This window comes from Spirosoma sordidisoli (genome assembly GCF_004138325.1).
Lineage (GTDB): Bacteria > Bacteroidota > Bacteroidia > Cytophagales > Spirosomataceae > Spirosoma > Spirosoma sordidisoli.
Genome location: NZ_SBLB01000012.1, coordinates 57,672 through 161,899, shown reverse-complemented (window position 1 = coordinate 161,899; position 104,228 = coordinate 57,672). Strand labels below are relative to the sequence as shown.

Genomic DNA, 104,228 nt, shown 5'->3' with positions numbered 1-104,228 from the left:
ACCAACCGGGGCAAATTGGACGGGTCTGTCGCTTATCGTCAGTTAGCCGTGCCGGACCTCTACCAGAATGTTCGCGAGTCGACGGCTTATCATAAGGCGTGGAATATCCAGACGCTGGAGAAATACGCCGACGACAGGCGAATTGACTTGTCGCCCAACGGCACTCAACGTACTGCGCCAACCGGTATGAAGGAGGAAGCCGAGGTTTCCAAAGCCACCAAACCCAATCAGCCTACTGACGCAAAAACGACAGAGGGTGATACCCCCACCAAACCACGTACCGAAAAGCTGGTGCGTGATTTCGAGGCCATCAAGCGCGATCTTGATCTGGAGGTAGTATTGCAAGACTACGGGTTTCAACTCGACACCAAGAAATCGAAACCGAGTGACGAGTGGCTTATCTACGAACGGGGCGAGAAGAACGCGAAGGAACGCCTGGCCGTGTACACCGGCGACAAGTACGGTCAGAAGATGTTCGTGGACATGAACGATCAGCGCGGCTGGCGGGGCGACGTGATCAAGTTTCTGGAACGGGTCGAGAACGGTATCTACCGCAACGTGTTCAAAGCTGTTGATCGCATTATGGCTTCAGCCGACTACACGCTGCAAAAAACCGTTACGGCCCCGCTGAAGCAAGTGAAAGACGCGCTCATCGACACTAAACTCCGCGAGAAAGACCTGCACAGTCGATACGCCATTGCACCCCTGACCGATACGCGCTACCTCGAAGGGCGGTCACTGCACAAAGACGTACTGTTTTCGCCGGAGTTTGACGGTCGCATCAAGAACATCTCGTATACCTCCGACAAAGGCACGACCCATCACAACACGGCTTTCCCGATGTACGCGCAGGACGGGCATCTGGTATCGATGGATATTCGCAACGAGCGGTTCAAGTCGTTTCCATCAGGCGAGCGGGGCGAGGCCATATGGCATTCGAACCGGTTTTACGAACTGACCATGCCCCTGGCCATGCATGGCCGCAATGACTTACCTGTCGGGACCATCGGTACGGTTCATCGACCCCGCACGGATACCATCTCATTCGATTTCGTGGAAGAGGGCGTTGCCCGGCAGGTTCAGTTACCGATTGAGTCGGCTCGAAACGCCTTTAAGGAAGTGCAGGCGCAGCGGATTCTGGTGGCCGAATCAGCCATCGACGCGCTATCGTTTAAACAACTCAACCCTGAAGCGGAAGGCGAACGACGGTTCTACATGGCAACGGGTGGCCAACCAGGAAGCCGACAGATGGGGTTCATTCAAAAGGTACTAGATCGTAACCCGGAAGCTCAGTTTGTCATCGCGCAGGATGGCGATAACGCCGGGCTTCGGTTCGCCATCAACTACCTCGGCCTAACCCATCCGGCGGCTGATCCGGCCCTGCGCATCAAACCGGAGATTGCCTATTCGGGACCAAACCTCCCTCCTAACCCACTGGCGAACGTACTGGGGCCAAAATTTGCCTTCGACCCGGAGGTCAAAACGTTCAGCGACGTATTGAAACGGTTCGACGTCGCCGACGGTACGTTGTCGGAAGGTCACAAGTTGGCAATCAACCACCAGGCTCGTTTTAAGGAAATCATGCCCGACGATTATGTGAAGGTGTCGGTCGAGATGGTGCAGTCGGTCATTCCGGCCTTTACGTATGCCAAAGCTTTCGGTGTGCCCTTGCCCGACGACATATCTAAGCTGGCACAGTCGGAGTACATGACCGGCAAGGTGGGTAATGAGTTCCGGTTCGCGCGGGAGCGAGCCATGATCTCCGGGAATGAGTTTGACAACCGACTGCAACTGCACAAAGATGCCAAGCTGGAGAAAGACCTGTATTCGGGTGTCAATAAGCTTGACCTCGAACTCCGCCAACCCCTCACGCCCGGCGCAACCGGACCCGGCGAGGCCCAGCAACGTAACGAAGCATTTTTAGGGCGATTTCTCGACGAGATGAACCGCTTCACGAAGCAGTTTCATTACAATGGCGACGCGAATGATAAGGAGAAAAAGGTGCAGGAGTTTCAGCGCGAGACGTTGCTCGATTCACAGCAAAATCAGGCCGTGACCCGCACCCGTATTCACTTCCCCAACGATGGTCGTTTACTTGTTAAGGCCCTGACGATGTTATCGGATGAAATCAATCAACGGCAGGGCCAGGCATTGTACCAGGTGGTACGCCCCACCCGGCAGCAGAAAGATCTTAACGACGTACTCCAGAACCGGCAAGGTGAACCGCTGCCGGATTCCAGCCCGCTGAAAGTTGGCGCACCGCCTACAATCCGGCCCCACACTGAGTTGAAATCTGAGCAGAGCGCGAAGCAAACAATGGCAGAACCGGCTGCTGAAGCCGTCCGGGCCTATCGAACCAAACTCTAACTGTATTCTCCCCTGCCGACCGGTGAAACGGGTCGGCAGGGAAATTTTTGTCCATGAATCCAGCCCCCTCTCCTACTCACCCTGAACAGGACATGATCGGTCAGCAGCGACCGCTGCCTGCCCAGCCAAACTCCGGTCAGATGTACCCAACTAATCCCTACTGGAAGCAATCGCCCCAACCGTCAACTCCTCCCCTACCCGTACCCCCTCAACCCGATTTGGCCACCACCCCGGATGCTCCGCTTTTCGATCCCCACTTGATTGGCGCGCTGGTTTCTGCCCTGCAAGATGCCGGTGAGCAGCAACGTACCGAATTAGTGCAACGGCTCACCAATTGGCTTCCGCAGCTTTCAGATCAGCTCACCCCGACCGTGGAAGCTTGTTTGGAGAAACTCGTCCCCAAGCTGGTTAAGGTCGAGCAGCCTGGGCAGTCGTTGCTTCGACTGGTACGTTACCTGACGGTGGGGATGGTGTTGGCCGGACTGGCTATGGGTGGTCTATTTTATGGCTGGTTACAGGCCGCTCATGAGCGGGATAGCTTTGCCGTTGGCTACTGGCAACATCGCTACGTAGTTGCCAAGGCAACCGTGGATGATTCACCGGCTTTGCGGAAGTTACTTACCGAGGCAGACACGCTTGCCGAATCGCCTTCCTTTCAACTTGAACTGAGCCGACTCGAAGGTATACTCGATACCCGCCGTCAACGCTACTTGCTGCAACAACGCGAACAAGAATTACTGGCTTCACCCAAGCGTAGTAAGGAGTGAATATTCAAATAATTAACTATTTATGTATTTTAATAATTCGCTGAGAATCAAGGGGTGTTTTATAGAAACAGAATCAGATCGGGTTCACAAAACTCTGACTATCAGTTAGTTAACTTGAAAATAGCCAGATAGATAGCTATCTTTATAGTGTTGAAACCGGAACGTCTGGCCGGTGAAGCCCGGACTAATTAACTCCTTTTTCCGCTATACCGATTATGAAATCGTACCAGCATGAAATTACCAACACGCAGGGTGAAGTTATCATTGCTAACCGCTTCCGCTACATCGAGGGCGACCCAAAACAGTACCGCTACAACTCCCAAACCGGGCAGTTCAATATCGACGGTGACACGGTTGTACTGGATAGTAATGGCAAAGCAGTAAAAGAGTTTTCGTTTCAGCCGTTTGTGTTCCGTGTGTTTGAGGACGGGCTATTCAATCGCACCCGCGAACCCTGGGCAGAACTGTTCTTTATCGACGCGCTCAACTGCGTATCAAGCATCATGTTCAATGGCACCACGCTTGCCGAGTTGCGTGGCATCTTCAAGAAGCTGCTTTACGAAGGCAACGAGCCAAAAACGCTCTGTGATGTGGTACTGACGGTTCGCCCGGAAAAAGTGACGAGCAAAAATGACCCGACGAAATCATGGTTCATCGGGCGATTCAGCTACACCCTCGCCGATCCGCAAACGGTGCAGGCATTGGCCGAGTACGCGGCTGATTGTCCGATCTACCGGCGCGATACGTTGAAGCAAACGGCCAACTACCTCAGCTTCTCCGAAACCTTCGCCCTGCCAGCTACAGACTCAATCGCGCTGCCTGTTGGTGAGTCTACTGAACAGGCTGTACAAGAGGCTGAAGTAATAACTGTGTAGTTTTTTATTTGGTTATTTGACTAGTTAAATAGTCAAATAACCAAATAACTTTTTATGTCTTTAATTAACTATCCGTATATCATGCTATTTCAGCCCGCGACGTATCGCTCCTATCCCGCTATTTCTAATTCAGACCTGATTGAGTTTGAGCGGTTTCTTACTGCGACGCCTAATAAAACCCCCGTCGCTGCCTATGCTGAGGGATCGGCATTTCATCAAATGGTTTTGGAACCGCGTTGCGGGCGACCAATTCCCGCTGACATTGACCGGGAGCGATTAACCAAAATGGCTACGGCTGTGCGGGCCACCCGCTTTGGCCGGTGGGCGTTGCAATGGGGTCAGAAAGAACAGCCGCACCTCTTCCGCGACCCGGAAACCGGGTTACTGTGCAAATGTCAAACAGATCTTCGGCTACGGCACGGTCTGATCGTGGATATTAAAACGACCCGCGCCCGCACATACCAGCAGTTCCTGGAATGTTGCGAATTGTATCAATATGACCGGCAAACGGCCTTTTATCTGGACGGACTTAACGCTAAACGGTTCGTCTTGCTCGGTGTGCAGAAAACGGCTCCCTTTCAGGTATTTTACTTTGAACCAACCGCCGACGCAACGGGTAATGCGTTTATCGAACAGGGACGTGAACGATACAAGCGTTTGTTAGCTCTGCTGGCAAAGTCATCGTTTCAGCCCTCGTCTTGGGCAACTGCGGCAGCGAGCACGCCAAGATATAGGAACGCGATAATTGACAACGCCATACCTAATCGAGTATATGTATAGTCGATTAGTGAAATAGCTGAATAAAAAAATATTCAGCTATTTCACTTTTTATAAAGAATGGTTCGTTGTTGGCTATTCAGCTAGTTTGCTACATGGATAAACAGCTATATACATCACCAGGTGAAGGTTGGCAGCGGGTCAAGTTGATACAACGAGTAGGACCAACACTTCCGGTAGGGCAGGAGGGCTGGGCTATAAGTGATTCACAGATATCAAGAGAAAGCCCGCAAACAGACCCACCGTACCGGTTTGTTACGCTAACCAATCATGAAGTCGAGTTTCGGGTATATAGCACCGAAATCGAAATACGCTGAGCTAAAAAGAATCAAGGGGTAATTGGTAAAAGTGGTCTGAATCAAACGGGTTGTAAAAGCCTGAGTAATAGCTATATAGATATTCAAATAGCTGAATAGTTGGCTATCTTTATAGTGTTAAACTAGTCAGCTATTTATGACCCATTACCCAACGCCACGCACCCGCACGGCCACCGTTCGGCCTGTTGTCCTGATTGCCAATCAATACGCGCTGTTTGGTCAGCCCGGCTTAGTGCCACCTACCCGCCCCAAACCCGCCCTATCGACACGAGCCAGCCAGCCGCCAGCCGTTAAGCCAATAGACGTACCTGCAACGGAGCAGCAAACCGGCTTTACGCTTAGCGCAGATTCGTTTGTCATACCAATTGGCAACACGGCCAAATTACGGGCCAACCTTACCGCGCTGGAAACGCTCAAGCAACTACAGCAAGCCCAACGACCCGCAACACCAGCCGAGCAAGAAATTTTGTCTTTATATACGGGTTGGGGTGGGCTGTCAGCCATCTGGAAAGCGAATGCGTTCGAGACGTGGCAGCGGGGCCAGACGGACAAAACGGTTTTTGTCGATGATGCCGTAAGCCGGTGGGGGAGCCAGTACGGACGTACCCGGCAGCGGTTGAGCGACCTGCTAACCCCCGCCGAGCAGACAGCCGCCGAAGCATCCACGTTGAATGCTTTCTATACGGCTCCCCAAGTGGTAGCGGCCATGTGGCAGGCCGTTGAGCAGTTCGGGTTTACGGGCGGTCGCATCTTGGAGCCAGCCGCAGGGATTGGCTATTTCATTGGACTGATGCCCCCGACGTTGCGCGAACGGTCGGCGTGGGTAGCGGTGGAAAAAGATAGCCTATCGGGGCAGTTGTTGCAAACGCTGTACCCGGAGGTTGACACCCACGTTTGCGGTCTGGAGCAGACCGGGTTTGAAGCCGGCAGCTTTGATCTGGTAATTGGTAACGTACCCTTTGGCAGTTACACGGTGTACGACCGCAACCACCCCGAACTAAACCAATTTGCCATTCATAATTATTTCATTGGGCGGTCGGTGCAGTTGGTTAAGCCGGGCGGTATTGTGGCCCTGATTACTTCGGCGGGTACGCTTGATGCAGCCGGTACAGAGTTTCGCCAATTCCTGACAAACGAAGCCGAGGCAGAACTATTGGGAGCCATCCGGCTACCGTCGAATGCATTTGAAGCCAACGCCGGAACGCAGGTAACGACCGACGTACTGTTTTTACGAAAGCGGTTAGGTAGCGCGCGGCCCTTCGCGGCCAATGCGTTTGAGCGGACAATCACTATACGCGCCGAATTAACGGACGCGAAAGGCAATGAACTAGAGTCGGCAAGAACGTTGGCGGTTAACGAGTATTACCATAGCCGCCCGGCTATGATGCTTGGTACGATGCACTTTGCCGATGAGGTGGGTAAAGGCGGGCTGTACCGGGCCGATCAGCCGACCTTACACCAGCCCAACTCTGACCAGTTGCCGCAGTTACTAAGCGCGGCCCTTGCTGAACTACCAGCTAACGTTTACGAAGAAAGCCCACGAGCCGCAGCCCGGCCAGCTACTCAATTAGCGCGGTTTATGGAGTCGGTAACAATTCGGGGCAAACGTTACAGCCAAACGCTCATTGTTGCCCAATACGAGCGGGTAAAGAAAGCCTTTACGGAATTGCGACGCGCCGAGCAGCAGGGTAGGGGGGAGGCCATCACCGACGAGTTACGGATGGAGTTAAACCACGCCTATTCACTGTTCACGCGCTATTTTGGGACGCTCAACCGAAACCGGGCCGTTACGTTCCTGGAGGACTACGACCCGCAATTTGCTACCGTTCAGGCGTTGGAGATAGTGAGCCGAGCCGAGAAGGGCCATACTATTAACAGGGCTGATATTTTTCGTCAGTGCGTACACCCCGCCACCCATTGCCCCGAACGGGTAGAAACGTTGGCCGATGCGTTACGCTTATCTATTGCCTTAACGGGCCGGGTTAATGTGGGGCAGATTAGCCGGTGGATGCAAAAACCGGTTGATGCAGTCAAGAGTGAACTGGTAGCGGGTGAATTGGCGTACCCAAATCCGGTTTCGGGGCAGTTGGACGACCGAGATACGTACCTGTCGGGGAACGTGCGAAAAAAGTTAGGGCAGGCCACCGAAGCCGCCAAAACAGATGCCCGGTACGCTGTGAATGTTCGGGCATTAACTGCCGTAGTACCGGCTACCATACCCGCCCCGCTTATTCAGTTTCGGTTGGGGTCGGCCTGGATTCCTACGTACATCATTGAACAGTTTATCGGCCAAACCGTGCAGACCAGCAGCGTAACGGTTGGCTATAACCAGCGGGTGGGGCAGTACGAGGTAACAGGAGCGGGGAACGTGTCATCGGTGCAAAACCGCTCGTTGGGTACGTCACGCCGAACGGCTATTCAACTCATCGAAGCAGCGTTGCAGGGACGTACCGTTGTTGTTACCAAAACGATTATTGACCCGGAGGGTAAGGAGAAAACGGTAAAGGACATTGAAGCCACCAGTCAGGCGGTACAGGCGCAGGAGGCTCTAAACGACCTGTTTATTGACTTTGTACGGGACCACCACAGCGCGGCCATCGAACCCGTGTACAACGAACTGTACAACAGCTATGTACACAAAACGTACCGCGAACCCGCCCTGAAACAGTACCCCGGCGCATCGCCTGCGATTCAGTTACGCTTGCACCAGTTTCGGGGCGTGGAGCGGATTAAGGAGCAAGATACCTTGTTGGCGCACGTTGTCGGGTCGGGCAAGTCGTTCACGATGATTTCGGCGGCTATGGAATTGAAGCGGCTAGGCGTAGCCCACAAGCCTATGATTGTGGTGCAAAACTCAACGCTCAACGATTTTGCCCGTGCGTGGCGGACGCTCTATCCATCGGCCATTATTTACGTACCGCAACCCGCCGACCTGGAAGCCAGTAACCGCAAACGATTCTTACAGCGAATTGCGACAAACAACTTTGACGGGGTGCTGATTCCGCAAAGTTTCCTGAAACTGATACCCGACGACCCCGCCAGTGAGGAAGCGTTTATTCAGGAAGAAATTGACCGGGTGGCCTACACCATAGCCGCAGCCGCCCGGCAGGGACGCGACCGGCCCATGAGCGTAAAACGGCTGAACGAACTGAAACTACGACTGGCAAACCGACGCATCCGGCAGGCCGACCGCAAAAAAGACGAGATGCTGACGTTTGACCAATTAGGCATCGACGCGCTGTTTTTGGACGAGGCCCACCGCTACAAACGGCTTGGTTTTTTCACGGCCCGACAGAACGTAAAAGGCATTGATACGGCGGGTTCGGAGGATGCACTAAGCGCGTTGTTTAAGTGCCGCACGGTGCAGGCACGGCGGGGCCGGGTGGTGTTGGCGACGGGTACGCCCATATCGAACACGATGGCCGAAGCATGGACGACCTTACGGTTTATTGCCCCTGACCGGCTGAACAAGGCTATGCTGTCCACGTTTGACCAATTCGCCGGAGCGTTCGGCACCGTGATTCAGTCGTTTGAACTGACCGCAACGGGCAACTTTAAGGCGGTAGAGCGGTTTGCGAAGTTCGTTAACGTACAGCAGTTGTCGGAGTTGTACCGCGCTCATGTTGACGTGGTGCTGAACGAAGACGTGATCGAGTTTCAGCGCGACAGTACGTTACCGGTACTGAAAGACGGGCAGCATACGCGCATTATTCTGCCACAGACCGAGGGCGTAGCTGACGAGTTGGACCGCATCAAGCAAACGCTACGTTGGTTTGAGAACCTGAGCGGGGCCGAGAAGCGCGATAACTCACATATTCCGTTGGTGTGTTTCGGGCAGGCCCGCAAAGCCACCATTGATTTACGGCTATTGGATGCCGAGAATCCCGACGAAACCGGGTCGAAGTGTAACCGGTTGGTAACGGAAGTGTTGCGTCTCTATCACAAATCGGCTACGTACCTGGGAACGCAGTTGGTCTTTGCCGACAACTACCAAAGCCCATCTATAAAAGGGTTCTTCGATGTTGAGGGGGCCGACCTGTATTTTAAACGCTTCAACCTGTTTGAGGACATACGGGCTAAGCTAATCGCGCAGGGTGTACCAGAAACTGAAATTGCCATTGTTCCCGCCGAGGCCGACAAGCGCGAACCGCTCTTTGCCAAAGTTCGCACGGGCGAGGTACGTGTCTTGCTCGGTACGTCGGAACGGGCGGGCGTGGGCGTAAACGTGCAGGAACGCTTAGTGGCCGTTCACCACCTAGACGCGCCGAATAGACCGACTGATTTTGAACAACGGAATGGGCGGCTGATTCGGCAGGGCAACTTACATGCCGTTTGGAACTTGCCGGTAGAGGTGTTGACCTACGGCGTAGACCGGACGCTCGACGCTACGGCTTACGGGCGGTTAGCCATCAAGCAAAAATTTATCAACCAAGTTTTGAAAGGCCACATTGCCGACGACCAAATGGCCGACATCAGCGCGGACGATGATTTTGCCGCTATGTCGTTCGACCAAATGATGGCGACGCTGTCAGGCTCTCAACACGCCCTATTGTACACGACAAAGCAGCTTGAACTATCGCGGGTAGTGCAGGCCCGTAAAAACTGGCAACGCGGGGTGATGGATGCTCAATGGCAGGTCGAAAACGCCCAACGGTTTATCCGGCAGCAAGGCCCAACGTTGGCCGAGTTGGAACAGGAAACGGCGACCTTACAAACACATTTCGGCCAGATCTACGCCGTGACGAACGTGACGGTAAACGGCACGACCTATACTGAAAAATGGGGCGAACCGGTGCAATACCTGATTGAGCAAGTCAAGGGATTGGCGAAACGCCGGGTACAGGAGTCGAAAACAATACTGGTTAACGGCTTGCCGCTAACTCTAACCGGGGAGCGATCACAGGAATTGATTGGCGATTTTTTGCCCGGTCAGGCGGTAGTACGCTATCAGTGGGGTCGGGAAGTGTCGGGCGTGGTCGGGTCGGCCAACGGGTTGTTTTCCTCGCTGAAAGCCGCCGTTGCCCGCGCTTGTGAAGCCCCCGCCCAACTCATCCGCGAACTGGAACGCGCCCGGCTCGTTGAGCAGGAGTTTAGCCGCAAACTCGCTCAACCTTTCCGGCAAGAAGCCGAGTTGCACCGCTTAGAAACCGAAGTAGCCGACCTGAAACGAAAAATGGAGATGGAGGGCGAACCCATAGAAACCGAAGTAGCCGAGTTAGTAGCCTGACCCTTTCACCCGCGCCGATGCCTACGAGCGTCGGCGCAGGTGAAAAGAATCAAAGGGGTAGGATAAGGCTATCACATTCTCATGTAGCTACACACGTCGCTGACTTTATGTTAAAAGAATATAACGCCGAAATTGGAATGAACGACAGTCACCCATAAAACATCGAGAAATGTAAGACCTATACGTTTACGTTGTTACCGTCTGGCATTGTAAGGCCGAACCCCGAAACAGGAGAATAAAGGATCATCATAGTCCAGTCCTAACTTAACCATCCGTTCGGCAATTCGTAGTCCTTGATTAGCCACATTGACGAAGTAAACCACCGCTGTTTTGTGGTCGGTTGAACCAATAACGTAACCGCTGGCGGTCGGGCTTTTGGCCCATTGACAAAATAAGTTTCCATTTACAGTATGCTGCACAGCAAAGCCTAACCCCCATGACACTTGACCTGGCTGACATATATCTGTTTTGACCAGTGAGCTTAGTAACGCTTTCGCCGTTTGTTCTCCAGACCCCGGTTTCATCATTGCTGCGACGATGAAACGCGCGTAGTCATCGGCAGTCGTTCGCAATGTATGTGCTACGTTCACCGTCTCTTGTTCATCGGCGATACATTTACCGGTCATATCGTAAGAGGAAGCGTATCGGAGAGAATCAACCGCATGATACATATAACTGGTATGTGTCATAGCCATTGGCTTAAATACCGTTCGTTGCATGAATGATTCAACGGATTCTTTTACTAAGTATTCAACTACAGTTTGTAATAGATAATAGCCTTCACCCGAGTAACTGTACCGGCTACCGGGCATAAACATCGTCGTCAATGGCTTGCCCTCAGCACGCCAATTGGGCAAGCCGCTGGTATGGTTCAACACCATGCGAGCAGTAATAAGTCTTATTCGCTCGTCGCCCAATGGACTTTTCAAAAAGTGAGTTTCTAAATACGAGGGCGGAGCATAACTTACCAACGGCGTATCTAAAGCAATTTTCCTTTGCTCACTAAGTTTGAGCACGGCATAAGCAAAAAGGGGCTTTCCTAATGAAGCCCCTCGAAATATTGTCTGTGTAGAGACAGGCTCTTTTGTGCCCTTATTTTTAATTCCTAGTCCACTGCTCCACGTTACTTTTCCATTTTCGATCAGAGCAACTGACAAGCCAGATATACCAGTGCTGTCCATCATAGATGGTAATGCTTTCTGAAGCTGACTAAGCCTCGATTGGGCTAGCGATGGTATCCAAAGAAGAATGAAAAGTATGGATTGGATAGAGCTGATTTTAAGCTTCATAGATATGGTTTTGGCAAATGACATAAAAAATCGTTTAACGTTGCACTTATTGTACAAGTGAGCTTGAGAAAAGCTAATAATTCATCTAAACTAATGGGCAAGTAAACCCATCACTCATAAATAATTAAGGGGTACGGCGGGGAACGCCCTTCGGGCCATCCCCGCCGGATGCGCGGGGCAGCATCTTCCGTGTCGCGCCCTCACCACTGCGTGGCCGGTTGCGCCCCAAAAGACCCTGCCCGGTTCACGCACGAATCAAGGGGTAAGCAGGAAAGGCAATAAATAAATCAGATTGGGCGGTCAACGCTCACTTAAGCATAACCGGGCGTTGCGTAATCGTAGTCGTCGGCTTCTTCCTCATCGAGCAGGTTAAGGAGCATCGCCTGCACGTCGGCGGGTTTGTCGGCAACGGCTTCGCGGAATAGGCTGGCGTAGGAGCGGCCCGTATCGCGCTGCCGGTCGAGGGTCAGGGCGCGGACGGCTTCAAACTCCTGGCAGAGCGAATCGTCACTAAGCAAGCGGCTCAACAACTGCCGGTCGAGCGAGAGCCGGAAACCGGTAGGGGAGGGGTGGATCGTGTCGGCGGAGTACGTGGGTACGTTCGTGGTTTCCAGTGCCGACGCTGTGTCGGGTGCTGTATCCGATGTCGTCTCTTCATCTGGGTCTGCGGGTGCAAAAGCCGGATCGTCCAATACCGGTGGTATAGACTCTGATGAAGAGGCTGAAGCAGTGGGGGTTTCTGGGGCTAAAATAGGCTCAGCCGTACTGGTTGAGGCTTTTGTGCGCAACGGTATCAATTCTGTGCGATTATACGAAGCCATCGGGAAGGGTACGTCCACCGCAATCTTTCCGGCAGTTGGCTGGAAAAACGATTTGATAGCGGGCGCGGGACGGGTATGTTTTTTCGCTTTAGAACGACCCGTAAAGACCATTACTAACCTCGCCCATACGATCAGGGCGAGCGTAGCCAAGGTGAGAAACGTACCGGTTGAAATCAGTAAAAACATAGGCTTAGGGACGGGGTTGGGTAAACTGAGCCAGGGCGTTCAGGAAGGTTTCGTCGGACTGCTGCGCGACGGCCTGTTCGTGCAGGAAGCAGAAGTATGCCGTCATGGTCAGCTTCACGCCGTAGTTCAGCATGACATAGCCCGCTATCTGAATATACTGCTTCCGCATAGCCTCTTCAATAAAGACAATCTTAACGCCAGACAGGGAAGCGGGTTCTTGATTGGTAAGCCGTTTCGGCGCGGGCAAAGGGCGTTTATTCGACTTAGATTTATTGCCTTTCGTACTTGATGACTCACCAGCATCAATCTCTGTTTTCAATACTTGGTCAGCCGAAGAGGTCGACGCTGTTGTCTCAGTGGTCGGGACTGACTCAGTGGGTACGTTGTCGGCAACAAAGTCGTGATACCGATTGGCTTTCTGCCGTAACGTTTCGCCTGAACTGCCAAGCGTTGGGGCCGGATCAGTGGGGGTAGCCGGGGTACGTCGATATTTGTCGAGGTCCATCAACGAGTTGATTTAGTCAGTTCGGGAAAAAGTGCATTGACCTCGGCGATCAGGCTAACGATGTCCTGTAAGTACTGCGCTTCGCGCCACTCAGCGGGTTTAGGCGGTCGGCTGCTGCCGTCGTCCTTGCGCCGAACGTACCGGCCCGCAGGCAGCACAACCGGCGACGACACCGTCGTTAGCATTTTGGCCCGGTCGAATCCGGCATCGGCATCGTTCAGGCGGGTTTTTAAGAAACTGATTGGTAGCGCATCGTTGCGGAAAAGGTTGGCGAAGTACGTCTCCAGCACATCGGCCCGGCGGGCAAAGGTGAACTTGTACTTGTTCCAAAAGCAGCGGATAGTCAAATAGTTAGGTAGCTGGCTACGCATGACCCGATCCAGAATGGCCCCGACGTACTGAATGGAGGCCGCTACGTCAACCTGCTGCGTTGTAAAGGGAACCAGCAATACGTCGGTCTCAGCCAGGGTACGTAGGATACCGGCGTTAAACTGCCCGCCCATATCGAGAAAAATGTAGTCGAAATCGGCACGTACCCGGTCCATATCCAATTCGCTCAGTGCTTGGAAGGGGAGGGGGTGAATGGGATAATAGGCACTGATGCCCTGTTGCCGATTGTACCGATACCGCTCGAAAGCCGCCTGATCGTTGACACTGGTATAGGGCTGACCTTTCGCGGCTAATTCAGCATCGGTCAATTGATCAAACGCCTGAGCCAGCATGGCCTGCCCCGCCTGTTCGTCTTCCCGCAAATCAACGACCGAATGTTGGGGTGGGTCGCAATCGAACACGACAACCCGTTTCCCGGCTGCATAAGCCAGATAGGAGGCCATAACCACTGTCAGCGTGGATTTTCCCATGCCACCCTTCGATGTATGTATAGTAATGATCTTTCCAGTCATAAGTATAATAGATAATTAATTAAACAAAAATAGATAATAAAATATAGTTTTGCAACTTAATTGCCCGTTGCACCATAAGCAACTGAGTTGAATAGATAGAATTGGACAACTCATACAACACAGTTGCTTGATGCAACTCGAGCAACCATGGCAACCCACGCAATTTGCAGTACCTGCCGAACCTAAGTTGCATCAGGCAACCGGCTCTTAAGTGTGCAGCAAGCTATGTTTTTGTATATACAAAATGAGGGAGGGAACCACAAAATCGACTACTGACCAATTGGGTAAGAAGTCAGAAAAAGAGCCGCAAAAACGCTCGACGGGCGTCTACGTGCGATTGAGCGAAGCCGAAAAAAAGAAGTTGAAAGCCATTAGTCAGCAAGAGGGCATCAGCGTGTCGCAACTGCTACGGTCGGGTGCATTGGATAACCTACATCGGCTCCCCCGCCTTCGGAAGCTACCGGCTGACATGACAGCGGAACTGGCTAAGTTGGACCGGCTCACAACCGCCCTGCTGTACTTAAGCCAACGGGCCGAGTCCGACGCACTTTACGCACAGGACATCCGAGAGATGATGTATGGTGTCGGTGAAGTCATCGGCGAAGTGAAACGGTTCTGCGCCGACAACAGGACCGATTGGGGTACGATCCAACAGTTGGACACGCTCATCGACGTACTGCAACGCGCCGATGATACTGCGGTCAAGAAGCCTGATCTAACAAAGATATTGCAGAGCATTCGAGCCGGCTACCAAACCGACAAGCGATTATGATTGGCAAAGTTGCCCTCTTCGGCTCCAGCTTCCTGGGGGCCATCCAGTATTGCTATTACGAAACCCGCACCAACCGGAGCCTCGACCGGACCCGCCTGCGCGGTGAATTGCTGTACGCGCAACACGTCGGCGTATCGGTTGTAACGGACCAACGGCTTCGACAAGACGTGAAACAGCGGTTGAACATAGAGGATATGGCTGACAGCATGAAGTTGGTAGCCGCCCTAAACGACCGCATCCGTAAACCCGTCTGGCACCAGAGTTTTTCGTTTCCAATTGGCGAACGCCCACCCGACGAGGTGATGCTCCGTATCTGCCAGTCGTTCGCCCGAACGTTTGGCATGGAGAATAACCCGATGGTCGCGTTTCGGCACCGGGACTGTGACCACGAGCATTTTCACATCGTAGCCAGCCGGGTTGATCTGGACGGTAAAAACACGGCCAAAACAAGCTTTAACTATCGAGAGGTCGGTCGTTTTTGTCGGGCGATGGAAAAGCGGCACGGTTTGATGCCGGGTACACCGATGAACATCGATAGTCCAGTGAAGCAATCCGATGTAACGACGAATCCTGCCAGGTCAGAACAGGCGCATACCGAACAGCGACCGACTACCGACCAAACCAAGACCGTTCAGAACCCCAAAGTACGACAACCTCGACCAACGTTGTAAATTCCATTCAGTGAAGAGATATATAATGGAATAGTTGTATATTTGACTATCTAATTATTTTTCTATTCAGCTATGGAAGAGCACACTGATAACCCTCGCAACAAGCTTGTGGATGGGTGGGAGCACGACGACGTGCAGTTATTTTTTATAGATCAGGAGTCTGTGTCGGTTTATGAGATACGCGATAGTGTAGGCGACGTAGTGAACGTGGTGATTGCTGAAGGCATTGACGACCCGGAACGGTTTCGGGCGCGATCAGACGCGGAGCGAGACTCGATGAAAATGCTTGCTTTGGATGAATACTACAAAGGAACCGAGTGGGAGGGACCAGCCGTATGACAAAGCCGCTTTTTCAACTCACTAAAACAACCTTCCACATCCGGGGTACGTATCACGCCGGTGATACTGAACGAGGTGAGGATGAGCAGTGCCGCCTGTTCGTGGATGGGCAGGAGGTATCGCTGGCCGAAAGCCTGACGGTGCGTAACCATTCGCCATCGGGCCTTAATTGGGGATACGGTGGGTCGGGACCGGCGCAGGCGGCTCTGGCAATTTGCCTGCACATCTTCCAGAATCGCTACGTGGCTGAAATGTTGTATCAAGATTTCAAGTGGGCGTTTGTGGCCAAGTGGCAACCGCAGAAAGAGGGCTTCGAGCGAACGATTGACATTGCTGATTTCCTGATCGATCATCGGGCAGACCTAGCCCGTGCCGCCGATCACGAGGCCGAAGAGGACGAATTAATGGGCTGGAGTTTACTCGAAGAGGCTGAACGGTTGCTGAATCCCGTAGCTGCTGAAACCACGGTACGCACATGCGTACCTGTACAAACGCAACAGAGGAAGCCGCTGTTCATCGTGGGCGACGTAGTGCAAACCCAGGCCACTTTCTTAGACAGTCCAGCCGGAAGCCGTGCCGTGGTGTATGAGTGCTACGAAGGCGGTGGTGTAAGCATCATCACCGAAGCGGGCGACGATCTGGGCGGTTTCAGCGTCGACGAACAGCAGCAATACCTGACGTTCCTTTACCACGCCGACTTTACCTATGAGTTTCGCTCCGTCAGCTACTTACATCGGGACTGGCGGGCGGGAGTATTTCTGGGCGTTTTCAGGTGAGCTGCGGGAAATTTTTACGACGATTTAGGCGATAACGTAACTTTTTAGTAGTCTTGCTCTACTGTATAAATAGATACGTCAAGACTTATAATTCTCTTTCATGTCCGTACTTCTATCCGCTCTACTGCTTGTTGCCTTGATCCTGCTGTTCACTCAACGAAAGAAGTTGAAGGCGAAAGAACAGGAAATCGATCAGGCGAAACAGGCCGCTGCAAGCCGTGAAACCCAATTTCAGCAGGAACTTGATTTACTGAGCCAGTACCGGCCTATCGTTGATGCGCAACGGTACGCCGATGAGATACGCCAGAATGCCGAGCGCGAAGCAAACCGCGTCTTGGCGGAAGCACAACAGGAAGCCGAACGGTTAAGGGTACTGGCAGATGAGGAGCTGCGGCAGGCCCGTTCGCAGGCAAAAGACGTCCGTGACCAGGCTGGTTTCAAAGCCCGTGCTCTCCAGACCCAGGCCGAAACCGTGCTGCTCAACGCCACTAAAGAAGCCAATCGGATTGTAAGCAATGCCAACGTGCGGGCGGAGGAGATTGCTGGTGAAGCCCTGGCTGCTACCCGTAACGCGGCTGATCTGGAACGTACCATTCAGGCCCTGAAGAATGTCATCAACGGCTATGGAGACCAGTACTTGGTGCCGTCGTTTACCCTGCTGGACGAGTTGGCCGATGCGTTTGGTTTTACGGAAGCTGGCGTGGAGTTGAAAAAAGCTCGCGAACGTACTCGTCTGCTGATGACAACGCGGGCTGCTGCCCGATGCGACTACGTAGAAGCGGTGCGGAAAACGAGTGCTGAAAATTTCGTTACCGATGCCTTCAACGGCAAAGTTGATTCGATCCTGGCAAACGTGAAACACGATAATTACGGTACGTTGGCGCAGCAGATCAACGATGCCTACGCGCTGGTCAATAACTTGGGCAAACCTTTCAAGGATGCCCGGATCACACCCGAATATTTGCAGGCTCGGCTGGAAGAACTGCGCTGGGCGGTTGTAGCCCACGAGTTGAAGCTGAAAGAGCGCGACGAACAACGACTTATTCGGGAGCAGATCCGGGAAGAAGAGAAGGCCCGTCGTGAGTACGAAAAAGCGCAGCGCGATGCCGCCAAACAGGAGGAGACCATTCAGAAAGCTATCGACAAAGTGCAGCAGCAGGCAGCGAAAGCCTCGGAGGAACAACGTACCGCTTTTGAAGTCCAACTACTGGAATTGACCGCTAAACTACAGGCGGCCCAGGAGAAAAATCAGCGGGCCTTGTCGATGGCTCAACAGACCAAATCGGGTCACGTCTATATCATCTCCAACATCGGCTCGTTCGGAGATCATGTCTATAAGATTGGCATGACTCGTCGGCTTGAACCACTTGACCGGGTGCGCGAACTGGGCGATGCGTCCGTGCCCTTCGAGTTCGACGTTCACGCGCTATTATTCAGCGACGATGCCCCCGCGCTGGAACGCAGTCTGCACCGGCATTTCCTGAATAATCAGGTGAACAAGGTCAACCCACGCAAGGAGTTTTTTCGGGTTGAGTTGGCCGACATCAAAACGGAGATCGAACGACTGGGTATTGATACTAAGTGGACTATTGCCGCCGAAGCGCGACAATACCGCGAGAGTCTGGCGGTCGAAAAAGCACTGGCCAATAACACCCTTGACCGGGCTGAGTGGGAGAAATTCCAATTGGAAAACGAAGCCGTTGAACTGGAAGTCGAGGAGCAGGAACTGTAACATACCACCCAGAGGCAGTCAACGAATCATACCTGAACCGAAATGAGTTTACGAGGAGCAGTCCGTGTTATCACCACAACGGCCCGGCGCGTAGAGCGTAGTCAACAGCGACGCGCCCGCTTGGCCGCCCGACAGTACAAAGAATTTCAGAAACACCAGGCTATCGTCGATGCCGCTCAGGCAGTTGCTGAATACAACGAATATGTCAGCGTGCTCAAAACCGTGCATTGCGATTGCAGCGACGTAGTAGATTGGGCCGCTATGCAACAGGAAGCTCCACCCGTTATGCCGGTACGTACCGACGAACAGGAACGTAGTGCGCAGGCGAAGTTTGATACATATCAGCCTTCTTTTCTGGATAAGTTGTTCAGGTCGGGACCTAAAAAGAGTCAGCGATTGCAAGAAGCCATTGGCCAGGCTAAACAGCAGGACGACCAATTGTTCAGGGATAAGCAGGCTGAGTACAACCGCCAGCACGAAGAGTGGCAGGATCGCCAGGAGTTGGCCCGTCAGGTACTGGCAAAGAACAGTGATGTGTATGGGCAGGTTATTGAGGCATTCGCACCATTTGAGGACATTGCCGAATTAGGGAGCCGACTGGAGTTTACGTTTACCAGCGACCACATTGAAGTAGATCTGCTTGTGAATGCTACCGATGTGGTCCCTGATTTTACCGTGTCCCAATTAGCCAGCGGAAAGCTTTCCCGTAAACCCTTATCGGCCAGTAAATTCAACGAATTGTATCAAGACTATGTCTGTAGCTGCCTGCTGCGGATAGGCCGTGAAGTCCAGGCTCACTTACCCGTTAGCCAGGTAGTTGTTCACGCCCTTGCCAGAAACTTAAACACGGCAACGGGTTTGGTTGAGAAGCAGGTTATTCTGTCGGTTGCCATGCCCCGTTTTACGCTCGACGGCATTAATATGATGGCAATAGACCCGTCCGACTCCATGCGGAACTTCAACCATACGATGAAGTTCACCAAAACAGGAGGGTTCAGTCCGGTTGAGCGCGTTGGTTTAGCCGCCCCAATCCCTTTTCCGAAACGGCGGTGAGCTACCGATGGGCATAACCAAACAAGCAGGTTAGATTTTCGACTTGAAGGTCAGAGTCAATTTCTAAAAATTTTATAACTGAGGGGCTGAATCCTGTAATTAATCAACACAAAAGGGCTTCTACCTTTGTTGGTGTAAAAAAGCCAATTGTGAAAACGCCACTGTATACCCGCATATTCTGCTGCCTGATGGCCCTTTGGGTCCTGATGGGTAGCGTTGGCGTAGGTATGGTGGAACATTGGTGTCAGATGCGGGGGCATTCCAAAACGCTCCTCATGGCCCAGGAAGGCTGCAAAAAGGCGTGTACGTTGGACGACGCGCCACGGCCTGTTTCAGAGGGGTCAGGGGTCAAGCGGATGCCCTGCTGCAAAACAACCCTTACCTACGAGCATTTAGACGTCAGCCGTTTCGTGGTTGATGGTCATGCCGTCTCAGCCCCACAACCGGCTGAATTTATTTCCAATCCCGAATTCCGGCTCTTGCTGGCAGCACTCCTGCCGACCGCTCCGACCGAGCCGATTCGTCCTGACAGTCAATCCCCGCTTCCCCGAACCGGGCGTTTTCGGCTGGCTTCCAACTGTGCCTGGCTGATATAGGCCACTGCTCTGCCTGTTGACTCGCTAACTGGGGCTATTGCCCTCGTGTTAGCGGGCAATCGGCGTTTGTCCCCTTTTCGACATACTGTCTGTGCAACAGCCTTTGTGTGCTGTCATCCGCTGGCCTTTCGGGCCGTGTGTTCCCTGCTATTTTCTCGTTAACAAACCCCGTTCGACCATGAAAAACCGGTCCACCTGGGCGGCTACGCTGCCCCTTTTTGTCCTGTCTGGCTGCATGAACATGAACCACATGACCGACATGCAACCTGCCCTCAACATTACGTACCCAGCGGCTTATGTCGTCAATGCGGAAGGAAATAGTGTATCCGTCATCGACCTGGTCAGCCAGCAAGTGAAGGAGACCATTTCGTTCGGTGATGCCTCCATGCCGGGCATGAATATGAACGGCACGATGATCATGTGGCCGCACCATATCTACCTCTCCCCGGACGGTACCAAGCTCGGCGTGGGCGTACCGGGAATGGACCTGAGTGCCGGGCATACGGGCGGTACGACGGGCATGGCTGGCCGGGTCGTCGTACTGGATGCCAAGACAGGGGCCACGACTCAGAATCAGCAAACACCGGTGATGAACCACAACGCCGTGTTTTCGCCCGATGGCACGGAACTATGGACCTCGCAGATGGACGACGCGGGTAAAGTGTTGGTGTATGACGCGGGCACGACGGCCTTGAAAAAGACGATAGCCGTCGGTATGGAACCCGCCGAGGTCACCATGACTACCAACGGCCAGTACGCGTTTGTCGCCAACGGTATGAGCAACACCGTTACGGTGATCCGGGTCAGCGACAAGTCCGTCGTGAAGACAATCCCGGTAGGCGACGATCCGGTGGGCGCGTGGCCGGGCAGCGACGGGAAGATGTACGTCGATAACGAGAAGGGAAAAAGCATCAGTGTCATTGACGTGGCGACCCTGTCGGTCGTGGAAACGGTGCCGCTGGGATTCACCCCCGGCTACGCAGCCTACAATGGGGTGCGGAATGAACTGTGGGTTAGTCAGGCCGGCACGGGCAACAAAGTCGTCGTCTTCGAGCGCATGAACAATGCCTGGATGAAGATGGGCGAGATACAGACGGGCCTGGATGCCCACGCCATTGCGTTCGCCAAGGACGGCTTGACGGCCTACGTCACCAATCAGGGGGCGGCTACCGTATCGGTGGTTGATGTCAAAAATCGCACGAAGGTCAAAGACATCGCCGTGGGTAAGAAGCCCAATGGCATTGTCCTCAAACAATAATAGTATTCCATCATGAGCAATCAACGAAACACATTTTGTCGGCTTATGGTAGAGGTTGGTTTGTTGGCCCTTGCCGGGCCTGTTCAGGCGCAGTTGAGCCTGCCCGAACCTAGCCCGCCCGCTACCATTCAGCAGAAAATCGGTTTTACCGACCTGACGATCACCTATTCGCGACCGGCAGTAAAGGGCCGTATCGTCTTCGGCGGACTGGTTCCCTTCGGTCAACTCTGGCGGACGGGAGCCTCAGACGCAACCATTCTCAAGACTACTGACCCGGTGGTATTGGCTGGCAAACCGGTTCCCGCAGGCAGCTACTCGCTGTTTACGATTCCCACTCGTAGCGAGTGGACCATCATCCTCAACAAGCACGTAGGTGGTCACGGATTGGATGGGTACGACGAAAAGAACGATGTTCTGCGCTTCACGGTCAAGCCCGACACCTCAACTCGCTTCTACGAATCCTTCACCATCGAGGTGCAGGATCTGGTCCGCAATCGGGGAATGATTTACCTAAACTGGGCCAACACGTCGGTGCATTTTCCCATCGTCAGCAATGCCGACGAGCGGATCACGGCGGAGATCCTGGAGCGGATCAACGGCAAAAAAGAAGACAAACCCGGTCTGTATTACCAGGCAGCCCTGTACTACTTCGACAACGAGAAGGATACGAAACAAGCGTTAGCCTGGGCGACAAAAGCCGTAGCCCTGAAACCAGCCTTCAACTACCTGCACCTGCAAGCGAAGTTGTTGGCCCGCTCCGGCGACTACAAAGGAGCCATTGCAGCCGCTCGCCAATCGGCTGCGGCTGCGCAACAGGAGAAGTTTACGGATTACGTAACCCTGAACAACCGACTCATTGCTGAGTGGGAAAAGAAGCTTTAGTCAACGAAAACGAATCACAATCGATGAAACCAATTCAGAAAACCATCGTGGCCCTGGGCCTGTCAATCAGCTCACTCGTCGTTTCGGCCCAAACCACAACCCCAGCTCTCACGGCCTATTATCAGGTAAAAGACGCACTGGTTGCCACAGACGCACCAAAGGCCAAGCAAAATGCAGTCAAGCTGGTTGCTGCGCTGGGTAAGGTAGAGGTCAATACCCTGTCTACGGCAGATAAGAAGGCTCTTTCTGATGCTAAACTAAGGGCAACGGCCATGACCAAGACCACCGACGTAGCCGTGCAACGCGAACAGTTTGAGGACTTATCGACAAGCATGATCGCCTTGGCCAAGGCAACCAAGCCGAAGACCGCTCCGACCTACGTGCAGTTCTGTCCGATGGCGGCTGAGGGAAAGGGAGCCTCGTGGCTCAGTGACAAAAAGGAAGTTCGCAATCCCTATTACGGCGACAAGATGCTCAAGTGCGGTTCGGTGAAGGAAGAAATCCGGTAGCTGAGGAGTACAGGTGGCTCCGCTGTTGGGGCCACCTGAGTGAGGCACTTAACGCGGTACGTAATGGCAGTTCAGGAATTAGCAATCAAAAATATGGTGTGTAGCCGCTGCATCTGGGCCGTGCAGCAGGAGCTTGAGCGACAAGGCTATCAGGTACATCACATTGAGCTGGGCCGGGCGCGGGTCGAAGGGGCGGTTATCGACCTGACGGCCATCGCCGATGGGCTGACCACAAAGGGCTTCGAGCTGCTCTCCGAGCGAAATGCCCGCCTGGTCAATCAGGTCAAAACGTTGATTAGGTCGCTCATTCAGCGTGGTGAGGCCGCCCAGCTACGAACTACCCTGTCGGATTACCTGGCTGACGAAATTGGGATGGACTATCCCCACCTGAGCCATTTATTTTCGACGACGGAACACCTGACGATTGAAAAGTTCTGGATTCTTCAGCGCGTCGAGCGGGCCAAGGAGCTACTCAGCTACAACGAACTGTCAATCAGCGACATCGCCCAAACGCTGGGTTACAGCAGCACCGCTTACCTGACCAACCAGTTCAAGCAGATCACGGGCCTGACACCAGCCGCTTACCGGAGTCAGACGGCCTCGGATCGAAACCCTTTAGACTGGATCTAACTATGATTGAGAGGCTCATTAAATTCTCACTCCAGAACCGGTTTCTGGTGTTGCTGGTGGCGGGGGGGCTGTTCGCCTGGGGCATCTATTCAGTGCGGACCAGTAAGATCGATGCCATCCCCGACCTGTCGGAAAATCAGGTCATCGTCTTTACCGAATGGATGGGGCGATCTCCTCAGATCATCGAGGACCAGATCACGTATCCACTCGTGACGAATCTTCAGGGCCTGCCGCAGGTGAAGTACGTCCGGGGTACGTCGATGTTCGGCATGAGCTTCGTCTACGTCATCTTCAACGACGATACGGACGTGTACTGGGCCAGAGAACGGGTGCTCGAACGATTGAACTACGCGGCCCGGCTGCTGCCCGGTGGCGTATCGCCCACGCTCGGCCCCGATGGTACGGGGGTAGGCCACATTCTCTGGTACACGCTCGATGCGCCGGGCATGGATTTGGGTGAGCAGCGGGCGGTGCAGGACTGGTACGTCAAATTCGGCCTTCAGAACGTACCCGGCGTGGCGGAGATAGCCTCATTCGGCGGTTTCCAGAAGCAATACCAGGTCACGCTCGACCCCAACAAGCTGACGTACTACGGGCTGTCGGTACCCCAGGTCATCGGCGCGATTCGGGCCAACAACAACGAAGCCGGGGGCCGCAAGTTCGAGTTGAGCGGTATCGGCTACATCATCAAGACGACAGGCTATCTGCAATCCGTCGAGCAGATTCAAAGCATTCCGCTTAAAACCCTAAGCAGCGTTCCCGTGCGGGTAGCCGACGTAGCGACGGTACAAATGACAGGGGAAACGCGGTTGGGTATTTTCGATCTGAACGGGGCGGGGGAAGCCGTCGGGGGCATCGTCGTGATGCGCTACGGCGAAAACGCCGACGAGGTTATTACCAACGTCAAGAAAAAGATGGAAGAGGTAGCTCGTGGGTTACCCGAAGGGGTCAAGTTCAACATCGTCTATGATCGGAGCGGCCTGATTCAGGAATCGGTGGCTTCCATCAGCCACACCCTGGTCGAAGAAATGATCGTCGTCTCGCTGGTTGTCATCCTGTTTCTGCTACACTGGCGGTCGGCCATCAGCATCATCATTCAGATACCGATCACCATCGCCACCAGCTTTATCCTGCTCAACGCCTTCGACATTTCCTCCAACATCATGTCGCTTACCGGTATTGCCTTGGCCATCGGGGTCATTGTCGATAACGGCATCATCATGGCCGAAAACGCCTATAAAAATCTGGCGATCCGGCAGGCTGAACTGACCGCCCAGCGGGATAGCCAACCATTGACAGGTCAGGCAACGCACGCAAGTCAACCCAAACTAAATGGGCAAGCCCGCCAACCTGCCCCCCAATCTACCAGATCGAATGGAAACGAACGTACCTAAAAAGCACTGGGAGGCTATCTACCAAACCAAGCAAGCCGATCAAGTTAGCTGGACGCAGATTATTCCGGCTACCTCGCTGGCATTTATCCAGCAGGCTCAACTACCCAAGTCAGCTCGCATCATCGACATTGGCGGGGGTGACAGCCATCTGGTGGACTTCCTGTTAGACGAAGGCTACGAGCACATTAGTGTGCTGGATATCAGTGAAGCGGCCCTGAGCCGGGCTAAAAAGCGATTGGGCAACCGGGCAGATCGGGTTGAGTGGATTGTCAGCGACATCACGGAGTACAGGCCGAAAAGCCTTTTCGACTTTTGGCATGACCGGGCGGCTTTCCACTTCATGAACACCGCCGACCAAATCAGTCGGTATCTGGCAACGGCCCGCCTGGGCGTAGTCCCGAACGGATACGTAACCATCGGCACCTTCTCCGAATCCGGTCCAGAAAAATGTAGCGGTTTACCAGTGCGACGCTACAGCGAACAAACCCTGACTAACGAGCTGCTCAGGGGGTTTCGGAAGATCCGATGCATCACCGAAGATCATATCACGCCTTTCCAGACTAGCCAGAACTTTTTGTTCTGCTCGTTTCAGCGATCAGGGCTTAACTGATAAGGAAACCATGTGGAAAACGATAAAACGAGCGTTGGGCTTCGGCCCTAAGAACTACATCGAGATACCGGAGGAAGAGCGACTGGCGATCATCGAAAAATCCAGCGTACAGGTATCGCGGGGTGTGTTCTATTCGACCGTCATCATCATTACCTCGTTTTTGCCCGTGTTTCTGCTGACGGGGCAGGAAGGCAAGCTGTTTCACCCGCTGGCCTGGACCAAGACGTTTATTCTGCTGGTCGATGCCGTGCTGGTCATTACGCTGGCTCCGGTGATGCTCTCGCTGTTCATGAAAGGCCGCTTCAAGGACGACCACGCTAATCCCATCAACCGGTTTCTCGAACGTATTTACGAACCTCTGATCCGCTGGGTGATGCGTTGGCCGAAAACGACCCTCGGCATCAACCTACTGGCTTTAGCCATCAGCGTACCCATGCTGCTGAGTCTGGGGTCGGAATTTATGCCCCCCCTCGATGAGCAAAGCATCCTGTTCATGCCCGTCACCCTGCCCGACGTGTCGAACGCCGAAGCCAAGCGAATTTTGCAGGTGCAGGACAAGCTCATCAAGTCCGTGCCGGAAGTAGACAAGGTGCTGGGAAAGGCAGGCCGGGCCTCGACGGCCACCGACAATTCGCCCATCAGCATGATCGAGACCATCATCATGCTCAAACCCAAAGCGCAATGGCGGGCGGGCCTCACCAAAAAAGACCTTATCAACGAATTGGATGCCAAGCTTCAGATTCCGGGGGTCGTCAACGGGTGGACGCAGCCGATCATCAACCGCATCAACATGCTCTCGACCGGCATCCGTACCGACGTGGGCATCAAGGTACACGGGCAATCGCTCGACAGCATCTATACGGTTTCCGAACAGGTGAAGGCCGCGCTCGAAGGCATACCGGGCGTGAAAGACCTCTACGTCGAACCCGTTACCGGGGGCAAATACCTGACCGTCGACGTAAACCGCGAGGCCCTGGGCCGTTACGGGTTGAGCGTCGATGCTGTCAACGAGGTCGTCGAATCGGCCATCGGGGGTGCCCCCATCGGGCAGACCATCGAAGGGCGCAGACGGTTTTCGATCAACGTGCGGCTGGCCCAGGATTACCGCAACAGCGTGGAGCGTATTCGGCGCATTCCCATTGCTACGCCCGCCTTCGGCACCATCCCCCTCTCGACGGTGGCCACCATTAAATTCGAGGATGGACCACCCATGATTACCTCCGACAATGCGCTGCTGCGGGGAGCGGTCATGTTCAACGTGCGCGACCGGGATCTGGGCAGCACCGTCGAAGCCGCCATTGCCAAAGTGAACCGCGAATTGCGGCTACCCAACGGCTATTTTCTGGAATGGAGCGGGCAGTACGAAAACCTGATCCGGGGCAAGCAAACGTTGCTCCTCATCGCGCCGGTCGTGCTGATCGTCATTTTCCTGTCGCTTTATCTGGCCTTCGGCTCGGCGCGGGAAGCGTTTCTGAGCCTGATCACCATTCCGTTCGCGCTCATCGGCGGGGCATACATGGTGTATTTCTACGGGGTGAACCTGTCGGTGGCGGTGGCCGTGGGCTTCATTGCCCTCTTCGGTATTGCCGTTGAAACGGGCGTGGTGATGGTCATTTACCTCAACGATGCCATGAAGCAGTTGGTCGCCAAACGGGGCAACTCCCGCGAAACCATCAGTCGGGACGAACTGCGCGAATACGTCATCCACGGGGCCGCCAAGCGGCTTCGGCCCAAAATCATGACCGTATCGGTGGCCTTGTTCGGGCTGGTTCCCGTGCTCTGGGCCAACGGTGTGGGGAGCGATGTCATGCTGCCTATCGTGTTGCCTATGATTGGGGGCGTGCTGACCTCCTCGACGCACATTCTGCTGGTCACGCCCCTGATCTTTTTACTGACGAAAGAATACGAACTCCGCAAGTTCGGCAAACTCGACGTACTCAATGCTTCGCATTAATCAAGGTCTGTATACCGGTTTCCTGACAAGCACCCTGCTGGTCGGCCTGTTGCTGGGTGGGCCGGTATTGGCTCAACAGGCACCCCGGCCCGACACCCTGCGCCCGGAACTACCGGTGCTGTCGTTGGATACCATCTTGCTGCGCATCGACGAGCGGAACCCCCTGCTGCGCCCCTTCGGTAGCCGGGCCGCAGCCGCCCGTGCTTACGCCGAGGGTGCCCGAAGCTGGATGGCCCCGATGGTGGGTGTGGGTACGTTCATGGCTCCGTATCCGGGTCAGATGATTATGGAAGACCGGGATAAAGGCTATGGCATGGTGTCGGTCGAGCAGGACATTCCCAACCCGGTCAAACAACGGGCTAATCAGGTCTATCAACAGTCGAAAGCCGCCGTAGAAGAAGCCGGGCGGGGTATTACCCTCAACCAGTTGCGGGCCGATGCCAAAGGGTTATTCTTCGACTGGCTGGTGCTGACCAAACGGCGGGGGGTAGTGCTGGAAAACCGGCGCATTCTGCAAACCATGAAAAAGCTGGCCGACATCCGCTACCCCTACAATCAAGGCAGCTTAGGCAACATCTACAAAGCCGACGGACGATTGGCCGAACTAGAAAACATGCTGACCATGACCGATGCCGAGATTGCTCGTCGGCGGATCGGCCTGAACACCCTGATGAACCGGCCCAAGACCGAAGTCTTCGGCATCGACACGACGTACCGACTTACCGAACCCGTACCGACGATCCCGTCGACGGATGAGTTGGCTATTCGTCGCTCCGATGTGCTCCAAATGGACCGGCAGATTCTGAGTATACAGGCGGGCATCGAAGCGCAACGGACCCAACGGCGGCCCGACTTCCGGGTACGGTTCGACCACATGCAGCCCTTTTCGGGGCCGAGCGGCATGATGCCGACTCAGTTTACCCTGATGGGCATGGTATCGATCCCTATCGTGCCATGGGCCTCGCGGATGTACAAAGCCGAAATCAAGGGCATGGAGGCCGACATCCAGGCGATGCGCTACCAACGGGAAGGAATGCTTAACGAAGCGCAGGGCATGGTGGCTCAGATGCTCACCGACCTACGGAGCCTCCGGCAACAACTCGCCAACTACGAAACACGCGTGCTGCCCACGTTGCGCCGGAACTACGACACACAGCTAATCGCCTACGAACAGAACAAAGGCGAACTGCCTGTCGTGATCGATGCCTGGGAGACGCTCAACATGACCCAGATGGACTACCTGACCCGGCTGGGTGACTACTACCGAATGCTGGTAAGCTATGAGAAAGAACTGGAAAAATAAGGGGCTTTGGGTCGGGCTGCTGATGCTCGTTTGGCTCGTCGGCTGCTCTTCCGACGGCAAACAACAAAAGCAAGGCCCGGCCAATCCCAACAACCACGCAGGTCACGACCACGCCCCTACGGGCAAGGCCGGTCAAGCCACCGAATACACCTGCCCGATGCACCCGCAGATTGTGCAGAACGAGCCGGGTAGTTGCCCCATTTGCGGTATGGACCTGGTCAAAAAAGTGCAGCCGGGCGCAGGTGACAGTGTTGCGGTAGATGCCGATCTGAAAGCCTTGCTCCAACCCACTAATGCCCTCGTGGTCGCCAACGTGGCGACCGTCCAACCTGAGCGACGTACCGAGTCGGTAACGCTGACGGCCAACGGCATCGTTACCTACGATACCCGGCGACTCTACACCATTCCTGCCCGTTACGGCGGGCGGATCGAGAAGTTGTACGTTCGGTACGCCTACCAGCCGATTCGTAAAGGACAGAAGCTGCTCGAACTCTACAGCCCCGACCTGGTTACGGCGCAACGCGAATTGCTTTACCTGCTGGAAGCCGATGGGACAAACATCCCACTGATAGCCGCAGCCAGGCAGAAGCTTCGGCTGTTGGGGCTTACCGATGGGCAAATTGACGAGGTGGTCAAGCGTCGTCAGCCCAGCTATTCGCTGGCCGTTTTCAGCCCATACGACGGGTACGTGGTCGAGGGGTCGTCGGCTGCACCCGCCCCGGCCATGCCCGCGCCGAGCGGTGGGGGTACGTCGGCAGGCGGCATGACGGGGGGCGGTATGGGGGGCAGCAGTACCGATGAGGTGGTCTTCTCAGCCGCTCCATCGGCCCCAGCTTCATCGGGGGTGATGGACGGGGCCTTGCAAGTTCGGGAAGGCCAATACGTACAAACGGGGCAGACCCTGTTTCAGGTCGTCAACCCGACGCGGCTTTGGGCCGAGTTTAGGCTCTATGCCCAGGATGCCGCCCGGCTTAAGCCAGGTACGCCCCTGACCATTTCCTTTACCGGTAGCGGCACCCCCATCCAACGGGCCAGGGTCGATTTTGTGGTGCCCTTCTTTGCGTCGGGGGGTACGGATGCTTCTTCGCAATTCGTCACCATTCGGGCGTACTTGTCGGGGGCGAACGGACCGCGCGTTGGGCAGTTAGCGAAGGCTACCCTGCGTCAACCGGTGCCAAACGCCCTGTGGATACCCGCCACCGCCGTACTGGAGTTAGGCACGGAGCGCGTCGCCTTCGTGAAGGAAGGGGGAGCCTTCCGGCCCGTGCGGGTGCAGACGGGGGCGCAATCAGGTACGTTGGTCGCCGTCACGCGGGGGCTAACCGAAGGGCAGGCTATTGCCCGAAACGCGCAGTTTCTGATCGACTCCGAAAGCTTTGTCAACGTTACCCCAACTACGCCATGAATACCACTTACCAATCCCTGTTGTTGGGTGTAGGACTTCTGCTGACTGCCTGCCAGTCCGGCGGTTCAGACAGCCGCTCGAGCGAATCGACGCAGGTTGCTGCTCACTCGGAACACGACGATCATGACCACGCCGGAGGAAAAGAGGGACAGAAGACCTATACCTGCCCGATGCACCCGCAGATCGTACAGGATGGTCCCGGAAGCTGCCCGATTTGCGGCATGGACCTGGTGCCGGTGTCGAAAAAGGGCGAACAGGCCACGGAACTGCAACTGAGTACAAGCCAGCTCCAGTTAGCCAATGTGGCCGTGCGGCCTGTCGGCAGCGGAGCCATCGGCAACGCCACCGTTCTGAACGCCCGTTTAGTGGCTGATCCCAACCGAACCGACGTGATCAGCAGTCGGATCGCCGGTCGGATCGAGCGGCTGCTGGTGAAAGAAACGGGTCAACCGGTTCGCAAAGGGCAGGTGCTCTACGAAATCTATAGCGAAACGCTGCTCACCCAGCAGCAAGAATTTTTGATTGCCTTGCGGCAGGAACAGGAGCTAGGTAGTTCCGAACCGCGCTACCGGCAGTTCAGGCAGGGAGCGGAACAAAAGCTACGCTTGTACGGGATGACCCCGGCGCAGATTGACCAGTTGGCCCGTACCCGGCAGGTGCTGCCCCGGATTCCGTTTGTGGCTCCTGCGTCGGGTACGGTGACGGAGATCGTCGCCAGTGAGGGGCAATACGTCGCCGAAGGGGCCTTGTTGTACCGCCTGGCTGACTTCACCCAGTTATGGGTCGAGGCTGAGTTGTATGCGGGCGAAACGAGGCTAGTGAAGGTCGGCGATCAGGTGCCCGTCGAAGTGGTGGGCTACGAAGGCGGTCGCCCGCTGACGGCCCGCGTGGCTCTTGTCAACCCGGAGTATCAGGCCGGTAGTCAGGTGCTGGTCATGCGGGCGGTCATGGCTAACCCGGAGGGCCGTTTTCAGCCTGGGCAACAGGCGCGGGTACGTATCCGTCAGGGGGTACGGCGTGGCTTGACACTGCCTGTCGATGCCGTCGTTCGGGGTGGGGCCGGGGCGGTTGTTTTCGTGCAGACTAAGCCGGGCTTTTTCCGGCCCCGGCGCGTACAAACCGGTACCGAAACCGATCAGCAAGTGGCGATTACGGGCGGCTTGGATGGCACCGAGCAGATCGCCATGTCGGGAGCTTATCTACTTTACAGTGAACTGATCCTGAAAAAAGGCATCAATCCCTTCACGGCGAAGCCGGATGAGGAAGGGGTAAAATCGACGCCTAACACGGAGGCCAACCCCACGCCGGTGGCTGCGTCAGGGGCTGCGAGCAATCAGGCATCGTCAGGTACGTCCTCATCGACCAACGTACCCTCCGCCTTCCGCCAGCAACTGACTAAGGTGTATGAAGCATCGCTCAAACTGACGGAAGCACTCGTGGCCTCCGATGGGAGCCGCACCAAAGCCTCAGCGGGCGACGTGCAAAAAGCCCTTACAGGGGTAAACATGACCCTTGTTTCCGGCACCACACACAAGGACTGGATGAACCAGTTAACGCCCATGAGCCAGGCTCTGAACGTGATGACAACCACGACCGACGTAGTCCGGCAGCGCACCGCCTACGCCCAGTTCGAGGACGCGCTGTACCGTAGCGTCAAGGCATATGGGGTGAGCGATAAGCCCGTTTATCGGCAATACTGCCCGATGGCGCAAGGCAACAAGGGGGCTTACTGGCTCAACGATAAAAAGCCCATCCGCAACCCCTACTTCGGCGATCAGATGCTGACCTGCGGGGAAACGAAAGAAGAAATCAACTGACAATCAACATCTTTTCAACCGATCAACTTTATGAATACACCTCTACCCGTCCGTCCAACCTGGCTCCAGGCCATCAGCCGAAAACTTCGACGTTTCCCCGCCAAAATGGGCTATTTGCTGGTCGGTAAAGGCTCCCGTTGGTTGTATCGGCGGCTGGGCGTTCAGTTTCTGGATAAGCCCCAAACAGCCGCTTTGCTGGCCCCCAATGAGCGGAGTACGTACCCGGCCAACCGGTTTTCGCTATCGCAGGTTGCCGACTTAGCTAACCCGTCGAAGATCTATTTTAAACCCACGCAGGACGAGAGCGAACCGGTATCGGTGTGGGTAGTCGGTAATGCCGATGGGGCGTTCTGGCAACTACCCTACGGGAGTGTTCGGGACAGCCGACACGTACTTTGCACCGACATCAATACGGATGATTTTTATCGAAACGTCCTGCACCGAACGTCGCGAAAGCAACGGAACACCAAGACCCTGCTGGCTCCCTGGAGTCATTACCTCGATGGGGTCGTCTGGGGCGGCTATTTCGACTTCGTGCTGCTGGTGCTGGGGAAACTGTGCCGAATGAAAGAAGTACTGTCGGCGGCTGAATTCAACGACGCACTCGTAGCCTACCCGCTGTTCGACACGCCCTACGAGCGGGAATTCTTATGGCTGTTGGGGATCAGCGTGGATCGGGTGGTCGATAGCCGAAAAACACACGTACAGTTCGAGCAATGTGTGCTGGCTAATACGGGACACTGGTTTTATCCCAACAAAGCCGACATCGATGCGCTTCGTCGGCAGATTCTGCCCAAGCTACCTGCACCCGTTGGCAAGCGAAATCGAGTATACATTAGTCGGTCAGGTCGTCGGCGAATAATCAATGAGTCGGCCTTGATCGAGTTACTGCGCAGCCACGATATCGAGATCATCGAAGATAAGCCGCGCACGGTTGCCGAGCAGATCGCTATCTATCAAAACGCAGAATTCATCATCGGCCCACACGGGGCTTCCTTCGTCAATATCCTCTGGTGTCAGCCCGGTACGCATCTATTCGAGTTGTTCGCACCAACGTACTACCCCGATTTTTACCGTAACATGGCCGAGCAGCTTGGCTTACAGTACTCCGCCTATTTTCACGGCCCGGCAGGCACCGGCGACTGGGCCAAAGGATTGGAAGACGATATATATGTCTCAGTCGATGAGCTGGAGCAGTGTCTGAGGAAGGTGTTTGTAAATACTTTACCTTTAGAAAACTGATTTTTGGACGTATTTCCAAACTAACTGTCAATTTATGGAGACCGGCTTACAAACGGGTGTTTGCGCGTACATTGATCTTTTGGGATTTTCCAATCATGTCAAAAATGACCCAGAAGCCGCCTTGCAGCTTTTGCAGAATTATCAGGCGATTTTGACGATGGCATCATCGGATTTGCCTACTCATGAATCGTTAATTCCCTACCATCAGGATAGCTTCAAGTGTTTCATTCCGTTCAGTGACTCCGTTTTTATTTACTCAGAAAGTCCAAAAACTTTTGCGGAGCAACTATCTAATTTTTTACATAGCTGCTTCTCATTCACGTCTAATCAATATTGTGAGCCGGAGGATGCTAATCATCCTCATCGCGTTACGGTGACGGCTGTCGAGATAGAAGATGGCAAACCTGTTACCAAGAAATACATTGAGAATTGGCACCCGTTGTTTTTCAGGGGCGGTATTGGTTTTGGTACTGTTAAAGTCATCGAACTGAATGCCGTCTACGATGGTAAAAAAAGTCGGGCACCTGTCGTATTTGGTCACTCAGTAGTGGAAGCCGTAAAGCTTGAACAAGCCGGGGTAAAGGGGCCGCGATTGTTGTGCGGGCAGAATTTTTACGATCAACTTGATAATCGAACCAAACGAATCGCCTACGCTTCTGATCAGGTAAAGGGGGCATACGAAATTAATTGGACGGCAATCCATTATCTGGCTTCAGAAGAGCCAATATTTTTTCCTGAAGATCCGAACGATTCGCAGTGGTATGTCGATCAGTTACTGCAAAATGATTTCTATTCGTCGATGCTTGTACCAGCGGCAAACTTGTGGAAAGCTTATAATCATCTGGACGTAGCGGCTCACTACTTTAATTTCCTGCGGATGGTTGTGGTCGGGGTGATCCGTTTTTTTGAGGAAAGCCCTTTTCAAGACTATGTGAAAGAGCAAGTAATTGACTATTTGACTAAAGTTGGCATTGACAATAAAGCCGACGATCTTATGAGATAGGTAGCATCTGTACCTTGTCATTAAAGCTGTACAAATTTTACAATCCTCTATTGATAATCTTACAACACTTTGATTTTGAGTAGTCTCTAATTTTGGGGATTGCAAAATCTCAACCGTATGCGACCATCAGTCGAGTTGATATCTGTATCGGATACAGAGTTTGATGCTACGATCAGGAAGTTATTAGAAACAGAAAATTTTCCAATCGAGGACAAAGCGTGGCAACATCTCAGTAGGGAATTAGATGTGTATTGCGAACGGTTAAAGGCCCATTGTCTGACTAACAATTAGGGGGAATGCCATCAAGTTCGCAAACTCCGTTTCAGCAGTTGCGCGTTCAGGGCGACGATTACCGTGCTCGCGCTCATGAGTACGGCTCCGATAGCCGGGCTGAGTACGAAATTGGGATAGAGAACCCCGGCGGCTAAGGGAATGGCGATGACGTTATAGCCCGTAGCCCAAAATAGATTCTGAATCATCTTCCGGTACGTCGCTCGTCCGAACTCTACCAGATTCGTAATGTCGGTGGGCTTGCTGTTGACCAAGATGATGTCGGCGGTTTCGGCGGCTACATCAGTGCCAGACCCCACGGCGATGCCGACGTTAGCCTGCGCTAAGGCCGGAGCATCATTGACTCCGTCGCCGGTCATAGCCACAAACTTGCCCTGTTGCTGCAAGTCTTTCACGATAGCTACCTTTTGATCAGGTAGCACTTCGGCATACACGCCATTCAAGCCCAACTCTTTGGCGACCGCATCAGCCACTTGCTGGTTATCTCCGGTAGCCATGTACACGTCGATACCCGCCTGCTGCAATCGTTGGACCGCTTCTTTCGAGTCAGCGCGTATCTTATCGGCCAACGCAACGTACCCGGCCAGCGCGTCGTCGATTAGGACGAAAACGACGGTTTCGGCTCCGTTACTTTTGGCATCAGCGGGTTGCGATATGCCTTTCTCCTTTAGGTAACCGGGACTGACAACCAACACGGTCTGTCCGTCGACAGTCGCGGATATGCCTTTGCCGGTGATGGACTGAAAATTAGTGATGCCCGGTAAATCAAGTTGTCTTTTCTTGGCTTCCCGAACGATTCCTTGCGCGATAGGGTGTTGCGATTGTTGCTCAAGTGCCGCTACGATGCGTAGCAGGCCCGTTTCATCGAGCGTGGGTGCCACGATCTGCACACGGGTAACGCCAAATTCACCCTCCGTCAACGTACCCGTCTTGTCGAAGACCATCGCTGTAATTTTTCGCGCTTCCTCGAACGCCGTGCGGTTGCGGATCAACAACCCTCGCTGCGCCGAAATCGCGGTCGAGATGGCGACGACCAGTGGAATGGCGACACCAAGGGCGTGCGGACAGGCCGTCACCATAACTGTCACCATCCGCTCGACGGCGAAAGCCACATCCTTACCCGCCCATAACCAGGCGACAAGCGTGAGCAACCCCACCGATAAGGAGATGAGGGTCAGCCAACCCGCTGCCCGGTCGGCCAGGGTCTGCGTCTGCGACTTGGCGTTTTGGGCTTCCTGGACCATCTTAACCACTTTGTTGAGGTAGCTGTCTTCGCCCCGGTGCGTAACCCGGACCTGCAACGCCCCTTCTCCATTGACCGCACCGGCTATAACGGTATCCCCTTTCACTTTCTGCGCGGGAACGCTCTCGCCGGTCAGCATACTTTCGTTCACGCTGCTCGTTCCTTCGACAACTTCCCCGTCGGTAGGTATCCGTTCGCCGGGACGTACCTGAACCAGATCACCTGTTGCCAATGTGTTCACCTTGACATCGGAAAGCGTGATTCCGCCCCCGTTTGTAGTTTCCACTTTGTGGGCCTCGTCGGGCAGCATTTGTACGATTAGCTCCAGAGAACGCGACGCACCGGCCACTGACTTCATTTCGAGATAGTGCCCCAACAGCATGATGTCGATCAGGGTAGCCAGTTCCCAGAAGAAATCCATCCCCTTGAGCCAGCCTACCGAAACGGCTACACTGTATACGTAGGCTGCCGTGATCGCTACGGCGACAAGCGTCATCATGCCAAGCTTTCGGGTACGTAACTCGCCGATCATGCCTGACAAAAAGGGCCATCCCCCGTAGAAATAGATCAGCGTAGCCAGAGCAATGACGAGGGGTTCCCGGAAGGCAAAATCAAGGGTGTAGCCAGCCAACTCCTGGAACATCATCGATAGGGCCACCACTGGCACCGACAGTAATAGGCACACCCAGAACCGACGCAGGAAATCGGCAATCATCGCCCCGTGATCGTGTCCCGCCCCGTGATTGGCATGACCCATTGCCCCGTGATCCATCCCCGCATGGTCCATCTCGGCATGGCGATGATGCTCACGATCAGGCCCGCTATGCTCGTCATGACCGATGTGTTGCAGTGCCTGCTCTTCGGCTGGTATCGCTGCATCAGATTGATGGTGCGGGTGAACCACGGGTACGGTTTCATCAGCAGGCATCGAATGATGGCCGTGATGGTGGTTCACCTCAGCTTGTTTCTCCATCAGGTGAAACGCGCCGACTTGGGCTACCGCCTGTTGCAAGGCGTCCATTGACGGATGTTTATCGACAGTTAGATGCACTTCGGGCGGCTGCACCGACACGTGGGCATCCTGAACACCCGGTTGCCGAAGTAAAGCCTGCTGCACTGCCTGTGCCTGTTCTTGAGTTTGAAGGCCGTGGAGAACGTAGTGATGTTGATGCTTCTTCATAACGCGCGGGAACTATCGGTTGAGTTGACGATACCAATTCACCAGGGGTAAAGGTTCGTTTAGTAGTAACACTTGTCGCATCGGAAAAGGATACGTTTTAGAAATTCTGTAAGACTCGCCGGGAAATTTTGCAAGCGTTGGCTACATTCCGAGGGATAGCTTTGTCTACGACTTTTGTTATCATCAGGTAGCTAATCAGGCTATCGTAACCAGCCTCCCCCCTTTAAATTCTGCACTGATGAACCCCGACGTTCTAACCGATCAAACCACCACCTTTCGCATTCGGGGAATGGTCTGTGGCCGTTGCATAGACGCTGTGCAGGCTGTATTTGAACAACTCAAATTACCCGTTTTGTCGGTTTCGTTGGGGCATGTCGTGGTGGAGGGGAAGGTCTCGCCTGAGCAAGAAACACTACTGCAATCGGCTCTGGAAACGCAGGGGTTTGCTGTGTTGACCGACCCGAAGAAAATCTTAGTGCAACGCATCAAAGAGGCCGTCGAGGATGTGGTTAGCTGCGATAATCTCGGTGAAGAAACGACTCGGTATTCTGAGCAGCTTGCTCAGCGAGTCGGCCTGAGCTATGATGCGCTGAGTGCGCTATTTTCTGTTCAGGAAGGCATTACGCTTGAAAAATACGTAATCAGTCGGCGGTTGGATAGGACCAAAGAACTTCTCGTCTATACCGATCTGACGTTGGCCGACATCGCCTATCGCACCGGTTTTAGTAGCGCTCAGCACCTATCAAATCAATTTAAAAAGTTGACCAGTTTTTCGCCCAGTCACTTCCGTGACATCCGGCGCGACAAGCAGCAATTGCAACGCAACGGGATGGAGTCTGCCCACTAAGTGGAGGGGATTCACCCGCCTACTGAATCTTACAAACGTCGGGGGGGAATTGTGTAACGTACCCCCATACCTGCTTGCTGACCTTTGTGGTATCAACTTAATTGTCCACCTATGGAAGCGCAACTCACCCAACAAGCCCGTCGAACTAAGGTCAACGAAGGGCTGACGACCAAGCAGACGTTTCCCGTCTTGGAGATGACCTGTGCAGCCTGTGCCGTCAGCGTCGAATCCATACTGACAAACACGCCGGGGGTGCAGAAGGCAGCCGTCAATTACGCCAACCAATCGGCAACCGTCGAATACGATCCCGAAGCCATCGACCAGGAGGGTTTGCAACAGGCAATCCGCTCGATTGGCTACGATTTGGTATTCGATACGGAAGACCCGCAAGCAGTACAGGCCGAAGCCCAGCAACGACAGTACGAATCGCTCAAAAAGCGCACCCTATGGGCGGGCATTTTATCGGTACCCGTCGTCGTGCTAGGCATGTTTTTCATGCAGGCTCCTTACGCCAATTACATCATGATGGCCCTGTCGGCTCCAGTGGTTTTTTGGCTGGGCCGGTCGTACTTCGTCAACGCCTGGAAGCAGGCGCGGCACGGCAAAGCCAACATGGATACGCTGGTCGCGCTCAGTACGGGTATCGCCTTTTTGTTTAGTACGTTCAACACCCTGAATCCTGATTTTTGGCATCGCCGGGGGCTGCACCCCCACGTTTACTTCGAGGCCGCTGCGGTAGTGATTGCCTTTATCTCGCTCGGCAAGCTGCTCGAAGAGAAAGCTAAGTCGAATACGACGTCGGCTCTCAAGAAGCTAATGGGGCTACAGCCCAAAACCGTTCGCGTCATGAACGGTAACGAGGAGCAGGAGATTCCCATCGCGCAGGTGCGGGTCGGGCAGGTAATCGCGGTTCGTCCGGGCGAGAAAATTCCCGTTGATGGGGTCGTCGAATCGGGTACCTCGTTCGTCGATGAAAGCATGATTTTGGGTGAACCGATACCCGTCGAGAAACGGGTTGGGGAGTCGGTCTTTGCCGGCACTATCAACCAGAAAGGGGCGTTTCGCTTCACCGCGCAGAAAGTGGGCGGTGACACCATACTGGCGCAGATTATTCGGATGGTGCAGGAAGCCCAGGGTAGTAAAGCCCCCGTTCAAAAATTAGTCGACAAGATCGCAGGGATCTTCGTACCCGTCGTCATTGGCATCGCCATTCTGACGTTTGCGGTCTGGATGATCGTAGGTGGTGACAATGGCTTTACCCACGCCCTACTCACTTCCGTAACCGTGTTGGTCATTGCCTGCCCCTGTGCGCTGGGACTCGCTACGCCAACGGCCATTATGGTCGGCGTGGGCAAGGGAGCCGACAACAACATCCTCATTAAAGATGCGGAGAGCTTGGAATTGGGCTACAAGGTTGACACGGTTATTCTGGACAAGACTGGCACGATTACGGAAGGAAAGCCCACGGTGACGGATTTGACCTGGGTTACTAAACCGGTCAACGAATCCATTCTCCCACAGGTACTATTCACCCTCGAAAGCCAGTCGGAACACCCCCTGGCCGAAGCGGTAGTGGCGCGGTTGAAAACGGAAGGCGTTTCGGGCATTCAACTCGATGGCTTCGAGAGCTTGACGGGCCGGGGGGTGACGGGTCGCTACAACGGTCAGGCTTACCTGGTTGGCAACCGCCGACTACTGGCCGAGCGGGGTCTCGCCGATCAACTGGCGACGTTAAACGGGTTAGTGAGCCGCTGGCAGGACGAAGCTAAAACCGTCATTTACTTTGCCGACGAGCAGCAGATTCTGGCAGCCATCGCGATTGCCGACCCGGTCAAACAAACCTCGCGGGAGGCCATTCACACCTTGAAGAAGAGGGGCATCGCCGTGTACATGATGACCGGTGATAACCCCCAAACTGCCGAGGCCGTGGCCAAAGCCGTTGGCATCAGCGATTTCCGGGCGGAGGCATTACCCGCCGACAAGGCCGCCTTGGTGCAGGAACTACAGGCAAAAGGAAAGGTGGTCGCGATGGTCGGCGACGGCATCAACGACTCGCAGGCCCTGGCGCAGGCCGATGTCAGCATCGCGATGGGTCGGGGGTCCGATATTGCAATGGATGTGGCCAAGATGACGCTCATCACGTCTGATCTGAATAGCGTACCTAAAGCCCTCTACCTGTCCCGGCGAACGGTGCAGACGATCCGCCAAAACCTGTTTTGGGCCTTCATTTATAACCTCATCGGTATCCCGATAGCTGCCGGGGTACTGTATCCCATCAACGGATTTTTGCTGAATCCGATGATCGCCGGGGCCGCGATGGCCCTTAGTTCCGTGTCGGTCGTCAGCAATAGCTTGCGGCTACGAAGAACAAAGCTGTAGTCGGCTCCATCTGATTGTGTAACCGAGTATCAACCAAGACTCCTATGGAAACGCTGAATTTCAAAACCAACATCAAATGTGGCGGCTGCGTAGCGGCTGTAACGCCTTTTCTCAATGCCATCGAACAAGTGGATGGCTGGAACGTCGATACAGGCAATCCCGACAAAATTTTGACCGTGCAAACGACGGATAACCGCGTCGGCGAGGCCGTGCGCAAGGCAGTCGAGCAGGCGGGCTATAAGGCCGAACCAATACCACGGCCGTAATGGCGGTTCGAGCTGGTTACCAAAAGTTTTGCAACGGAATCCCCTGAATCTTGTAAGCTGCCTGGCCACCCGGTCAGGCAGCTTATTTGTTTGATTACTAGACAACAACTCAAGTTATGGAAACACACAAGCAGCACACGGACAAATCTCGAACTAACGAATCGGGCCATACCATGCCCCATTCGGGAGCTACGCACGAAGGGCACTACGGCAAACTGGCCCTCATGGCTATCCTGTCATTCGCGTCGATGTACGTACTGATGTATTCGATGGTTGATCGGTTCGCCAACGTAGTCCCCAATGTCAATCAGTTTTATATGGCGGGTTTGATGACCATGCCTATGCTCATTATTGAAGTCCTGTTGATGTCGGCAATGTACCCCGACAAACGGCGCAATGGCCTCATCATCGCAGTGAGTACGTTGGCCCTCGTGGGCTTTTTCTGGTTCATCCGGCAGCAAACGGCAGTGTCGGATCGGCAGTTCGTCAAGTCGATGATTCCTCACCACGCTGCGGCCATTTTGATGGCGAAAGAAGCCAAACTGAATGACCCTGAACTGGTCAAGTTAAAAGACGACATCATCACCGCTCAGGAAAAAGAAATAGCGCAGATGAAAGCGAAACTAGCCCAGCTAGAAAGTGAGTAGCCGATTCGCCCAGCCGCTCTGAACCAATCCCACCAGCCTAGTAGGTGGTTCTTCCGTTTGGTAGGACCGCTTTTGTTTTAACCGGATATATACAGCCTATCCAACGATGAGAAACACGTTTTTTACAGCCGTTTGCCTGCTACTATGGAGCACCGGGTACGCTCAGCATGAGCACCACGAATCCCCCACGGCGAACCAGACCAATGCCCGGCCATACAGCCCCGACAAGTCGAACTTTCCAGTGGTTCCTACCTCGCTACCCGTGTCGCGCCCACAGGCTTTTGCGAAGGTGAAACCGACCGGCAAGCGGGTGACGTATGATCTGGTTATCGATGAGCAGACCGTCACGATTACGGGCAAGCCGAAGCGGGCCATGACGATTAACGGGGGTATTCCAGGCCCGACCATGCGGTTCAAGGAAGGTGATGTCGCCGTCATACGGGTTCATAATAAGTTGAAGACGGAAACCTCATTGCACTGGCATGGCATTTTGCTACCTAACAAACAAGATGGTGTTTCTTATCTAAATACACCACCCATTCATGCGGGCGACACCTACACATTTGAGTACCCACTGGTGCAGTCAGGTACGTACTGGTTCCACTCGCACACGCGTTATCAGGAGCAGGTTGGTGTGTATGGGTCCATCGCCATTCAGCCCCAGAAGCCTGCGTACAAGGTTGACCATGATTTGGTCTTGTTGCTCTCCGACTGGACGGATGAGAATCCGGCTTACATCCTTAAAAATTTGAAACGGCGCAACGAATGGTATTCGATCAAGAAAGGCAATGTCCAGTCGCTCAACCGCATTATTCAGCACAAGGCGGTAGGGGCGTACCTGCGGCAGTCGATGATGAAGATGGCCCCAATGGATATTTCGGATGTCTATTATAATCGGTTTCTGATTAACGGCAAAGACACCATACGCTACCCGGACATCAAGGCTGGTCAAACTGTTCGGCTGCGCGTGATCAATGCCAGTGCGTCCACCTATTTTCACCTTAATTACGCAGGTGGTCCCATGAAACTCATCGCTGCTGACGGCCTGGATGTACAGCCAGTGGACGTTAACCGGCGGTTGATCGCCATTGCCGAGACCTACGACTTTGTTATTACCGTACCTCAAGGGGGTGCCTTCGAAGTGCGAGCCTCCGCGCAGGACGGATCGGGTTATGCAACAGCCCTGCTTGGCACTGGTCCGGCCCGTTATGCGCCAACAATTCCCCGTCCTGATCTTTACAAGCTTACCGCTAACATGAGCCGGATGGGCGGCATGGGCATGGGTACGATGAACATGGGCAAAACCGACACAACGGCTCAGGCCAACCTGGATATGAACGGCCCTATGATGCACAACATGGCAGGAATGAATCACACCCAGATGGATATGAGCGGAAAGCCGACGGCAAATAAGCCCGCCCCGGCAAAAAAAGCCGCTAAACCAACAAAATCGGCTGGATCAATGGGTGGCATGGACCATAGTGGTATGAACATGGGGGGTATGAACACGACCAAAGATGGTAAGATGGATACGTCGAGCATGAACCACGGGCAAATGGATCACTCATCCATGCCCGGTATGGATCACGGTAAAATGTCCATGAAAACGGATTCGATGCCAACTAAAAAAACGGCGCGTGAAAAGCAGGACGACATGGCCGGAATGGATCACGGCCAGATGAACATGGGCAACAAGCCAGGTGACATGGCCGGAATGAAGGGTATGAACAGTGGAGGAATGGCCGAAATGTCGGACCGAGGCATGAGCATGATGGATGAGCAAAATACGATCGATTATAGTATTCTTAAATCGCCTGAACCGATTGTCTTTCCGGCCAATCACCCTATCCGCGAGATCCCGCTCACCTTAACGGGCAACATGTTTCGCTACATCTGGGGATTCAACGGGCAGCCTTTGTCACGGGCGGATATGATTCAGATTCGACGGGGTGAGATTGTGCGGATGCGGCTCATGAACAACACCATGATGATGCACCCCATCCACCTGCATGGTCATTACTTCCGGGTCCTCAACGGACAGGAGCAGTATTCACCGCTCAAGCATACGGTGAATGTATCGCCGATGGAAAACGTCACGATTGAGTTTATGGCCGACGATGACAAGGACTGGTTTTTTCATTGCCACCTGCTCTACCATATGCTCAGCGGCATGGCGCGCGTAGTCAGTTATGGCGACAAACCTGATTCGTCCATCGCCAATATTCAGAAGCTGCATTTGCGCGACATGCGCGACAACCAACCATTTGTCTGGGGGTATCTGCAACCAGGCTACCCGCTTAATTACTTCGCCTTAAATGTGTCCAACAACAAAAACGCCATTGTTGCGGGTGGAGACCACGACTGGCGCACGAATCGCTTCGAGTTTGACCTCGATTATGAACGCTACCTCGGCGACTGGTTTCGGGTATTTGCCGGCATTGATGGAGGAAACGAAGAGTTCCTGCGCCGGGTACGTCCCGAAGACGGTGGAACGCCTGTTGGGGGTCGGCGTATTATCCGGCCAGTAGCGGGTATTCGGTATATGTTGCCGTTTTTGATTCAATCGGAAGTTAAACTCGACACACGGGGTAATGTCCGCTTTCAACTGAGTGGCCAACAAATGCTATTTCCACGCTTAGATTTTCAGTATCAGACGCAATGGTTGGTAGGGGGCTACGTGCGAGCACATGTAGAACTGCAATATACCGTCACGAAAAATCTGTTTCTTCATACGGATTATGACACGCGGTACAAAACCGTTGCCGGCGGATTGGGGTATAACTTTTGACTATAGTAAGACCACAAAAAAAGGGCCGCTACTCTACGTAGCGGCCCTTTTTAGTAGTTAAAGGTTAGCTTTTGAGGCTGCTCTCAAGCTTCTTAAGTTCGGCCATTTCTTTCGTCTGCATCTTAATGACGTTGTTAGCCATCTTCTTCATCGTTGATGTCTTACCTTCCTTCAGATACGCACGGGCCATCTCTACCCCCTGCTGATGATGCTGGGCCATCATGCTGGCGAAATCGTGGTCCACATTGCCGTTCATCGAATGGGTTCCACCGTGCATAATGTCCATGCCCTTTTGGCCCAGTTTGGACGAGGATGACTGAGGCTTATGGCTACTCATAAACTGGTCGAGTTCGCGTATTTCCTTTTGGTTGCTGGCTTTGATCTTACTGGCCAATGCCTTTACCTGTGCGTTTTTGCCTTGTTTTACCTCCATGTCGGCCATCTCGACTGCCGATTGGTGATGCATCTTGAGCATCATGGCAAAGTCATGATCGGGGTCACCAGTCATCTTCATGCTCATCATCTGGGTCATACCCGATTGCATGGACTTCATCATGGCATTGCTGGTTGATTGCTGCGCTATTGTCGGTTGCGAGAGCAACAGAGCTGCACTTAGGCTGGCTACTGATAACAAACTGGTTTTCATTGGTTGTACTGGTTTACTGGTTGTCTGATTATGAATTCGTGTGGCCTGACTAACCCATATGGGTTAGATTAGTAGGGCTTGTTTTTAATCAGCCAGTCCTGAAACTGGCTGATCTCAGTCTTTTGCTCATCAATAATCATCTGAGCCATTTGACGCATCGAATCCACCTTGCCATATGTCAACTCGAGCTGAGCCATTTCCAGGGCACTTTGGTGATGGTCGATCATCAAGGATGAAAAATCAACGTCGGACGTACCCGTGAGGAAGCGGGTATCCTGCGCTTTCATCATTTTTTCCATGACCTGCATGGCCATCATATCGAACGACTGTCCGGCAGTCGATGCAGTGGCCTGATGCCCAATTAGGAATTGAGCAAGTTGTGCTTTTTCCTTTGTCTGGGAGGTAGTAATGGTTTGCGCCATTGCCTTAATGGTTTGATCGGTACCATTTTTTAGTTCTTGATTGGCCATGTCAATAGCCCCTTGATGGTGCATCGACATCATCATCGCAAAATCATGATCCGCGTCGCCCGTCATTTTCATGGCGTTCATCTGGGCCATGTTCGTGTGCATGATTTGCTGATAGACGTTCGCGTCATGTGCCTGAGGTTTAAGCCCGTCGTTGCTGTCAGTACAGGCTGCAATGGTCCATGCCAGTGAAGCAACTAATGCCATCTGGCCAACTAACGTATTTTTCATCGCGTTGAGAAACGTTTGTACACATTATTAACTGCCGACTGCACAGCCTGGTTGTTACAAGATTCACTCGTGGAGTTACAGAATTTTAGAGGCATCCATTGGGCACTACCTCGCGATAACCACCTTATTTATTATATCGATTGCTTATCCACTACGCTATGCTTACTAATGGCTTACTTAACCTGATTAACAAATACAAGCAACGTAGTGACCTTAGTAATCTTCTGCACCACGAAGACCAACTAAAGGCGTTAGAAGTATCGTTTTTTTTGGAGTCAATTCGTCAATGAAACTCATCAGTTTAATGGTAGTGCGGGCAAACGAATTGATACGGAGGTACCACTTTTGCCGCTTGACTCGACAGTCAATTCGCCTTGGTGCATGTCGAGTATTCGTTTTGCCAGCGTCAGCCCTAGCCCAAAGCCACGTACCTGCCCAACATTTTCGGCCCGCATCATGGGAAGAAACACATCTCGAAGCTGGGTGGGTGGTATACCGATGCCCTCGTCGATGATGTCAATCAAGACCCAATTTGGCATGTAATGAATGCTGGCCTTAACTGGTTTGTCCATTGAATATTTACAGGCGTTGTCGATTATATTAATCAGAGCTGTGCGAAGCAGTGTCGAGTTGCCAACAAGTTGAATGGCCGAACTTTGTTCAGCAAATTCGTCGGTAAGCTGAACGTCGATGGTTTGAGTAGGGTACTTTTCTTGGATATAGGCAACTGTATCGAATAAAATGTCCACTACGTTAATATCATCTTTAAGCCGACTGGCTTTAAGACTTTCTACTTCGGCCAGTCGAAGCAACGCATTAGCTAAATCAATTGCTCCTTCCAATCTAAATAAGGCTTTTTCTGTACTTGCGCGCAGGTCGGGAAGAGTTTGATCGTAGGCTAATGCCGTTTCCATGATGCCCTTGACAACTGTGAGGGGCGTTCGGAGTTCGTGTGATGCGTAGGCAACGAAGTTTTCCTGACTGGCCGCTAACTGACCCAACTGCCCCAGTAATTGATCGAAGGAACTGGCCAAATAACCGGCTTCATCGGTTCGACCCATGTGGCCCAGCCGAAATGAAAAATCGTTTACGGTGGCTGTATTTAGCTGACTGATCAGAACGTCGAAGGGCCGCATGGCCCTTCGTGCAAACAAAAATCCGACTAGGGCAATGACCACTAAGGATAGCACGTTGCCCGCAATGAGAATGTACCGAAGATTTTTACTTGTTTGCCGCCCGGCCAAATCATAAGCAGTGACTACGGCAACATAACGGTTCCCCTCATTAGCAAAAGACAAAGCAACCCCTTCCTTCGGCTCTTCCCAACGGCGGCTTGGATAAGTGAAATAAACTTCCTGATCGTGTGCTTTTTGTAATAATGCCGGAGTGATTACATAATCGGATGAACCAGACGATTGGTAGATCTGCCGCTGCCGCACGTCGAATAGTGACTCGTATTGTTCAGGCAGGGTCAGATAGGAAAAGCGCAGGTATTCGGGCTTGTTTTGTAAATAAAGCTGCGCCGATAAGGCCCGCCGTTGCAGCCGGGTCCGCATTTGAGACCGTCGATAAGATTCGTAGGTCTGATAGATAAAAACGGAAAATAACAACAGCAGTGCCGCTACCAGCACGGTAAACCCAACCGTAATGCGCTGCTTGATACTCATGGTTCAGCCTTCATCAGGTAACCAACGCCAAACACCGTATGAATCAGTTTTGGCTCGATATGATCCACCTTACGGCGTAGATAATTAACATAGACATCGACCACATTGGTGTTGGTATTGAAATGTACATCCCAAACGTTTTCCAACAGATCAATGCGGCTGATGACCTTCCCCTGATTAATCAGTAGGTATTCGAGCAGCGCATACTCACGGGCGGTTAACGAGATTCGCTCGCCCGCCCGCCACACCTGATGCGATTCCGTATCGACAACCAAGTTGAGTAATTCCAATCGCTTCGGCAGTGGTGCACGGGACGGGTGTCGGCGAGCCAGGGCCTTCAGACGGAATACCAATTCCTTAAATGCGAACGGTTTGGCTAAGTAATCGTCGGCCCCTGACTCAAAGCCCATCACCTTATTATCCAGGCTACTGAGAGCCGTCAGCATAATTACCGGGATCGCGGGCCAGTTTTGTTTGACAAAGCGGCACAGATCGTAGCCGTTCATACCCGGCATATTGACATCCAACACGACTACGTCGTACTGATGCTCATTGATCAACGAGCGGCCAATAATACCGTCATAGGCTACGGATACACCGATGCCTTCTGATTGTAATCCCTTTTGGATGAATTGGTTCAATTCGATGTCATCCTCGACAACCAGTACGTTCATAATCTTATCTGTTTGACCGCCGAAAGTACGCAAGCAGGTCCGTTGCCTACGGGCCACAAGCTCATTCTCATCAGATTGTAATAACTCTCTCAGAGGTCTCTAAGAAGTGAGGTGGTTCCTTTGAGCAGGTTAAGCTGGCCCGTGTAGGGCCGTTTCTCCTAGTCAACGGCTGATGTTATGATCTGTTTACACCCACGTTGGTTTTACCTGCTTTGCCTGTTGGCTTTTCTGCCGGGCTTGTCCGTGACGCTCGCCCAGCCCCTGACGCTGGAAGGGGCCGTCGAGGCTTCGCTGTCGCAATACCCCACGCTAGCGGCCCAACGGGCGGCTGTCGAAGCACTCCGGGCCAACGCCCAGGTGGTGCGCGACAACCGACTGCCCAACGTGCGGCTGCACAGCCAGACCAACGTAGGCACAGCCAACGGGTTGTCGGGGTCTTATTTCTCACTGGGACTGATCGTACCCACCTCCGGCGCACGCCGGGCCGACAACAGTGGGAACTTAGCTACGGGAAACATTGCCCTGGCCAGTGCCGACTGGGAGGTGTTCAACTTTGGTCGGTTTGCCGCCGAAGATCAACTCATCCGGGCGGAGGTGGCCGTGGGGGAAGCCGGGCTGGAACGCGAACAGTTCGACCTGCGGCAGGCGGTCATCGGGGCGTACCTGGACGTGTTCTGGGCCGAGCAAACCCGGCGCATCGAGGGGCAAAACCTGGCCCGCGTCGATACGGTGCGGCAAATTATCAGCAACCTGGTGCGTAACGGCATCAAGCCCGGCCTGGATTCCTCGCTGGCCAACGTGGCCCTCTCGCGGGCCAGGCTGGCTTACCTGCGGGTGGAGGAAGACTACGAACGGGCCAGGGTGCAGTTGGCTACGCTGACGGGTCGCCCGCTTGAGCAGATTCAGATCGACACCGCCTTCCGCCCGGAACCCCTGCTGGCCCCCGTGCTGGCCCCCGCTTCCACGGCTAACCATCCGCTGCTGCGGGTGGGCGAACGGCTCGTGATTCGGCAGACCACCGAAATTGACCTGATCCGAAAATCGGCCCTGCCCCGGCTGTCGCTGTTGGCGGCTACCTGGGCGCGGGGCACGAGCTTAGACGTGGAAAATAATTTCGGGCCGCTGGGGTCGGGCCTGGCCTACAGCCGCACCAACTACCTGCTCGGCGTAGCCGCCACCATGAACCTGATGGATCTGAAGCGGGCTGGTTCGCGCGTTCGGCTGCAACAGTTCCGCGTCGAGGAGGCCCGCAATCAGTTGGCCCTCGGGCAGGTGCAGCTCCAGAATAGCCTGAGTACCGCCGATGCCCAGCTTACGGTGTTGCAACGGCAACTAACCGAATTACCCTCGGCCCTCCGGTCGGCCCAAGCGGCCTACGCCCAGCGGTTGTCGCTGTACAACAACGGCCTGGAAACCATTTTGGGCCTGACCGACGCGCTTACCCTGCTCACGACAGTAGAAAAAGAAGCCGTGCAGACCCGAACGCAGGCCGTTCAGCTTCGGCTGCAACGCGCCCTGGCCACCAATGATTTTGCTGCGTTTTACACCCTGTTCCGTCGTTAATCCCGTTTCGTATGTCCTTACTCTCAACGTCGTTGAAGCGTCCCATTGCCGTGCTGGTGGTGGTGGCCGGTGTGGTGGTTTTCTCGGTGCTGGCTGCCTTGCGCATTCCCATCGACATTTTTCCCCGGCTCAATTCGCCGACTATCTACGTCATTGAACCTTACGGCGGGATGTCACCCGCCCAGATGGAAGGCTTTTTTGCCACCCGAATGCAGGATCAGTTCCTGTATATCGGGGGCATCAAAGAGATTCAAAGCCGCAACACCCAGGGCCTGACCATCGTGAAACTGGCTTTCTATGAGGGGGTCGATATGGCGCAGGCATCGGCGGAGGTCGCCATCCAGGTAAACCGGGCCATGAAGTTTTTCCCGCCCGGAGCCTTGCCCCCGCAGGTGGTACGCTACGATGCATCCTCGGTACCCATTGGAGACCTGGTGTTTTCGAGCAAAACCCGCCCGTTGCGCGAGATCCACGAGATGGCCTCCACGCGCATCCGGCCCCTGTTTTCGACCATTCCCGGCCTGACGGCCCCGCCCCCCATCGGCACCAACGCCCGCACGGTGGTCATTAACCTCGATCCCCAGAAGATCCGCAGCCTGAACATCTCGCCCGATGAGGTGGTCGAAGCCCTGGCCGCCAACAACGCCATGACCCCGTCGGGCAATATTCGCATCGACAATTCGACCTACATCACCACACTCAATTCGCTGGAAGATCAGGTCGAAGACTTCGGGCAGATTCCCATCGTAACCGAAGGCCACCGCAGTGTGTTTCTGCGCGATGTGGCCACCGTAGCCGATGCCTCCGACGTCACGGCGGGCTACGCGCTGGTCAACGGGAGCCGCTCATCGTACATCCCGGTGGTGAAAACCGCCGATGCCTCCACCTGGGACGTGGTGACCCGGCTGAAGGCCAAACTGCCCGAAATGCGGAGTCTGCTGCCCGATGACATCGAGGTGTCGTATGAGTTCGACCAGTCGGTGTTCGTAATCAACGCCGTGAAAAGCCTGCTGTTTGAGGGCGGCTTAGGGGCCATCCTGACGGGCCTGATGGTGCTGCTGTTTCTGGGCGACTGGCGTTCGTCGCTCATCGTGATCATCACCATCCCGGTGTCGGTGATTGCGGGGGTGCTGCTGTTGGGGCTGGCCGGGCAAACCATCAACATCATGACCCTGTCGGGGCTGGCCCTGTCCATCGGTATTCTGGTCGATCAGGCAACGGTGACCATCGAAAACATCCACCAGCACCTGGAGATGGGCAAGACGAAGAAACAGGCTATTTACGATGCCTGTAAAGAGGTGGCCCTGCCGCTGCTGCTGATTCTGCTCTGTATTCTGGCCGTGTTCGCGCCATCGTTCATCATGTCGGGCGTACCCAGGGCCATGTTTTTGCCCCTGTCGCTCTCCATCGGCTTTGCCATGACGGTGTCCTATTTCCTGGCTCAGAGCCTGGTGCCGGTATTGGCCAACTGGCTGCTCAAAACGCACGCCCATCCCCCCACGCAAGCAGACGCGGAGGTGGCCGACAAAAAGCCCGGCTTGTTTGACCGGGTACGCAATGGATTCGTACGTCAAACGGAGGGCCTGTTGACGCGCAATAAATTGATTATCAGTCTCTATTTTGTCTTGGTCCTGCTCTTGGCTGGGTTGGGTTTTGTGCTGATTGGTAAGGATATGCTCCCCCAGCTCAACGCCGGGCAGATGGTCATTCGGATGAAAACGCCCGACGGCACCCGGCTCGAACGAACCGAGGAGCGAGCCAAACAACTGGTTACGCTGGTTGATGCCGTTACCGATGGCAACCTGGCGGTATCGTCGGCCTACGTGGGCGTGGTGCCCACCAACTACGCCACTACCAACCTGTACGTCAGCACCACCGGCCCGAACGATGCCGTGATCAAAGTGGCTCTCAACAAAGCCTACCACGCCAACATGCAGGCCGTAAAAGAGCGGATTCGGAAGGCCGTCACCGAGCAGTACCCCGATCTGACGGTTTCGTTTGAACCCGCCGACCTGACCGAAAAACTGATGAGCGGGGGAGCCGCCACGCCCATCGAGGTACAGGTGGCTGGGCGCGACATGCAGCAGATCGAAACCTACGCCCGGCAGGTGGTGGCGGGCCTTGCAAAGATTGATTACCTGCGCGACGTACGGATTGTGCAGCCGCTGAAGTTTCCGGTCATCAACATCACCCTGGATCGGCAGAAGCTGGCCATGATGGGCCTGAGCCTGCAACAAGCCGCCCGTTCCATTACGGCATCGACCTCGTCGAGCCGCTTTACGGAGAAAAACCAGTGGCTCGACAAACGCTCGGCCTACACGTATCAGGTGCAGGTGCAGGTGCCTGAATACGCCATGAGCGACATGGCGCAACTGGGCGAAATTCCGTTGGTGGCCGGGCAGGTACGGCCCGTGTTGAGCGACGTGGCGACGTTCTCGGTCGATACGCTGCCCGGTGAGTACGACCGCACCGGACCCCGCCGGTTTGTAACGGTGTCGGCCAATTTGCACGGTAGTGATTTGGGTACGGCCACGCGGGCCGTTGAGCAGACGCTGACGGATCTGGGTGAGGCCCCCAAGGGATTAGTCACGTCCGTAAAAGGAATGTCGTCGCTGCTGACCGAAACGCTGGACAGTTTGCAGGTCGGCTTGGGCGTGGCCGTCCTGGTTATTTTCCTGCTGCTGGCGGCTAACTACCAGTCGTTTAAACTCTCGTTCGTCATTTTGTCAACCGTGCCCGCTGTGATTGTGGGGGCCATTGGGCTGCTGTTGCTGACGGGCAGCACGCTCAACCTGCAATCGTACATGGGCATCATCATGTCGGTGGGCATTTCGGTAGCCAACGCCATTCTTATTGTGACCAATGCCGAGCGGTTGCGCTGGGAGTACCGCGACACCCACCGGGCCGCCGTTGACAGTGTGGGCGTTCGGCTTCGGCCCGTGCTGATGACGTCGTTTGCCATGATTGCGGGCATGATTCCGATGGCCCTCGGTACGGGCGAGGCCGGGGAGCAGGTAGCCCCACTGGGCCGGGCCGTTATTGGTGGCCTGATTGCTTCCACGCTGGCCGCGCTCTACATCGTACCCCAGGTGTATGTCTGGCTACAGCGCAGCACCCCTTTCCATGATCCTTCGCTGCTACCGACCGAATCGGCCTACGCCGTGCAGATGGCCGACGACACCGCCGATCAATTTCATAAAGAACAAGCTCAGACCGAAGCGTATGAAAATCACCCCTTATAGCTACGTACTGGCCCTGTTGGGGCTGGGCGGCTTTTTTCAGCAGTGCACCTCGTCCGAATCGGCAGACAAGCCCCACAAAAAGACGACCGCCGAACCTACCGCGTCGGCACCCGCCTACCAGGTCGGCACCGTTTCCCGGCAGCGGGTCAGCCCGTCGGTGCAGTTGCCGGGCCAGTTTCGGGCCTATCAAGAGGTCAGCATTTACCCACGGGCCAATGGCTTCGTGGAACGAGTGCTGGTCGACCGGGGGAGTGCCGTTCGGCGGGGGCAGGTGCTGATGATCCTCGATGCCCCCGAAACGGAGGAGCGGCTGGTGGCCGCCCGGTCGAACACGCTCAAAGCCGAGGTGATGCTAACGGCCAGCCGCGAACATTACCGGCGACTGCGGGCCAGCAATAAAATTCCCGGTTCGGTGTCGGCACTGGACCTGGAAACGGCGCAGGCCCGGCTTCGCTCTGACAGCGCGTCGGTGCTGGGCGAGCGGGCCAACTACCGCGCCCTGACCAAACTCCGGGACTACCTGACCGTGCGGGCACCCTTCGACGGTATCATCACCGAGCGGAACGTACACCCCGGTGCGCTGGTGGGATCGGGGGCCAAGATGGAAGGGCCGATGCTGGTGCTGCAACAACAAAACCGCCTGCGGCTGGTGGCCGACATTCCCGAAACCTACAGCGTGGGCCTGCGCGAAGGCAGCACGGTTCGCTTTTCGGTGGCCGCTATGCCGAGCCGGGAATTTACGGGCAAAATCAACCGGCGATCAGGCAGCATGAACCAGCAATTTCGGTCCGAAACGGTGGAGATCGACGTGGCCAATCCCACCCGCACCCTGCGCCCCGGCATGTTTGCCGAGTTGACCCTGCCCACTGCCGGCACACCGGGTGCCCTGGCTGTGCCGACTACGGCAGTCGTCACCTCCACCGAACGGCAGTACGTGATCCGCGTGACCGACGGGCGGGCGCAGTACGTACCTGTGCGCCGGGGGCAGAAAGCCGGTCCGCTCACGGAAGTGTTTGGCAACCTGCGGGCCGACGACAGGATTATCGTCAACGCCCGCGACGACATCAAGGAAGGCATCGCCGTTCGCTGATTGTGAACGGGTTATGCCCGTTTTAAGCAACCAAATAAGACTATGGGCAGTCGAAATAGACTACGTACTCTGTTCTATTTGCTGATAGTGGTCGGTCTAACTAACTGCGACCGCACCACCTACCAGCTCATGCGGAGTTCTGAGGCTACGACGGATAACCCCTGGGTCAAATCGGTGTGGACCAAATCGCGCGGGCGGCAGATCGTTTTCGTCGATGGGGCTGGTAACCGGCAACGGTTGTCGAGCCGTTCGGTTTGGGGCTACCGCACCAATCAGGGCGAGACGTACCGGTTCTACAGAGAGGACACCTACGAGGTGATGCAACAAGGCCCGTTGTCTATTTACCGCACCGAAGATTGGGTCGGTGACTCCCGGCGGGAAGATTATCATTTTAGTCTCACGCCCGACAGTGAGATTCATTACCTCGACAAACGTACCTGTCGGCGCGTGTTTCGTGGCGACAGTTGTATGCTGATGCTGCTCCGGCAGATGCGAAACGGGCAATTGAGCGACACCGATGCCCACGGTTCCTACGGATTGGTCAATGCGTATCAATTTTGCCACCGTCAGCAACGTAGCCTTACCCGGCATCATCCGTCAACCACGGTTGGTTCAGCCAAATTAAAACTCGACAAACATGAGAAAAAACCTGTCGATTGACAGCGTTGCTATTGACAACGTCTGTAGGCCAGTGCCTCTGACGACATCCGGGATGATATGGCTATTAGGACGATGAACACTATGTTAAGCTACATAACATGGACGGTTACCCCCGACATAGTTCAGATTGGCCCGTTTGCCATAAGCTGGTATGGCGTGTTCTTCGCCCTGAGTTTTCTGATTGGTAGCCAACTAATTAGCTCTATTTTTCGCCAAGAAGGCAAGCCCGCCAGCGATGTCGATTCGTTGCTGATCTATATGGTTGTGTCCACGGTGGTCGGTGCCCGATTAGGGCATTTTCTCTTCTACGAACCGGCAACGTTGTGGCAGCATCCGTTGGAGGTGATTTTGCCTCCTTATCGCGGGTTAGCCAGCCACGGCGCGGCCATTGGCATTCTAACGGGCTTGTTATTGTACGTCCGTTCCCGGCGTAGTCGCGGCCAATCGTTCTTGTGGGTAGCGGATCGGATTGCTATCGTCGTCGCCCTCAGTGGGTTCTTTATTCGCTTGGGTAATCTGATGAATTCAGAAATCGTTGGTCGGCCTACCACCCTGCCGTGGGGGGTCGTTTTTGTCAACAATACGGAGTACGCCCCTGTAGCTCGACACCCGGCCCAACTCTACGAAGCCCTAACCTGCCTGCTCCTGTTTGGTGTACTGCTGACGATGTGGCGACGGACTAAAAGAGAAACGCCCCAGGGCCTGTTACTCGGCATTTTTTTCGTCTGGGTTTTCACGTTACGATTCGGCTACGAATTCCTGAAGGAAAATCAGGTCGCGTTTGAAAATCAGATGCCGTTAAACGTAGGGCAGTTGTTGAGCATCCCGGCCATTATGCTGGGTATTTACTTGATAGTTAAGAGCTTAGTCACAGAGCAACGCAACCATCAAGCAGCATCACATGCGCCTTTGACCAAAACCTGACCATGCATGAAAAGCCGGAACGGATGCTGTTTCCAACAACTGATCTGCGTTGATTTGTAACTCATTGTCAACAACTATGATGGACCAATCGCAACTGCCTCCTTCACAATCCGATTTCGTCCGGCGTGTTTGCATAGCGGTTGGAATCACGCTGTTATTCATCGGGATAGTTTGGCTCCTGGGAGCTGCCTTCGATATTCTGCTATTGCTATTGGCGGGGGTGCTCGTTGCCGTACCCATGCGGGCTGCGGCCCGGTGGGTGAGCCGCAAAACCCGCTGGCCCGAAGGCCGGTCGTTGCTGGTTGTCGGGCTGGTACTCGTGGGTACGTTGGTCGGCATCGGTACGTTGGTAGCTCCACAGATTGGCGCACAGGCGCAGGAGTTGCAAAAAGAGCTGCCTAACGTACTGCAAAACGCCCGGCGGCAGTTGGAACAAACAAGCTGGGGTCGCCAGTTGGTGGATCAGATTCCTCAATCGCCCGACAAAATCCTGGAAGGGGGCGGGGGCGGCAGGCGGTTGGCCGGGCGGGTATTCGGCGTTGTGTCGGGGACGATCAACACGTTCACTGACCTGTACGTCGTCTTTTTTCTCGCCCTGTTTCTGATGGCCGAGCCAAAACTGTACGTTAATGGCCTGGTCAGTTTAGTACCCCCGGCAGGTCGGCAGCGGGCGCGGCATATTTTGGCCCGAATCGACGCGGACCTGTTGGGCTGGCTGCTGGGCACGCTCTGTTCGATGGCTATCGTGGGGATACTGAGTTATGTAGGCTTGTCGTTGCTGGGTGTCCCGCTTGCGGGTATTCTGGCCCTGTTTGCCGCCCTCATCACGTTTATTCCGAACCTCGGCCCGGTGCTGGCCCTCATTCCGGCCCTGTTATTTGCCCTGCTCGACGGCCCGCAACAGGCTCTGTACGTATTGGGGTTGTACGTGGCCATTCAGTTTGTCGAAAGCAACCTAGTCACGCCCCTGATTCAGAAGAAACTCAACGATATCCCGCCTGCCCTGTTGCTGACAGCACAGCTCATTATTGGCGCATTTGCCGGTACGTTGGGGCTGATTATGGCTGCTCCATTGCTGGTCATCGGAATGGTTTTAGTGAAGACGCTATATGTTCAGTACTCTTTAGACGATACATCTGTAGAAGTCTGAGTAGCTCAAGTATTATCATTGAACTACCCAGACTCGACTACTTAGTTTAACGGCTTACCCGATGTGTCAAACATCAGGTCTTTACCGCCAACCTCGGCTTCGTATTTCTTGGTGCCGTTGGCATCTACGATCTCGGCAGCTTCCTTAATCTTCTTGCCTGGCATCTGTTTAGCTACGTAGTCGCGAACGGCAGCAGGCAGGGCATTGACGGGAATTTCGGTCTCAGTTTCCTTCACCGTTCCTTTCGCATCGAGCACCACCGACATTGACTTGCCGTTGTGTTTGAAGCCCGCTTCATAGTCGCCGTCTTCTTTCTCGAATTTCACGTTCTTAGCGGTCGGATACAGCCGGGCGATGGTCGCTTTCACAGCGGCTGGGGTTTCGTCGGCCAAGCCAACAACACGTGCGGTAGTGAGAGCAGGACGGGCATTAGTCGGTAGAGCGACCGAGAGCGCGAACCCACTCAGCAGGCCCGCAAACAGGATGGTTTTCATATGCTTGGTTGGTTAGTTGATTGCTTAACCGACTCAAACCTACCACACGATTCTGAAGCAATTTTGGGTCTCGACAAGCAGATGGAGTCAAAGTTTGAGTGCTTCGCCCGAAACCGGTATACTATAGATGAGTTGAATCGCTGTTCGGGAAAATCCCTGAAATGGCTATCTTTAATTTACAATTAGAGATCTGACAAGTGGCTAAGGAAGAGCGAAAGAGGAAAGCAAACGGTGATGTCGATTTTGGTTCGGGTCCCTTTGATTGGAAGGGTTTTCAATGGTGGCGGTACACCTACGTATTTCATTATTTAGACCCGGCTTTCGGTTATTACCGACCCTATTTTAATCTAAACAGTCATGAAGATGAAAAGTTGAATAATCTCCGACAAGACCCGAATTTTGCGGAAGTAGAGTTATATCGCTCGCCGGACCAACCTCCTTACGATTTCTATATCAGCTATCATAATGGTATGCTTCGGATGCTCATCGACCACTTTAAAGAGGTTTTTGAAGAGCGTGCATTTCTTGAAGGTCACGTTCCGACTAATACCTTCTTTACGCTAATTCTGCCAAAGCCTTTACATCATCAGTTACTGAATTTCATCAATGATTTTCAACTGCTATCTATCAGAGGTCTGATTCTTGAAATTATTGCAATAGCTCAGCGCAAGTATGTTGAAAGCGTGTCATTTTGGGAGAGGCCCGAGCAGCAGCGCATTATAACTACGGCGGGGAGAGAAGCCGCGCAAGCCATAAAGCTAATTGATAAAATAGACGATAAAGCTTGGTTAAGGGGCCAACGACCCGCCGAGCTTTTACATGTTAGCTTCGCCTTTCAAGATGAGACAATAAAAATTAGCCATCCTTGGTTGGCTAAAGAGTTTATCGAAAGCTTTAAAGATCAGTACGATAAGTTCGCCTACAAAAATTGGCGGCTTGATCTGGAGCGATACCCGGAACGCTTTCGGGAGAATGAAATAAAAGCCCAATTCAAATACCGTCTGGCAAAATCCTTATACAATCTTCTCACGAAAGAAGGATTTTTTGAGGTCTCAGATACGGCCCCTTACCCAAATGATCTAATGCTCTGTATTGCGCGAATCATCGAGTTCGCCCTGATTCCGGTTGGTGATTTTGATGAAACGGATGACGTAAAACGGCGGCACATTCGCAACTGGCTTAGGCGCAATGAATTCGAAGAAGGTATTACGTACATAGATCTCCCAGTTGACACAGATAAATTGGGTCGATACTTTGGCGATGACCTCATAAAGTGGTCTGATGATACCAAGCGTGCTGATGCTATATCCCTCGCGCTATTCTTAGCCAAACGATTCAACCTTGAGCACATAACAGTGGAGTTGGCTCACATTGCACAATCACTACGTAGATTAACAAGTGCTCAGGGGTTCCAGCTATTATCCGACAGTCGTCGCGGCCAATCGCGCTTCCCTGAATATAATTCGCTTCGTAAGTTGATCGAGACACTTCAGGAAAAGCGTCAGCTAACTTCATTGTCGTTCCGTGTTGAAGGAGACGAACGACAATACCAGTTGGAAGAGCGGTTGCCGCTTTACCTGATCGAGTCGGCACTGAAGGATTACATGGAAACTCACAAAGAAGAGTTTGAGAATGATATTGTAAAGTCGACTTATAACACCTTACCCGACGGAGGGTATCAAATACAGCATCACGACCGGTTCAACTTTCCTGAAGAGCGGTTTTCCGTGCGGTTTACGACGGCCTTCTATCAGTATCTATTAGAACAGGCTCCCCCGGCTGACGACGAATACATGCCCTCATCGCGGTACTACGCCATTATCGCTGTCATGCTGCAACGTACCTGGTTTTTTTATCAGCAGTGGGACGATGAGCGCATCATCGTCGAGAAGGTCAAGAGGTGGCATAAATCAGGAACCCAACCCAGCACCGAACAGGCTACTGAAGTTCAGTAACCCATTGAAAATGAGTAGGAACATCTTGGTTTGAAAATAGCAGTTGCCTGTTCCTACACTCGGCATCGGTTGTCTGTTGCTTTGCAGAAACAACAACTCGCTAAGACGATGCAATCAAGCAAATTTGGACCCCGCCGATTCCGGCACACGTTGAAAAAAGGATCTCAACTGTCCTTTTCTTCTTTCAAACAAACTAACCTTCACAAGGTAAAGCAGTACGCGCGTCAGTTGATTGAGCACCTCACCGTAGCTCTAATTGCTGAGGAGGTACTCAGATACTTACACTAAAGTTTAGCTGACCGGCAGCAGGTTGGGCGAGCTATTTAGGCCAAATAAGTACCAGTAACACCAAAAAATAAGCCATCTGCTAATAAGCAACTTTGGCGTGAGAGGTTCGCGCCGAAGTGAGATAGATAACAGAATGGTCTTCCAACACGAAAGTATTGCTCCTTGCCAAAGTCGATTATAGCTACTTCGGCTGCCATATTATTAAAAACAGGTTAAGCTCTTCAGAAACTCTTCAGATTTGGCAGGCACTTTTGTCCCGGATAACCAACGACAAGTGAATGGACACTGTGAGTATTCTGCTCCTGAACACCGCCTGGCTGGAGTGGGGCGGCACCACCCTGATTGCCGCCTTAGTATTTATCGAAACGGGCCTGTTACTGGGCTTGGTAGTACCGGGGGGCGAAACGCTGCTATTCACAGCGGGGTTGCTAACGGGAACCCGCAGTCTGGAAATAACGCTGCCTGCTCTGATTGTACTGTTGATTGTAGCTGCCATCTCGGGCGATATGACCGGTTTCTGGTTGGGTCGGCGGCTAATCAAGCGGCTGCGTGAGCAACCCGACAACTGGATCTTTAAACGGCGTGACCTCGACGATTCAAATCAATTTTATCAACGGCATCCGCGTAGGGCCTTGTTGATAGGACGGTTTCTACCCGTAATCCGCACTTTCAATCCGATTCTGGCGGCTCAAAGTGGCATGCGCTGGTCCCGCTTTTTGGGCCTGACTGCAATAGGTAGCGTCGCCTACGTCAGCCTACTTACAGGCATCGGCTTCTGGTTGGGACAGCAGTTTCCCCAAATAGGTCAGTACGTTGAATACATCTTTATGGGCGTAGTCGGGCTTGTATTGAGTACACTACTCATTCGGCGTTGGCGACAGTCGGCGTAAGCGTTATCGCCAGCCCGGTTCTACTCGCAGTATTTTGTTCATTCCATCAAAATGGCACTCCGAGGAGTGCGTCACAAATTGCTGTTACGTTATGAAAGTAAACTTCTTAATACGGGGCCTGCTAACCCTGATGGCTTTACCCGCTGAGGCTCAACTGGCGGATCAACTTGCCGGGAATGATAGTCTGACGTTTATTCGATCAAAGCGAATGTCGGATGCTGATTTAGCCAAGAAGCGGGAAGGGCGGTTTACGACTGGTCTTCCCGACCTCTCGTCGGACCCGGTAACTGGTTTTGGGTTTGGGGTACGCACCAATACGTATTGGAATGGCAACCGGTCAAATCCGCTATTTGCTTATACGCCCTACTTGGTCCGGCTTCGCGCTAATGCCGCTTACTATAGCACCAACGCCCGCGAGCTGGTACTATCGGTCGACATGCCTTACGTCCGGGGTACGCGCTGGCGGCTGAGGGCTGATTTTAAGGCGCAACAGAACCCGGCCAATTTGTACTTTGGTTCTGATCAAAGCACACTCGGCTCGTTGCGGTTGCCGTCAAATCCCACTGTGATGTTTGCCACTTATGCGGCCTATAACAAGGCCCGCCGACAGTTGCGCTCTGGCGAACCAGGCGAGGCAATCCTGGTGAGCGACGCGCTCTCGAACCGCTTTCGAGAGACGGAATTTATGCTAAATCTAAAAGCCGATTATGCATTGGGAGCGGGCAAATGGCGGCTGATGGCCGGTTACGAAATTCAACATTTGGCGTATAAGACCTTCCAGGGGACCCGAACCGAGGCCATCGACCCCGTTACAGGTAATACGACCGAGGCCCCCAATGGTACGTCGCTGCTGGCCCGAGATGCGGAGCAAGGCCGTATTTTTGGTCTTACTGGCGGGTGGTTGTCAATTTTACAGTCGGCTCTGATCTACGACACCCGCGATTTTGAACCCGACCCCACCAGGGGTGGGTACGTGGAGGTGGCCAATGAGTTTTCTAATCAGCTCATTGGTTCTCAGTTCAACTTCAATAAGCTGTTTGTGCAGGGGCGGTTGTACCAACGCTTACCCGTTGGAACGCGCACGGTGCTGGCTGGACGCTTGGGCGTTGGGACCATTTTTGGCCAGCAGGCTCCGTTTTTTGAATTTCAGGATCAATGGAGTCCAGACGGAAGCATTAACGCGCTGGGTGGACGGCAATCGTTGCGGGGCTACCGGGCTAACCGGTTTTTGGCTCGTTCACTGGCTTTTGCCAACGTAGAACTTCGGGTGCGGTTGGCCGACCTGAAAATGGGCCGACAAACATTCGGACTGGGCGTAGCTCCGTTCTTCGATGCGGGTACGGTGCGCGACCGTTGGCAGGATTTGAGTCTGCGCGATCTGCGCACGTCCTACGGAGCCGGTGCCCGCTTAGCTTGGAACCTTTCGACTATCGTGTTTTTTGATTACGGACTTTCGCGCGAAGACCGGCTGTTTTACTTTGGCATCGGGCAAGTGTTCTGAAGTTCGTGCCTCAGGAAGGCCAAATCAACACCAGCAAGCCTAGCAGGATAAGCCCTCCACCGACGAATAATTTTGGCGTTACTGGCTCGCGCAGCAGCGTGATAGATAACAGGATGGTGATAATGATGCTCCCTTTATCGATTAGGGCAACATCGGTTACACGGCCAATCTGGATCGCCTTGTAGTAGAAGATCCACGAGAGGGAAGCCGTCAGGCCCGATACGGCCAAAAAACTCACCGTACGAGCGTTTAGCTGACCTACCTCCCGGACGTTCTGGAAAACGACGAAGTTGAGCAGCACCAGCCCGAAGACGACCGTCGTCCGCACGGCCAGCCCCAGATTAGCACTAATGTCATTTAGGCCCAGCTTGGCGATTACCGAGGTTAGCCCGGCGAAGAGCATGGAAATCAGGCTGTAGAGTACCCACGTTGGCATGTGTCTGTCAGGTTGGAAATGAAACAGTAAAGGTGTGCAGCCTCCCTCGTTCGTCGTACTCGTACTCGACGGTCATACCGTAGCGGTCAGTAATCTGTTTGACCAAGGCCAAACCAAGTCCGGTTGACTCCGGGCGAGCTGGGTTCTTTACAAAACGGTCGAAGAGTTGTTCCGCTGGGAAGGGGAGGGGCGGGCCAACGTTCAGCGAAACAAATTTCGTTTTCGTCAGGCTCATCTTGGCGAACGTGTGGGGCAGTGCGTGGGTCAGTGCGTTTTTGATGAGGTTGCTGAACAGTACCTCCGCCAAATGGGGATTCATCAACCGGTTAACGTCAGGGTCGATCTGAATAGCCCAGCTTAGTCCCCGGTGTTCGGCGTAGGCGGTAAAGTTGCGGTGCAGCCGGTCCAGCAGTTCGCTCAGATTCACCCGCTGTTGGTCAGCAAACTGGTTGTTTTCAATCTTGGTCAACAGCAGCAGGCTCTTGTTAAGCTGCGTCAACCGTCGGATAGAAGCCTGGGCTTGTTCCATCAGATTGACCTGTTCTTCAGTGAGGGGTTCTGTGGTGAGCAACCGGTCCAACTGAGTCGTCATGACGGCCAGTGGTGTCTGCATTTCGTGGGCGGCATGATCCGTAAACTCTTTCTGAACAACGTACTGATGGTGTAACGTCAGGCTCATGTCGTTCAGCGCAACGCTCAACTGGTCAAACTCCGCGATGCTGCTTTGGTCGAATGTGGTTGGGGTACGTTCGTCAAGTCGGTACGCCCGTAGCTGGTCGATAAGTTGGTAGAAGGGTTGCCATAACTGGCGCGACACCCAGCCATTGATTGCGGTCAGAAAAACGACCAACGCTAGAAAGGCTACGATTACGCTCATTGAAAGCATTTGGACAATTTCCTCAAACTCACCCATCGCCTGTTTGACAACGACCAGGTACGTCCGCTTACCAACCTGAACCGTGGCCGTCAGCCGACGGACAGGCACTTTTTCGTTTTCGCGCCGGTCAAACTCAATTGAATCCGAAAAAGTGGGGGGTACGTTGCGCCCCGATGGCAGCAACGAGATGTGTGGGTTATCCAATAAGTATTGCCCCCGGTTTAAGGGTGTTCGGGCCGTTTGAAGTTGCTGCTGAATGTACCCCAAATCACTGCTGAGCTGCTCGTCGACTTCATAGCGAATGACTCGGTTAACGAGCGCATCAAAAACCCATACGCCCGTTAGTGCGACAGGGATAGCCGCTAACAACAGGTACAGCAACGTTTTGCGGAGCAGGCTCATGGCGTTGTGAATAAGTATCCGGCCCCATAGCGGGTTTTGATATAATCGGGGCAACCCGCATCAATGAGTTTGCGCCGTAAGTTTTTGATGTGCGTGTACAGAAAATCATGCGAATCGGCCATGTCCATGTGATCGCCCCACACGTACTCGGCGATAGCTGATTTGGTCAGTAGTCGGTTGACGTTGGCTAAAAAGAAGAGCAGTAAGTGGTACTCTTTTTCGGTCAGTTCGAGCGGTTGACCAGCAACCGTTACCTGATGCGAGAGTGGATCAGCGACAATTTCTCCGTACCGGATCAGGTTGTTACCCCCAAAAAACCGTCGCCGAAGTACAGACTTGATGCGGGCATTGAGTTCGGGCAGGTGAAAGGGTTTGGTGATGTAGTCGTCCGACCCCAGTTCGAGACCCGTCAGTTTATCGTCGAGCGAGTCTTTGGCAGAAATGATGATGAGGCCACTCCCTTTTTCAGCCGTCTTCAATTGGCGGATTAGGTTTAAGCCGTTTCCATCAGGCAAGCCAATGTCCACAACGACACAATCATAGTCGTAATCGTTGAGGGCCATTGATGCCTTGGCGAACGTAGCAGCCGTTGTTACGACATAGCCGTCCTCTTCAAGGTATTGCCGCATCGCTTGCAATAGGCTTGGCTCATCTTCGACCAGCAGGATCTTCATAGACATAGGATTTAACCAAACGTACTGCCCAATACTGAAGCAATTCTGTATCACTTGCGCTTAAAATAGGGTCGCAGCCACTTCCAGATGGATTTAAGTGGGTTACCTATTTCGGCGTTACGCTGATCGGGCAACGTACCAATTTCCTGCCCGACGTGGTTGGGCAAGCCGCGCGATTTTTGCACGGCCAGCACCTGCGCCGTATACAGGCTCTGGTGGCCCGACATCAAAAAGCTGATAACGCACGAAACAGCCGCATACGGAGCTACTGTAGCACCGAACAATTCAATCGCCAGGATGCTCGTGGCAATTGGGGTATTGGTGGCCCCGGCCAGTACGCTCACAAACCCTATGGCGGCAAATGTGGCCCGGTCTGCCCCCACAGCTTCAGCGAAGAAACTGCCCGCCGTAGCCCCGATAAAGAGAATGGGCGTGATGACGCTGCCACTGCGACTAATGCTCAAGGTAATGAGGGTAAACAGGGCTTTCAGCAAAAAAGCGTACCCAAGCACCGGCATTCCCTTAATGCAGGCTTCCATCAGGTTTAGGCCCAAACCCAGATAATCGCGGCCAAATGACAGCGTCAACCCCACCAGGATTGAACCGCCGATTAACCCTTTGAGTGGTCGCCAGATAGCGATGCCGGTTGCAAAGGCGGTACTGGCTCGTACCGTCCGAATGAAGGCATAGGCACACAGCCCGAAGAAGATACCACCCAGCAGCAGCCGAATGAAAAAGCCTTGCTCAAAGGCCGGTACGAATTGCAGCGGGTAGTAGAAGAATGTAATTCCCAGAGCCGAGGAGACCTGATAGGCCGTAATGGAGGCTACAAACGCGGGCAAGAGCACATCGTACAGGATTACGCCAGCAGCCAACACCTCGATACCAAACAAGGCCCCAGCAATGGGTGCGCCAAAAACGCAGGAGAAGCCAGCGCAGAAGCCGCAAAGCACCATCTTCCGGCGGTCCACATCGTCTACCCTGAAAAGGTTGGCGAACAGACTGCCAATACCCGCCCCAATCTGGGCGCAGGGACTCTCTTTGCCCGCCGAGCCGCCCGTTGCCAAAATGAGCACGACGTTTACGATCTTGGTTGGAATGAGGCTTCCCTCAACTCGACCGTAATTTTTGTTTATCGCGGCAATCAATGTGTCCGTGCCCAAATGCTGCTTTAACACAAATTGACTCAGCACATTAGCCAGAAAAAAACTCAGCGGTAACAAATAAAAGACGTGCTCGTACCGATTACCTGCCTCTATAACGTAGTGAATAAACTTGATAAATCCCGAAGCGGCCAGCCCAACAATGCAGCCAACTAACGTAGAAAGTACCAGCCATTTTAAGACGGTGAAAAACAGTATGATTTCCTCGTTTACCCGCATAATTAGGACCGTTCTACCGCTCTAGTTCATGAAAACTCAGGCTGACATTTCCGTAGGATTCGTTGAATTAATTAGCTTCTCCAGCATTTGCGTTTGGACCCGCTGTAACTCAAGCAAACGCCGGTTCTGGTACGTTAGCACATGGTCGATCTTCTTGTGTAACAGCTTAATCTCTAATTCGGCTTTCATATTAATTTTATAATCGTGCTCGCTTTGTTGCCGGTCTTTGTGCGCTTGCCGGTTCTGACTCATCATAATGATTGGTGCCTGAATGGCGGCCAAACAGGATAAAATCAGATTTAACAGAATAAACGGATAGGGGTCGAAACCGCGCTCATGCAGTGCAAACGCGTTGATGCTCATCCAGATAATCAGGAAGCTGAAAAATATAATGATGAATGGCCAGCTTCCACCGAACGACGCTACCTTGTCCGCGACTCGCTCACCTGTAGTAAGCTCCGGGATAGCATCCTCCTCAATGTCTGTATTCAATAATGGGTTAGCCGCTATGGTCAGATCAATCTCCTTCTCCAAGTCGCTTAGTTGATCTAAGTCGTCCGTCAGTAATGCCTGGAGATAGGCAGTCTGAAGAGAAGCTACTTCCTGAGAGCAGATGTAGTCACTATCCGCCAGTTGCCCGTGTTGCTGCCGAATGTACTCTTGAAACTCCTGGTCTAACGTCGATACTTGAGTCGCGTCTTTTACAGAAATTGATTGTCCCGTTAATGCACATACGACCTGATTGATTTCCATATCATCGAGTAATTGATTCACCGTGTCCGCTTACAGACTTGTTCTCCGCTACCTTCCCAGATGCGTTTGTAGCGCAGCTTTCAGACAAATTGCGTTTCAAACCTGTAGTAAATCTGTTCTCAGAACTTGGCAAACAAAACGTCTCAACATATTTTAGGTACGTCGGCTAATCTGCTCGGGTTCTGTTTGTTTGTAGCGACCTCACTGCGGATAAAGGATGGTGAAGAAAAAACCCTGCTGGATGAGTTTACCTACATCATCGCGTTCCTGTTAGCCACGTCGTCTATTTGCTCATTTCTATCCATTCGCACCAAAGTAGCTACTCGCGAACGCTGGCTGGAAGACGTGGCTGAGTACCTGTTTCTGACTTCGCTCCTTGGGATAATGGCTATTACGGTAATCATGGTGACCCATTCGTGGATCACTTGGTGAAGATTACCCGCCGAATAGCCGGGCCACACCGAAGGCTGCCGCAGCCGCTGCTGCACCAATCAGCATAACCTTAATAGCTCCACTAACGGGCGGTTGCCCGGTCACTTTCGCTTTGAAATAACCGAAGATAAACAAACAAATGAGGGTGATTCCGCTGGAATAGAGGAGAGCCTTATGCGGGTTATCGACCAAAAAATAAGGCGTCAACGGCACTAACCCACCCACTACGTAGGCCAAGCCAATCGTCAATGCACTCTTTGTCGCGCGGTTTGGGTCCGGTTCGTCAAGCCCCAATTCGTACTTCATCATAAAGTCTACCCATTTCGTCTTGTCTTTGGCCAGTTCGTCGGCAATGGCGGTTTGCAACGCTGGACTCAGACCCATGTCGGCAAACACTTCACGAACTTCTTCTTTCTCGCGCTCCGGCACGGCTTCAACCTCGGCAGCCTCACGCCGACGTTCGGAATCGTAGTGATCAGCCTCGGTGCGGCCCGCTAAATAACCGCCAAGTCCCATGGCAATAGACCCCGCCACAACCTCAGCAATACCAGCCGTTACGACGAGCGACGAACTGGCAACGGCTCCGCTCAGGCCTGCTGCCAGCGCAAATGGTACCGTTAATCCATCTGACATACCAATGACAATGTCAGAAATAAAATCTGAACTACGGAGGTGCTCCTCCCGGTGTAAATACCCAACGTCAGCCATCTTAGTAGAAAGAGAATGTAATAAACGAGTAAGTCATGTAGTGCGTTTGAGTGCTACTGTTGCGGCTAACCAACAGGTCATCGCGATGAGTCCCCCGATCCAGAATGTTTGTGGGGTAAAGCGGCTGCCTAACCAGCCTGCCAGCGGGTAGCCAATGGCCCACCAGGTGTGTGACCAGGCAAAATGGGCACCATACACGCGGCCCTGTTCAGCAGGTGGTATCCGCTCGGCAATGAGAAATTGGTTGGGCATCTCGGCCAAACTCTGCCCCATACCAGCTATTGCCCAAAGGATTAGTAAACCTATTAATGATACTTCCTGAGCGGGTAAAATAGCCAGAGATGCTATGAGCGCACCAAACAGAGCAATCGTTGGCAAGCGAAACCGTTGCGTTAGCCGCGAAACGCCAAAGGCGGCAAGGGTCGCTCCAACGCCGAAGCCAGACATAACCCATCCATAGTGTTGATCGTCCTGCCCCATAATCCCTTTTACCAACCCCACCGTATTAACCAAAATCTGGGCACCCGCCAGCGCAGCTATGAATTCCATCAGCAGCGAGAACCGTATGGCCGGTTGCCTGAAAAGCCACTGCGTACCGTTGCGAATACCCTGCCAGGTTGTTGTCTCGGCAGACGCTGTCGGTAGCGGTAACCGGGTCCAAGCCGACCGGGGTAGGGTAGCGATTAAGATGCCCGCCAGCAAAAATGAAATGGCATCCAACCAGAAAATTTGTTGAACCCCAAGTAGTCCTGCCAGCGCCCCGGCCAAACCTGGCCCCAAAACGCCCAACAATTGATACGTTGCATTTGACAAAGCAATAGCCTGCTTAGAATCAGTTCCGCCGGTTACGAACTGAGGAATGGTCGCTTTATAGGCTGGAGTGAAGAATGCGTTGAAAATGTTCAGCCCGATAATCAAGCCATACACCTGCCACGTCTCCGTAACGAACGGAAATAAGCTAACGACGATCATTCGGCCCAGGTGAGTAACAATGAGAATGGTCCGGCGGGGATAGCGATCTGCCCACACGCCTGCCAGCGGGGCAAACACGATAAATGCTGATACCCGCAACGTTAACGCTATTGCCAGTATAGAAGCCGCCTGTTGTTTGGCTAAATCATAGGCTAACAAGGCGATACCGACCCACGTAAATGCATCGCCCAGTAGACTAATCGTCTCAGCGGTGTATAGCCGGGCGAATGGCTTGTTCCTTAGACTTGAAAAAGGAGCTAATACTGTCTGCATTTTAACTGGTTAAAATTGACCTTATTCCTCCTCACTGTTATTCAACTTTGAGAGCAAACTGTATGCCCCATTCATCACGATAGGTGTCTGCTGCGGGTTCACATCGGAGGGGAGCGTAACAGCCACATAGCCGTTCTCGCGGACTCCCGTTTTTATCAGTACTTGCCGAAACTGATAGGTGGCCGGGCTTCCCCGCTTTCCCTCCAGTACGTAAATCAACGACTGCCCCCCGTAGTTGACCACTGCTGACTCCGGGAGAGCAGGTAAAGGTTGCGTCTTCACGTCAACCTGCGCCGATACGTACCCACCCGGAATGAAATCATCGGCGTACCCATCGGGGTGCGCCAGAACCGGGATGGTCCGGTCAGCGGCAATGGACTTGCCAATCAGAAAGATCTGGCCCCGATGGGTCAGCGTTGCGTCGCCACCCATCCCGAAGCGAATCGTTTGCCCCGTGCGAATGCGGCTGATGTCTTTCTCGAAAATGCTTAACCGGACATATAGGCGGCTAACATCCGTGATGTCGGCCAACACGTCAGCCGGGTTCACGAACCGCCCGTTGTTGACGGGTACGTTGGTAATGAAGCCCGACACCGGTGAGGGAATGCTGATAGTTCGCGTCAGTTGCCCCGGCGTTAGTTTGGCCGGGTTGATGCGTAGGATCGCCAGCCGTTGCGCCGTACCAGCCAGTTGTGCCTGTAGGCTTTGCCGGTTCGAGCGGGTTTGCTGGAATACCTTTAGCGCGTTGACGTTGTCGCGGCTCAACTCCTGTTGGCGGGCAAATTCGAGATCAGCGTACTCGAGCTTGGCTTTGGTGTCTAAGTAGTCCTGCTGGAGCTGAATGTAGTCGGGGTTTTCGAGAACGACCAGCGTTTGACCTTTGCGTACCCGCATCCCTGGCTCTAAGCGAATCTGCCGAATGTACCCACCAAAGGGTACCGATACAGACACCATGTTTTGCGCCGGTACGTCCACTACGCCGTTGACTTTGAGCGTGGTGCTGAGTGTCCGGGGCGTAGGTTGGCCCATCTTAATGGCCGCTACGTCATACTGCGCCTGGGTCAGGGATACCCGCACCGGGCCAGTTGATGAGTCCCGTTTCGATCCGCTTGAATCCGCGCTTGCTGACGATTTGGCCTGGTCGGCAGGGCTGTTGGTCTTATCGGAATTACAACCCGATGTCCAGCCCATGACACCTGAAAGACTCATCAGCAGGTACAAACCTCGGGTAAGTTGTTGCTTCTTATTAATCACGTGTAGGAACATGGTCATGGATTACCCAGCAGGTAATTGATGTAAAGGATAGATTGATTGAACTGATTGAGCAGATCCAAGTAGTTCGACCGGATGGTCAATGCCTGTTGGATCGCCAGCGAAAACTCAACGTACCCGATGTCGCCACTGCTGAATGCCCGCCGGGCATTGGTTTGAATCAGCGTGGCCTGCGGCAATCCGTTGGTTTCGTAGTACGTCAGCGCATCACGATATTGCTCGTATTGGCGAATAGCCTGCTGGAGTTGTTGCTCCAGCGCAAATCGCTGATTCTGCAAATCAGTCTGTGCGATCTGTTCGCCCACGCGGGCCGCGTTGATACGGGCTTTCTGTGCTTTACCCAGCAAAGGCAACGTAACACCCACCTGCCCCCCGTTAAACCGGTAGCCCGGACCGAAGTAGAGTTCGTTGCCGTTGATAAGCTGACTACCGATTAGCGTCTGACTAAACAAGCCGACGATAAAATCCGGCTTGAGCCGCGCCTGCTCGACCAGCCGATTTTGCTCGGCCACTCGAATTTGTTGCGCTAACTGGCTCAACAGCGGATTGCGCGCTAACGACGCACTATCGGTTGCCATCGTTAGGGTCAATTTGGGTAGCGGCTGCGAGACGGCTTCAACAGGTTGGGGGCTATATAGCAGAGTTTGTAAGCGGGTGCGGCTGGCCGTTACGTTGGCTTCGTTCTGTGCCAGTCGAACGCGTTGATCCGCTAACTGGCTTTCGGCAGTAGCTTTCTCCAAACTTCCCGTTTCGCCCACTTTAAAGCGCAGGTTGGCGGCTTTAACAAACTCGGCCAATACCGTGTCTTGCTGTTGGAACAAGCGGCTCTTCTGATACAGATAATTCAGGTCGTAGTAGGCTGATTTCACCTGATACTGCACGTCGTTGCGTGTCACGACAACCCCCGCTTCCCGCGCACTAACGGCCCGGTCGTTGAGATCGCCCAGTCTGCGCATCAATGTAGGGTTAGGTATTGTTTGGGTGACCGTCAGGTTATTGTCGAACCGACGGGTGTTATACTGCCCCAGCATCGCTACTGCCGACAGCCGCCCGGCATCGTAGGCCGTTCGCCGGAGTGCTTGCTGCTGGGTGACGCCCAACCCGGCTATCTGTACCTGTGCATTGCGGCTGGAAGCCTGCTGAAGGGCCTGATCCAATGTTATGGATTGCATCGGGGCCACCTGCGCCCAGCTACTACCGGCAACCAGGAGGAATAAAATGACGGAGACGACCGTGCTGATAGGCTTGGAAGTCGACGTAGCGGCCTGTGCTTCTTTTGCCAATGCTTTTTTCTCCATCAGCGAATACAGGATAGGAAGCACGATCAGGGTTAGCAGGGTGGCCGTCAGCAAACCACCAATGACGACCGTAGCTAATGGTTTCTGAACTTCGGCTCCGGCTGAGTTGGAAATGGCCATCGGGATGAAGCCGAACGAAGCCACCAGGGCTGTCATCACGACGGGCCGCAGCCGGACCTCAGCCCCTTGCCGAATGATCTCGGTCATGTCGGTCAGGCCCTCTTCGTGCCGCAGGCGGTTAAATTCGGCAATCAGCACGATTCCGTTAAGAACGGCCACCCCGAACAGCGCAATGAACCCGACCCCGGCTGAAATACTGAACGGCATTCCGCGCAGGAGTAGGGCAAATACGCCCCCGATGGCGGCCATTGGTATGGCCATGAAAATAAGCAGACTCTGACGTACCGAGCCAAAGGTGAAAAACAACAGGGCGAAGATCAGAGCCAACGCAATGGGCACAGCAATACTCAGACGCTTCTTGGCATCCACCAAATTCTCGAACGTACCACCGTAGGTGATGTAGTAACCCGGTGGGAATTTGAGACGTTGTCCAATCTTCTGCTGCAACTCCGCCACGATGCTTTCCACGTCGCGACCCCGCACGTTGAAGCCCAGCGTGATCCGACGGTGTGTATTATCGCGCTGAATCTGGTTTGGGGCTTGTTCAACCGAAATCTGAGCAATCTGGCTTAAAGGAATCTGCTGACCAGTGGGCGTAGCCACGTACACATTACCAATGTCATCAACGCTCTGCCGTTTGTCGGCGGCTAATCGAACAACCAAGTCGTAGCGTTTTTCGCCTTCAAACACCTGTCCGGCAGACTGCCCGGCAAAGGCTGTATTGATGACCCGACTTACGTCGGCAATGTTCAGTCCGTATTTGGCAATCTGCGCCCGGTCGAGGTTAATCAAGATCTGTGATAGCCCACCTACCTGCTCGGTGTACAAATCCTGAGCACCCTGAATACTTCTGACGGTGTTACCGACCTCGGAGGCCAATTTCTGGAGCTGCGTTAAGTCATCGCCGTATATTTTGAGGGCCACGTCCTGCCGGGCACCGGTCATCAATTCGTTAAAGCGCATCTGAACGGGTTGCTGAAAACCAAACGTCACCCCCGGAATAACCGACAGGGCTTGGGCCATCTTACCGGCCAGTTCATCGCGAGTCGTCGCCGATGTCCATTGGTCTCTCGGCTTGAGAATGACCATCAGGTCAGAGGCTTCAATCGGCATCGGATCAGTAGGAATTTCGCCAGAGCCAATCTTACCAACGACCTGCTCTACTTCGGGAAACTGTCGTAGCAAAATTTGTTGGGCTTTAGTCGTTGCATCCACCGTTTCCGACAGCGAACTACCCGTCAACGTGCGGGTATCAACGGCAAAGTCGCCCTCGTCTAATTGTGGAATGAACTCACCCCCCATACGGGAAAATAGAAATACGGCTACTACCAGCAGAGCTACAGCGCTTACTAATATAACCAGCCGGTGTTTGAGTGCGCCAAGCAACAGGGGTTCATAAACCCGTTGAATGCGCTTCATGATTTTGTCGGAGAACGTCTCTTTGTGGACAATCTTTTTACTTAGGAACAGGGCCGACACCATCGGAACGTAGGTCAGCGAGAGAATAAACGCGCCCAGAATGGCAAAGGCTACCGTCAGGGCCATTGGTCGAAACATCTTGCCCTCAATGCCCGACAATGCTAGAATGGGCAGATACACGATGAGAATGATAATCTCGCCGAAAGCCGCCGACGAACGGATGCGGCTGGCCGACTGGAAGACCTCTTCGTCCATCTCGTCCTGCGTCAGCGTCTTGTCTTTATTTCGGAGTGTAATATGGTGCAGGGTGGCCTCTACGATGATGACGGCCCCGTCCACGATCAACCCAAAGTCGATAGCTCCCAGACTCATCAGGTTACCCGATACGCCGAACAAGTTCATCATTGAAATGGCGAATAGCAGGGCCAACGGAATTACCGAGGCCACCACAAAGCCCGCCCGGAAATCGCCCAGCAGCAGCACCAGTACAAAAATGACAATGAGTGCCCCTTCCAGAAGATTTTGCTCAACCGTACCGATGGCGCTGTTAACCATTTTGGTGCGGTCCAGAAACGGTATGATTTGCACGCCTTCTGGCAGAGTCTTCTGGATCTCGGCAATCTTGGCTTTGACTCGCTTGATGACCGCCGACGAGTTCTCGCCTTTAATCATCATTACCAACGCGCCGACCGTTTCACCCTGTCCGTTCCGGGTAACGGCCCCGTAACGAACCGCCGATCCGATACCTACCTGCGCCACGTCGCGTACCCGCACGGGAAGCCCCTGGTTGTTTAGCTTGACGACGATATCAGCAATGTCGTTTGTGGACGTGATTAAGCCGTTTGAGCGGATGAAATAGGCGTTAGGTTTTTTGTCGATGTAGGCCCCTCCCGTATTTTGATTGTTTTGTTGTAGGGCCGTGAAGATGTCGGTAATCGTCACCCCCACGCTCCGTAACCGGTCGGGGTCAACAGCGATTTCGTATTGCTTCAGTAACCCCCCGAACCCGCTGACATCGGCCACGCCGGGCGTACCCAGGAGTCCCCGTCGAATCGTCCAATCCTGAATCGTTCGTAGATCCGTGAGCGAATACTTGGATTCATAGCCTTTTTTGGGTACGACTGTGTATTGGAAGATTTCGCCCAAGCCCGTCGTCACCGGGGCCATCGTGGGCGTACCCACGCCGGACGGAATCTGACCCGCCACGTTTTGTAGCCGTTCGGCGATTTGCTGCCTGGCCCAGTATACATCCGTCGCATCGGTAAAAACGACCGTAACGATGGACAGACCAAAGCGTGAGAAAGACCGGATTTCGGTGAGGCCGGGAATGTTTGACAGCCCCACCTCAATAGGAAACGTGACCAACCGCTCAATGTCTTCGGCAGCCAGCGAGGGGCTTTGGGTGATGACCTGCACCTGATTATTGGTGATGTCCGGCACCGCGTCAATCGGTAACTGCGTTACCGACCAAACGCCCCAACCGATCAGGGCCAGCGTGAACAAGCCAATAATTAGCTTATTGCGGATAGAAAAATTGATAATGGCGTTTAGCATCAGGTATAATAGGCTAAATAGTGTTCGGCGCAGTTGGCGTAATACCAACTGCACCGAAGGTCAATTACTGCATGTGTACGCGGAACTGCCAGACCTGCTTGTCCAACTCGTAGCTCAGGTCCTGGAACTTGTTCGACGTGACTTCATCGCCGTTTTTAGCCGTGCTTTCCACGCGTGAACGTACCCGTTTGGCAATGGTGAAAATGCGCTCGGTCATGATGTCGAGTACCTGCCGGTCCGACAGGAAACCGCCCGGAAACTTGGGCAAGTTGGCCGTTTCAACGATGGTACTCGTGCGGCCATCGGTTGGGATACCGATCTGCAACTGCCGTTCAGCCAGTAGGTCGGCAAACTTGCGGTACGTGTCGGCGTACTCCTGCAAATTCTCGTGCAGGGGGAAGTAGAGCGGCCCGCGCAGGTTCCAATGCGACTGCTTGGCATCGTGGAAAAGCTCCAGTAGTTCCACTACCGTTGCCTGCAAATCGGCGTTGATAGCCTGCCGCTTCTCCTGCTCCAGCGGAATCCAGGCATCGGCCCGCTCGTTACGGTAATTGCCCAACTGTGAGCCAGACGGTGCACCTGGTTCGGTTGTGGCTCCGGCGCGGGGTTGATTTGTATCAGCCGCCCGGCGGTTCTGCGCCAGCACAGGCTGGGCCATTAGAGCCAGGGCACACAGGCCACCGGCGACATACATTTTCAGTGTGTTACGCGTCTCGACGCTTGACTGAATTTTCATAAAACTGAGTGTTGAAAAATGAAACTGAACTTTAACTGTTTATAAAAAGGTACTCGGTACTCGCAAGGATGGGGCTACCGTGTAGCCGGGGCGACGGACTGTTCAGTACGTAGCTCTTGGTGCATAATCAGCCCGCCCAAACGGCCTACATTAGCCATCAGGCCGAAGGTGACGAGGGATGACAGGAAAATGAGGGCTGGTAACCAAGCCAGTTGGTTAGCCCGTTTCCAGATCAAAGCCAGGAGAGACAGTCCGCCCGTCAGATACATACCGATGTTGGCCCAGTCGGCGGCTTGTTCGTGAGCGTGCAAACGCTGTTTGTCGAGCGCATTAATGGACTCCAGGTAATGCTCGGCACTTTCACCTGTTTGATTGGTAATGGCCGTGGCGATGCTCATCATGACGAAGAGGCCAAATCCGAGCTTGATCACCGTTTCATTGCGTCGAAACAGCCCGTAGCCCAGCACGAGGGTAGCCATTAGGCCACCGATAATAGGTAAATGATTCACCAGCAGGTGCCAGTGTGCTCCATTGATTGTCATAATGGTAAGATTGAATTGGTTGTACAGCAGGGGGTAGGCTCAATAGCCTACACAGGTACGTTCCGCTATCAAGGCGAAAGCCGTAACGGTAAGAACTGGTATAGCTCAACCGATGCCAACGAACGTAGCACGACGGAACAAAGCGCAGGATAAAGCCTCAGCTAAATCGCTGTCTTAGTGGCAAACCAGCATACAGATTGAGTGTTGGGCCTATGCGTACACACACTCACGTCGAAATCGTGAGGACACACTAAGGCCAGGGGCGGCAGGGAGTTACCGTCGGGGGGGATTAATCAACGCGAAGACCGCGAGGAACGAGTACAAGTCGGCCTTACGGAAGAATACCGCAGTAGAAGGCATCAAAACCTGCATCGGATTGGGGGCAGCCAGCCGTAGCGTGGTTGGCGCGTAAACAGGCACCGAATGACCGCTCGACGGTAGGTTGTGGTGACTGTGGTTGGGGTGTTTCTGGTGTTCAGAATCGGCCCCGTAATGCATCTTCAGAAAATCAGTGAACGATAGGGTAGAATCGGTTTTCCGGTGTTGCTGATAGTGTTGCACCAAGTCGCCCCAGTGGGCCGACTGGTCAATGCCAAAGCCGGGGAGTAAACTGCCTCCCAGCATCCAGCACGCCAACACAAATGCAACAATTGATTTCATGATTCTCTACTATGTTACAGGACTAACGATTCTTAAAAGACAAAGTTTCGGAATTACAGGCTATTTGTCTAATTTAGAAATGATCTAATACCACACTAAAGTTTGTCAGCTTAATGCCTTGACTACCAGTAGTATTATTCGTGCTTTTTTATTGATTTTGCACGGCTGCCTTACTGTAAACTAGCGAGAATTTAAGTATGAATGACTCTTCCGTCGGCACCATCATCAGCGACGGTCTTTCTACATTATACTCACTCATCTTAACTGGAAACTCGCCGGTTGCCACCAACCAATCGCCTTTGTCGGCCCGGATGCCGTCTATGATGACTGGCTTAGTTACGCCGTGAAAGGAAAGATTACCCCGGATGTTGAGCTTATCACCCGCCTGATCAATGCGCGTACTGGTAAATGTAACACGGGGGTATTTGAGGCCCTCTATAACTTCAATGGTGTGCGAATCCCGGTTCGCATTTTGGCTATCGAAGGAGGCAATCTTTGCTGCCACGGCCACGGCCTCGATGCGATCTATCAAGTCGTTGTAAACCAGCACACTTTGCACATCGTGGCTTACGCCATCCCAGGTATGCATGGGGTGGCGCATCGTGTAGGTCATAACGGATTTGGCTTTGTCGGCAATGAGTTTGCGCGGTGTTGTTGGTGCAGTAAAGGCCAGCAGAAACCCGATTCCGGCAGCAAGCAAGGGAGCAAAACTTGAGCGATTCATGTGTGAGCGTCATATTTTAATGGCGATGATTGACAGCGCGAAAGCCCCGAATGTCGTGTAGGCTGCTGCCCGATGATAGGGCTTCAGTTCGGGATGCTGTTGAAGCGAACCGGCCAACACGTTCGTCGCTATCATTCCGGCAATATGCGCCACCGCCAGATACTTGTGCAGTTTGATAGAGCTTAATCCCCGCCGTTCATCCAGCATTTTTGGGGGAGCGGTCAGAGACAGAAGGGCGGTGGTCGTGTATGTAACGTTTACGCCCGTCGCCAACGCACTATGTACATTGAGTAACCGGTTGTACTGATCGCCGGTGGCATTGTACAGCTTGGCTCCAACGATGCCCTGTGCCACAAAACCAGCCAACGTAACAAACCCCATTACCTGATGACCCACCAGCATAGTACACCGGATTTTTAGCTCTTTGGCCCTGCCTTCCGCCGTGAGCGGAGCCAAATCGGCAACGCGTAGCAATCCTTTTGGCCCCCAGAACACCCGTTGCGTAAAAATCATTTTGTGCGGTAGCAATGGCTGTTCGGTGCTATCGACCAACTCAGCAAGCAGATCGGTCGTTGCCGTGACTGGCGCAGTTGTGTCGGCTGGAGTCGCTGATGATACCTTTTGAGCATCGCTTCGGGTCAGTGCAAAACACCCGATCAGGAGTAATGTGAAAAAGACGCGCATAAATCAGATGGATGGACGAAAGCGTACAGGGCATCTCTGGGCTGTGGCCAAGAGATGCCCTGCATCAAGAAATAGTCAGGACGTTATCAGACTGGGCAACTTTATACACCGTTAGGCCACGGTTCCCGTTAGCGTTGAGACCCTTGCCCGACAGGTCGAAGCGGGCACCGTGGGCTGTGCAGTAGAACTCATTGTTTCGGAGTTGAACCTGCCGCTGACCCTCATGGCTGCACACGACCGTAGCCGCAACGTACCCCTGCGTTGTGTTAGCTACCACAATGTTGTTGGTAACGACGTACCCACCGACGTTCTTAAGGGCGGCATTAGCCGCACTGGTGAGATCAACCGTTACCGGACTGTTTAGCGGTGTGGGGGTTACGTTGGCACCCGCACTACACGAGGTGAGCGACTGCCCGGCGCAGTAAACAGCCATCAGGGCTGCCCCCTGAAAGCCTAATTGGCGAAGAAAATCATGACGGCTCAGCGCGTCGGTCTTGGTTACTTGTGACATACAGATAGCGTTTAAGCGGAATACGCCTTTTCTGCCTGATACCGCTGCCTGCTGCGTCAAATTTTCTTCATTTTTTCAGAGCCGGGCAAGCTCACTGCGCTTTGCGGCCAGTGATCCAGTCGTGGTATACCGTGCCGGTTGCCGGGTCGGTTTGCTGTTCATCAATACTGAGTGTGGTGCCATTGGCTGTACCGATCTTCTGGCTGCTCAAATACATATCGTAGCCACTGCCATTGGCCTGCAAGCGTACTGATCCGATAACTGAAGTCTGATCACTATAGCCCGTTGCTTTGATTGTTTGCGTCAGGAAAATCACGGCGGCTGAATCGCGCCGGGCAACTATTGTGCCCGACAGCGTGTTCGTGCCAGCCGTGTAGGGCAGGTTGTACTCGTACAGTTTGACCCCTGCCGAATCGCTTCGGACATAGGTAAGTGGGTACGTACCGGCAACCGTAGCGGCTGGATCAGGCAATACATCTTGTTTCTTGGCACAAGCAGCCAACAAGAGTATGGCAAACAAAAGAAGTGCGTATTTCATAAGTTGTGCTGAGTTTGCGAAAGGAAATCCTTCCCAAACCTTTACGAGTAATCGATCCGCATTCGTTGCCTGGGCGCACCTGTTTTTTGCTGAAAATCGACTCGACCGTTTACCTATACTGGACACTAATCGGATCGGCTCATTGCCTCAACTCAGCTTGTACATACAAATCGTACCCAAGTCAGAACTGAAGTTTGAGGCCGGTATAAATGCCAAATCGGGTACTACGGGCCGCGTCTGCACCGTCGAGGTAATTAAGCCGCCAAATGGCATCAATGGAGAAGAGGTTTAGGATGTTCTCAATGCCTACGCCCGCTTCCGCGTAGGGTACGGAGCCGGTAGTGCGGAAGGTGTTGATCTTGTTGAAATCGCGGTTGGCCCCGCTTAGGCTGCCCCAGAACAGGTTAGCCGTTACCCGCTCCCGAAGGCTGAGTTTGTTGAGTAGCGGTATCCGGTCCAGGATCAACCCGCCCAGCGAATAGCGCGTAAGCAGGCTCACGTAGCGGTCGGCGGCAAATTCGTAGGGACTCATGCCGTAAAAGGCGTACTTATCGGCCACGTAGTTTGGATTGCCGCGCGGGATATGTAGCAGCAGTAGCGGAACCGTGCCCAGAACAACGCCACCCGTCAGGTTATAATAAAACGAACCTTTGAGCGGGGCGGGCATCTCTTGAGTCAGGCTGGTGCTTAGTCTCCAGTAATCGAAATAAGTGTTTCGGTAAAGGGGCAGGCCTGCCGCTGCGTGAAACTGCCAGACCGGGAAACGGGTGTACAGCCGCAACTTATCATAGTTCACAAGGGCGGTTCGCTCGTTACGGGCATACCGAAACGTAACCCCCGCTTCTGAATTATAGAGCGTATTCAGCAACGACACCGATGAGTCGGCCACATTGACGGTCTCGTCAGATGGCGCGTAACTGAACTTAAACGTAGGGGTCATCGACCCATAGCTGTAGTACGTCTTCACCGACCACAGCGGACTAAGGTCCCGTTCGTGCGCAAAGCGTACCTGACGCAAGAAATTCTGGTATACCGGGATCGGTTTGCGGAGGGCCAGCGTGAACAGGTTGTCGTTGTCCAGCATGTCGTCATTAGCCGTCAGTGCATCGTAGTCATTCTTTAGCGTCAGTTCATACTTCTGGTAAGGGCTTCGATTGGGTACGTACTTGATACCAACCGTTTCTTTGAACCGACGGTCGCGGGTGCCATAGGCTACGTACCCCCACAAGCACCAACGCGGGTCGAAACCCTCCATTGTCCAGATGCCCGTCCGAATGCGTAACCCTTCGGTTAGGTTGGAGCTAAACAGGGAACTGTATGGACCGAACCGAATCTTGTTACGAACATCCCAGTAACCGGTGGTTATAAAAGCCGCCATCCGGGTTGTATTGCGAAACTGCCGGTTGTTCTTAAGCGAATCAACCGCCTGATAGATAGCCCGCTCCCGGATGGTCAGCGGACTGAGCCGGTAGGCATCCGTAAATGTCGCGGCTGAGGGCGTGGTTTGTTCGGCGAGGGCGAAGTTGGTGGCCGTAACGCCTTCTGGATTGACCCGGTAATTGCCATACACGCTTGTGCTCTGGATAGTGACTGTGCGGCTCGTCGAGTCAATGCGGGTAGGCAATCCCAATAGCCCAAGCCCGTTTTCAAACCCGTAGCGAAGCGCGTTTTTAATCAACACCCAGACGGTTCCGCGCTCTGAATCGTCAATGGGCAGGTACGTCTGTTGAATAGAAAGGGAACGGATAAAATTGAGGTTCGCCCCAGCATTGGTGCGAATGTTCACCTCCCGGATGGCGTAAGACCCATCCTCAATCAGCATACTGCCTACGAATCCGTTCTCGGTGGCACTACGGGGCCGAAAGGTTAATCGGTAGCTGTATTTCCCGGCATCAATCAGCGTATCGGGTTTGTCAAACTGATATACAGCAAGACCGATATCCGACACGGGGCCAACAAAGGACGTTTTCTGGATCGGGATAATACCGTCGTATGGATTAACCGGTTCATTGAATCGGTCAAGTCGTTGTCCTATTTCATCCGTTTGCAGCCCCAGATTTTGCTCAGAAACCAAGTAAGCCGCGTCACTTTGTGGGGAGCGGATGTGGTATTCTTTCCGGTACTGTTCGCGGAAAAAGATAGGAAGCGAGGTACGTGCTGACGAATCGTTTTGAAACTGCTGATACACCTTTAACATGGTAGTGAGCAGCTTACGTTTCTGGTTGGCCGAGAGGTTCTCTATGTCCACCTCCGTGCGAAGGTAATTGGTACGCGTCCAGCGGGTCAGCCGTTGTGGGTCGTTGGTTCGCTTGTTAGCTATAACCTTCTTCATCAGAGCCTTGCCCGGATCGCGATAGCCCGTCACCACCACCTCGTCTAACTGACCCGTTACTGTTCGCATGTTGATAAGTAGGGGTTTAGTAGGTTGGGCAGCAATTGGTACCGTAACCGGTTCATACCCTACTTCAGAAAGCAGCAACGTGTCGGGTAGTTGCTTGATAGACAGGGGTAGTAGCCCGTTTTCGTCGGCGGTATTGCCGTTGCGTCCGCGTTTCAGATAGCCGCTGACAAAGGAGACCGGCTTGCCCGTTCCTGTTTCAGTGATGCGTACGATTAGGGTGACCGCGCTGGGTGCAGTTGTCTGCGCCCAGGTAAAACCCGGCCAGAAAATCCAGCTTATCAGGCAGCACCAAAGAATGTTTTTCATGCGTCAATGTTGGTTATACCGGCCATCGAATGTGCCGAAGCAGGCTGCGAAAAGGGAATACTGTCGGGTGACTTTGGCGTAGGTCGTCCTTGAAAGGGCTGCATGAGCAGGTGACCGAACGATACGCCCTCCACTGGCTCGTTGACGGTATCCAGCCCAAACACAATCTGTTCGGCCCGCATCCGGCGGAAGGTGCTGAACAATCGGTCCCAGATGCTCAGTACATCGCCATAGTTGCTATCGGTGTAGGGCTGCTTTTCGTGATGATGCACGTGATGCATGTTGGGCGTCACCAGCACCCAGCTTAGTACTCGGTCGAGCTGTTCGGGCAAGCGGAGGTGTGCATGAGCCGCCACGTTCGAGACGATCTGAATGAACTGCCGAGCCATAAGTGCCCAAAACGTAATGCCACTGATGAACACCCAAACCGTCAGGAAGGCAAGCCGGATGGCCGTTTCACCGGGGTGTTCCCGCAGGACCGTCGATACGTCCATTGCCGGGTCGGCGTGGTGAACGGCGTGAAACCGCCATAGGTAGCCGTACCGGTGCATGAATACGTGGTAAGTGTATTCCAGCAGATCAAGCAGCAGAAACGACAGCGCGAAATCTAACACAGGGTGTTGGTCTACCGGTAGGAGACGTACCAGGCCCCAATGGTGATGGGCTGTCCAGTTAAGCGTATTTAGCAGCGCATAGCCAAAGAAAAGTTGGACGATAGCCCCGGTGAAAACAAACGTAGCATTGGTCAGGGCATGGTGCCAGGAACGGCCAGTCGCTACGAGCGATTTGGCATGTTCTAACCACCAGAAGAAGGCGATGGATACAGTCAGCAACAGCACCCGGTGTACATCAGGTACGTTGGCAAAATAGCGGATCAGCGATTGCATTGAATTGGGGCTTGGCCTCCGCAAAGGTGGAAAGCGTTTCTGTGGGCAATCTGAACTTGAGCCAGGGCCTCAAGCCTGTTTGCCTTCCCAATTGCATACGGGCAAAATGCCCTCAACCGCTGCCTTCATCAAGGATAAAACTGACACCAAAAAAACGGGGGCTGTCTTCACCATCCGGCATTTGCCGGTGGATAAAGACAGCCCCGCTTGAGCAATGGGGTGCCGCTTAGCTGCTAAAATCAACGTCGGGGCGTTCGAGTTTGCGCCCATTGCGCCGGGAGGTTGCGCCCGGTCGGCCCAACGGCATCTGGAGCGTCACTTTGTAGAACCGCACTTCGCGCCGGTTCATCGACGATTGAAAGATGGTCGGCTGTTCGTAGGTAGTAATAAACCGGCGTGAATTAAACACGTCGTTGACGGAAAAGACTACGCTGGCCCGGTTCTGCATAAAACTCTTGCGGAGGGCCGCGTCCATCGAGTTGACTGCTTGCCGATAGCCCTGTAGCGACACGCCCCGGCTGTCGCGAAAAGCACCTACCTGCGCCGTGATGTTGGCGGGGAACCGGTACGTCAGATTCAGCTTGGCATTGTACACCCACAATTGATTCTGGAGTGTTTCCGACTGAATAGTAAAGTTGCGCAGGTTCAGGTTACCGATCAGGCTTAACCGACGACCCAGATCGAGCTTGAGCGTTTGGTCAAGCCCGTATTGGATATCGGCTTTCACATTGATGAACGTCGTAACCAGGATCGTTGAATCAGTCGCTGAGGGCTGCGTAAATGGTTTGATCGTGTGGTCTTCGTAGATGTAGTAAGCCGTCGCCAGCCATTGCAGTGACCCCTTCGTGTGCGTGTAGGTCAGTTCGGCGGTGTTGACAAACTCAGGCCGCACGGCTGGATTACCAATGGTAATGTTCTGCCGATCATTCGCCTGGATACCAACGAATACGTGTCGGAAGTTGGGACGACCCACCTTACGACTGAGGCTCAGGCCTAATTCGGAAGTCTCACTAAGTTTTTTGGTCGCCGAGAAGGAGGGAAAAAATGACTGAAAGAGATTTTGCCCCGTTCTGGATGGGTAATCGTAGCCAAAACGGGTGCCATCAAAGCGCGAGAGGCCGTGCAAACTCGATTGTTCCAGTCGCAGACCTGCTTGGATAGTAATGCCACTCCGAAGCGTTCGGGTGTAGAGGGCGTAGGCGGCATTGACCGTTTCCCGGATGTCGGCGTTTTGGGAGTAGGTAGGTAAAAGGGCATACGTGCTGTTGCCCTCAAGCAACTGATTAAAAAAGTACTGGGTATCACGATTATAGGTGAAGCTACGTACCCCAAACTCCCACTTGGCCGAATCGCTCAGGGGGTGGACGTAATCCAACTGAACCAAGTATTGATTCCCGATGGTGCGTCCGTCGATGCGGTCTCGTTCGGGGTACGTAGGCTGACTCGTTCCGTCCGCGTTGAAGGAAGTGGTTAGCCAATTGGCCGCGTTCGATACCCGGTTTCGAGTCAACGAGGTCATGAGGATAAGCTCTTGTCCTTTGCGGGCAAAGCTGTGCTTCCAGTCAAACTCGGCCCCCAGGTTCGTAAAATTGTTCTGTGGGTCAAGGTCACGACTCCCGTAGCCGGTGCGGTTGCCAGCCCCATCCCGGTACGTGTACTGCTGGGCCGAGACGGTGTTGAATGCCCCGCTCGCCAATGTACCGGCCAGCGAAAAAACGTTTCGTTTGTCGGCTGCATAGTCTATCGCCACGCGGCTGTTCTGGAACCGGTTGTTCAGGTTGATCAGCGTGTTCTGGTCGAAATAACTGGTCGGCACTCCCGAACCAGCCAGCCGATTAACGCGGTTCACATGGCCGGTTAGGGGATTCTGCGTAGCGTTCAGACTGTAAAGACCCGTCACGTTCCACTTGCCTTCGTGCCAGTCGATGTTAGCCGTAGCATCGTATCGGTGGTTGTTGCCAACCCCGACACTGACCATTCCGTTGTATCCCGGCTCCCGGTTTCTTTTCAAAACAAGGTTGACGATCCCGCCCGATGTGGAGGCATCGTACCGGGCAGAAGGATTTGTAATCAACTCCACCGACTCAATCTGGTTGGCCGGAATCTGGGCCAGGGTCAATTGAGTGGGTTTGCCGTTGACGTAGATGGTCGTAGCCAGGCCGCGCAGACTGGGATTGCCGCCTTCATCCAGATTGATCGAAGGAACGTTACGTAGCAGCGATTCGGCGGTCCCGCCCAAACTGGTGAGATTCTTGCCAACGTTGAACACCCGCTTTTCGGCATTCATGGTCAGGTCGGCTTTCTCGCCCATCACTTTCACCTCATTCAACAAATGAGCATCAGCGAGAAGAGTAACCGTACCCAAATCGGCCCGCCCCGGCGTACCCGACAGTACCACCCGCTGACGAACAGCCTGGTAGCCCATGAAGGAAACGTTGGCCCACACCGGCGAAGAGGGCAGGTTAGTCACGACGAAACGGCCCGACGTGTCAGTCTGACTACCACCCAGCAAGGTGCTGTCGTGACCATTTTTTTGCCAGACAGCCACAGAAGCAAAAGGCATTGGCTGCCGGGTGCTGGCATCTACTACTTGTCCGGTGAGCTGCGCCCAAGCCGGGCAATGTGGTAGTACAAATGCGCTGAGTAGGAGTAAAGAACGAGTATTCATCAGAAACGGCATTTAGAAGGGCCAGATCAACCGGGTTGACCGCGCCAAGATGCCACAAAGGTTCTGCTGAAATCTGAAGCAAATCTGACACCTACGCACAAACGTAACGGGCTGTGCGCTGACCAGTCAAGATAACCAAGCCGAATGGCTTGCTTTACCCATCAAGAAGCCTGTTTTGATGCGTGAGTACCTACTGTAGTTTCGTGCTACAGATAGTTTTCTCATTGGATCAGCTCACTTGAACAGATCCAGCCAGACCGATGCTTTGATGCCCACGTTGCTGCCCGCCGGGGTGTTAACGATGCTTCGGAAATCGTAGAGGTAGTACGGGCTTAACTGAGCCGAGATGCGCGGACGTCGATACTGTACCCCAGCCCCAAACATGAAGTTGTGGAAGAAGCGCGGTTGAGCATCCACCTCAAACGAATGATACTGTTCGTTCCCCTGATAATAACTTTCGTAACGTACTTGTTGATAAGCGGCTATGTCGAAACTGGTTCCGGTCTGAAAAAGCAGCGACCAATTTCGGCGCAGGGGTACGTAGTACTTTAGGTTCACAGGTAAGCTAACCAACGAGGTACGTACCGAAATATCCTTAATCTGATCGTACTGGGCTGGCAAGAAGGCACGGTACTTCTCTATAAACTCCGCCCCCGTTGCCGCGTTGAAATCCCTTAGTTCTTTGTGTTCTTCGAGTTGTAACTGCGAAGCCTGCACACCCACGGACAGGCCAAGATTTTCAGTTGGGAAGAACTCAATGGCCGGTCCAACGCCCACGCCATCCAACGTGGCTCCCGTTTCAATGCCAATGCGAGGCTGTAACGACGACAACCGGAACGGCGGACGGCTTTCCTTGGCCGGTTCTGACGCCGAAGGGATGACTTCCGGTTTAGCCGGTTTCTGAGTCACTGAATCGACTTTGGTCAACGTGGATCTGCCGTTCAGGGTTTGGTTTGAATCAACGGGAATGGCCGCTGTGGCTTCGGTAATAACCCGGTTCGCCGAATCAACTATGGACCCCTTGGTAGGCGATGGTAGAATTTGACGCGCCTGATTGCTGGAGATTACATCACCTGAGCCTGGCTTGTCTGGCCTGCTTCCGCTGGTATTACTCCAGCTTGGTTGATCCCGTTTGTCTGTGTCGCTGGTCGTTGGATGGGGAGCCGCCAAGGGTTTTGACTCTTCTAAAATACCACCTGACCGTGCGCTATCAGCTTGCCGTTCAGACCGACTCTGCCGGCGATTAGCTGGGTCGTTGCTTGAACGTACCTGATTGCTTTCCTGATTCCCGCTAATCTGCACGTTAGCCTCCCGTTCACGTATGTAGCGATGCTCAACCACCGTGCGCTGTACAACATATACCGTATCTACCCGGTGGGTGGACACTGCCGGTGCTGCCGGTGCTGACGGAGCGGGAGTTAGGTTAACCGATTCGGTGCGTACAGGCAGCGTTTTGGTTAGCTGCTTAATCACCAGCTGATTCGTGTTTAGCGTGTAGAGGGTGGTCATCCAGCCCGTCAGCATCAAGGCACTGAGTACCCAGCCACCGTAGGGTAGTAAGCTGGCCCAAAAGCCCAAAGGCAGGCGTTTCCGAAAGCGGCTCCAGGCACTTGGCTGATAGCCCGGCCTGACCGATTCCAGATTTTGTTTCATCAGTCGGTCGAAACGTTCGTTAGACATAGTTTCGTCGGTTTACTGAACGTGTAGTGGTCCAATCCATAAGCAATTCCTGTAGTTTCTGGCGCGCTTTAGCCAGATTTGAGCGCGATGTTCCTTCGTGAATTCCCAGCATCTGGGCAATTTCGGGATGGGAATACCCATCCACTATGTGCAATGAAAAAACGGTACGGTAAGCAGGCGGTAACTGCTGAACCACCGCCATAATTTCGTCGGCGGCCATTTGTTCGAGCAGGTTGTCAGACTCCCCCACGTCATAGGCTTCGTCGATGTCCGTATAGGTCAACGGGGATTTGTTGCGCCGGTAGTGGTCAATGGCCGAATGCACCATGACCGTCCGAAACCAGGCATCAAACGGCTGCTCCGGGTCGTAATACGCTATCTTGTTGAGCACCCGCAGAAAGCCATCATCGAACATCTCCTCGGCTTCCTCCCGGCTACCCGCGTAACGCAGACAGATACTCACGCCGAAGCTGTAGTAAGCCTCAAACAACTGCTTCTGAGCCGCCGGTTTTTCGCGACGACAACCGTCAAGAATGTCGGGCAGAGCGAGGTTTTTACTTCGTCGAAATAGCACAGGCATCAGGGGATTACTAACCGTAGTATCCTACGGAACTATCGCCAGCCGCCGTTGCCTCCGAAAAAAATAAATTTTCAGGCTACCCATCAGGCAACGGCGCAGGTCCACAATGCCGTATGCCTTTCTGCTAATCAATCATGAGCATCTAACCGATCAAATCAATGCGTGTACTTACTCTGGTGGCCACCCTCCTGACGGCCACATTCGCTTACGCCCAGGACAACATCGTTCTCCGAAACGGCGAGGAAATTTCCGCTAAAGTGCTGGAAGTCAACCAAGCCGACTTGAAATACCGCAAGGCATCTAATCCTGAAGGCCCCGTTTATTCGGCTCCGCTCCGCGACGTACTGCTGATTAAGTATGCCAATGGCAGCAAAGATTCATTTGGCACCAACAGCGGACCGTTACTTAGCAAACCATCACCAATGACCAAGTCAGATGCAGCTTCGACGGCCACTAAGTTGGCACCTATAGGCATGGACGGGCTGCGGTATAAAGGGGGTTTATTCAGCCACTTCTATGCTGCCAATGGGCAGCGACTGGGTAACGCAGAGGTCAAGTCGTTACTCTACAACCAGCCTGACGCGCTCACAAGCTTCAATAAAGGTCGTTCGCTACGTACCTGGTCAGTCGTCACGGCTATTCCTGCCGTGGCCTTGATTGGGACGGGTGTGGGCTTACTGGTAGCCGGTGAAGGCGGAGGGGGCCATGACGGCATGGGCAACGAGTCTCAGGGCCGAGATAATGACCCAACCGATACCAACACCTCCGGCGAGAACAGCAATGATGGGCATGGCGATGAAGTGGTAGTCGGTGCTGTCCTGACAGGGAGCGGGGTACTGCTGGGGGCTACGTCACTTTGGTTGAACCACCGGGCCGGGGTGCAATTTCGCCGGGCGGCTGATCGCTACAACGGTCGGGCCGCTACAACCTTACGGTTTGTACCCAGCCGTCGGGGTGTTGGACTTGGAGCCGTGTTGACGTTCTAACCAGATTCAGGAACCGATTTGTTGAGCGCGAATCGGTTCCTACTGTTTTCCCCAATCGTGTATGATACCCCCGACTTTCAGCATCCGAACCCTACGGCGTATCCTGCACAAACGCACAGGGATTGCGACCTGGCGCGTCAAACTTTTCAGCGACCTTCGCCGGGATCTGGGACTGACCGATTGGCAGCTCGAACAGGTGCTTGCCGATATTGCCTTAGTTACGGGTCTGACGTTTCCGGCTGATACCGCTCAACATTTGACCGATGTATTTGACCTGCTCATTCACGTCATTCTGCGCCTGCCCGAAGCCTACGATGCTGAGGCTTACTACGGTCCGCTCCCTGCTCGGTTAGCCGAGAAATTACCACCGACCAACTATGCCCCCACACTCATTGCCTTTGGAGCCGTTCATTTAAACTGATTGACAACGCCCGGTGTCGTTCCCGAATAGGGATACGTCCGGTGGGTACGTTAAGATGTCATCAGTTTTCCTACAGATTCGGGAGCGAACCTTGCCCCAGTTTGTATCTACTCAACGTTATGATTTTTCCAGTTAAGTCAAAGCTGAGCCAAGTCTGGTACCCTCGGCTGTTGTGGTTACTCATTCTCACCGGCTGGACACTCCAGAGTTCAGCCCAGTCCGATTCACTGCCAAACGGGTCGCCGGAACACCCGCCCCGGCTATCAGTTGCCCGGTTGGTTATCCCCTCAGTGTTCATCGGCACGGGCTTATACACGCTTTCCGACAACCACGCTTTCAATCGGTTTCGGGTACGGGGCGAAATTCAGGATCACGTCAATGGCTACCGCACCCACCTCGACGATTATTTGTCGTATGGTCCCAGCGCGTTGTTGGCTGGGTTAACGGCTGCGGGTGTCAAAGGTCGCTCTACCCCATTCGACCGGGCTGGTTTGTGGCTGACGGCCAATGCCATTGCCGGGGCCGTGACATTCGGATTGAAACAAACCACCGGGTACGTTCGGCCCGATGGGTCCAACAACCAGTCGTTCCCGTCGGGCCATACGTCGTTTGCGTTTGCCGGGGCTGGTGTTCTCGACCGGGAGTTTGGGCAAACCAACGTACTGATCCCGATAGCCGGGTACGCAATGGCCGGTTCGACGGGGTACCTCCGTATGGTGAATGATAAACACTGGATTTCGGACGTGCTGGTTGGAGCCGGTATTGGCTTACTATCTGCCGAAGCCGCTTACCACGTGTATCCCTGGGTCAAACGGAAACTGACCCGGCGTCGAAACCGACGTTCATTAACCAATTAAGTGCTGCCCGGTTAGTACCGGGTCTTTCTACTATCGTTATGACGCTATTCGCGCTGATCAATAAATGGCGGCTTGCCATCGTAGGGTGTTGTTTGCTGTGGACGGGTAGTTTGTTAGCTCAGTCAGTCGGCATCGGCCCTATGGCAGCCCAGCAAACGCTGGTTCGGCAAACCCTACAGGCAATCTATAACAATAATCCAGATCAGGCAGACGGGCTAATCAATCGGTTGGATATGCAAACGGCCCATCATCCCGCCGTGGATTTACTTCGGGCGGTTCGGCTGCACTGGCAATGGTTCCCTGCCCGCACCGACGACCGGTTACGGGGGCAGTTGGTGAGCCTGCTCGAAAAAACGGCGGACGAAACGCAAACGCAACTCGACAAGCGGCCTGATGATCCCGAACTGATATTCACTTATTTCACGACGGAAGCGATGCTTACGCGCATGGCGTATTTTGATCACCAAACGCTTAAGTCGGTAGGTTACGCTAAAAAGGCGTATAGCTACCTTCAAAAGGGGCGGGCCTATCGGCAGCAATATCCCGATTTTAGTTTGTCGTCGGGGCTGTACGATTATTACCGCGAAGAATATCCTGAACTGCACCCGGTTTATAAACCGTTGGTTTGGTTTATGCGCTCCGGCGACAAGCAAAATGGGCTGGCTCAGTTGGGAATAGCCTCGAAGCAATCGTTGTTTTCGCAGGTGGAGGCCACACTCTACCTTACCCACATCCTGGCCGATTATGAGAACCGCGCTTCGGAAGCGTTGCCATATCTGGCACAACTGACCAAGCAGTATCCGAACAACCCTTTCTTCGTAGTACGATATGCCGAGGTGCTGTTACATGCAGGGCGACTAACGCAAGCCATTCCACTAATCGACAGCGTGTTGACTATTTGGCAGCCTTTTTATCGGCAAATTGGTCTGCTATTGATGGCACGACTAAAATTGGCGCAGGGAGCTTTGACCGAAGCGGATACCCTGGCTCAAACTGCCCTGCAAAAGCAGCCTAAAGATGAAGCTTACCAAGCGTGGGCCTACGCCGTACGGGCGCGGGTGGCCGCTCGGACCAATCAACCGCAACAAGCGCGGCTATTTTACAAAAAAGTCCTTGATCTGGCTGAATATCCGATTCTGAGCACAGAAGCAAAACAGTACCTAAAGTAAGAAATAACTATCAACTCAATTTTCACGCAGTTGTACGATTGGTTGGCGAAACAAGTTGATACGTATCGCCAACTTGACAAGTTTTTCGATACATAGATGATTGCCTCTGGTCTGTTATTATTTGGCTGTGCCCTGTTGGCCTTCTCGCTTAGTGCTGTTTGTGGCGGAGGGGCCGGTCTTTTGCTGTTACCTGTTTTAGGCTCTATCGTACCAGGCGCACAGGTTCCGGCTGCCCTGTCAATCGGCACTGTTTCCAGTTCGGCCTCCCGGATTGTCGCTTTCTGGTCGCGTATTCGGTGGGATGTCGTGATTTGGTTTGTGCCACCGGCCCTGCCCGCCGTGTGGTTGGGTGCCCGGCTACTCAGTTACATTAACCCGCTATACCTCGAACTGCTGATGGGTTTGTTCCTAATGGCTAACCTGCCCTTAATTTTCCGCTCAACCGCCGAACTGGAGACTACGCATCCGCTGCCCAAAGGTTACCTGGCAATCATTGGGGCGGCTGCGGGTTTCGTTTCCGGGTTAACGGGGGCTGTTGGCTTATTATTCAATCGGTTTTACCTGCGCTACGGGTTACAGAAGGAAGAGATTGTTGCCACACGAGCCGCGAACGAAGTTCTACTGCACGTAGTGAAATTAGCGTTGTACGCTTCGTTTGGCCTGTTGACGGGCAAGGCGTTAACGTTTGGTGCCGTGATTGCCGTAGCCGCTTTTGTGTCTTCCTGGGGCATGAAGTGGCTGCTCCCCCGGCTGAGTGAGAGTCTCTTCCGTCGGGTCGGCTATGCCGCTATGGTCGTGTCGGGACTCAGTTTATTTACCGAAGCATCGGCGCAGGTTGTCAACAAGAACGGTGTTGACATTGATTACGCGCCTTTCTCTGATGGTCTTGAAACTCAACTTCAATGGCGTAAACAATTATTCGCCCTGGAGTTTGAATACGATGAGGGATTCGAGTTTGAGCGTAGCATTAAACTCTCCGAACTGCCGCCCGATAAGCAGGCTCACGTGAATGCACTTAGTCGAGGGGCAGATAAAGTGTTCCTCGAAGAAGTATACGGCATTGACCGACACAGTTATGAGGCTTATATCTTTCGTGGGGGAAAATTAGAAAAGTATGATTTTTAGTGAGTTAGGTAGGTTTCTATATCAGGTACTGTTCGTAGGAGTTAGCTCAGTGAGTTGACCCGGCCCATTTCAGGCCAACAATACCAACGATGATGACGAACCCGAAAAACAATTCGGTAAATGACCAACCTGCCTTTAGCCACAGCACATCCGTTACTTTGAGGATGATGAGCGACGTAGCCATCCATACGGCAAAAGCCATCGCCGTTGGGATGGTTCGCATGGCAATGGCCAGCAACACCGAGTTAACGACACCAAACACGATGTAGGCAATCCAGGGCCACAGCACAGCCATGCCGCCGTCGGAGCGGTACAGGGTTGCCCACCGGAGTGTTTTAAGAGCAGGCAGATCAATGTATTTCAGCGAGTACGTCCAGGCCATCTCACAAAAAGCAGCACCAAGCAGACATAACCACGACAGGAGGGATGTGTTCATAGATCAGTTGAGTTGTGTCGGTTCCGACACCTATTAGCTCAGGTGGCCGAGTTAGTCGGCGGAATAAGACGTTGTAGGGCAATCACAAACCGCCATTCGCCACTGGCATACCAGTTTTTAAACCGATTGCTCACCGAGTGGTCATGCGTGGGCAGGTACGTCAGCAGTCGACGCAGGTCAAAGCGATTAGCCGCCAACCCCGCGCCCACCCGCTGCCCGTCGAGTGCGTTGCAAGCCTGTTCGTAGTGATTAGGTTGCGGCATCATCAGCACGGGCTTGCCTAAGTAAAGGGCTTCACAAACGGATTCAAATCCGGCTGTAGTTACTACTGCTTCGCAGTGCTGCATGTACTTCAGGTAGCGAATGCCGTCGATGCGGTGAAAATAGAGATGGTTGTCCACCTGCTCCTGGGTTTGCTGCGTCGTGGCGTTGAAGTAATGGACAACCATCTCCGGGCATTGTCGGTGTGCTTCCAGCACCTCGCTCACCAAGCCGGGTTGCGTGGTGTAAGCCAGTACGTAGGGGCAGCAGTCCGTTCTGTCATCTTGGATACGGCAGGCGGTAAGCTCTCGTCGCAGCAGGGGAGGCATTACACGCAACCGACGTCTGGGTACGTCGGTTTGCTGGTCGAACGACAGGCCGAAAAGCTCGGTTGCGCCCCAACTGTTCAGACGGACCAATGCTTTGAATAACAGTTTGTCGAACCAACTGCCTTTTGGAAACGTGAACGAATCGTGAAACGCCAGGCATTGATGCCCTACGCAGACCATTGGCGTGGAGGGCCGGTACAGCCCATAAGTGAGGCCACCGAGTAGTTCAAAAAAGTTGACGACAATATCCGGCTTCTCGGTCAGGATAGCCATTCTGAGTTGACGAACACTTTGACGGAACGTTGGCAGTTGTCGAATAATACCCCGTATTGTCGTTTTCAGATCGAGGGCGTTGGTTTGCGGATCATAGACGAGTGCCGGTCCGGGCAAGGCGGTAATCGGGGCGGTGAACTGCTCGACGAAAAAAGATGGAACGGGCCGTCCTGTTGCCACATTGACCCAGGCACCTATAACCTCATGACCAGCTTCCTGAAGCAATTGTGCCAGCGAAATAGCCTGTGTCAAATGGCCTCGGCCTTCGCCCTGCACGATGAATAAAAGGCGCATAGAATACGAATCTTGTCTGGTATTGGACTACCAAACAGGTGTGAATTGCTGATGCGTGTAGGTGAATGAAAAACGGGCCGGTTTCTAAGCCGGCCCGTTCGGGAATGGATGATTACAGCTTCTCTTTAATGACAGCCGCGTCTTTCTTAACCTCGTCTTTCAGCAGCTTCTTGTCGGCCTTGAACGTGCGTTTTCGGTCTGCTTTCAACGCCTGCCGGTCTCCACGCAGTTTGTCATCTTTGCGATCTGACTTTAGCTCTTTTAACGCAGCCTTATCACTGGCTACGGTGGCTTTGGCTTCTGTGACGGCCTCTTTTTTGTGTGCTTTGCCACTCTGGGCCTGGGCATTTCCGGCGAAAAGAGCAGCAACCATGATTGCTGCCAGCATTGTGTTTTTCATAACGATTTTGTTTTAAAACGTTGACTGTTAATTCAATTAACCGCTCTACTACTGGCTCCGGCTGGGCGGTTTTGCTGACTGTGTATTCGTGCTGACGAATCAGAGGTACACAAAAAGCCATACGGAGATTTTGATATCCGCCGTTGCCTGATCGAATCGAATTTTTCCAAAAGCGAAGCGAGTGCGGCTGAAAATCACATCAAACGTACAGGGAGATTCTGAGGCAAATCTGAAGCAGTAGATTCCGTGCAGTAAGGATCAATCGGTCTGTCAGAAGCTGATTCGTTTGCGCTAACGCTTCATAAACAGCATCAGTACTAGGTACAGATTTACTTCAAGATTGACCACGACGTTTGCATTACCCAAACCGAATTGGATTTGGGCGTGGTGCTTTTTTATCAGGGCATCAAGAGAATCACTGATGGACAGCGTATGCAAACGAAACAACCAGAGGACAGCAAGCTGAGGGTAGTGCTGTTGTTGACTGGACTGTATCTGGTTTCGCCAGTCAGCGTATTGGCTCAATCCGGCCAGCCCCAACGGGCATTGGACTTTTATTTGGAAAATGCCCGGCAGACCAGTCCGCTTGTTCGCGATAACCAAAACCAGTTGCAGGCTAACGCATTTGAAGCGCAACGTCTTCAGGCATTATACACGAAACCGCTGGTGCAGGTGACGGGCAACGCACAGTTCTCTCCGATCTTCTCAACCGATAAAGGCGGCTTTCATCCAGAACTTAATTCGTCGGGAGCAACCAACTACTTCGGGTACGATTTGGCGGTGTCCAACGGTGGCTTGTATCAGGGACTGGTCTCGGCCACGCAACCCATTTCTAATTTATTTCGGGCAAAAGCATTTGCCGCGCCGTTTGTGCTGGCTTCTCAGGTTGGTCAGACGGTGATCCGGCTGGGTCAGCACGACGTTGAAAAGATTGTTACCGATCAGTACATTCTGTGTTTGCAGGACCGCTTGCAGGTGCAGTATACCGATAGCCTGTTGCGGGTGCTACGCGAACAGCGGCAGATTGTCCAGAAGTTTGTCGAGTCTTCGCTGCTCAAGCAATCGGACCTAACGCTGGTTGACATCGAAGCCCAAACCCAGCAGAATCTGCGCGTTGGCTACCAAACGGCCTACCGACGGGATGTACTCGAGTTGAATGCGTTAAGCGGCATCGCCGATACCACGTTAGTCAATTTGGCTCCACTGAACTTGGTCATGGCTCCCGACATCGGCTCAGTACCCTCTGGATTCACGCAACGATACGCTTTGGATAGCGTAGCCCTAACTGCCCAGCAAACCATTTTCGATTTGCGTTACCGACCTCAATGGATTGCGTTCGGTAACGCCGGGCTAAATACGTCCTACATCCCCGACATCCCCCGTCGCTTTGGGTTTAGTGCGGGCGTTTCCCTGGTCTGGACACTCTTCGACGGGCACCAGAAGCGTATCAACGCGCAACGCACCAGTATCCTACAACAGAGCCTGGGCAACTACCGCCGGTTCATCGACACGCAGAATGGGGTGCGTCGGGAGCGGATACGGGGTGAGTTAAGAGGGCTTGACGAACGACTCGCCGTGTTCCGGCAGCAGATAGCGGGCTACGAAGCCGTGCTGGCTTCTTACCGGCGCGAACTTCTACAGGGTCAGCTTTCCATTATCAATTACATCACCGTTCTGAAAAACATGGTCGCCGTTCGGCGCGATGCCTTACTGATTCAATCGAATCGTCAACTACTTGTCAATGCGTACAATTATTATAACTGGTAGTGAACGGCTTAGTCTTCAGCTATCTACAGGCGTGCTGCTGCTGATGGGCTTGTTTGCCTGCAACAAGCCGCAGGCTACCGATGCGTCCCAGCAGCAAACCCGCACCGCCCGAACGCCCGTTACCGTGCAGGCCGTTGGTCGGGGCGGCATCAGCAATAGCCTGACGCTGTTCGGGACGACGCTGTATCTGCGCCGAAATGCCATTACGGCACCCGTGGCCGCCTTCGTCACAAAAGTGTACGTTAGCCTGGGCGCACAGGTACGTGCCGGCCAGCCGCTCTACCAATTAGAAACTAAGGAGCGACGCGCCCTGGGAAGACTGGCTATTTCGGGCGATACAGCCATTATTGGCTTAGTCACGGTGCGGGCCTCGTCGGGGGGCGTGATCAGTACGTTCGATAAGCAGCAAACGGGCGACTACGTGCTGGAGGGCACCCAGCTTTGCACCATCGCAGAAAATAGTGCCTTGGCCGTGCAGGTCAACGTGCCTTACGAATATGAGGCTCTGGCCCGGCCCGGTCGAACCTGCCGGGTACGTTTGCCCGATGGCCGCGCCCTGACTGCTACGTTCACCACCCCCTTAACGACGGTCAACGCGCTGGCTCAAACTCAGAGTGTATTAGCGCGCATTACTCGCCCCATTCCACTCCCCGAAAACCTAACCGTACAGGTTGACGTGACCAGCCAGGCTAACGCCCAAGCCCAGTTGCTGCCCAAAGCCGCCGTACTCAGCGACGAGATGCTGCAACACTTTTGGGTTATGCGACTGCTGAATGATAGCACGGCGATCAAAGTGCCCGTTCAGCTTGGCGAACGAACGACCACGACAGTAGAGGTACGTTCCCCCCACTTCGGAATTGGTGACCGCATCGTCACCGAAGGCAATTACGGCCTGCCCGACACAGCCCGTGTACTGGTAACTCCGGCAAAGCGATGACCGAACAGCCCTCTGCTTCCGCCACGACTACGCCAACCAATGAACCGGTTCGTCGTTCTTATTTTGAGGTGTTTAGTCGCCCCATTCTGTTCACGGGTGTGTTGTTGCTGATCGCCGGTATCTATGCCTATACCCGGATGCAGACCAATCTGTTTCCCGAAGTACTGTTCCCGCGTGTATCCATCATTGTCGACAACGGTCAGCAGCCCATTGATCGGATGATGATTACCGTTACCAAGCCGCTGGAGAGCGCGGTTAAGAAAGTCAATGGCGTAACGATTGTTAAGAGCAGCACCAGCCGGGGTAGTTGCACCATCGACGTGTTTTTCAAGTGGGGGCAGGATATTTACACCCAGAAGACGCAGGTCGAGAGCCGGATCAATGAGATTCGCAACTTCTTGCCGCCGGGCGTGAACCTCTCCATTGAGGCCATGAACCAGTCGCTGTTTCCGGTCTATGGCTATACGTTGGAAAGCGACCAGCACGGATTAGTTGCGTTGCGAGATCGCGCCAACTTGCTGGTACGTCCTCTGTTTTCGCAGGTATCGGGTATTGCTAACGTCGTGGTGCGGGGAGGAAAGGCTAAAGAGATTGTGGTCATACCCGATGCGGTGAAACTGGCTTCGGTGAACTTGCCCATCTCGGCTCTCATAACCGCCATCAACGCCAACAATAACGTACTGTCCAACGGCTACGTAGCCGACTACAGACGGCTTTACCTGACGCTGACCGACACACGAGTGCTCGACGTGGACGCACTGAATGCGTTGATTGTCAAAAACGACGGTACCCGGATGGTAACGCTCGGCGAAGTTGCCCGTGTTGAGGTGCAGGAACAGCAACAGGAATTTTTAGTGATCAACGCCAATGGTCACCAAGCGGTGCAAATCGATTTGGTCAAACAGCCGGGCGTGAACCTGATTGACTTTGCTAAAAACGCTGAGGCCAAAGCGGTTGAGGTTCGTAAGATCCTGCCCCGTGGTATGCGGCTCAAACCCTACTATGACCAGTCGGCGTTCGTGGGCGATAGTGTTCACAGTGTCATCAAGACCATTTACGAAGGGTTGCTGCTGGCTATCTTGGTCATGATCGTCTTTCTACGGTCGTGGCGGGCTTCCACGGTGGTGTTGCTGACGATTCCCGTTACGCTGGCCTTTACGATTTTAGTGCTTTACGTGGTGGGCATTAGCATTAATATTATGTCGTTGGGGGCAATTGCTGCTTCTATCGGGCTGATCATCGACGATGCCATCGTTATCATCGAACAGATCTACCGCGTCCATGAAGAGGAACCGGAGAAAAACCGGTTTGCCGTGGTGCAGGAGGCCCTTCATAACCTGTTTCCGGCGATGGTTGGCTCCTCGCTTTCTACCATCGTCATTCACTTTCCATTTCGACTGATGAGCGGGCTGGCTGGTAGCTTCTTTCGGGAGCTATCCGATACCATGCAGATCACGATGGTCTGTTCTTTTTTAGTAACGTGGCTGTTGCTGCCGGTACTGCACCTATTAATTGGTTTCAAAGCTTCCAAGAACGCTCATGCTGTCGATGAATTCGCTCAGGTACGTCGGCTGTACTGGTTAACGCAGCTCTTCACCAAGCCGGTTGTGTCATTACTTTTAGTGGGGCTGCTGGGTTTTGGAGCATGGTTCTCATACGGTCGTTTAGAAACCGGCTTTCTGCCCGACCTCGACGAGGGGACTATCGTGCTGGATTACTTCACGCCACCGGGTACGTCTATCCAGGAAACGGATCGGATTCTGCGCCAAGCGGAAAAGATTATTGTGGCCGATTCCAACGTGGCGACCTATTCCCGACGAACGGGCATCAGCATGGGGTTCCGGGGGGTGCCGCCCAATTTCGGCGACTATTCGATTCAGCTAAAAACAAACCGAACCAAAACGACCGTCGAAGTCATTGACGATCTGCGGACACGTATCAATGCCGCTCAACCGGTGCTGAGTATTTCGTTCGGTCAGCGTATCGCCGATCTGTTAGGTGATCTCATGAGTACCCCCCAGCCAATCGAGATCAAGCTGTTCGGTGATAATTACATCCTGTTACAAACGCTTTCCAAACAGGCATCGGGCATTCTGGAGACGATACCGGGGGTGGTCGACGTAAACGACGGGTTGGTTGAAGCGGGGCCGTCGCTGGTTTTCGAGCCGGATCAGGCTAAGTTGAGTCAGTACAAGATTGGCTTGATCGACTTTCAGACTCAACTTACGGCCTACACGGGGGGCGTATCCCTCGGCCCCAACGCGGCCCAGCCCGTACCCTCGCCCGCGCAGGCGGCCCTCACGGCGGGGATTCAAGTCGGCTCGTTTCAGGATGGCGAGCAGATGCGCCGGATGGTGTTGCGCTTTGCCAACTTTGACCAAAACGATTTAGATAAGCTAAGGAACGTACTGATCTTCCTACCTGACGGCACCACCCGACCGCTATCCTTCTTCTGCCGGGTAACGGTGCTGGGCGGAGAGATTGAGCAACGACGTGAAGATCTTAAATCCTCCGTGGTGCTGACTGCCCGGCTGAACGGGCGGGACTTAGGCAGCACAATCCGCGATATACAAACGCAGTTTGCTCAAAAGTTGCCTCTACCCCAGGGCTACACGGTTGGCTACGGCGGAGCGTACGCCCAGCAACAACAGTCGTTTGGTGAATTACTGCTCATTCTGACACTGGCCTCGTTATTGGTATTGGCCGTGCTGATGTTCCTATTCAAAGACTGGTGGCTATCGGTGCTGGTGTTACTGCTCTCGCTGCTGGGCATCACCGGTTGTATTACTGCACTGTACTTAACTGGCATCCCGCTGAACGTGAGTAGCTACACGGGTATCATCATGATTGTGGGTATCATCGCTGAGAACGCCATTTTCACGGTCAATCAGTTTGAACACACGCTGGCCCGAACCGGTGATGTGGACGAGTCGGTCAACTATGCCATTGCCCTGCGGCTTCGCCCCAAACTAATGACGGCCATCGGGGCCATCCTTGCCCTGATGCCCCTGGCACTGGGTTTTGGGCTGGGGGCGCAAATGCAACAGCCGCTGGCAGTCGCGGTGATTGGCGGCTTCGTTGCCGGATTACCCCTGCTGCTGTTAGTTCTTCCCACTGCGCTTCGGGCTTTGTTCCATAGGCGCGTAATCCATCCATCATGAAAAAAGTACCTGAAATCACCCTGCTGTTCTGGGTTATGAAAATCTGTGCAACAACCCTGGGCGAAACAGCAGGTGACCTGTTGGCGCAGACGCTGAATGTAGGCTACGGCCTTAGTTCGCTGATACTGATTGGTTTTTTCGTGGTTGTTCTACTGCTACAACTCCGCGCCAAACGTTACGTACCTGCCCTTTACTGGTCGGTTATTTTAGCGACCAGCACCGCCGGGACAACGATGTCGGACTATATGGACCGAACGCTTGGGCTTGGCTATGCAACCGGCTCGGCCATTTTGGTGGTACTGCTGGGAGTTGTTCTGGCGGTGTGGTATCGGTCGGAGAAAAGTTTGTCGGTGACAGATATCAAAACAGCCCGACCCGAAAGTTTTTACTGGACCGCTATTCTCGTTTCCAATACGCTGGGAACAGCCTTGGGTGATTACCTGGCTGATGATTCGGGATTGGGCTTCGGCGGTGGTGCGCTGCTGATTGGCTCGTTAATCGGTTTGGTTATTCTGGCGCACTATTTCAGCCGAATTTCTTCAGTCGTACTGTTCTGGATTGCCTTCGTGCTGACTCGTCCGTTCGGTGCCACGTTTGGTGACCTGCTCACTAAATCGACTAACAAAGGGGGTCTTGGCTTTGGTACCCAAGGATCATCGCTGATTCTTTTTGGTTTGTTGATTGGTCTTGTCGCATTCACATCGTTTCAGCGAAAAGAACACCGGCTGAGTTGAGTAAACAAAACACGGAGACATCTGTATCCTGCCGCGTTCCATCGTCATCAGCCTTTCTTAGTAGTGACGATGGAACGCGACACGTTTATCAATTGAACTTGAGATTTTGCACCCGCACGGCGTTCAAAATAGCCAGCATTGCCACACCCACATCGGCGAAGACTGCTTCCCACATCGTGGCCAGGCCACCAGCCCCCAATACCAGTACGATGCCTTTTACTACCAGCGAGAGGGTAATGTTTTGCCACACAATTCGCCGTGTGGCCCGGCCAATCTCAATAGCGGTGGCAATCTTGGACGGCTCGTCGTTTTGAATAATTACATCGGCGGTTTCGATGGTCGCATCGGAGCCTAAGCCCCCCATTGCCATGCCTACGTCGGCCAGAGCCACCACCGGTGCGTCGTTCACGCCGTCACCCACGAACGCCAGCTTCGCCTTTGTATTACCGGCCAATTCGGCTTTGAGCCGCTCGACCTGCGTTACTTTATCTTCGGGCAACAGATCGCCGTGCCATTCGTCTACCCCCACTTGTTTAGCGACCGCTTCGACCACCGCGCTTTTGTCACCCGACAGCATCACGGTACGGATGCCTTCGGCTTTCAAACGAGCCACTGCCTTTATGGCATCGGGTTTGGCTTCGTCGGCAATGGTGAAGTAGCCCGTAAATTGGCCATCGATGGCCGTCATCACGATGGTGTAAGGAATTTTGGTTAGGGCCTCGTCGAACGCTACGTTGAACTTCCGAAGCAGCTTGGCGTTACCGGCCAACATCTCTTTACCGTCAACCCGGCCTTTCAGCCCATGACCGGCTATTTCTTCAACCTCATCAACTGACACCGCATCGTATCCAGTTTCTACATAGTCTAAAATTGCGGTGGCTACCGGGTGGGTCGATTTGCTTTCCAAAGCCGCCGTCAGCCGAGCCAATTGGCCTGCCTCTATGCCCACTGCCTTCACTTCCTGTACCTTGAACACTCCTTTGGTCAACGTACCCGTTTTATCCATAACGACCGTTTTAAGCTGGGTCATCAGGTCTAAAAATACCGAGCCTTTGAATAGTATACCTTGCCGCGACCCGGCTCCGATACCGCCGAAATAGCCGAGCGGTATAGAGATAACCAATGCACAGGGGCAACCAATGACCAAAAACACCAAACCCCGGTAGAGCCAGTCGGCAAAGCGGTAATCGGCCACGAAGAAATAGGGTACGACGGTGATTAATACCGCTAGTAAACAGATAATGGGCGTGTACACTTTAGCGAAGCGGGCAATGAATTCCTGCGTCTGGGCTTTGCGACCCGTTGCCTGCTGCACTAACTTTAGAATACGGGACAGCTTGGAGTCTTGATAAGGAGTCGTTACGTCCATCTCGATCAGCGATTGGCGGTTAATCATGCCGGCTAGTACAGCCTCTCCTTTTTCGATGGTGCGTGGAACGCTTTCACCCGTTAGGGCTGCCGTGTCGAACGTACCGGCACTGGAACGCATGGTTCCGTCCAGCCCGACCTTCTCGCCCGGCTTGATCTGTACGACATCCCCCACCGCTACGGTCGCAGCCTTTACTACCTGCGCTTTCCCCTCTTTGAGCACCGTCACTTCATCGGGCCGCACGTCCAGCAGGGCCTTGATCGACCGACGCGCCCGCAGCACGGCGGCATCCTGAAACAACTCGCCGATGGTGTAAAACAGCATCACGGCTACCCCTTCTGGGTATTCGCGAATGGCAAACGCGCCGAGGGTGGCTACGCTCATCAGGAAAAATTCGGTAAAGACATCGCCCCGGATGCTGCTGCTCCACGCCCGGCGCAGCACCGGCCAGCCAACGGGCAGATACGCCACAATGTACCAGATAAGCCGCACAGGGTCTTTGAACCAACCGGTAGCGTACTTATCCAGGGCGATACCGCTCAGCAGCAGCACCAAACTACTAATAGCCGGGGCATAGGTGCGCCAGGTTTGTTCTGGGCCTTTTTTTGCCGGAGCAGCATCCGCAGCCGGGGTAGTGCCCTCCTCGATCAGCTCCACATCGTCGTGGTCGTGATCGTGGTCATGCCCATCGGCATCGTGGTCGCGCCGAAACGCCGGATCGTTATGATTTTGTGCCATGTTATTGGTCAGAATTCGATGAAAAAATTGACTAGTGCCAGCCCGACGAGGGTCAGGCCGGTAATCAGGTTCTCGTTGTGCTCGAACCGGGCCGCGCCAGGCCAGTGCGCGTTGACTTGCTGCAAACCCCGTCGTCCGAGCATGACCATCAGGAGCATTCCCGATAGCGTGATGGTGTTATAGATGAGGGCCACCAGCCACACCGCTGCCCAGCCCTTCGCACCTGCGCTGAGGAAGTAGGTTTCGATCTCCAGACAGGGTGACAGAAACATCGCCAGTACCAGCGACAACAGCAGGGCTGAGAAGGAACGGTGCTTACGGACCGACCCAGCATCAATGTGATCGTGAACATGCCGGTGCCGCAGGTGTTGCATCAAATACCAGATACCTAACGCCAACAGAAGCAGTGGAATAGCCCGCTCCGACAGGTCGTGATAATTCTCGGCCAGTTGCCGCCCCGCCAGACTCACCAGTACGCCCAGCAGGGTGGTACTGACGGTATGAGCCAGTCCCGCAATAGCCGTGACGGTGAGCGTCTGCCGCAGACTCCACCGCTCGGTTTGCCCGATGGTTACGAAGGGCAGCCAATGGCTGGGTATTAGGGCGTGCAACAGGCTTAGTGTCAGGCTTCCGATAAAGATCGCATCCATCGTTTAGTTGGGTTGTACGTCATAACAGACCGGACAGCGTATTGATTGTCAACGCGATAATGAGCGTGTTGAAGGCAAAAGACAGAACGCTATGCAACAGGGTCAGCCGCCGAATTGGTTTGGCCGTAATGGCTACGTCCGATACCTGAAACGTCATGCCGATCACAAACGAGTAGTAGGCAAAATCAAGGTAATCGGGTGGTTCATCTCCCGGAAAGTCCAGACTACCAACTCGTTCCGTCTTGTCAGGATCATAGTATAAACGGGCATAGTGCAGCGTAAAGATGCTGTGTGTCAATATCCACGAACTAACCACGGTTATTCCCGACAGGATTACGTGTCGCGTGGCTTCGGAGGACGACAAGCCCTTGACTGTGCCCAATAGAATGATTACGGCCACCAGGCTTACCAAAGCCCCACCAACCGTGAAAAGAAAAATAGCCGGTCGGCTTTCGTCTTCCCGCTGAGCCGTCTCTTTGGCATCAGCCCGCATAATAATCAGCCAGATCAATACCAGCACGGTCACCGCGTAGGCTACCCATCCCAACAACAATCGTGTTTGCCAACCCAACCGACCTGCTGTCAGTAGCCACACTGAACCACCAACGGCAAGGGCAATCAGCGACCGGGATAAAGCAGTTAACGTTGGCTTATAGGCATTTGTATTGCTCATTGGATCGTTGAAAAAGGTTGTGTTACCGGAAATTGCTTCAACTAACTAACTGGGCCTGCCTAAAATGAGATTGGGCAGGCCCGGTTTCCTATTAATGAGCGTGACCTTCCTCTTCGCCACCGGCGGCCTGGAGTTGCGAGAGGACAGCAAATGCGCCTTTCACCACCACCTTTACCTTGCTCAAATCGAGCGTGCCGGGTAGTGTCACCTGCGAATAGCCGCCTTCTGTCACGCCCCGGCGCACCGGAATTTGCTTAAATGTTGTACCGTGCTGCTCCATTTGACCTTCCTTGTGCTGAGTCGCCGTACCGTCGTGGCGTTCGGGTGCCCGTTTGTCGGTGGCAATGAAAATGTAATCCTTGCCTTCTGCCGACACAATAGCCCCTTCGGGCAGGGCTGTTACCCGGCTGTCGCCTAGATCCAAGGTAGCTTTCAAAAAGGTATTAGGAGCCAGACGAGTATCCGGCTGATCAAGCCGGGCCACGACCCGGACCGACCGGTCGGCTTCGATGGTTCGGTTGATGTAAGTGATGCGCCCACTCCGCTCCCGACCACCTTCGTTGTTGAGCCGGAGGCTAACCCGCTGGCCCTCCCGTAGCTGGGGCAAGTCTTTTTCAAATACCGTTAATTCAGCGTACAGACCCTGACTACTGGTAAGCCGGGCCATGATATCGGCGGGCTGCACATACTGGCCTACTGTGGCAGGTACGTCGGTCACGATGCCCGATACCGGTGCTACGACGACGTAGGTAGCACTAAATTTACCATCCAACGCGGCTTGGGGCGATAAGCCTACCAGCCGCAACCGTTGCGCCAGGCCACCCAGGCGGGAACGTACCTGATTGCGCTCCGAGGCTGTTTGCTGAAACACTTTCAGCGCACTCACGTTTTGCTCACTCAGTTCTTTTTGGCGGGCGTACTCGGCATCCAGGTACGTCAGGCGGCTATGGTTTTCAGCATAGTCCTGCTGAAACTGCACCAGGTCTGGGTTCTCGATGCGAGCCAGCACCTGCCCTTTGCGAACCGGCTGACCGGGTAACAGCGGCAGGCTCCGCACAAAACCTCCTTGCAGGGCCGTAATGGCTACCTGGCTCTGG

The 104,228-nt window shown here is 53.8% G+C and carries 86 protein-coding genes (1 of these 86 only partly in view); 48 read left to right on the top strand and 38 right to left on the bottom strand.

The window, feature by feature from the left end:
* The 5 genes from EQG79_RS28520 to EQG79_RS28500 all read left to right on the top strand — a co-directional run.
* Positions 1 to 2,367 (top strand): toprim domain-containing protein (locus EQG79_RS28520; protein WP_129606281.1); only part of this gene is annotated, 2,367 nt, incomplete at its 5' end.
* A gap of 53 nt (positions 2,368 to 2,420) precedes the next feature.
* Complete coding sequence (locus EQG79_RS28515; RefSeq protein WP_129606279.1) at positions 2,421 to 3,134, top strand: hypothetical protein; 714 nt, start codon at positions 2,421 to 2,423, stop codon at positions 3,132 to 3,134.
* A gap of 215 nt (positions 3,135 to 3,349) precedes the next feature.
* On the top strand, positions 3,350 to 4,009 hold the full coding sequence (locus tag EQG79_RS28510; protein WP_229374862.1) for a hypothetical protein: 660 nt from the start codon (positions 3,350 to 3,352) through the stop codon (positions 4,007 to 4,009).
* 54 nt (positions 4,010 to 4,063) lie between these two features.
* Entirely contained in the window at positions 4,064 to 4,789 is a 726-nt protein-coding gene (locus EQG79_RS28505; RefSeq protein WP_240699489.1) for a PD-(D/E)XK nuclease-like domain-containing protein, read from the top strand.
* A 450-nt stretch (positions 4,790 to 5,239) separates the two neighbouring features.
* Positions 5,240 to 10,330 carry an Eco57I restriction-modification methylase domain-containing protein gene (locus tag EQG79_RS28500; protein WP_129606277.1) on the top strand — a complete coding sequence of 1,697 codons (5,091 nt, stop codon included), beginning with the start codon at positions 5,240 to 5,242 and terminating at the stop codon, positions 10,328 to 10,330.
* 194 nt (positions 10,331 to 10,524) lie between these two features.
* Here the strand turns inward: EQG79_RS28500 and EQG79_RS28495 are convergent, their stop codons facing one another.
* The 4 genes from EQG79_RS28495 to EQG79_RS28480 form a co-directional block, all read right to left on the bottom strand.
* Positions 10,525 to 11,619, bottom strand: a complete 1,095-nt coding sequence (locus EQG79_RS28495; RefSeq protein ID WP_165358973.1) for a serine hydrolase domain-containing protein — start codon at positions 11,617 to 11,619, stop codon at positions 10,525 to 10,527.
* Between the two features lie 311 nt (positions 11,620 to 11,930).
* Positions 11,931 to 12,626, bottom strand: a complete 696-nt coding sequence (locus tag EQG79_RS28490; protein ID WP_129606273.1) for a hypothetical protein — start codon at positions 12,624 to 12,626, stop codon at positions 11,931 to 11,933.
* Positions 12,627 to 12,630: 4 nt separating this feature from the next.
* Entirely contained in the window at positions 12,631 to 12,873 is a 243-nt protein-coding gene (locus EQG79_RS31385; RefSeq protein WP_240699488.1) for a hypothetical protein, read from the bottom strand.
* A gap of 257 nt (positions 12,874 to 13,130) precedes the next feature.
* Positions 13,131 to 14,033 (bottom strand): AAA family ATPase, encoded by a 903-nt coding sequence (locus EQG79_RS28480; RefSeq protein WP_129606269.1) that lies wholly within the window; start codon positions 14,031 to 14,033, stop codon positions 13,131 to 13,133.
* Between the two features lie 244 nt (positions 14,034 to 14,277).
* Between EQG79_RS28480 and EQG79_RS28475 the strand changes: the two genes are divergently transcribed.
* From EQG79_RS28475 to EQG79_RS28380, 19 genes are all read left to right on the top strand, one after another.
* Positions 14,278 to 14,805, top strand: a complete 528-nt coding sequence (locus tag EQG79_RS28475) for a plasmid mobilization protein (RefSeq protein WP_129606267.1) — start codon at positions 14,278 to 14,280, stop codon at positions 14,803 to 14,805.
* Positions 14,802 to 15,476 carry a relaxase/mobilization nuclease domain-containing protein gene (locus tag EQG79_RS28470; protein ID WP_129606266.1) on the top strand — a complete coding sequence of 225 codons (675 nt, stop codon included), beginning with the start codon at positions 14,802 to 14,804 and terminating at the stop codon, positions 15,474 to 15,476. Before EQG79_RS28475 ends, EQG79_RS28470 begins: the two co-directional genes overlap by 4 nt.
* Positions 15,477 to 15,548: 72 nt before the next feature.
* Positions 15,549 to 15,815: a hypothetical protein gene (locus EQG79_RS28465; RefSeq protein ID WP_129606264.1), complete on the top strand. Its 267-nt coding sequence runs from the start codon at positions 15,549 to 15,551 to the stop codon at positions 15,813 to 15,815.
* The gene (locus EQG79_RS28460; RefSeq protein WP_129606262.1) at positions 15,812 to 16,591 is read left to right on the top strand and encodes a DUF6166 domain-containing protein; all 780 of its coding nucleotides are present in this window, start codon (positions 15,812 to 15,814) and stop codon (positions 16,589 to 16,591) included. Before EQG79_RS28465 ends, EQG79_RS28460 begins: the two co-directional genes overlap by 4 nt.
* 100 nt (positions 16,592 to 16,691) lie before the next feature.
* Positions 16,692 to 18,323, top strand: a complete 1,632-nt coding sequence (locus tag EQG79_RS28455; protein WP_129606259.1) for a DUF4041 domain-containing protein — start codon at positions 16,692 to 16,694, stop codon at positions 18,321 to 18,323.
* Positions 18,324 to 18,365: 42 nt separating this feature from the next.
* Positions 18,366 to 19,376 carry a hypothetical protein gene (locus EQG79_RS28445; protein WP_165358972.1) on the top strand — a complete coding sequence of 337 codons (1,011 nt, stop codon included), beginning with the start codon at positions 18,366 to 18,368 and terminating at the stop codon, positions 19,374 to 19,376.
* A gap of 149 nt (positions 19,377 to 19,525) precedes the next feature.
* Entirely contained in the window at positions 19,526 to 19,972 is a 447-nt protein-coding gene (locus EQG79_RS28440) for a hypothetical protein (protein WP_129606253.1), read from the top strand.
* A gap of 178 nt (positions 19,973 to 20,150) precedes the next feature.
* A complete protein-coding gene (locus EQG79_RS28435) occupies positions 20,151 to 21,230 on the top strand; it encodes a YncE family protein (RefSeq protein ID WP_129606251.1) in 1,080 nt (359 codons plus the stop codon).
* A gap of 12 nt (positions 21,231 to 21,242) precedes the next feature.
* Positions 21,243 to 22,112 carry a DUF2911 domain-containing protein gene (locus tag EQG79_RS28430; protein ID WP_165358971.1) on the top strand — a complete coding sequence of 290 codons (870 nt, stop codon included), beginning with the start codon at positions 21,243 to 21,245 and terminating at the stop codon, positions 22,110 to 22,112.
* A 23-nt stretch (positions 22,113 to 22,135) separates the two neighbouring features.
* The gene (locus EQG79_RS28425) at positions 22,136 to 22,621 is read left to right on the top strand and encodes a DUF3347 domain-containing protein (RefSeq protein ID WP_129606249.1); all 486 of its coding nucleotides are present in this window, start codon (positions 22,136 to 22,138) and stop codon (positions 22,619 to 22,621) included.
* Between the two features lie 63 nt (positions 22,622 to 22,684).
* Positions 22,685 to 23,251: a helix-turn-helix domain-containing protein gene (locus EQG79_RS28420; RefSeq protein WP_129606247.1), complete on the top strand. Its 567-nt coding sequence runs from the start codon at positions 22,685 to 22,687 to the stop codon at positions 23,249 to 23,251.
* Positions 23,252 to 23,253: 2 nt separating this feature from the next.
* Positions 23,254 to 24,645, top strand: coding sequence for an efflux RND transporter permease subunit (locus EQG79_RS28415; protein ID WP_240699486.1), 1,392 nt, complete (start codon positions 23,254 to 23,256; stop codon positions 24,643 to 24,645).
* Positions 24,626 to 25,255, top strand: a complete 630-nt coding sequence (locus EQG79_RS28410) for a class I SAM-dependent methyltransferase (RefSeq protein ID WP_129606245.1) — start codon at positions 24,626 to 24,628, stop codon at positions 25,253 to 25,255. Before EQG79_RS28415 ends, EQG79_RS28410 begins: the two co-directional genes overlap by 20 nt.
* Positions 25,256 to 25,265: 10 nt before the next feature.
* Positions 25,266 to 27,209, top strand: a complete 1,944-nt coding sequence (locus tag EQG79_RS28405) for an efflux RND transporter permease subunit (protein ID WP_129606243.1) — start codon at positions 25,266 to 25,268, stop codon at positions 27,207 to 27,209.
* Positions 27,196 to 28,512 (top strand): TolC family protein, encoded by a 1,317-nt coding sequence (locus EQG79_RS28400; protein ID WP_129606241.1) that lies wholly within the window; start codon positions 27,196 to 27,198, stop codon positions 28,510 to 28,512. Before EQG79_RS28405 ends, EQG79_RS28400 begins: the two co-directional genes overlap by 14 nt.
* Positions 28,490 to 29,917: an efflux RND transporter periplasmic adaptor subunit gene (locus EQG79_RS28395; RefSeq protein WP_129606239.1), complete on the top strand. Its 1,428-nt coding sequence runs from the start codon at positions 28,490 to 28,492 to the stop codon at positions 29,915 to 29,917. Before EQG79_RS28400 ends, EQG79_RS28395 begins: the two co-directional genes overlap by 23 nt.
* On the top strand, positions 29,914 to 31,734 hold the full coding sequence (locus tag EQG79_RS28390) for an efflux RND transporter periplasmic adaptor subunit (RefSeq protein WP_129606237.1): 1,821 nt from the start codon (positions 29,914 to 29,916) through the stop codon (positions 31,732 to 31,734). The genes EQG79_RS28395 and EQG79_RS28390 overlap by 4 nt, the downstream gene beginning before the upstream one ends.
* Positions 31,735 to 31,764: 30 nt before the next feature.
* Positions 31,765 to 32,976 carry a glycosyltransferase family 61 protein gene (locus tag EQG79_RS28385; RefSeq protein ID WP_129606235.1) on the top strand — a complete coding sequence of 404 codons (1,212 nt, stop codon included), beginning with the start codon at positions 31,765 to 31,767 and terminating at the stop codon, positions 32,974 to 32,976.
* A gap of 34 nt (positions 32,977 to 33,010) precedes the next feature.
* A complete protein-coding gene (locus EQG79_RS28380; protein ID WP_129606233.1) occupies positions 33,011 to 33,979 on the top strand; it encodes a hypothetical protein in 969 nt (322 codons plus the stop codon).
* A gap of 302 nt (positions 33,980 to 34,281) precedes the next feature.
* Here the strand turns inward: EQG79_RS28380 and EQG79_RS28375 are convergent, their stop codons facing one another.
* Positions 34,282 to 36,441, bottom strand: coding sequence for a heavy metal translocating P-type ATPase (locus EQG79_RS28375; RefSeq protein WP_129606295.1), 2,160 nt, complete (start codon positions 36,439 to 36,441; stop codon positions 34,282 to 34,284).
* A gap of 490 nt (positions 36,442 to 36,931) precedes the next feature.
* Between EQG79_RS28375 and EQG79_RS28370 the strand changes: the two genes are divergently transcribed.
* The 5 genes from EQG79_RS28370 to EQG79_RS28350 all read left to right on the top strand — a co-directional run bounded on the left by EQG79_RS28370 (position 36,932) and on the right by EQG79_RS28350 (position 43,620).
* Positions 36,932 to 37,540 (top strand): AraC family transcriptional regulator, encoded by a 609-nt coding sequence (locus tag EQG79_RS28370; protein ID WP_129606231.1) that lies wholly within the window; start codon positions 36,932 to 36,934, stop codon positions 37,538 to 37,540.
* Between the two features lie 111 nt (positions 37,541 to 37,651).
* A complete protein-coding gene (locus EQG79_RS28365) occupies positions 37,652 to 39,919 on the top strand; it encodes a heavy metal translocating P-type ATPase (protein WP_129606229.1) in 2,268 nt (755 codons plus the stop codon).
* A 44-nt stretch (positions 39,920 to 39,963) separates the two neighbouring features.
* Positions 39,964 to 40,185, top strand: a complete 222-nt coding sequence (locus EQG79_RS28360) for a heavy-metal-associated domain-containing protein (RefSeq protein WP_129606226.1) — start codon at positions 39,964 to 39,966, stop codon at positions 40,183 to 40,185.
* 116 nt (positions 40,186 to 40,301) lie between these two features.
* Positions 40,302 to 40,832 carry a DUF305 domain-containing protein gene (locus EQG79_RS28355; RefSeq protein WP_129606224.1) on the top strand — a complete coding sequence of 177 codons (531 nt, stop codon included), beginning with the start codon at positions 40,302 to 40,304 and terminating at the stop codon, positions 40,830 to 40,832.
* Positions 40,833 to 40,938: 106 nt separating this feature from the next.
* On the top strand, positions 40,939 to 43,620 hold the full coding sequence (locus EQG79_RS28350; protein WP_129606222.1) for a multicopper oxidase domain-containing protein: 2,682 nt from the start codon (positions 40,939 to 40,941) through the stop codon (positions 43,618 to 43,620).
* Positions 43,621 to 43,684: 64 nt separating this feature from the next.
* Here EQG79_RS28350 and EQG79_RS28345 read toward each other — a convergent pair whose 3' ends face one another.
* From EQG79_RS28345 to EQG79_RS28330, 4 genes are all read right to left on the bottom strand, one after another.
* Entirely contained in the window at positions 43,685 to 44,266 is a 582-nt protein-coding gene (locus EQG79_RS28345; RefSeq protein ID WP_129606220.1) for a DUF305 domain-containing protein, read from the bottom strand.
* Positions 44,267 to 44,334: 68 nt separating this feature from the next.
* Positions 44,335 to 44,964: a DUF305 domain-containing protein gene (locus EQG79_RS28340; protein WP_129606218.1), complete on the bottom strand. Its 630-nt coding sequence runs from the start codon at positions 44,962 to 44,964 to the stop codon at positions 44,335 to 44,337.
* Positions 44,965 to 45,260: 296 nt separating this feature from the next.
* Positions 45,261 to 46,631, bottom strand: a complete 1,371-nt coding sequence (locus EQG79_RS28335; protein ID WP_129606216.1) for a sensor histidine kinase — start codon at positions 46,629 to 46,631, stop codon at positions 45,261 to 45,263.
* Positions 46,628 to 47,305 carry a response regulator transcription factor gene (locus tag EQG79_RS28330; RefSeq protein WP_129606214.1) on the bottom strand — a complete coding sequence of 226 codons (678 nt, stop codon included), beginning with the start codon at positions 47,303 to 47,305 and terminating at the stop codon, positions 46,628 to 46,630. The genes EQG79_RS28335 and EQG79_RS28330 overlap by 4 nt, the downstream gene beginning before the upstream one ends.
* A gap of 177 nt (positions 47,306 to 47,482) precedes the next feature.
* Between EQG79_RS28330 and EQG79_RS28325 the strand changes: the two genes are divergently transcribed.
* The 6 genes from EQG79_RS28325 (at position 47,483) to EQG79_RS28300 (ending at position 55,934) form a co-directional block, all read left to right on the top strand.
* The gene (locus EQG79_RS28325; protein WP_129606212.1) at positions 47,483 to 48,868 is read left to right on the top strand and encodes a TolC family protein; all 1,386 of its coding nucleotides are present in this window, start codon (positions 47,483 to 47,485) and stop codon (positions 48,866 to 48,868) included.
* Positions 48,869 to 48,879: 11 nt separating this feature from the next.
* Positions 48,880 to 52,110 (top strand): efflux RND transporter permease subunit, encoded by a 3,231-nt coding sequence (locus EQG79_RS28320; protein WP_129606210.1) that lies wholly within the window; start codon positions 48,880 to 48,882, stop codon positions 52,108 to 52,110.
* Positions 52,091 to 53,200, top strand: a complete 1,110-nt coding sequence (locus EQG79_RS28315) for an efflux RND transporter periplasmic adaptor subunit (RefSeq protein WP_165358970.1) — start codon at positions 52,091 to 52,093, stop codon at positions 53,198 to 53,200. The genes EQG79_RS28320 and EQG79_RS28315 overlap by 20 nt, the downstream gene beginning before the upstream one ends.
* A gap of 129 nt (positions 53,201 to 53,329) precedes the next feature.
* Positions 53,330 to 53,860, top strand: coding sequence for a hypothetical protein (locus tag EQG79_RS28310; RefSeq protein WP_129606206.1), 531 nt, complete (start codon positions 53,330 to 53,332; stop codon positions 53,858 to 53,860).
* Positions 53,861 to 53,941: 81 nt separating this feature from the next.
* Positions 53,942 to 54,784, top strand: coding sequence for a prolipoprotein diacylglyceryl transferase (gene lgt, locus EQG79_RS28305; RefSeq protein WP_129606204.1), 843 nt, complete (start codon positions 53,942 to 53,944; stop codon positions 54,782 to 54,784).
* Between the two features lie 76 nt (positions 54,785 to 54,860).
* A complete protein-coding gene (locus tag EQG79_RS28300) occupies positions 54,861 to 55,934 on the top strand; it encodes an AI-2E family transporter (protein WP_129606202.1) in 1,074 nt (357 codons plus the stop codon).
* A 41-nt stretch (positions 55,935 to 55,975) separates the two neighbouring features.
* On the opposite strand, the gene EQG79_RS28295 is transcribed toward EQG79_RS28300, so the two are convergent.
* On the bottom strand, positions 55,976 to 56,428 hold the full coding sequence (locus EQG79_RS28295; RefSeq protein WP_129606200.1) for a PepSY-like domain-containing protein: 453 nt from the start codon (positions 56,426 to 56,428) through the stop codon (positions 55,976 to 55,978).
* Between the two features lie 197 nt (positions 56,429 to 56,625).
* On the opposite strand from EQG79_RS28295, the gene EQG79_RS28290 reads away from it, so the two are divergent.
* From EQG79_RS28290 to omp85, 3 genes are all read left to right on the top strand, one after another.
* Positions 56,626 to 58,383, top strand: a complete 1,758-nt coding sequence (locus tag EQG79_RS28290; RefSeq protein ID WP_129606198.1) for a hypothetical protein — start codon at positions 56,626 to 56,628, stop codon at positions 58,381 to 58,383.
* Positions 58,384 to 58,949: 566 nt separating this feature from the next.
* The gene (locus tag EQG79_RS28285) at positions 58,950 to 59,561 is read left to right on the top strand and encodes a DedA family protein (protein WP_129606196.1); all 612 of its coding nucleotides are present in this window, start codon (positions 58,950 to 58,952) and stop codon (positions 59,559 to 59,561) included.
* A gap of 91 nt (positions 59,562 to 59,652) precedes the next feature.
* Positions 59,653 to 61,062: an Omp85 family outer membrane protein gene (gene omp85, locus EQG79_RS28280; RefSeq protein ID WP_240699485.1), complete on the top strand. Its 1,410-nt coding sequence runs from the start codon at positions 59,653 to 59,655 to the stop codon at positions 61,060 to 61,062.
* 10 nt (positions 61,063 to 61,072) lie between these two features.
* Here the strand turns inward: omp85 and EQG79_RS28275 are convergent, their stop codons facing one another.
* Genes EQG79_RS28275 through EQG79_RS28255 form a run of 5 tightly spaced genes read right to left on the bottom strand, consistent with a single transcriptional unit; the run spans position 61,073 to position 65,586 of the window.
* Entirely contained in the window at positions 61,073 to 61,498 is a 426-nt protein-coding gene (locus EQG79_RS28275; RefSeq protein WP_129606194.1) for an EamA family transporter, read from the bottom strand.
* Between the two features lie 7 nt (positions 61,499 to 61,505).
* Positions 61,506 to 62,777: a sensor histidine kinase gene (locus EQG79_RS28270; RefSeq protein ID WP_129606192.1), complete on the bottom strand. Its 1,272-nt coding sequence runs from the start codon at positions 62,775 to 62,777 to the stop codon at positions 61,506 to 61,508.
* Entirely contained in the window at positions 62,774 to 63,451 is a 678-nt protein-coding gene (locus tag EQG79_RS28265) for a response regulator transcription factor (protein WP_129606190.1), read from the bottom strand. Before EQG79_RS28265 ends, EQG79_RS28270 begins: the two co-directional genes overlap by 4 nt.
* A gap of 50 nt (positions 63,452 to 63,501) precedes the next feature.
* Positions 63,502 to 64,833, bottom strand: coding sequence for a chloride channel protein (locus EQG79_RS28260; protein WP_129606188.1), 1,332 nt, complete (start codon positions 64,831 to 64,833; stop codon positions 63,502 to 63,504).
* A gap of 36 nt (positions 64,834 to 64,869) precedes the next feature.
* Complete coding sequence (locus EQG79_RS28255; RefSeq protein WP_129606186.1) at positions 64,870 to 65,586, bottom strand: DUF1003 domain-containing protein; 717 nt, start codon at positions 65,584 to 65,586, stop codon at positions 64,870 to 64,872.
* Positions 65,587 to 65,712: 126 nt separating this feature from the next.
* On the opposite strand from EQG79_RS28255, the gene EQG79_RS28250 reads away from it, so the two are divergent.
* Positions 65,713 to 66,018, top strand: coding sequence for a hypothetical protein (locus EQG79_RS28250; RefSeq protein ID WP_129606184.1), 306 nt, complete (start codon positions 65,713 to 65,715; stop codon positions 66,016 to 66,018).
* A 3-nt stretch (positions 66,019 to 66,021) separates the two neighbouring features.
* Here EQG79_RS28250 and EQG79_RS28245 read toward each other — a convergent pair whose 3' ends face one another.
* From EQG79_RS28245 to EQG79_RS28170, 16 genes are all read right to left on the bottom strand, one after another.
* Entirely contained in the window at positions 66,022 to 66,726 is a 705-nt protein-coding gene (locus tag EQG79_RS28245; protein ID WP_129606182.1) for a VIT1/CCC1 transporter family protein, read from the bottom strand.
* A gap of 33 nt (positions 66,727 to 66,759) precedes the next feature.
* The gene (locus EQG79_RS28240; protein WP_129606180.1) at positions 66,760 to 67,971 is read right to left on the bottom strand and encodes an MFS transporter; all 1,212 of its coding nucleotides are present in this window, start codon (positions 67,969 to 67,971) and stop codon (positions 66,760 to 66,762) included.
* A 21-nt stretch (positions 67,972 to 67,992) separates the two neighbouring features.
* Positions 67,993 to 69,162, bottom strand: coding sequence for an efflux RND transporter periplasmic adaptor subunit (locus EQG79_RS28235; RefSeq protein WP_394343328.1), 1,170 nt, complete (start codon positions 69,160 to 69,162; stop codon positions 67,993 to 67,995).
* Between the two features lie 77 nt (positions 69,163 to 69,239).
* Positions 69,240 to 73,634, bottom strand: a complete 4,395-nt coding sequence (locus EQG79_RS28230) for a CusA/CzcA family heavy metal efflux RND transporter (protein WP_129606176.1) — start codon at positions 73,632 to 73,634, stop codon at positions 69,240 to 69,242.
* Positions 73,635 to 73,698: 64 nt separating this feature from the next.
* Positions 73,699 to 74,370 (bottom strand): Dps family protein, encoded by a 672-nt coding sequence (locus EQG79_RS28225; protein ID WP_240699484.1) that lies wholly within the window; start codon positions 74,368 to 74,370, stop codon positions 73,699 to 73,701.
* A gap of 74 nt (positions 74,371 to 74,444) precedes the next feature.
* Positions 74,445 to 74,912 (bottom strand): hypothetical protein, encoded by a 468-nt coding sequence (locus EQG79_RS28220; RefSeq protein ID WP_129606173.1) that lies wholly within the window; start codon positions 74,910 to 74,912, stop codon positions 74,445 to 74,447.
* A 273-nt stretch (positions 74,913 to 75,185) separates the two neighbouring features.
* The gene (locus EQG79_RS28215; RefSeq protein ID WP_129606171.1) at positions 75,186 to 75,572 is read right to left on the bottom strand and encodes a hypothetical protein; all 387 of its coding nucleotides are present in this window, start codon (positions 75,570 to 75,572) and stop codon (positions 75,186 to 75,188) included.
* A gap of 148 nt (positions 75,573 to 75,720) precedes the next feature.
* The gene (locus tag EQG79_RS28210) at positions 75,721 to 76,296 is read right to left on the bottom strand and encodes a YceI family protein (protein WP_129606169.1); all 576 of its coding nucleotides are present in this window, start codon (positions 76,294 to 76,296) and stop codon (positions 75,721 to 75,723) included.
* A gap of 9 nt (positions 76,297 to 76,305) precedes the next feature.
* Positions 76,306 to 76,980 carry a hypothetical protein gene (locus EQG79_RS28205; protein WP_129606167.1) on the bottom strand — a complete coding sequence of 225 codons (675 nt, stop codon included), beginning with the start codon at positions 76,978 to 76,980 and terminating at the stop codon, positions 76,306 to 76,308.
* Between the two features lie 64 nt (positions 76,981 to 77,044).
* Positions 77,045 to 77,491, bottom strand: coding sequence for a Rieske (2Fe-2S) protein (locus tag EQG79_RS28200; RefSeq protein ID WP_129606165.1), 447 nt, complete (start codon positions 77,489 to 77,491; stop codon positions 77,045 to 77,047).
* Positions 77,492 to 77,582: 91 nt separating this feature from the next.
* A complete protein-coding gene (locus EQG79_RS28195; protein ID WP_129606163.1) occupies positions 77,583 to 78,029 on the bottom strand; it encodes a hypothetical protein in 447 nt (148 codons plus the stop codon).
* Positions 78,030 to 78,210: 181 nt separating this feature from the next.
* Positions 78,211 to 80,736: a DUF5686 family protein gene (locus EQG79_RS28190; RefSeq protein ID WP_129606161.1), complete on the bottom strand. Its 2,526-nt coding sequence runs from the start codon at positions 80,734 to 80,736 to the stop codon at positions 78,211 to 78,213.
* Positions 80,733 to 81,623, bottom strand: coding sequence for a sterol desaturase family protein (locus EQG79_RS28185; RefSeq protein WP_129606159.1), 891 nt, complete (start codon positions 81,621 to 81,623; stop codon positions 80,733 to 80,735). The genes EQG79_RS28190 and EQG79_RS28185 overlap by 4 nt, the downstream gene beginning before the upstream one ends.
* Before the next feature lie 226 nt (positions 81,624 to 81,849).
* Positions 81,850 to 84,291 (bottom strand): outer membrane beta-barrel family protein, encoded by a 2,442-nt coding sequence (locus EQG79_RS28180; RefSeq protein ID WP_262708640.1) that lies wholly within the window; start codon positions 84,289 to 84,291, stop codon positions 81,850 to 81,852.
* A 234-nt stretch (positions 84,292 to 84,525) separates the two neighbouring features.
* A complete protein-coding gene (locus EQG79_RS28175) occupies positions 84,526 to 85,971 on the bottom strand; it encodes a porin family protein (RefSeq protein ID WP_129606155.1) in 1,446 nt (481 codons plus the stop codon).
* Complete coding sequence (locus tag EQG79_RS28170) at positions 85,964 to 86,551, bottom strand: RNA polymerase sigma factor (protein WP_129606153.1); 588 nt, start codon at positions 86,549 to 86,551, stop codon at positions 85,964 to 85,966. Before EQG79_RS28170 ends, EQG79_RS28175 begins: the two co-directional genes overlap by 8 nt.
* A 158-nt stretch (positions 86,552 to 86,709) precedes the next feature.
* On the opposite strand from EQG79_RS28170, the gene EQG79_RS28165 reads away from it, so the two are divergent.
* From EQG79_RS28165 to EQG79_RS28145, 5 genes are all read left to right on the top strand, one after another.
* On the top strand, positions 86,710 to 87,537 hold the full coding sequence (locus EQG79_RS28165; RefSeq protein WP_129606151.1) for a hypothetical protein: 828 nt from the start codon (positions 86,710 to 86,712) through the stop codon (positions 87,535 to 87,537).
* Between the two features lie 61 nt (positions 87,538 to 87,598).
* The gene (locus tag EQG79_RS28160) at positions 87,599 to 87,958 is read left to right on the top strand and encodes a hypothetical protein (protein ID WP_129606149.1); all 360 of its coding nucleotides are present in this window, start codon (positions 87,599 to 87,601) and stop codon (positions 87,956 to 87,958) included.
* A 170-nt stretch (positions 87,959 to 88,128) separates the two neighbouring features.
* Positions 88,129 to 88,815 (top strand): phosphatase PAP2 family protein, encoded by a 687-nt coding sequence (locus EQG79_RS28155; RefSeq protein ID WP_240699482.1) that lies wholly within the window; start codon positions 88,129 to 88,131, stop codon positions 88,813 to 88,815.
* Between the two features lie 233 nt (positions 88,816 to 89,048).
* Positions 89,049 to 89,984, top strand: a complete 936-nt coding sequence (locus EQG79_RS28150) for a tetratricopeptide repeat protein (RefSeq protein ID WP_240699481.1) — start codon at positions 89,049 to 89,051, stop codon at positions 89,982 to 89,984.
* A gap of 96 nt (positions 89,985 to 90,080) precedes the next feature.
* Entirely contained in the window at positions 90,081 to 91,109 is a 1,029-nt protein-coding gene (locus EQG79_RS28145; protein ID WP_129606143.1) for a sulfite exporter TauE/SafE family protein, read from the top strand.
* A 46-nt stretch (positions 91,110 to 91,155) separates the two neighbouring features.
* Here EQG79_RS28145 and EQG79_RS28140 read toward each other — a convergent pair whose 3' ends face one another.
* The 3 genes from EQG79_RS28140 to EQG79_RS28130 form a co-directional block, all read right to left on the bottom strand.
* Positions 91,156 to 91,545, bottom strand: a complete 390-nt coding sequence (locus EQG79_RS28140; protein WP_129606141.1) for a DMT family transporter — start codon at positions 91,543 to 91,545, stop codon at positions 91,156 to 91,158.
* A gap of 38 nt (positions 91,546 to 91,583) precedes the next feature.
* Entirely contained in the window at positions 91,584 to 92,702 is a 1,119-nt protein-coding gene (locus tag EQG79_RS28135) for a glycosyltransferase family protein (RefSeq protein WP_129606139.1), read from the bottom strand.
* A 112-nt stretch (positions 92,703 to 92,814) separates the two neighbouring features.
* Positions 92,815 to 93,102: a hypothetical protein gene (locus EQG79_RS28130; protein WP_129606137.1), complete on the bottom strand. Its 288-nt coding sequence runs from the start codon at positions 93,100 to 93,102 to the stop codon at positions 92,815 to 92,817.
* Between the two features lie 432 nt (positions 93,103 to 93,534).
* Between EQG79_RS28130 and EQG79_RS28125 the strand changes: the two genes are divergently transcribed.
* Genes EQG79_RS28125 through EQG79_RS28110 form a run of 4 tightly spaced genes read left to right on the top strand, consistent with a single transcriptional unit; the run spans position 93,535 to position 99,701 of the window.
* Complete coding sequence (locus EQG79_RS28125) at positions 93,535 to 94,869, top strand: TolC family protein (RefSeq protein ID WP_129606135.1); 1,335 nt, start codon at positions 93,535 to 93,537, stop codon at positions 94,867 to 94,869.
* Entirely contained in the window at positions 94,844 to 95,806 is a 963-nt protein-coding gene (locus tag EQG79_RS28120) for an efflux RND transporter periplasmic adaptor subunit (RefSeq protein ID WP_129606133.1), read from the top strand. The genes EQG79_RS28125 and EQG79_RS28120 overlap by 26 nt, the downstream gene beginning before the upstream one ends.
* Positions 95,803 to 98,967 carry an efflux RND transporter permease subunit gene (locus EQG79_RS28115; RefSeq protein ID WP_129606131.1) on the top strand — a complete coding sequence of 1,055 codons (3,165 nt, stop codon included), beginning with the start codon at positions 95,803 to 95,805 and terminating at the stop codon, positions 98,965 to 98,967. Before EQG79_RS28120 ends, EQG79_RS28115 begins: the two co-directional genes overlap by 4 nt.
* Positions 98,964 to 99,701 (top strand): COG4705 family protein, encoded by a 738-nt coding sequence (locus tag EQG79_RS28110; protein WP_129606129.1) that lies wholly within the window; start codon positions 98,964 to 98,966, stop codon positions 99,699 to 99,701. The genes EQG79_RS28115 and EQG79_RS28110 overlap by 4 nt, the downstream gene beginning before the upstream one ends.
* A gap of 88 nt (positions 99,702 to 99,789) precedes the next feature.
* Here EQG79_RS28110 and EQG79_RS28105 read toward each other — a convergent pair whose 3' ends face one another.
* The 4 genes from EQG79_RS28105 to EQG79_RS28090 all read right to left on the bottom strand — a co-directional run.
* Positions 99,790 to 101,808: a heavy metal translocating P-type ATPase gene (locus EQG79_RS28105; protein WP_129606127.1), complete on the bottom strand. Its 2,019-nt coding sequence runs from the start codon at positions 101,806 to 101,808 to the stop codon at positions 99,790 to 99,792.
* A gap of 8 nt (positions 101,809 to 101,816) precedes the next feature.
* A complete protein-coding gene (locus tag EQG79_RS28100; protein WP_129606125.1) occupies positions 101,817 to 102,458 on the bottom strand; it encodes a hypothetical protein in 642 nt (213 codons plus the stop codon).
* A 19-nt stretch (positions 102,459 to 102,477) separates the two neighbouring features.
* Positions 102,478 to 103,131 carry a DUF1345 domain-containing protein gene (locus tag EQG79_RS28095; RefSeq protein ID WP_129606123.1) on the bottom strand — a complete coding sequence of 218 codons (654 nt, stop codon included), beginning with the start codon at positions 103,129 to 103,131 and terminating at the stop codon, positions 102,478 to 102,480.
* Positions 103,132 to 103,222: 91 nt separating this feature from the next.
* On the bottom strand, positions 103,223 to 104,228 hold the 3' portion of the coding sequence (locus EQG79_RS28090; RefSeq protein WP_129606121.1) for an efflux RND transporter periplasmic adaptor subunit. Its footprint extends 248 nt past the window's final position; only the last 1,006 of its 1,254 coding nucleotides appear in the window; its start codon lies beyond the right edge, outside the window; its stop codon occupies positions 103,223 to 103,225.

Bases quoted from the DNA above. Each gene is read 5' to 3' on its own strand.
- EQG79_RS28515 (WP_129606279.1), top strand. From the start codon at position 2,421: ATGAATCCAGCCCCCTCTCCTACTCACCCTGAACAGGACATGATCGGT.
- EQG79_RS28510 (WP_229374862.1), top strand. From the start codon at position 3,350: ATGAAATCGTACCAGCATGAAATTACCAACACGCAGGGTGAAGTTATC.
- EQG79_RS28505 (WP_240699489.1), top strand. From the start codon at position 4,064: ATGTCTTTAATTAACTATCCGTATATCATGCTATTTCAGCCCGCGACG.
- EQG79_RS28500 (WP_129606277.1), top strand. From the start codon at position 5,240: ATGACCCATTACCCAACGCCACGCACCCGCACGGCCACCGTTCGGCCT.
- EQG79_RS28495 (WP_165358973.1), bottom strand. From the start codon at position 11,619: ATGAAGCTTAAAATCAGCTCTATCCAATCCATACTTTTCATTCTTCTT.
- EQG79_RS28490 (WP_129606273.1), bottom strand. From the start codon at position 12,626: ATGTTTTTACTGATTTCAACCGGTACGTTTCTCACCTTGGCTACGCTC.
- EQG79_RS28480 (WP_129606269.1), bottom strand. From the start codon at position 14,033: ATGACTGGAAAGATCATTACTATACATACATCGAAGGGTGGCATGGGA.
- EQG79_RS28475 (WP_129606267.1), top strand. From the start codon at position 14,278: ATGAGGGAGGGAACCACAAAATCGACTACTGACCAATTGGGTAAGAAG.
- EQG79_RS28470 (WP_129606266.1), top strand. From the start codon at position 14,802: ATGATTGGCAAAGTTGCCCTCTTCGGCTCCAGCTTCCTGGGGGCCATC.
- EQG79_RS28465 (WP_129606264.1), top strand. From the start codon at position 15,549: ATGGAAGAGCACACTGATAACCCTCGCAACAAGCTTGTGGATGGGTGG.
- EQG79_RS28460 (WP_129606262.1), top strand. From the start codon at position 15,812: ATGACAAAGCCGCTTTTTCAACTCACTAAAACAACCTTCCACATCCGG.
- EQG79_RS28455 (WP_129606259.1), top strand. From the start codon at position 16,692: ATGTCCGTACTTCTATCCGCTCTACTGCTTGTTGCCTTGATCCTGCTG.
- EQG79_RS28445 (WP_165358972.1), top strand. From the start codon at position 18,366: ATGAGTTTACGAGGAGCAGTCCGTGTTATCACCACAACGGCCCGGCGC.
- EQG79_RS28435 (WP_129606251.1), top strand. From the start codon at position 20,151: ATGAAAAACCGGTCCACCTGGGCGGCTACGCTGCCCCTTTTTGTCCTG.
- EQG79_RS28430 (WP_165358971.1), top strand. From the start codon at position 21,243: ATGAGCAATCAACGAAACACATTTTGTCGGCTTATGGTAGAGGTTGGT.
- EQG79_RS28425 (WP_129606249.1), top strand. From the start codon at position 22,136: ATGAAACCAATTCAGAAAACCATCGTGGCCCTGGGCCTGTCAATCAGC.
- EQG79_RS28420 (WP_129606247.1), top strand. From the start codon at position 22,685: ATGGCAGTTCAGGAATTAGCAATCAAAAATATGGTGTGTAGCCGCTGC.
- EQG79_RS28415 (WP_240699486.1), top strand. From the start codon at position 23,254: ATGATTGAGAGGCTCATTAAATTCTCACTCCAGAACCGGTTTCTGGTG.
- EQG79_RS28410 (WP_129606245.1), top strand. From the start codon at position 24,626: ATGGAAACGAACGTACCTAAAAAGCACTGGGAGGCTATCTACCAAACC.
- EQG79_RS28405 (WP_129606243.1), top strand. From the start codon at position 25,266: ATGTGGAAAACGATAAAACGAGCGTTGGGCTTCGGCCCTAAGAACTAC.
- EQG79_RS28400 (WP_129606241.1), top strand. From the start codon at position 27,196: ATGCTTCGCATTAATCAAGGTCTGTATACCGGTTTCCTGACAAGCACC.
- EQG79_RS28395 (WP_129606239.1), top strand. From the start codon at position 28,490: ATGAGAAAGAACTGGAAAAATAAGGGGCTTTGGGTCGGGCTGCTGATG.
- EQG79_RS28390 (WP_129606237.1), top strand. From the start codon at position 29,914: ATGAATACCACTTACCAATCCCTGTTGTTGGGTGTAGGACTTCTGCTG.
- EQG79_RS28385 (WP_129606235.1), top strand. From the start codon at position 31,765: ATGAATACACCTCTACCCGTCCGTCCAACCTGGCTCCAGGCCATCAGC.
- EQG79_RS28380 (WP_129606233.1), top strand. From the start codon at position 33,011: ATGGAGACCGGCTTACAAACGGGTGTTTGCGCGTACATTGATCTTTTG.
- EQG79_RS28375 (WP_129606295.1), bottom strand. From the start codon at position 36,441: ATGCCTGCTGATGAAACCGTACCCGTGGTTCACCCGCACCATCAATCT.
- EQG79_RS28370 (WP_129606231.1), top strand. From the start codon at position 36,932: ATGAACCCCGACGTTCTAACCGATCAAACCACCACCTTTCGCATTCGG.
- EQG79_RS28365 (WP_129606229.1), top strand. From the start codon at position 37,652: ATGGAAGCGCAACTCACCCAACAAGCCCGTCGAACTAAGGTCAACGAA.
- EQG79_RS28360 (WP_129606226.1), top strand. From the start codon at position 39,964: ATGGAAACGCTGAATTTCAAAACCAACATCAAATGTGGCGGCTGCGTA.
- EQG79_RS28355 (WP_129606224.1), top strand. From the start codon at position 40,302: ATGGAAACACACAAGCAGCACACGGACAAATCTCGAACTAACGAATCG.
- EQG79_RS28350 (WP_129606222.1), top strand. From the start codon at position 40,939: ATGAGAAACACGTTTTTTACAGCCGTTTGCCTGCTACTATGGAGCACC.
- EQG79_RS28345 (WP_129606220.1), bottom strand. From the start codon at position 44,266: ATGAAAACCAGTTTGTTATCAGTAGCCAGCCTAAGTGCAGCTCTGTTG.
- EQG79_RS28340 (WP_129606218.1), bottom strand. From the start codon at position 44,964: ATGAAAAATACGTTAGTTGGCCAGATGGCATTAGTTGCTTCACTGGCA.
- EQG79_RS28335 (WP_129606216.1), bottom strand. From the start codon at position 46,631: ATGAGTATCAAGCAGCGCATTACGGTTGGGTTTACCGTGCTGGTAGCG.
- EQG79_RS28330 (WP_129606214.1), bottom strand. From the start codon at position 47,305: ATGAACGTACTGGTTGTCGAGGATGACATCGAATTGAACCAATTCATC.
- EQG79_RS28325 (WP_129606212.1), top strand. From the start codon at position 47,483: ATGATCTGTTTACACCCACGTTGGTTTTACCTGCTTTGCCTGTTGGCT.
- EQG79_RS28320 (WP_129606210.1), top strand. From the start codon at position 48,880: ATGTCCTTACTCTCAACGTCGTTGAAGCGTCCCATTGCCGTGCTGGTG.
- EQG79_RS28315 (WP_165358970.1), top strand. From the start codon at position 52,091: ATGAAAATCACCCCTTATAGCTACGTACTGGCCCTGTTGGGGCTGGGC.
- EQG79_RS28310 (WP_129606206.1), top strand. From the start codon at position 53,330: ATGCGGAGTTCTGAGGCTACGACGGATAACCCCTGGGTCAAATCGGTG.
- lgt (WP_129606204.1), top strand. From the start codon at position 53,942: ATGTTAAGCTACATAACATGGACGGTTACCCCCGACATAGTTCAGATT.
- EQG79_RS28300 (WP_129606202.1), top strand. From the start codon at position 54,861: ATGATGGACCAATCGCAACTGCCTCCTTCACAATCCGATTTCGTCCGG.
- EQG79_RS28295 (WP_129606200.1), bottom strand. From the start codon at position 56,428: ATGAAAACCATCCTGTTTGCGGGCCTGCTGAGTGGGTTCGCGCTCTCG.
- EQG79_RS28285 (WP_129606196.1), top strand. From the start codon at position 58,950: ATGGACACTGTGAGTATTCTGCTCCTGAACACCGCCTGGCTGGAGTGG.
- omp85 (WP_240699485.1), top strand. From the start codon at position 59,653: ATGAAAGTAAACTTCTTAATACGGGGCCTGCTAACCCTGATGGCTTTA.
- EQG79_RS28275 (WP_129606194.1), bottom strand. From the start codon at position 61,498: ATGCCAACGTGGGTACTCTACAGCCTGATTTCCATGCTCTTCGCCGGG.
- EQG79_RS28270 (WP_129606192.1), bottom strand. From the start codon at position 62,777: ATGAGCCTGCTCCGCAAAACGTTGCTGTACCTGTTGTTAGCGGCTATC.
- EQG79_RS28265 (WP_129606190.1), bottom strand. From the start codon at position 63,451: ATGAAGATCCTGCTGGTCGAAGATGAGCCAAGCCTATTGCAAGCGATG.
- EQG79_RS28260 (WP_129606188.1), bottom strand. From the start codon at position 64,833: ATGCGGGTAAACGAGGAAATCATACTGTTTTTCACCGTCTTAAAATGG.
- EQG79_RS28255 (WP_129606186.1), bottom strand. From the start codon at position 65,586: ATGGAAATCAATCAGGTCGTATGTGCATTAACGGGACAATCAATTTCT.
- EQG79_RS28245 (WP_129606182.1), bottom strand. From the start codon at position 66,726: ATGGCTGACGTTGGGTATTTACACCGGGAGGAGCACCTCCGTAGTTCA.
- EQG79_RS28240 (WP_129606180.1), bottom strand. From the start codon at position 67,971: ATGCAGACAGTATTAGCTCCTTTTTCAAGTCTAAGGAACAAGCCATTC.
- EQG79_RS28235 (WP_394343328.1), bottom strand. From the start codon at position 69,162: ATGGGCTGGACATCGGGTTGTAATTCCGATAAGACCAACAGCCCTGCC.
- EQG79_RS28230 (WP_129606176.1), bottom strand. From the start codon at position 73,634: ATGCTAAACGCCATTATCAATTTTTCTATCCGCAATAAGCTAATTATT.
- EQG79_RS28225 (WP_240699484.1), bottom strand. From the start codon at position 74,370: ATGAAAATTCAGTCAAGCGTCGAGACGCGTAACACACTGAAAATGTAT.
- EQG79_RS28220 (WP_129606173.1), bottom strand. From the start codon at position 74,912: ATGACAATCAATGGAGCACACTGGCACCTGCTGGTGAATCATTTACCT.
- EQG79_RS28215 (WP_129606171.1), bottom strand. From the start codon at position 75,572: ATGAAATCAATTGTTGCATTTGTGTTGGCGTGCTGGATGCTGGGAGGC.
- EQG79_RS28210 (WP_129606169.1), bottom strand. From the start codon at position 76,296: ATGAATCGCTCAAGTTTTGCTCCCTTGCTTGCTGCCGGAATCGGGTTT.
- EQG79_RS28205 (WP_129606167.1), bottom strand. From the start codon at position 76,980: ATGCGCGTCTTTTTCACATTACTCCTGATCGGGTGTTTTGCACTGACC.
- EQG79_RS28200 (WP_129606165.1), bottom strand. From the start codon at position 77,491: ATGTCACAAGTAACCAAGACCGACGCGCTGAGCCGTCATGATTTTCTT.
- EQG79_RS28195 (WP_129606163.1), bottom strand. From the start codon at position 78,029: ATGAAATACGCACTTCTTTTGTTTGCCATACTCTTGTTGGCTGCTTGT.
- EQG79_RS28190 (WP_129606161.1), bottom strand. From the start codon at position 80,736: ATGAAAAACATTCTTTGGTGCTGCCTGATAAGCTGGATTTTCTGGCCG.
- EQG79_RS28185 (WP_129606159.1), bottom strand. From the start codon at position 81,623: ATGCAATCGCTGATCCGCTATTTTGCCAACGTACCTGATGTACACCGG.
- EQG79_RS28180 (WP_262708640.1), bottom strand. From the start codon at position 84,291: ATGAATACTCGTTCTTTACTCCTACTCAGCGCATTTGTACTACCACAT.
- EQG79_RS28175 (WP_129606155.1), bottom strand. From the start codon at position 85,971: ATGTCTAACGAACGTTTCGACCGACTGATGAAACAAAATCTGGAATCG.
- EQG79_RS28170 (WP_129606153.1), bottom strand. From the start codon at position 86,551: ATGCCTGTGCTATTTCGACGAAGTAAAAACCTCGCTCTGCCCGACATT.
- EQG79_RS28165 (WP_129606151.1), top strand. From the start codon at position 86,710: ATGCGTGTACTTACTCTGGTGGCCACCCTCCTGACGGCCACATTCGCT.
- EQG79_RS28160 (WP_129606149.1), top strand. From the start codon at position 87,599: ATGATACCCCCGACTTTCAGCATCCGAACCCTACGGCGTATCCTGCAC.
- EQG79_RS28150 (WP_240699481.1), top strand. From the start codon at position 89,049: ATGCAAACGGCCCATCATCCCGCCGTGGATTTACTTCGGGCGGTTCGG.
- EQG79_RS28145 (WP_129606143.1), top strand. From the start codon at position 90,081: ATGATTGCCTCTGGTCTGTTATTATTTGGCTGTGCCCTGTTGGCCTTC.
- EQG79_RS28140 (WP_129606141.1), bottom strand. From the start codon at position 91,545: ATGAACACATCCCTCCTGTCGTGGTTATGTCTGCTTGGTGCTGCTTTT.
- EQG79_RS28135 (WP_129606139.1), bottom strand. From the start codon at position 92,702: ATGCGCCTTTTATTCATCGTGCAGGGCGAAGGCCGAGGCCATTTGACA.
- EQG79_RS28130 (WP_129606137.1), bottom strand. From the start codon at position 93,102: ATGAAAAACACAATGCTGGCAGCAATCATGGTTGCTGCTCTTTTCGCC.
- EQG79_RS28125 (WP_129606135.1), top strand. From the start codon at position 93,535: ATGCAAACGAAACAACCAGAGGACAGCAAGCTGAGGGTAGTGCTGTTG.
- EQG79_RS28120 (WP_129606133.1), top strand. From the start codon at position 94,844: ATGCGTACAATTATTATAACTGGTAGTGAACGGCTTAGTCTTCAGCTA.
- EQG79_RS28115 (WP_129606131.1), top strand. From the start codon at position 95,803: ATGACCGAACAGCCCTCTGCTTCCGCCACGACTACGCCAACCAATGAA.
- EQG79_RS28110 (WP_129606129.1), top strand. From the start codon at position 98,964: ATGAAAAAAGTACCTGAAATCACCCTGCTGTTCTGGGTTATGAAAATC.
- EQG79_RS28105 (WP_129606127.1), bottom strand. From the start codon at position 101,808: ATGGCACAAAATCATAACGATCCGGCGTTTCGGCGCGACCACGATGCC.
- EQG79_RS28100 (WP_129606125.1), bottom strand. From the start codon at position 102,458: ATGGATGCGATCTTTATCGGAAGCCTGACACTAAGCCTGTTGCACGCC.
- EQG79_RS28095 (WP_129606123.1), bottom strand. From the start codon at position 103,131: ATGAGCAATACAAATGCCTATAAGCCAACGTTAACTGCTTTATCCCGG.